At 65.2% G+C, this 85,093-nt stretch carries 84 protein-coding genes, 1 tRNA gene and 1 pseudogene; 45 read left to right on the forward strand and 41 right to left on the reverse strand.

Features of this window, described 5'->3' with window-relative positions:
• Window positions 1-232: 232 nt before the first annotated feature.
• The 9 genes from K7W03_RS06245 to K7W03_RS06285 form a co-directional block, all read right to left on the reverse strand.
• Window positions 233-1,039: a class I SAM-dependent methyltransferase gene (locus K7W03_RS06245; RefSeq protein WP_222885816.1), complete on the reverse strand. Its 807-nt coding sequence runs from the start codon at window positions 1,037-1,039 to the stop codon at window positions 233-235.
• Between the two features lie 122 nt (window positions 1,040-1,161).
• A complete protein-coding gene (locus tag K7W03_RS06250) occupies window positions 1,162-2,688 on the reverse strand; it encodes a CpaF family protein (RefSeq protein WP_025551234.1) in 1,527 nt (508 codons plus the stop codon).
• Between the two features lie 340 nt (window positions 2,689-3,028).
• Complete coding sequence (locus K7W03_RS06255; RefSeq protein WP_044661760.1) at window positions 3,029-3,283, reverse strand: ATP synthase F1 subunit epsilon; 255 nt, start codon at window positions 3,281-3,283, stop codon at window positions 3,029-3,031.
• 56 nt (window positions 3,284-3,339) lie between these two features.
• Entirely contained in the window at window positions 3,340-4,785 is a 1,446-nt protein-coding gene (atpD, locus tag K7W03_RS06260) for a F0F1 ATP synthase subunit beta (RefSeq protein WP_025551231.1), read from the reverse strand.
• A 21-nt stretch (window positions 4,786-4,806) separates the two neighbouring features.
• Window positions 4,807-5,691: a F0F1 ATP synthase subunit gamma gene (locus tag K7W03_RS06265; protein WP_061940214.1), complete on the reverse strand. Its 885-nt coding sequence runs from the start codon at window positions 5,689-5,691 to the stop codon at window positions 4,807-4,809.
• A 3-nt stretch (window positions 5,692-5,694) separates the two neighbouring features.
• Window positions 5,695-6,321 (reverse strand): LysE family translocator, encoded by a 627-nt coding sequence (locus K7W03_RS06270; RefSeq protein ID WP_222885817.1) that lies wholly within the window; start codon window positions 6,319-6,321, stop codon window positions 5,695-5,697.
• Between the two features lie 122 nt (window positions 6,322-6,443).
• Window positions 6,444-7,973 carry a F0F1 ATP synthase subunit alpha gene (gene atpA / locus K7W03_RS06275; protein ID WP_044661763.1) on the reverse strand — a complete coding sequence of 510 codons (1,530 nt, stop codon included), beginning with the start codon at window positions 7,971-7,973 and terminating at the stop codon, window positions 6,444-6,446.
• Window positions 7,974-7,983: 10 nt separating this feature from the next.
• Window positions 7,984-8,538 carry a F0F1 ATP synthase subunit delta gene (locus K7W03_RS06280; RefSeq protein ID WP_048576191.1) on the reverse strand — a complete coding sequence of 185 codons (555 nt, stop codon included), beginning with the start codon at window positions 8,536-8,538 and terminating at the stop codon, window positions 7,984-7,986.
• Between the two features lie 215 nt (window positions 8,539-8,753).
• A complete protein-coding gene (locus K7W03_RS06285; protein ID WP_222885818.1) occupies window positions 8,754-10,304 on the reverse strand; it encodes a S1C family serine protease in 1,551 nt (516 codons plus the stop codon).
• 118 nt (window positions 10,305-10,422) lie between these two features.
• On the opposite strand from K7W03_RS06285, the gene ada reads away from it, so the two are divergent.
• Together ada and K7W03_RS06295 are read left to right on the forward strand one after the other, a co-directional pair.
• Complete coding sequence (gene ada, locus K7W03_RS06290; RefSeq protein ID WP_222885819.1) at window positions 10,423-11,484, forward strand: bifunctional DNA-binding transcriptional regulator/O6-methylguanine-DNA methyltransferase Ada; 1,062 nt, start codon at window positions 10,423-10,425, stop codon at window positions 11,482-11,484.
• Between the two features lie 133 nt (window positions 11,485-11,617).
• Window positions 11,618-13,063, forward strand: a complete 1,446-nt coding sequence (locus K7W03_RS06295) for a tetratricopeptide repeat protein (RefSeq protein WP_226869766.1) — start codon at window positions 11,618-11,620, stop codon at window positions 13,061-13,063.
• Here the strand turns inward: K7W03_RS06295 and K7W03_RS06300 are convergent.
• From K7W03_RS06300 to K7W03_RS06310, 3 genes are read right to left on the reverse strand one after another with little or no spacing between them, the layout of a single operon-like run.
• The gene (locus K7W03_RS06300; protein ID WP_319024299.1) at window positions 13,032-13,202 is read right to left on the reverse strand and encodes a DUF1289 domain-containing protein; all 171 of its coding nucleotides are present in this window, start codon (window positions 13,200-13,202) and stop codon (window positions 13,032-13,034) included. The genes K7W03_RS06295 and K7W03_RS06300 overlap by 32 nt on opposite strands.
• Window positions 13,202-15,373 carry a primosomal protein N' gene (locus K7W03_RS06305; RefSeq protein WP_222885820.1) on the reverse strand — a complete coding sequence of 724 codons (2,172 nt, stop codon included), beginning with the start codon at window positions 15,371-15,373 and terminating at the stop codon, window positions 13,202-13,204. The genes K7W03_RS06300 and K7W03_RS06305 overlap by 1 nt, the downstream gene beginning before the upstream one ends.
• Window positions 15,374-15,418: 45 nt before the next feature.
• Window positions 15,419-16,084, reverse strand: a complete 666-nt coding sequence (locus K7W03_RS06310) for a DUF2490 domain-containing protein (RefSeq protein ID WP_222885821.1) — start codon at window positions 16,082-16,084, stop codon at window positions 15,419-15,421.
• 143 nt (window positions 16,085-16,227) lie between these two features.
• Here K7W03_RS06310 and fsa point away from each other — a divergent pair, with 143 nt between their 5' ends.
• The 3 genes from fsa (at window position 16,228) to K7W03_RS06325 (ending at window position 19,546) form a co-directional block, all read left to right on the forward strand.
• Window positions 16,228-16,881: a fructose-6-phosphate aldolase gene (gene fsa, locus K7W03_RS06315; RefSeq protein WP_025550461.1), complete on the forward strand. Its 654-nt coding sequence runs from the start codon at window positions 16,228-16,230 to the stop codon at window positions 16,879-16,881.
• Window positions 16,882-16,986: 105 nt separating this feature from the next.
• Complete coding sequence (locus tag K7W03_RS06320; RefSeq protein WP_025550459.1) at window positions 16,987-17,331, forward strand: antibiotic biosynthesis monooxygenase family protein; 345 nt, start codon at window positions 16,987-16,989, stop codon at window positions 17,329-17,331.
• 193 nt (window positions 17,332-17,524) lie between these two features.
• A complete protein-coding gene (locus K7W03_RS06325; RefSeq protein WP_226869759.1) occupies window positions 17,525-19,546 on the forward strand; it encodes an acyltransferase family protein in 2,022 nt (673 codons plus the stop codon).
• 12 nt (window positions 19,547-19,558) lie between these two features.
• Here K7W03_RS06325 and K7W03_RS06330 read toward each other — a convergent pair.
• A tRNA-Arg gene (locus tag K7W03_RS06330) sits at window positions 19,559-19,635 on the reverse strand.
• A gap of 86 nt (window positions 19,636-19,721) precedes the next feature.
• Between K7W03_RS06330 and K7W03_RS06335 the strand changes: the two genes are divergently transcribed.
• On the forward strand, window positions 19,722-20,441 hold the full coding sequence (locus tag K7W03_RS06335; RefSeq protein WP_025550419.1) for a queuosine precursor transporter: 720 nt from the start codon (window positions 19,722-19,724) through the stop codon (window positions 20,439-20,441).
• 32 nt (window positions 20,442-20,473) lie between these two features.
• On the opposite strand, the gene truA is transcribed toward K7W03_RS06335, so the two are convergent.
• Both truA and fmt read right to left on the reverse strand, forming a co-directional pair.
• Entirely contained in the window at window positions 20,474-21,220 is a 747-nt protein-coding gene (truA, locus tag K7W03_RS06340) for a tRNA pseudouridine(38-40) synthase TruA (protein ID WP_025550417.1), read from the reverse strand.
• A 4-nt stretch (window positions 21,221-21,224) separates the two neighbouring features.
• Window positions 21,225-22,133: a methionyl-tRNA formyltransferase gene (gene fmt / locus K7W03_RS06345; protein WP_222885822.1), complete on the reverse strand. Its 909-nt coding sequence runs from the start codon at window positions 22,131-22,133 to the stop codon at window positions 21,225-21,227.
• A 125-nt stretch (window positions 22,134-22,258) separates the two neighbouring features.
• Between fmt and recR the strand changes: the two genes are divergently transcribed.
• Both recR and def read left to right on the forward strand, forming a co-directional pair.
• The gene (gene recR / locus K7W03_RS06350) at window positions 22,259-22,855 is read left to right on the forward strand and encodes a recombination mediator RecR (RefSeq protein WP_044661769.1); all 597 of its coding nucleotides are present in this window, start codon (window positions 22,259-22,261) and stop codon (window positions 22,853-22,855) included.
• Window positions 22,856-22,903: 48 nt separating this feature from the next.
• Window positions 22,904-23,434 carry a peptide deformylase gene (gene def / locus K7W03_RS06355; RefSeq protein ID WP_048576188.1) on the forward strand — a complete coding sequence of 177 codons (531 nt, stop codon included), beginning with the start codon at window positions 22,904-22,906 and terminating at the stop codon, window positions 23,432-23,434.
• A 192-nt stretch (window positions 23,435-23,626) separates the two neighbouring features.
• On the opposite strand, the gene K7W03_RS06360 is transcribed toward def, so the two are convergent.
• The 8 genes from K7W03_RS06360 to K7W03_RS06395 form a co-directional block, all read right to left on the reverse strand.
• Window positions 23,627-24,058 carry a DUF2147 domain-containing protein gene (locus K7W03_RS06360; protein ID WP_222885823.1) on the reverse strand — a complete coding sequence of 144 codons (432 nt, stop codon included), beginning with the start codon at window positions 24,056-24,058 and terminating at the stop codon, window positions 23,627-23,629.
• A 133-nt stretch (window positions 24,059-24,191) separates the two neighbouring features.
• Window positions 24,192-25,184 carry a type II secretion system F family protein gene (locus K7W03_RS06365; RefSeq protein WP_025547806.1) on the reverse strand — a complete coding sequence of 331 codons (993 nt, stop codon included), beginning with the start codon at window positions 25,182-25,184 and terminating at the stop codon, window positions 24,192-24,194.
• Between the two features lie 13 nt (window positions 25,185-25,197).
• Window positions 25,198-26,196, reverse strand: coding sequence for a type II secretion system F family protein (locus tag K7W03_RS06370; RefSeq protein ID WP_137709264.1), 999 nt, complete (start codon window positions 26,194-26,196; stop codon window positions 25,198-25,200).
• 71 nt (window positions 26,197-26,267) lie between these two features.
• Window positions 26,268-27,554, reverse strand: coding sequence for a pilus assembly protein CpaE (locus K7W03_RS06375; RefSeq protein ID WP_044661772.1), 1,287 nt, complete (start codon window positions 27,552-27,554; stop codon window positions 26,268-26,270).
• 1 nt (window position 27,555) lies between these two features.
• Window positions 27,556-28,227 (reverse strand): CpaD family pilus assembly protein, encoded by a 672-nt coding sequence (locus tag K7W03_RS06380; protein ID WP_222885824.1) that lies wholly within the window; start codon window positions 28,225-28,227, stop codon window positions 27,556-27,558.
• A gap of 17 nt (window positions 28,228-28,244) precedes the next feature.
• A complete protein-coding gene (locus K7W03_RS06385; protein WP_061938972.1) occupies window positions 28,245-29,774 on the reverse strand; it encodes a type II and III secretion system protein family protein in 1,530 nt (509 codons plus the stop codon).
• A 1-nt stretch (window position 29,775) separates the two neighbouring features.
• Window positions 29,776-30,795 (reverse strand): Flp pilus assembly protein CpaB, encoded by a 1,020-nt coding sequence (gene cpaB / locus K7W03_RS06390; RefSeq protein ID WP_222885825.1) that lies wholly within the window; start codon window positions 30,793-30,795, stop codon window positions 29,776-29,778.
• 52 nt (window positions 30,796-30,847) lie between these two features.
• Window positions 30,848-31,300, reverse strand: coding sequence for a prepilin peptidase (locus K7W03_RS06395; RefSeq protein ID WP_082166087.1), 453 nt, complete (start codon window positions 31,298-31,300; stop codon window positions 30,848-30,850).
• A gap of 63 nt (window positions 31,301-31,363) precedes the next feature.
• Between K7W03_RS06395 and K7W03_RS06400 the strand changes: the two genes are divergently transcribed.
• Window positions 31,364-32,344, forward strand: coding sequence for an alpha/beta hydrolase (locus K7W03_RS06400; RefSeq protein WP_222885826.1), 981 nt, complete (start codon window positions 31,364-31,366; stop codon window positions 32,342-32,344).
• Entirely contained in the window at window positions 32,341-33,444 is a 1,104-nt protein-coding gene (locus K7W03_RS06405; protein WP_222885827.1) for an NAD(P)/FAD-dependent oxidoreductase, read from the forward strand. Before K7W03_RS06400 ends, K7W03_RS06405 begins: the two co-directional genes overlap by 4 nt.
• A gap of 1 nt (window position 33,445) precedes the next feature.
• Here K7W03_RS06405 and K7W03_RS06410 read toward each other — a convergent pair whose 3' ends face one another.
• Window positions 33,446-34,777, reverse strand: a complete 1,332-nt coding sequence (locus tag K7W03_RS06410) for a lipopolysaccharide biosynthesis protein (protein WP_222885828.1) — start codon at window positions 34,775-34,777, stop codon at window positions 33,446-33,448.
• Between the two features lie 117 nt (window positions 34,778-34,894).
• Between K7W03_RS06410 and K7W03_RS06415 the strand changes: the two genes are divergently transcribed.
• Window positions 34,895-35,662, forward strand: coding sequence for a sugar phosphate nucleotidyltransferase (locus tag K7W03_RS06415; RefSeq protein WP_025547819.1), 768 nt, complete (start codon window positions 34,895-34,897; stop codon window positions 35,660-35,662).
• Here the strand turns inward: K7W03_RS06415 and K7W03_RS06420 are convergent.
• Genes K7W03_RS06420 through K7W03_RS06430 form a run of 3 tightly spaced genes read right to left on the reverse strand, consistent with a single transcriptional unit; the run spans window position 35,650 to window position 38,257 of the window.
• Window positions 35,650-36,078, reverse strand: a complete 429-nt coding sequence (locus K7W03_RS06420) for an HIT family protein (RefSeq protein ID WP_222885829.1) — start codon at window positions 36,076-36,078, stop codon at window positions 35,650-35,652. The two genes, K7W03_RS06415 and K7W03_RS06420, sit on opposite strands and share 13 nt — an antisense overlap.
• The gene (locus K7W03_RS06425) at window positions 36,075-37,169 is read right to left on the reverse strand and encodes a CDP-alcohol phosphatidyltransferase family protein (protein ID WP_222885830.1); all 1,095 of its coding nucleotides are present in this window, start codon (window positions 37,167-37,169) and stop codon (window positions 36,075-36,077) included. Before K7W03_RS06425 ends, K7W03_RS06420 begins: the two co-directional genes overlap by 4 nt.
• Entirely contained in the window at window positions 37,166-38,257 is a 1,092-nt protein-coding gene (locus K7W03_RS06430) for a glycosyl transferase (protein ID WP_222885831.1), read from the reverse strand. The genes K7W03_RS06425 and K7W03_RS06430 overlap by 4 nt, the downstream gene beginning before the upstream one ends.
• Window positions 38,258-38,411: 154 nt before the next feature.
• On the opposite strand from K7W03_RS06430, the gene K7W03_RS06435 reads away from it, so the two are divergent.
• The 9 genes and pseudogenes from K7W03_RS06435 (at window position 38,412) to lpdA (ending at window position 48,950) form a co-directional block, all read left to right on the forward strand.
• Window positions 38,412-39,200, forward strand: a complete 789-nt coding sequence (locus K7W03_RS06435) for a succinate dehydrogenase iron-sulfur subunit (protein ID WP_025547823.1) — start codon at window positions 38,412-38,414, stop codon at window positions 39,198-39,200.
• A gap of 34 nt (window positions 39,201-39,234) precedes the next feature.
• Window positions 39,235-39,681: a PaaI family thioesterase gene (locus K7W03_RS06440; protein WP_044663071.1), complete on the forward strand. Its 447-nt coding sequence runs from the start codon at window positions 39,235-39,237 to the stop codon at window positions 39,679-39,681.
• Window positions 39,678-40,790 (forward strand): cell division protein ZapE, encoded by a 1,113-nt coding sequence (gene zapE, locus K7W03_RS06445; RefSeq protein WP_222885832.1) that lies wholly within the window; start codon window positions 39,678-39,680, stop codon window positions 40,788-40,790. The genes K7W03_RS06440 and zapE overlap by 4 nt, the downstream gene beginning before the upstream one ends.
• 288 nt (window positions 40,791-41,078) lie before the next feature.
• Entirely contained in the window at window positions 41,079-42,041 is a 963-nt protein-coding gene (gene mdh / locus K7W03_RS06450) for a malate dehydrogenase (protein WP_044661781.1), read from the forward strand.
• A 104-nt stretch (window positions 42,042-42,145) separates the two neighbouring features.
• Window positions 42,146-43,030, forward strand: coding sequence for a succinate--CoA ligase subunit alpha (gene sucD / locus K7W03_RS06455; RefSeq protein ID WP_025547828.1), 885 nt, complete (start codon window positions 42,146-42,148; stop codon window positions 43,028-43,030).
• A gap of 86 nt (window positions 43,031-43,116) precedes the next feature.
• Entirely contained in the window at window positions 43,117-45,912 is a 2,796-nt protein-coding gene (locus K7W03_RS06460) for a 2-oxoglutarate dehydrogenase E1 component (RefSeq protein ID WP_222885833.1), read from the forward strand.
• Window positions 45,913-45,920: 8 nt separating this feature from the next.
• Complete coding sequence (odhB, locus tag K7W03_RS06465; RefSeq protein ID WP_222885834.1) at window positions 45,921-47,162, forward strand: 2-oxoglutarate dehydrogenase complex dihydrolipoyllysine-residue succinyltransferase; 1,242 nt, start codon at window positions 45,921-45,923, stop codon at window positions 47,160-47,162.
• A gap of 75 nt (window positions 47,163-47,237) precedes the next feature.
• A pseudogene (locus K7W03_RS06470) lies at window positions 47,238-47,500 on the forward strand (GIY-YIG nuclease family protein).
• 49 nt (window positions 47,501-47,549) lie between these two features.
• Window positions 47,550-48,950, forward strand: a complete 1,401-nt coding sequence (gene lpdA / locus K7W03_RS06475) for a dihydrolipoyl dehydrogenase (RefSeq protein WP_048576156.1) — start codon at window positions 47,550-47,552, stop codon at window positions 48,948-48,950.
• A gap of 210 nt (window positions 48,951-49,160) precedes the next feature.
• Here the strand turns inward: lpdA and K7W03_RS06480 are convergent, their stop codons facing one another.
• The 3 genes from K7W03_RS06480 to K7W03_RS06490 form a co-directional block, all read right to left on the reverse strand.
• Window positions 49,161-50,333: a sensor domain-containing diguanylate cyclase gene (locus K7W03_RS06480; protein ID WP_137709252.1), complete on the reverse strand. Its 1,173-nt coding sequence runs from the start codon at window positions 50,331-50,333 to the stop codon at window positions 49,161-49,163.
• 149 nt (window positions 50,334-50,482) lie between these two features.
• A complete protein-coding gene (locus tag K7W03_RS06485) occupies window positions 50,483-51,244 on the reverse strand; it encodes an enoyl-CoA hydratase/isomerase family protein (RefSeq protein ID WP_103001485.1) in 762 nt (253 codons plus the stop codon).
• Complete coding sequence (locus K7W03_RS06490) at window positions 51,241-51,909, reverse strand: HAD family hydrolase (protein WP_170825624.1); 669 nt, start codon at window positions 51,907-51,909, stop codon at window positions 51,241-51,243. Before K7W03_RS06490 ends, K7W03_RS06485 begins: the two co-directional genes overlap by 4 nt.
• Window positions 51,910-52,069: 160 nt before the next feature.
• On the opposite strand from K7W03_RS06490, the gene glmU reads away from it, so the two are divergent.
• The 3 genes from glmU to glmS all read left to right on the forward strand — a co-directional run bounded on the left by glmU (window position 52,070) and on the right by glmS (window position 56,123).
• Entirely contained in the window at window positions 52,070-53,362 is a 1,293-nt protein-coding gene (gene glmU, locus K7W03_RS06495; RefSeq protein ID WP_264319029.1) for a bifunctional UDP-N-acetylglucosamine diphosphorylase/glucosamine-1-phosphate N-acetyltransferase GlmU, read from the forward strand.
• A complete protein-coding gene (locus tag K7W03_RS06500; RefSeq protein ID WP_319024300.1) occupies window positions 53,359-54,216 on the forward strand; it encodes a metallophosphoesterase in 858 nt (285 codons plus the stop codon). Before glmU ends, K7W03_RS06500 begins: the two co-directional genes overlap by 4 nt.
• A gap of 83 nt (window positions 54,217-54,299) precedes the next feature.
• Window positions 54,300-56,123: a glutamine--fructose-6-phosphate transaminase (isomerizing) gene (glmS, locus tag K7W03_RS06505; RefSeq protein WP_222885836.1), complete on the forward strand. Its 1,824-nt coding sequence runs from the start codon at window positions 54,300-54,302 to the stop codon at window positions 56,121-56,123.
• A 19-nt stretch (window positions 56,124-56,142) separates the two neighbouring features.
• On the opposite strand, the gene K7W03_RS06510 is transcribed toward glmS, so the two are convergent.
• On the reverse strand, window positions 56,143-56,337 hold the full coding sequence (locus tag K7W03_RS06510; protein ID WP_044661791.1) for a KTSC domain-containing protein: 195 nt from the start codon (window positions 56,335-56,337) through the stop codon (window positions 56,143-56,145).
• Window positions 56,338-56,391: 54 nt separating this feature from the next.
• Between K7W03_RS06510 and K7W03_RS06515 the strand changes: the two genes are divergently transcribed.
• Window positions 56,392-56,940 (forward strand): GNAT family N-acetyltransferase, encoded by a 549-nt coding sequence (locus K7W03_RS06515; RefSeq protein ID WP_226869763.1) that lies wholly within the window; start codon window positions 56,392-56,394, stop codon window positions 56,938-56,940.
• A gap of 20 nt (window positions 56,941-56,960) precedes the next feature.
• Here the strand turns inward: K7W03_RS06515 and K7W03_RS06520 are convergent, their stop codons facing one another.
• Both K7W03_RS06520 and K7W03_RS06525 read right to left on the reverse strand, forming a co-directional pair.
• Window positions 56,961-58,574, reverse strand: a complete 1,614-nt coding sequence (locus tag K7W03_RS06520; RefSeq protein WP_061938945.1) for a bifunctional GNAT family N-acetyltransferase/carbon-nitrogen hydrolase family protein — start codon at window positions 58,572-58,574, stop codon at window positions 56,961-56,963.
• Between the two features lie 98 nt (window positions 58,575-58,672).
• Window positions 58,673-59,893 (reverse strand): NADP-dependent isocitrate dehydrogenase, encoded by a 1,221-nt coding sequence (locus K7W03_RS06525; protein ID WP_222885837.1) that lies wholly within the window; start codon window positions 59,891-59,893, stop codon window positions 58,673-58,675.
• Between the two features lie 165 nt (window positions 59,894-60,058).
• Between K7W03_RS06525 and K7W03_RS06530 the strand changes: the two genes are divergently transcribed.
• Together K7W03_RS06530 and K7W03_RS06535 are read left to right on the forward strand one after the other, a co-directional pair.
• Window positions 60,059-60,793 (forward strand): phosphatidylserine decarboxylase, encoded by a 735-nt coding sequence (locus K7W03_RS06530; RefSeq protein ID WP_222885838.1) that lies wholly within the window; start codon window positions 60,059-60,061, stop codon window positions 60,791-60,793.
• Window positions 60,793-61,569, forward strand: a complete 777-nt coding sequence (locus tag K7W03_RS06535) for a CDP-alcohol phosphatidyltransferase family protein (RefSeq protein WP_025547851.1) — start codon at window positions 60,793-60,795, stop codon at window positions 61,567-61,569. The genes K7W03_RS06530 and K7W03_RS06535 overlap by 1 nt, the downstream gene beginning before the upstream one ends.
• A gap of 3 nt (window positions 61,570-61,572) precedes the next feature.
• Here K7W03_RS06535 and K7W03_RS06540 read toward each other — a convergent pair whose 3' ends face one another.
• Window positions 61,573-61,875 carry a hypothetical protein gene (locus tag K7W03_RS06540; RefSeq protein ID WP_226869765.1) on the reverse strand — a complete coding sequence of 101 codons (303 nt, stop codon included), beginning with the start codon at window positions 61,873-61,875 and terminating at the stop codon, window positions 61,573-61,575.
• A gap of 172 nt (window positions 61,876-62,047) precedes the next feature.
• Between K7W03_RS06540 and rpsB the strand changes: the two genes are divergently transcribed.
• The 12 genes from rpsB (at window position 62,048) to rpmE (ending at window position 73,487) form a co-directional block, all read left to right on the forward strand.
• Complete coding sequence (rpsB, locus tag K7W03_RS06545; protein ID WP_025547855.1) at window positions 62,048-62,806, forward strand: 30S ribosomal protein S2; 759 nt, start codon at window positions 62,048-62,050, stop codon at window positions 62,804-62,806.
• A 98-nt stretch (window positions 62,807-62,904) separates the two neighbouring features.
• Window positions 62,905-63,831, forward strand: a complete 927-nt coding sequence (tsf, locus tag K7W03_RS06550) for a translation elongation factor Ts (RefSeq protein WP_044661795.1) — start codon at window positions 62,905-62,907, stop codon at window positions 63,829-63,831.
• Between the two features lie 170 nt (window positions 63,832-64,001).
• Window positions 64,002-64,727, forward strand: coding sequence for a UMP kinase (gene pyrH / locus K7W03_RS06555; RefSeq protein WP_020821031.1), 726 nt, complete (start codon window positions 64,002-64,004; stop codon window positions 64,725-64,727).
• A gap of 6 nt (window positions 64,728-64,733) precedes the next feature.
• Window positions 64,734-65,291, forward strand: coding sequence for a ribosome recycling factor (frr, locus tag K7W03_RS06560; RefSeq protein WP_025547858.1), 558 nt, complete (start codon window positions 64,734-64,736; stop codon window positions 65,289-65,291).
• A gap of 43 nt (window positions 65,292-65,334) precedes the next feature.
• A complete protein-coding gene (locus K7W03_RS06565) occupies window positions 65,335-66,111 on the forward strand; it encodes an isoprenyl transferase (RefSeq protein ID WP_103001481.1) in 777 nt (258 codons plus the stop codon).
• A gap of 5 nt (window positions 66,112-66,116) precedes the next feature.
• Window positions 66,117-66,896, forward strand: coding sequence for a phosphatidate cytidylyltransferase (locus tag K7W03_RS06570; RefSeq protein ID WP_025547861.1), 780 nt, complete (start codon window positions 66,117-66,119; stop codon window positions 66,894-66,896).
• Window positions 66,893-68,050, forward strand: coding sequence for a 1-deoxy-D-xylulose-5-phosphate reductoisomerase (locus K7W03_RS06575; RefSeq protein ID WP_025547862.1), 1,158 nt, complete (start codon window positions 66,893-66,895; stop codon window positions 68,048-68,050). Before K7W03_RS06570 ends, K7W03_RS06575 begins: the two co-directional genes overlap by 4 nt.
• On the forward strand, window positions 68,047-69,180 hold the full coding sequence (rseP, locus tag K7W03_RS06580) for an RIP metalloprotease RseP (RefSeq protein ID WP_222885839.1): 1,134 nt from the start codon (window positions 68,047-68,049) through the stop codon (window positions 69,178-69,180). Before K7W03_RS06575 ends, rseP begins: the two co-directional genes overlap by 4 nt.
• A 112-nt stretch (window positions 69,181-69,292) precedes the next feature.
• Entirely contained in the window at window positions 69,293-71,932 is a 2,640-nt protein-coding gene (bamA, locus tag K7W03_RS06585; RefSeq protein WP_048576148.1) for an outer membrane protein assembly factor BamA, read from the forward strand.
• On the forward strand, window positions 71,932-72,591 hold the full coding sequence (locus tag K7W03_RS06590) for an OmpH family outer membrane protein (RefSeq protein WP_025547868.1): 660 nt from the start codon (window positions 71,932-71,934) through the stop codon (window positions 72,589-72,591). Before bamA ends, K7W03_RS06590 begins: the two co-directional genes overlap by 1 nt.
• Before the next feature lie 7 nt (window positions 72,592-72,598).
• Window positions 72,599-73,081 carry a 3-hydroxyacyl-ACP dehydratase FabZ gene (gene fabZ, locus K7W03_RS06595; protein WP_025547869.1) on the forward strand — a complete coding sequence of 161 codons (483 nt, stop codon included), beginning with the start codon at window positions 72,599-72,601 and terminating at the stop codon, window positions 73,079-73,081.
• A gap of 181 nt (window positions 73,082-73,262) precedes the next feature.
• Window positions 73,263-73,487, forward strand: a complete 225-nt coding sequence (gene rpmE / locus K7W03_RS06600; RefSeq protein ID WP_007687040.1) for a 50S ribosomal protein L31 — start codon at window positions 73,263-73,265, stop codon at window positions 73,485-73,487.
• 252 nt (window positions 73,488-73,739) lie between these two features.
• Here rpmE and aroB read toward each other — a convergent pair whose 3' ends face one another.
• Both aroB and K7W03_RS06610 read right to left on the reverse strand, forming a co-directional pair.
• On the reverse strand, window positions 73,740-74,852 hold the full coding sequence (aroB, locus tag K7W03_RS06605) for a 3-dehydroquinate synthase (RefSeq protein ID WP_222885840.1): 1,113 nt from the start codon (window positions 74,850-74,852) through the stop codon (window positions 73,740-73,742).
• Window positions 74,843-75,391, reverse strand: a complete 549-nt coding sequence (locus K7W03_RS06610) for a shikimate kinase (RefSeq protein ID WP_222885841.1) — start codon at window positions 75,389-75,391, stop codon at window positions 74,843-74,845. Before K7W03_RS06610 ends, aroB begins: the two co-directional genes overlap by 10 nt.
• A gap of 94 nt (window positions 75,392-75,485) precedes the next feature.
• Between K7W03_RS06610 and K7W03_RS06615 the strand changes: the two genes are divergently transcribed.
• The 5 genes from K7W03_RS06615 to K7W03_RS06635 all read left to right on the forward strand — a co-directional run bounded on the left by K7W03_RS06615 (window position 75,486) and on the right by K7W03_RS06635 (window position 80,925).
• The gene (locus tag K7W03_RS06615; RefSeq protein ID WP_044661801.1) at window positions 75,486-75,674 is read left to right on the forward strand and encodes a hypothetical protein; all 189 of its coding nucleotides are present in this window, start codon (window positions 75,486-75,488) and stop codon (window positions 75,672-75,674) included.
• 5 nt (window positions 75,675-75,679) lie between these two features.
• Complete coding sequence (locus tag K7W03_RS06620) at window positions 75,680-77,494, forward strand: hypothetical protein (protein WP_222885842.1); 1,815 nt, start codon at window positions 75,680-75,682, stop codon at window positions 77,492-77,494.
• Window positions 77,494-78,411 (forward strand): tyrosine recombinase, encoded by a 918-nt coding sequence (locus K7W03_RS06625; RefSeq protein ID WP_044661803.1) that lies wholly within the window; start codon window positions 77,494-77,496, stop codon window positions 78,409-78,411. The genes K7W03_RS06620 and K7W03_RS06625 overlap by 1 nt, the downstream gene beginning before the upstream one ends.
• Window positions 78,412-78,422: 11 nt before the next feature.
• Window positions 78,423-79,367 (forward strand): acetyl-CoA carboxylase carboxyltransferase subunit alpha, encoded by a 945-nt coding sequence (locus K7W03_RS06630; RefSeq protein WP_025547878.1) that lies wholly within the window; start codon window positions 78,423-78,425, stop codon window positions 79,365-79,367.
• A 79-nt stretch (window positions 79,368-79,446) separates the two neighbouring features.
• Window positions 79,447-80,925, forward strand: a complete 1,479-nt coding sequence (locus K7W03_RS06635) for a M48 family metalloprotease (RefSeq protein ID WP_222885843.1) — start codon at window positions 79,447-79,449, stop codon at window positions 80,923-80,925.
• Between the two features lie 66 nt (window positions 80,926-80,991).
• On the opposite strand, the gene K7W03_RS06640 is transcribed toward K7W03_RS06635, so the two are convergent.
• A complete protein-coding gene (locus K7W03_RS06640; protein ID WP_025772654.1) occupies window positions 80,992-81,156 on the reverse strand; it encodes a Flp family type IVb pilin in 165 nt (54 codons plus the stop codon).
• A gap of 138 nt (window positions 81,157-81,294) precedes the next feature.
• Window positions 81,295-81,480, reverse strand: a complete 186-nt coding sequence (locus K7W03_RS06645; RefSeq protein ID WP_061938928.1) for a Flp family type IVb pilin — start codon at window positions 81,478-81,480, stop codon at window positions 81,295-81,297.
• Window positions 81,481-81,558: 78 nt separating this feature from the next.
• On the opposite strand from K7W03_RS06645, the gene K7W03_RS06650 reads away from it, so the two are divergent.
• Window positions 81,559-81,966 carry a (deoxy)nucleoside triphosphate pyrophosphohydrolase gene (locus K7W03_RS06650; protein WP_099186326.1) on the forward strand — a complete coding sequence of 136 codons (408 nt, stop codon included), beginning with the start codon at window positions 81,559-81,561 and terminating at the stop codon, window positions 81,964-81,966.
• 117 nt (window positions 81,967-82,083) lie between these two features.
• Here the strand turns inward: K7W03_RS06650 and bfr are convergent, their stop codons facing one another.
• The 3 genes from bfr to K7W03_RS06665 all read right to left on the reverse strand — a co-directional run bounded on the left by bfr (window position 82,084) and on the right by K7W03_RS06665 (window position 84,182).
• Window positions 82,084-82,563, reverse strand: coding sequence for a bacterioferritin (bfr, locus tag K7W03_RS06655; protein ID WP_025547881.1), 480 nt, complete (start codon window positions 82,561-82,563; stop codon window positions 82,084-82,086).
• Window positions 82,564-82,713: 150 nt separating this feature from the next.
• A complete protein-coding gene (locus K7W03_RS06660) occupies window positions 82,714-82,884 on the reverse strand; it encodes a bacterioferritin-associated ferredoxin (RefSeq protein ID WP_025547882.1) in 171 nt (56 codons plus the stop codon).
• Between the two features lie 53 nt (window positions 82,885-82,937).
• Window positions 82,938-84,182, reverse strand: coding sequence for a DUF418 domain-containing protein (locus K7W03_RS06665; protein WP_222885844.1), 1,245 nt, complete (start codon window positions 84,180-84,182; stop codon window positions 82,938-82,940).
• A 61-nt stretch (window positions 84,183-84,243) separates the two neighbouring features.
• On the opposite strand from K7W03_RS06665, the gene K7W03_RS06670 reads away from it, so the two are divergent.
• On the forward strand, window positions 84,244-85,011 hold the full coding sequence (locus tag K7W03_RS06670) for a methyltransferase domain-containing protein (RefSeq protein ID WP_222885845.1): 768 nt from the start codon (window positions 84,244-84,246) through the stop codon (window positions 85,009-85,011).
• The last annotated feature ends 82 nt before the right edge of the window (window positions 85,012-85,093 follow it).

The following is an 85,093-nucleotide window of genomic DNA, read 5'->3' on the forward strand; positions in this document are numbered from 1 at the left end:
CGGCTGATTGGGGTGGATTGCGGACATTCCCCCTCCCGCCTGCGGGAGGGGGAATGTCCGCAATCCACCCCAATCAGCCGCTCGGCGCGTTAAGGAGCGTGCGGCGTTAAATCGGACGCAGGCCGCGCTTCAGCTTTCCGTGTCGCATCCTTTCAAGCAGAACCGGTTCCCGTCCTTCGACGGGCTCAGGACAGGTTTTTCTGCACGATGCCCCCTATTTGTCCGCGCCGTTTCACTTCACCGGTTTGCGAAAACGCAGCGTCATCCGGTCGCTTTCCCCGATGGCGAGATATTTCGCCTTGTCGACCTCTCCATTGCGCAGGGTTGGCGGGAGCGTCCAGACGCCCTTTTCCCAGTCGGCCGTGTCCCTGGGATTGGCGTTGACCTCCGACGATCCGGCATATTCGAAGCCGGCCGCTTCAGCGAGGCGGCGGATGGTCGATACCTTGAGGTAGCCGCTGGTCTTCTCCAGCGCCGTATCGCGCCCTTCGGGCAGGCGATGGTCGACGATGCCCAGCGTCCCGCCCGGCTTCAGCAGGTCGTAAAAGGTCTTGAACGTGGCCGTTTCGGTCCCGCCCATCACCATATTGTGCACGTTGCGGAAGGTCAGCAGCGTGTCGACGCTGCCCGCCGGAATGAGACCGGTCTGGTCGGGGAAGGGCACGACCTTCACCCTGTCATAGACGTCCGGCTTTGCCGCGAGGAACGCCTTGTAGCCGTCCAGAGAGCGGCCGGTTGGCTGGAGCGCGTAGAAGGTGCCCTTTTCGCGCAGCAGCGGCGCCAGGATTTCCGTGTACCAGCCGCCGCTGGGCGCATATTCGACCACTGTCTGGTCCGGCTTCACCCCGAAGAAGGCAAGGGTTTGGGCCGGATGGCGGTAGGTGTCGCGAGCGGCATTGGCCGGGGTGCGGCTGGGGGCGGCGACCGCGGCCGCGATCGGATCGGCCGCCTGATGATGGTGCGCATGCTGCGCGGCGAGGGGAAGCAGCGGCAGGGACAGGCCGGTCAGCAGCAGGGCGGCGCGGGCTAGACGGTTCATCGGCATTCCTCTCTTTCTGGGGAATGTCCGATGTGCCGGTGATGCAAGCTCCGCGCAAGCAGGCCGGCGGGAAATATGTCCGCCGGCAGCAATTGTTGCAATATGCGCTTATGGGCAGGTCGTTACAGGCAGGCTTCCAGGAAAGGCTGGTCGAAGCCGAACTGCCGCGCCTTGTCCAACGTGTAGGGACGCAGGCCCATGGAACGATATTCCCCGATGATCTTCCCGCTGTCGTCCTCGTCATGATATTCGAACTTGAACAGTTCCTGGGTGACGATGACGTCGCCTTCCATGCCGATCACCTCGGTGACGTTGGTGACGCGGCGCGAACCGTCGCGCAGTCGCTTCACCTGCACGATCAGGTCGACGGAGTCGGCAATCTGCTTGGAAATCGCTTCCTTGGGGATCTTGATGTCACCCATCAGGATCATGTTCTCCATACGGCCGAGGCATTCGCGTGGGGAGTTGGAGTGGAGCGTGCACATGGACCCGTCATGGCCCGTGTTCATCGCGGCGAGCAGGTCGAAGCACTCCGCGCCGCGGATTTCGCCCAGGATGATGCGGTCGGGGCGCATGCGCAGGGCGTTCTTGACGAGGTCGCCGATGGTGATCGCGCCTTGGCCCTCCAGGTTCGGCGGGCGGGTTTCCAGCGGCAGCCAGTGCGGCTGTTGCAGGCGAAGTTCGGCCGCATCCTCGATGGTCAGCACCCGCTCGCCCGGGTCGATCATCTTGGAGAGGGCATTGAGCATGGTCGTCTTGCCCGAACCCGTACCCCCCGAAATCACGATGTTGAAGCGGCAGGCGCCGGCGATCTTCAGCGCCGTGCACATCTTCTGGCTCATCGCGCCCCATTGGGCGAGCATGTCGAGCGTGATCGGCTTGGCGGAGAATTTACGGATGGAGATGGCGGTGCCGCGCAGGGATAGCGGCGGCACGATCACGTTGACGCGGCTGCCGTCGGGCAGGCGGGCGTCGGCCAGCGGCGTGGTCTGGTCGACGCGGCGGCCGACTTTGTTGACGATGCGCTGGGCGATCTGGAACAGATGCTCTTCGTCGCGGAACTTGATGGGCGCGATCTGGAGCTTGCCCTTCTTTTCGATATAGGTCTGCTCCGGGCCGTTGACCATGATGTCGCTGACGTCCGGATCGGCCAGCAATTCCTCCAGCGGGCCCAGGCCGAGCAGTTCGTCCACCAGCACCTTTTCCAGCGCGAACTGCTCGCGGCGGTTGAGGGTCAGCTTCAGTTCCGCCAGCACCTCCATGATGATCGGGCGGAATTCCTCGGCCAGCTCATCCTTGGTCAGCGTGGCGGCGGCTTCGGGATCGACGCGCTCCAGCAGGCGGGGGAGCACCTGCTCCTTGATCTTGTGGACCGAGGCTTCGAACCCCTGCGGTCCGGCATCGGCGGCATGTTCGGCATTGGCGCGATCCGACAGGCGCTGCATCGCGTCGGCATTGCGCTGCATCTGGCTTGTGGGCGCGGAGAGCGGATCGAGCGGGGCTTCCGGGGGCAGGGCCGTCATGTCCAGGGGCGGGAACTGCTCGCCGCCCTTGATCTCTTCCTTGGGCGCGCCTCCCTGCATCGGTCGGGCAAGGCCGAAACCCGGCTTGATGCCCGCAGGTCCATTTTTCCGTCCAAACGCGCTCATAATTCTCCGCCGAAATGATGTGCATCAGCCATGGTTGTTAAAGGTGAATAGCGTGGAAACTTTGATAAATGGCTAATGCGTCGGGTGGCCGGGCGCCGCAGCGGGGCGGGGCCTGCTTGGACATTCGAATGGCGTCTGCATTCGGCTGGCGGGAGGACGATGCTTGCCCACAAGATGCGAACTGTTGGCGTGGTGGCTGACATCCAGTCTTCAACGATAGGGCATTTCGGTCGTTGATGATCCTGATGAGAGCCATGTTCGGCCAGTCTGGAAAGCCAAAGGGCCCCGTTCCGACTTGGAACGGGGCCCTTTGGCTTTTAGCAGCGGTCAGTTTGGCTTGTCAGCCGGCATGCTCCGCAAGGACGGTGAGGCCCTTTTCGTTCACCTCGGCAAAGCCGCCGCGAACCGGGATGATTTCCGGGGCGGCGCCGGCGTTGGCGAAGATCTGGATCGTGCCGTCACGGACGGTCGACATGAAGGGCGCGTGGCCCTCCAGCACGCCGAAGTCGCCATCGGTGCCGGGGACGACGACCTGATAGACCTCTTCCGAGCGGACGAGCTTTTCCGGGGTCACGAGTTCGAAATGCAGTGCCATTCTTCGAAAGTCCTAAATCCCCTCCCCTTGAAAGGAGAGGGGGATATGAGCGTTGATCAGGCGGCTTCCGCAGCCAGCTTCTTCGCCTTTTCGATGGCTTCGTCGATGCCGCCGACCATGTAGAAGGCGTTTTCGGGCAGATGGTCATATTCGCCTTCGACCACGGCCTTGAACGACTTCACCGTATCCTCGATCTGGACGAACTTGCCCGAGATGCCGGTGAAGACCTCCGCGACGTGGAAGGGCTGCGACAGGAACTTCTGAATCTTGCGGGCGCGGGCGACGGTCAGCTTGTCCTCTTCCGACAGCTCGTCCATGCCCAGGATCGCGATGATGTCCTGAAGCGACTTGTACTTCTGGAGGATCGCCTGAACCGCGCGGGCGGTTTCATAATGTTCCTGACCGACGACGCGGGGTTCCAGAACGCGGCTGGTCGAGTCCAGCGGGTCCACCGCCGGATAGATGCCCAGTTCCGAAATGGCGCGGTTGAGAACGGTGGTGGCGTCCAAGTGCGCGAACGAGGTCGCCGGCGCCGGGTCGGTCAAGTCGTCCGCGGGGACGTACACGGCCTGAACCGAGGTGATCGAACCCTTGTTGGTCGAGGTGATGCGCTCCTGAAGGGCGCCCATGTCGGTGGCGAGGGTCGGCTGATAGCCCACGGCCGAAGGAATGCGGCCAAGCAGAGCCGACACTTCCGCGCCCGCCTGGGTGAAGCGGAAGATGTTGTCGACGAAGAACAGCACGTCCTGACCTTCCTGGTCGCGGAAATATTCCGCGATGGTGAGGCCCGACAGGGCGACGCGCGCGCGGGCGCCCGGCGGTTCGTTCATCTGGCCGTAGACCAGCGCCACCTTCGAACCTTCGCTGATCGCGTTGCCGTCGGCGTCCTTGGCGATGACGCCGGCGTCGAGGAATTCGTGATAAAGGTCGTTGCCCTCGCGGGTACGCTCACCGACGCCCGCGAAGACGGAGGTGCCGCCATGGCCCTTCGCGATGTTGTTGATCAGTTCCTGGATGAGCACGGTCTTGCCGACGCCCGCGCCGCCGAACAGGCCGATCTTGCCGCCCTTCGCATAGGGAGCGAGAAGATCGATGACCTTGATGCCGGTGACCAGGATCGAGGCGTCGGTCGACTGGTCGACGAATTCCGGCGCCTTGGCATGGATCGGGGCGGATAGGGTGGTGCCGACCGGGCCGCGCTCGTCGATCGGTTCACCGACGACGTTCAGGATGCGGCCGAGCGTGGCCGGGCCGACGGGAACGCTGATCTGCGCGCCGGTGTCGGTCACTTCCTGACCGCGGGTCAGGCCGTCCGTCGAGTCCATCGCGATGGTGCGGACGGTGTTCTCGCCCAGATGCTGGGCGACTTCCAGCACGAGGCGCTGGCCGTTGTTGCTGGTTTCCAGCGCCGAGAGAATGGCCGGAAGTGCATCGGGGAAGGTAACGTCGACGACGGCGCCGATGACCTGGCTGATGCGGCCTACATTGTTGGTGGTTGCCATGACTACTGTCCTTGCCTGCACTTAAAGGGCTTCGGCGCCCGAGATGATTTCGACGAGTTCGGTGGTGATCGCGGCCTGACGGCTGCGGTTATACTGAATGGTCAGCTTGTTGATGAGGTCGCCGGCATTGCGGGTCGCATTGTCCATGGCGGTCATCGAGGCGCCTTGTTCGGACGCGTTGTTTTCCAGCAGCGCCTTGAAGATCTGCACCGTGACGTTGCGCGGCAGCAGGTCGTCGAGGATCGCTTCCTCGCTCGGTTCATATTCCACCGTCGCGCCGATGGCGTTGCGGTCGGCGTCGGCCGGGATCTTCACCGGAATGATCTGCTGCTCGGTCGGGATCTGGGCGAGCGCCGACTTGAAGCGCGAGAAAAAGAGATGCGCGACGTCGAACTTGCCGTTCAGATACATGTCGGTCAGTTCGCGGGCGATCTCCTCTGCCTGCGCATAGCCCGGTTCCTTGACGCCGGTGGTGTCGAACTGGGCGACGATCATGCCGGGGAAGGTGCGGTTGATGACCGGACGGCCCTTGCGGCCGATCAGGTAGAAGCGGACGGTCTTGCCCTGCTGGATCAGTTCGTCCGCCTTGGCGCGGGCGGCCTTGACGATGTTGGCGTTGAACGCGCCGGCAAGGCCACGGTCCGAATTGGCGACGACCAGCAGATGGACATCGTCCTTACCCGTGCCCGCCAGCAGCGGGGAGGCGCCTTCGCCCGAACCGCCTGCGATCTTCGAGGCGAGGCTGGCGACGACCGCTTCCAGGCGGCTGGAATAGGGGCGGGCGGCTTCGGCGGCGGCCTGCGCCTTGCGCAGCTTCGCGGCGGCGACCATCTGCTTGGCCTTGGTGATCTTCTGGGTCGATTTGACCGACCCGATGCGCAGCTTCAGTTCCTTGAGGCTAGCCATAGTTCAAACATTCCGAGCAAGGGCCAGACGGCCCGCGAGACCAAAGAAACCGACGCCCATGGCGCCTTCGAACCAGCGCATCGCGCTGCTCTGCCCGACCTTGCGCCCCGCCTTGGTGGCGAGGATCGCGAGAAGGGCGCACCAGAAGAAACCCAGTCCATAGACGATCGCGATCAGCAGCATGCCCTGCCATGGTGCGTCCGGACCGGTGCCGACGAACTGCGGCAGCGCGGCCAGGAAGAAGATCGCGACCTTCGGGTTCAGCACGGTGCTGATGAATCCCTGCGCGAAGGGCGATCCGCCGATCCGCAGCCTGGGCGCTTCCGATGCGGGCGACGGCTTCACCGCGCCGCGCAGCATCGAAAGGCCGAGCCATGCGAGATAGATAGCGCCCGCGATCTTCACCGCCATGAACAGGCCCGGCACGGCGTTCAACACGCTGAGGAAGCCGAAGCCGCAGAGCGCCATGTAGAACAGCCCGCCAAGCTGGATGCCGCCGATCGTCGCCATTCCCGCCCTCAGCCCGCGCCGCGCCGCGTGACCAGCCACCAGCATGGTGTCCGGTCCCGGCAGCAGCACCAGACCGATCGACATCACGGTCCAGGCAAGGAGGGAATGGGCGGTGAGCATTATCGCAGCTTCGTTCTTCCTTTTTTCCGTCATCCCCGTGGGGGGCCATCTCCCTTGCGTTGCGTCTGGGCGCTCGGTCGGGAGATGGGTTCCCGCTTTCGCGGGAATGACGGGTTGGTGGGTTACGCGAAGGTCTTGCCGAACGAGTCCAGCGCGGCCTTCAGCTTCGCCTTGGGCTCGTCGCCCAGATCCTTGCTGTCGCGGATGGCGGCCAGCACCTCGGGATGGTCGTGGCGCAGATAGGCGAGCATCAGCTCTTCATAGCGCGTCACGTCCTTGACCGGGATGCTGTCCAGATAGCCGTTGGTGCCCGCGAAGATCGACGCCGTCTGCTCTTCGAAGGGCAGGGGCGAGAACTGGGCCTGCTTGAGCAGTTCGGTCAGGCGCGCACCGCGGTTCAGCAGCTTCTGGGTCGAAGCATCGAGGTCCGAGCCGAACTGGGCGAAGGCCGCCATTTCGCGATACTGGGCCAGCTCCAGCTTGATCGAGCCGGAAACCTTCTTCATCGCCTTGGTCTGCGCGGCGGAGCCGACGCGCGACACCGACAGGCCGACGTTGATGGCCGGACGGATGCCCTGATAGAAGAGGTTGGTTTCGAGGAAGATCTGGCCGTCGGTGATCGAGATCACGTTGGTCGGAATATAGGCCGACACGTCGCCCGCCTGCGTTTCGATGATGGGCAGCGCGGTCAGCGAGCCGGCGCCGTTGGCGTCGTTCATCTTGGCCGCGCGCTCCAGCAGGCGGCTGTGCAGGTAGAAGACGTCGCCCGGATAGGCTTCGCGGCCCGGAGGACGGCGCAGCAGCAGCGACATCTGGCGATAGGCGACGGCCTGCTTGGAAAGATCGTCATAGACGATCACGGCATGCATGCCGTTGTCGCGGAAGAATTCGCCCATGGTGACGCCGGTGTAGGGCGCCAGATACTGGAGCGGAGCGGGTTCCGAAGCGGTCGCGGCGACGACGATCGAATATTCCATCGCGCCATTTTCTTCGAGCTGCTTGACGATCTGCGCGACGGTCGAGCGCTTCTGGCCGACGGCGACGTAGATGCAGTAGAGCTTCTTCGACTCGTCGTCGCCTGCGTTGATGCCCTTCTGGTTGATGAAGGTGTCGATGGCGACGGCGGTCTTGCCGGTCTGGCGGTCGCCGATGATCAGCTCGCGCTGGCCGCGGCCGACGGGGACGAGGGCGTCGATCGCCTTGAGGCCGGTCTGCACGGGTTCGTGCACCGACTTGCGGGGGATGATGCCCGGCGCCTTGACTTCCACGCGCTTGCGTTCGGTGTACTGGATCGGGCCCTTGCCGTCGATCGGGTTGCCGAGGCCGTCGACCACGCGGCCAAGCAGGCCCTTGCCGACGGGCACGTCCACAATGGTGCCGGTGCGCTTGACGGTGTCGCCTTCCTTGATCTCGGCGTCCGAGCCGAAGATCACGACGCCGACATTGTCGGCTTCCAGGTTGAGCGCCATGCCCTGCACGCCATTGGCGAACTCGACCATTTCGCCCGCCTGGACGTTGTCGAGGCCATGGACGCGGGCGATGCCGTCACCCACGGTCAGCACGGAACCGACTTCGCTCACCTGCGCTTCGGTGCCGAAATTGGCTATCTGGTCCTTGATGACCTTCGAAATTTCTGCGGCGTTGATATCCATGTTCAGCCTTTCAGCCTTTCATCGCGTGGGCGAGACTATTCAAACGGGTGCGGATGGAGGAATCGATCATCTGGCTGCCGATCTTGACGACCAGCCCGCCCAGGATCGCGGGATCGACCTTGGCATCGAGCGCGACGTCGCGGCCGACGCGGGCGCGCAGGCCCTGTTGCAGGGCGCTAACCTGCCCGGCGTCGAGCGGATGGGCGCTCGTCACTTCGGCGCGAACCTCGCCCTTGTGATTCGACAGCAGCGTTTCATAGGCGCGGATGATCGCGGGCAGCTGGGAAAGGCGGCGGTTCTGGGCCAGCACGCCCAGGAAATTCGTCGTCAGCGGGTCGAGGCCCATGGAGGATGCGACGGCGGCGATCGTCTTACCCGCTGCGTCGCGGCTGAGGACGGGGCTGTTCACCAGGCCCTTGAAATCGGCCGATTCGGCCAGTGCCGCCTTGAGCGCAGCCAAGCTCGCCGCGACGGTGTCGAGCGTCTTGCCGTCGCGGGCCAGATCGAACAGCGCCACCGCATAGCGGCCGCTGAGGCTGGCCTGAATACCGCCGGTCGTCTCCACGCGCTTACCGTCCTCCACTTGATTCTGGCATTTTGAATTGCCGGTCATGCAAAAAGGGGGCGCGGTTCTGTCCGTCCCGGTCCCCTGTTGGGGGGCCGGTTAGCAGTGGGATTGTGACTATGCAAGCCATGGAACGCGATTCGACCGTCAGTATGAAATCATCGCGATTTGACTGAGTTTTTATATGGGACGAATCGTTGGGCGCCGCCCCGCTTTTATTTCCCCTCGGGGGTGAGCCGACCCTTTTGGCAATGGTAGACGATCCGTTCATTGGGTTGGGCCGGAAGCAGGGCGGCGAGATCGTTCTGCAGCGTGGCGATTTTCCCCAGCAGGGCAGAATCGCTCCCACAGCCCTTGATCGCGCCGCCACCAAGCGCGCGGGCCTTTGCCATGGTGTCGATGTCGGGCAGCCAGCGCTGGACCCGAAGCGTGCCCGTTGCCGGATCGAAGCGGCTGATGGTCACGAAATTATGGTCGTCGGGAACGGTCGCGCGCTGCCAGCCGGTGCCGGAGGAGACATATTGGGTGTCGCCGTCGACGCAGCCCCCCTCCGCCCAATGGAATCCGATGTCATTGGGTTGGGATATGGTGAGCCGGCTGCGATTCACGTCCACCCGGCAGACATTGTCGCCGGCCCAGGCATAGGCGTTGTTGCCCATGACGTTCGCGTCCTGCGGCAGTTCGATGCGTTCTTCGATACTGGAGAAGCTGGGCTTCAGGAAGAACAGTCCGATCGCCGCGAACAGCAGGACGCCGCCGCCCGCCAGCCACCAGGTGGCGCGCCGTTCCCGGCCCTGGCTGTAGAACAGGCCGCCTGCGCCGAGGCCGAGCACCGCCAGCGCCAGCAGCACGGCGGCGCCCGCCATCGCATTTTCCCGGGCGGAAATGACGTCGCGTTCGGCCGTGTCGCGGGCCTTGTCCAGCGCGGCTTCGCGAGCGTCCGCGCGAGCGCGTTCGGATTGCTCGCTCCGCGCTTCCTCCCGCTGGGCGAGGGCGGCTTCGGCGGCGTCCGCCTCCGCCATCGAGCGGCAGGGAACGACGGTGTGCAGCGACGATATGCCGGCCTGCCGCAGGAAGGAGGCGACTTCCCGCCAGGACACGGCGAAGCCGAACTCCGCATCATTGCCGTCGGAGACCGATCCGAAACTGTTGACCCCCAGCACCCGGCCGCAATCGTCGACCAGCGGCCCGCCGCTATTGCCTGCGGCCAGCGGCGCGGTGTGCAGCACCGTATCGAAATTCTGGCTGGCCCTGCCTGAGGACACAGTGCCGCTGGTCTTCACCGTGCCGAGCGGTTCCACCAATTGCTTGAGGCCAAGGCCCTGCGCGCGGTCCACCGTGCCGGGATAGCCGATGGCGGTGACATGCTGCCCGTCGCTCACCGCCCCGGCGTAGAAGGTGCTGACCGGCAGGCTGCCTTCCTCCAACTGGATCAGCGCCAGGTCGTTGCCGGGCGAGAAGGCGATGATCCGGCCGCCATAGGTCTTCGTCCCCTCCGAAGGGATGACGCCGATGACAAGGTCCTTCTCCTCCCGCGTCAGTTCGACCACATGGGCGTTGGTGATGATCTTGTCCGGCGCGACCGCGAAGCCGCTGCCATGGCCCACGAAATAGGCGTCGGAGCCGTTGGTCGCGACCAGCACGACGCGGACAACGCCGCGGGCGGCGGCTGCGATGTCCTGCTGTTCGGCATGCGCGCCGGAGGGCCCGGCAAGAGCCAGGAGCGCGGCCAGAACAGGGGCGAGGCGACGGAATAGTGGGACCATGGTTGGCGGCATTCATATGCGATGGTGGGATTGAGGCAATGCGCAAAAAAGCGTGGAGCCGCTTTTTGAGGGCAAGCGGCGGGAAGGCTGATGCGTCGGGCGCGGCTATCCCTTATTCATGACCCAGATGAGACAGCCCGAAGCCCCGATCCACGCCATGCCGGACGCAGATGCCTGCTGGGACGCCTTTCTGGGGCGCGACCGGAGCTTCGACGGGCGGTTCGTGGGCGCCGTGCTGACCACCGGCATCTATTGCAAGCCGAGCTGCGCGGCGCGGCATCCCCGGCGGGAGAATATGATCTTCCTTGCCGACCCGGAGGCAGCGCGGGCGGCGGGTTTCCGCGCCTGCCTGCGCTGCCGCCCCGACGAGGTCGGGCGCGACCGGCTGGCGGTGGAGGCGGCCATCGCCTTCATCGCTGCCGCCGAGACCCCGCCCTCGCTGGAGGAGGTGGCGGCGCATGCGGGCTATGCGCCGCATCATTTCCACCGGCTGTTCAAGCGCGAAACGGGGATGACGCCGGCCGCCTACGCCCGATCGCTGCGCACCGAACGGCTGAAAAGCGCGCTGGAGGAGGGGAGCAGCGTCACCGGCGCGATCTATGAGGCGGGCTATAATGCGCCCAGTCGCGCCTATGCCGATGCGGAACGGCATCTGGGCATGACGCCCAGCGCCTGGAAGGATGGCGGGCGGGGCGTGGCGATTCGCCATGCGGTGGTGCAGACCGGCCTGGGGCCAGCGCTGATCGCGGGGACCGAGCGGGGGCTTTGCCGGATCAGCTTCGACGAGGATGAGGCGGATTTGCGCCGGCGCTTCCCCAAGGCGGAGATCCTGCCTGCCGACGAGGGGCTTTCGGCCCTGGCGGCGCAGGTCGTGCGGTTGATCGACGATCCGTCGGAGCCGCCGGACTTGCCGATGGATGTGTGCGGGACGGCGTTTCAGCAGGCGATATGGGCGGCCTTGCGCGCGATCCCGCCGGGGGAGACGCGCACCTATGGCGAAATTGCGGCGGCCATCGGCAGGCCAGGCGCCGTGCGGGCCGCCGGGACGGCTTGCGGCGACAACAATCTGGCCGTGCTGATCCCTTGCCATCGAGTGTTGCGGAGCGATGGGAGCCTGGGCGGATACGCCTATGGCACGCGGCGCAAGCAGGCCCTGCTGGAGCGCGAAAGCCGGGGCTGAAACCACGCTTTTCGCTTTTCTTTCAGCAGACTGTCGGCCATGAGTGCCGCCGGGGTTCAACGCCGTTGCAGGGGGTGGCGTGACGATTCGGGTGTTGAAGGGGCTGCTGCTCCTGGCGGGCGCGTTGGCGATCATGCCGGGTACGGCGCAGGCGGCGTGGTTGCAGGCGAACAGCCGGCATTTCACCATCATGAGCGACGGCAGCGAAGCCAGGCTGCATGAATTTGCCGAGAAGCTGGAAAAATTCGACGGCCTGTTGCGCCGCGTGACCGGCGTCGACGATCCGGAGGCGGGCAGCCCGGTCCATGTCTATCTTCTATCCAACGACGCCAAGGTGAAGGCGCTGGCGCGCAATCCCAATATCGGCGGTTTCTACACGACGTCGGATCGCTTCGCTTATGCCGTCCTGGCGCGGGGCGCGAAGACGAGCGATTATGATGTGGGTGCCGAGGACATATTGTTCCACGAATATACCCATCATTTCATGCTGCATCATTTCCCGGCGGCTTATCCGGCCTGGTATGTGGAGGGCTTCGCGGAATTTTTCTCCGCCGTGAAATTCCCCAAGGACGGGTCGATCCAGTTCGGCCGCATCCCGATGGCGCGGGCGCCCACGCTGGTGCAGGATTCGCCCTATCCGCTGAAGGACCTGTTCGCCCGCGATACGGACGGGCTGGGGCTGCGGGATGGGGATCGCTATTATGGCACGGCCTGGCTGCTCACCCATTATTTCCAGTATAAGGCCGACCGGCGGGCGGAAATCAGCCATTATCTGAAGGATCTGGCGGCCGGCGTGCCGGATATGAAGCTGGATGGCTATTTTGCCGGGGGCGTCGAGGGGCTGGAAAAGGACCTGAAGGCCTATATGCGCCGTCCCTTGTCGGCATCGCGGCTCGATCCCAGCGCAGTGACGGTGGGAGCCATCGCGATCGGCCCGGTCGATCCGGCGCAGGGTGCGCTGATCGAGGATGAATTGCGGCTGATGAACCATCCCCGCACAGAAGATTTGCCCGACATCGTCCGTGCGATCCGCGCCACCGCCGCCAAATTCCCGTCCAGCGCCTATGCGCTGGCGCTGCTGGCGGAGGCGGAGTGGGAGGCGGAGGAGAAGGCGGCGGCGCTGGCCGACGCCGATCGCGCGATCGCGCTCGATCCCGGACTGTCGCGGGCCTATAGCGCGCGGGCGCGGGCATTGCTGGAGCGGGCGCAGGACGATGACAAGGAGGAGGATTGGAAGGCTGCGTTGAAGGCCATCGTCAAGGCGAATCGCGCGGATACGGAAGACCCGGTGCCGCTGGCGCTGTTCTACCGCTATCATGCGATGAAGGGCGGGCTGATGCCGGACATCGGCTATGACGGCCTGGCCAAGGCCTTTCTGCTGCTGCCGCAAAGCCCGGAATATCGGATGACCTATGTGCAGGCCCTCGCATTCCGGGGGGACTATGCCAAGGCATCCCAACTGCTCGACCCGCTGGCCTATTCCCCGCACCCCTCCGGCACGCGGGACGCCGCGCTGGCGCTCAAGAAGCGCTTCGATGCCGAGGCCGCTAGGAAGAAAGCCTCTTCAACCGCTCCATGATCGCGCGGCGCTGGGCCTTGCTCATCCCTGCCCAGCGTCGGATTTCGTCCGTCGTGCGCCCGCAACCGGTGCAGATGCGCCCGGCCTTGTCGAGCCTGCAGATGTTGACGCAGGGGCTTTCCATGGGTGCTCGGGCCATCACATGAAGCTGTAGGGGTCGACGTCGACCGCCACCCTTGTGCCTGATTTCCAGCTGAGGTTGCCCAGCCAGTCCCGGATTGCGTCCTGCACGTCGACCTGCCGCGTCGCGTGGATCAGCAGGCGGTGGCGGTGCCGCCCGCGCAGCACGGAAAGCGGGGCCGGGGCGGGGCCGTAGACGCGCATCCCGTCGATCGAGGGCGCGGACTTGCCGATCAGCCGCGCGACCTCGGCGGCTTCGTCCGCATCCTCGCTGGACACGATGATCGCGGCGAAGCGGCCGAAGGGCGGGGCGTTGGCGTGGCGGCGATTCTCCGTCTCCACCTCGTAGAAGCGCTCTGCATCGCCTGCGATCAGGGCCTTGATGACCTCTGCCTCCGGCATGCGGGTCTGGATGAAGACGCGGCCCGGTTTCTGCCCGCGCCCGGCGCGTCCGGCGACCTGCACGATCTGCTGGAAGGTGCGTTCCGACGCGCGCAGGTCGCCGCCTTCGAGGCCCAGATCGGCATCGATCACGCCCACCAGCGTCAGGTTGGGGAAGTGATAGCCCTTGGTGACGAGCTGCGTGCCGATGATGATGTCGACCGCGCCGGCCTCCACCGACTTCACGAATTCCGCGACCTTGGCGGGCGACCAGAGCGTGTCGGAGGTGACGATGGCGGTGCGCGCATTGGGCCAGAGCGCCTTCACCTCGTCGGCGATGCGCTCGACGCCGGGACCGCAGGCGACCAGCGAATCCTCCTCCTTGCATTCCGGGCAGAAGCGCGGCGCGGGGATGACATGGCCGCAATGATGGCAGGCCAGGCGGTGGGTCAGCCGGTGCTCGACCATCCAGGCGGTGCAATTGGGGCATTGGAAGCGATAGCCGCAATGGCGGCAGAGCGTCAGCGGCGCATAGCCCCGCCGGTTGAGGAAGAGCAGGCTCTGCTCGCCCTTTTCCATCGTCTCGTCGATGGCGCGCACCAGCGGCGGCGCGATCCAGCGGCCGCGCTCCGGCGGGTCGGTGAGCAGGTTGATGCCCTCTATGTCCGGCATGGCCGCGCCGCCGAAGCGGGAAGGCAGCTTGATTTCCCTGTAGCGGCCAAGCTCGACCTGATGCCGCGTCTCTATGGCGGGGGTGGCGGAGGCGAGGATGACCGGGAATTTCTCTATAAGGCCGCGCATCACCGCCACGTCGCGGGCATGATAGTGGACGCCATCCTCCTGCTTGAAGCTCGCCTCATGCGCTTCGTCCACCACGATCAGGCCCAGATTGGGATAGGGCAGGAACAGGGCGGAGCGGGCGCCGACCACCACCGACGCCTCGCCCGCCGCGATCGCCCGCCAGGCGCGCCGCCGCTCGCTCTGGCGCAGGCCGCTGTGCCAGTTGACGGGGACCGTGCCGAAGCGCTTTTCGAAACGCTCCAGAAAGGGCTCGGTCAGCGCGATCTCGGGGAGCAGCACCAGCACCTGCCGTCCCTCGCGGATAGCGGCGGCGATAGCTTCGAAATAGACTTCCGTCTTGCCCGATCCGGTCACGCCGTCGAGCAGGAAGGGGGCGAAGGCCCGTTCCCTGACCGCTTCGATGAACTGGTCGGCGGCCGCGCCTTGCCCGTCGGACAGCAGCGGCGGGGCATGATCGGGATTCGGCATGGGGAAGGGGGTGTCGACGCTGACCTCCACCGCTTCGAAGGCGCCCGCCTTGATGAGGCCGCGGATCACCGCGTCGCTGACTCCGCCGATCATCGCCAGCTCGCGGATCAGCCCCTGCCGTTCGCCGATGCGCTCCATCGCCTGGGTGCGCTGTTCGGTCATGCGGTCAGGAAGGTCGCCCGTGGCGCGATATTCGATGACGGTGCGCGCGCCCTCCAGCGCCGCCATGGACGCCAGAGTCATGCGCAGCACGGCGGCGATGGGGGCGAGATAATAGTCCGCCGTCCACTCGATCAGGCGGCGCAGCGTCTCCGGCACCGGGGGCGCGTCGACCGGGCCGACGATGTTACGCAGGCGGTTGTCGCCCACCGTCTCGATTTCGGGAAAGCTGTCCTCGTCCCACACCACGCCGACGATCTGGCGCGGACCCAGCGGCGCGACGACGATGCTGCCGGGCTTGACGTTCATCCCATGCGGCACGCGATAGTCCAGCGGCCCCAGGGCGGCGTTCAGCAGGATGACACGGGCGCGCGAACTCATTGCCCTCTCCCTAATGGCAGGGGCGGGCGAGGCAAGGCAGAAGCGTCAGATCTTCCAGCTCAATGTCAGCCAGGGGATATGCGCCACCGCATCGGTGCGGCTCTCGCGGAACGTCTGCTGCCGCATATAGAGCAATTGCGCGTCCAGCGCCCTGCCGATCGGATGGCGCAGGCCGATCTGGTTGCGCATGACGGCGAGGCCCATCTTGTCGCCCGGGCGGGCGCGGTTCAGGTGGAACATCAGCTCGGCCGCCGCGATCAGCGTCCATCGCTTCGCCGCGTCGAGCGGCACCGAGGCCTGCGCCCGCTGCCGCAGCCGCCAGCTTACGCTGTCGGCGGTATCGAAAAAGCGTTGTTCGATGCGGGTGCGGCTCATCCAGATGCCTTTCGTCAGCGTCACCTGCTGGAACAGCCGCATTTCCTGTTCCGGTTCGGAGCGGAAAAAGGCGAGGCCGCCGCCGATCTGCACCGCCCTGGCGACGCGATGGTCGATCAGGACGCGCACCGTCTGCTGCCCGCCATTGGAGGATGCCTGGCGGAAGCGCTGGCTGAGGTCGAGCGACACAAGGTCCGCATCGCTTGCCTGCACGACCAGCGATTCGGTCGTCCACAGTTGATTTTCCTGGCTGGCGGCTAAGGCGGGCGAGGCGGCCAGGAGGCCGACGGGGATCAGCGCGTCCGATATGTGGCGGGGACGCTGGCGGCGGGGCATGGATCGGTCCTTTGGAAAGGTGCCGCCGTCATAATGTTGCGCCGGGCGGAAGGTAAAGGGGCAGCCTCCGGCAATAATGGCTAATCCGTCATGGAGCCGCTAAAGGAAACGCGATTCGTCCCTTCCTCTGCCGGAGCAGATCCATGAAGTTCTTCGTCGACACCGCCGACACCAATGAAATCCGCGAACTCGCCGCCACCGGCCTGCTGGACGGCGTCACCACCAACCCCTCGCTGATCCACAAGTCGGGCCGCAAGTTCCTGGAGGTGGTGGAGGAAATCTGCGGCATCGTGGAAGGCCCCGTGTCGGCGGAGGTCGTCGCGCTCGACCATGAGACGATGATGAAGGAAGCCGCGGTCTTGCGGAAGATCGCCGGCAATGTCTGCATCAAGGTGCCGCTGACGATCGATGGCCTCAAGACCTGCAAGGCGCTGACTGGGGATGGCGTGATGGTGAACGTCACCCTCTGCTTCTCGGCCAATCAGGCGCTGCTGGCGGCCAAGGCGGGCGCGACCTTCATCTCGCCCTTCGTCGGGCGACATGACGACAATGGCTTCGACGGCATGAAGCTGATCGAGGACATCCGCCTGATCTACGACAATTATTCCTTCGCCACGGAAATCCTGGTCGCAAGCGTGCGTCACCCGATCCATGTGCTGGAAAGCGCGAAGATCGGCGCCGACGTGATGACCGCGCCGCCGTCCGTCATCAAGGCGCTGTTCAACCATGTGCTGACCGAGAAGGGCATTGCCGGCTTCCTGGCGGACTGGGAAAAGACCGGCCAGTCGGTCCTCTGATCCGAGTTGGGGGTTTGAGGAAGGGCGCGCAGGCCGGTCCTGCGCGCCTTTTTTGTCGCAACCTTCGCCGGGGAGCGTCATTCTCCTGCGCAAAGGAGAGGCACGATGTTCGTCGCGGTCTATTGGTGGCGCGTTCACCCCGGCAAGGAGGATCAGTTCCGCAAGGCCTGGCGCCGGGGAACCGACCTGATCCGCGAGAAATATGGCAGCTATGGTTCGCGCCTGCATCGTGATGCCGACGGGCGCTTCGTCGGCTATGCCGAATGGCCGGACGAGGCGAGCTGGCGCGCGGCTTTCGATCAGAAGATGGTCTATGACGATCCCGAGACGCGCGCCGCCTTCGTCGACGCCATAGCGGAGGTGCCGCCGGACGCCGATCCCATCTTCACCATGACGGTGACCGACGACCTGCTGTTGCGTTCAGCGGAAGGGCGTGGCGGCGGCGACTGACCGATCGGACTAGGCGCGCCTCCCTTGCGCGTCCCTTCCTTGCGTCTTCCAGCCAGCCCCCTAACACCTTTGACCCTGGCGGCTGTCCCGATGCGCCGATGCGCCGGTCGAGACAGGCTCTATCACCATCAGCGCCTGCCAGATCCCGGAAAAGAGGAGGGAAAGCATCGCCGCCAGCGCATCCTGTCCGGCCTTGCCCGCGCCGTCCGCGCTGGAGGCCAGCCCGTCCGTTGCCTATCGGCGCGACATCGATGGGCTGCGCGCATTGGCGGTGCTGCCGGTGCTGTTCTATCATGTCCGCCTCTGGCCCTTTTCCGGAGGTTTCGTTGGCGTCGACATCTTCTTCGTCATCTCCGGCTATCTGATCGCCTCGATCGTTGCGCGGGAGCTGGCGGAAGGCCGGTTCAGCCTCACCGATTTCTATGTGCGGCGCATCCGCCGGATATTCCCCGCCCTGTTCGCGACCATCGCCGTCACCATCATCGCCGGCAGCCAGATCCTGCTGCCGCTGGACTATCGCGCGCTTGGCCTGAGCGCCGCGGCGACGGTGCTGTTCGCCAGCAACCTCCATTTCGCGCGGCATAGCGGCTATTTCGGCAGCGCCGCGGAAGAAGCGCCGCTGCTGCACACATGGTCGCTGGCGGTGGAGGAGCAATTCTACATCCTCTTCCCGCTGCTGATGCTGTGTGCCTTTCGGACGGGCGGGCGGACGCGGCTCCTGCTGGGGGTGGTGGCGCTTCTGTCCTTCGCCACGGCGCTGCTGCTGGTCGACCGTGCGCCGGTGCTGGCCTTCTACCTTCCCTTTCCCCGCGCCTGGGAGTTGCTGGCGGGCGCGTTGCTGGCAACGGATATGTTGCCGCCGCTGCGGAACCGTTGGGCGGCGCAGCTCTGCGCGCTGGCGGGGGTGGCGTCGATCGGCTGGGCGCTGTTCGGCTTTTCCAGCGCGACGGCCTTTCCGGGGCTGAACGCGCTTTACCCGGTGCTGGGGGCGCTACTGATCCTGCATGCAGGGCAGAGCGGGTCGGCGGTCAGCCATCTGCTGGGCGGCGCGGTGCCCGTGGCGGTCGGCCGCATCTCCTATTCGCTCTATCTGTGGCATTGGCCGCTTGTCGTCTTCTGGACCTATCGCACGGACGGCGATTGGCGGTTGCGGGAGCAGTTGCTCATCATCCTGCTCTCGCTCCTCCTCGCCGCTTTCTCCTGGCGCTTCATTGAGGAGCCGTTCCGCCGGGCTCGTCGCTTCACGGCAGGCCGCGCCTTCGCGCTCGCCGGCGCGATGATGGCGGCGGGGTGCGGAGCGGGCGCGCTGCTCTACCTGTCCGGCGGCCTGCCCGCGCGAGTGGCGCCCTCCGTCGCCGCGCTCGATGCGGCGAGCCGGAGCATGGCCTATCTGCCGGAGCGCTGTTCGGGCATGGCGGCGGTGCGGCACCGGGTGCTGTGCGCGGTGGGCGCGCATAACGGCACGGCGCCCAGTTTCCTGCTCTGGGGCGATTCCCACGCCCATGCGCTGAAACCCGCATTCGATCAGGCAGGCGATGCGCTGGGCCTTTCCGGACGGATCGCATCCTACCCCGCCTGTCCCACCCTGCTGGGGCTGGATCGGCTGGACCAGCCCGCCAGCCATGATTGCAGCGCCTTCAACGCGCAGGTGCTGGCGATGCTGCGCGACAGTCCGACGATCCACGCGGTCTTCCTGGTGTCCCGCTGGGGCCTGTGCGCCAATGGACGCCGTCCCGAAGGCGGGACGCCCTGCTATCTCGGCCGGGACGGGAATGACGACCGGAGCCTCAAGCGCGACGCCTTGCTGTTTCGCGCGGGGCTGAAGGAAACGGTGCGGACACTGACCGGCATGGGCAAGCGGGTCATATTGGTCGCGCCCATTCCGGAATTCCGCCGCAACGTGCCGGAAAGCCTTGCGCGGGCGGAACTCTACAGCGAACCGGCGCAACTGGACCTGCCGCTGGCGGATTATCTGCGGCGGCAGCGCGACGTGTTCGGCGCCTTCGACGAGATGCGGCGGCGCTTCGCGGCCGGCGTCGTCTATCCGCACCGCCTGCTCTGCGGCACCGGCCATTGCGCGACGATGATGCATGGCGTGCCGCTTTATTCCGACGACGACCATCTGTCGCGGCAGGGCAGCCTGCTGCTGAGCGGCATGGTCCATGAAGCGATGCGGCCGATCCGGGAACGGGCCGGCCGCCCCGAAAAGCGCTGAACTGGCGCAAAATGGCGACCCCGACAGGATTCGAACCTGTGACCATTCGCTTAGAAGGCGAATGCTCTATCCAGCTGAGCTACGGGGCCGTCGGCGCGTTCGATAGCGGGGCTTTGACCGGCTTGCAATCATGGGCGGCATTGCATTTGCGCGCCGGCCCGATATGCAGGGGCGCATGAGCGATGCGGGGGTAAGGAAAATCGACGCCTATGCGCTGGGTGCGCGCCCATTGCGCTATTTCGATTTCTGCATGGCCGGTTTCGTCGCGATCCTGCTGCTGTCCAACCTGATCGGCGCGGCGAAGCTGTCGACGCTGGGCGGCTTCACCTTTGGCGCGGGCATCCTCTTCTTTCCTTTGGGCTATGTGCTGGGCGACGTGCTGACGGAAGTCTATGGCTATGCGCGGGCGCGGCGATGCGTCTGGGCGGGCTTTGGCGCAATGCTGTTCATGGCGCTGATGAGCTGGGTGGTGGTGAAGCTGCCTCCGGCGGAGGGATGGCCGGACCAGAAGGCCTATGAGGCCGTGTTCGGCAGCACGTGGCGCATCGTCTTCGCCTCCGTCACCGCCTTCTGGGCGGGGGAGTTCGCCAACAGCTTCGTCCTCGCCAAGATGAAGCTGCTGACGCAGGGCAGGCATTTGTGGATGCGGACCATCGGATCGACGGTAGTGGGGCAGGGGGTGGACAGCCTGCTTTTCTATCCGCTCGCCTTTTATGGAGACTGGACCAACGCGCAGGTGGCGACGGTGATGGTCACCAACTGGCTGATGAAGGTGACGTGGGAAGCGGTGCTGACGCCCGTGACCTATGTGGTGGTCAATCGCCTCAAGCGCGCGGAGGGGTTGGACGTTTTCGACGAGGGCACGAATTTCACGCCGTTCCGGGCAAGCCTCTAGGATGTAGTGTTCCTGCCTGCGCAGGAGCATGATTACTCGCCCGGGTAACGCGCCCTCACGAAGTAGAGTCCGTCGGGCGGCGCGTTCAATCCCAGGGCCGCCCGGTCCTTCGCGTCCCGCGCCGCCTCCAGATCGCCTATCGACCAGCGCCCCATGCCCACCATGGCAAGGCATCCCACCATCGACCGCACCTGATGGTGCAGGAAGGACCGCGCCTCCGCATGGATGGCGAGGCGGTCGCCCGCACGCTCCACATCCAGCCGGTCCAGCGTCTTCACCGGACTTTCCGCCTGGCAGTGGACCGAGCGGAAGGTCGTGAAGTCGTGCCGACCGACCAGCAGTTGCGCGGCCTGCTGCATCGCGTCCGCATCCAGCGGCTGGATCACCCGCCAGACCAGCCCATTTTCCCAGGTCAGCGGGGCGCGGCGGTTGGCGATGCGATAGACATAGGAGCGGCCGGTGCAGGAGAAGCGCGCATGCCAGTCGTCCGCCACGGCCTCGCAGGCAAGGATCGCGACCGGCGCCGGCCGGAGAAGCGCGTTCAGCGCCTCCATCAGGCGGAAGGACGCGATGTCCTTCGCAATGTCGGCATGGGCGCGCATGCCAAGGCCGTGGACGCCGGCATCGGTCCGCCCCGCCGCATGGACCGCGACCTGTTCGCCCGTGACGGCGAAGATGGCGTCCTCCATCGCCTGCTGCACGCTCGGCCCATGGGCCTGCCGCTGCCAGCCCATGAAGGGGCGGCCATCGAATTCGACGGTGAAGGCGAAACGGGTCATGGGGTCAGGCGTCGATCCGGCTGCCGGCGGGCATGTCATAGCCGCGCAGCAATTCGCCCGCCGACATCGCGCCCTTGCCCGCGCGCTGGATCAGCGTCGGGCGGATGCTGCCATGGCCGCAGCCGATCAGCAGGCTGTTGTCGAGCAACTCGCCCCCCGGGCCGTCATTCTCCTCGACATGGGCGGCGAGGATGCGGAACCGTTCGCCGCGATATTCGAAGAAGGCGCCCGGCATGGGGTTGAAGGCGCGCACCTGCCGTTCGACCTGATGCGCGTCGCGGCTGAAATCGATCCGCGATTCCGCCTTTTCGATCTTGGAGGCGTAGGTGACGCCTTCCTCCGGCTGGGCGACCGGCGGGTGGAGAGAGAGGTCGTCCAGCACCTCCACCATCAGTTCCGCGCCGGCTTCGGCCAGTTCCTGCGTCAGCGCGCCGGCGGTCTTGTCCTCTATGGGCGTCACATGCTTGGCGCGCATCGGGCCGGTGTCCAGCCCTGCCTCCATGTCCATGATGGTGACCCCCGTGACATTGTCGCCAGCGAGGATGGCGCGCTGAATCGGCGCAGCGCCGCGCCAGCGAGGCAGGAGGGAAGCGTGGATGTTCATGCAGCCCAGGCGCGGCGCCTCCAGGATCGGGCGAGGCAGGATCAGGCCATAGGCGGCGACCACGGCCACATCGGCGTTCAGCGCGGCGAAGGCGGCCTGCACCCCGGCATCCTTCAGCGAAACCGGCGTGCGCGCCTCTATGCCCATTTCCAGCGCCCTCGCATGGACGGGGGACGGACGGAGCGCCTTGCCGCGTCCGGCCGGGCGGGGCGGCTGGCTGTAGGCGGCGACGATGTCATGCCCGGCCTTTGCCAATGCCGCCAGGGCCGGCACGGCGAAATCCGGGGTTCCCATATAAACGATGCGCATGGCGGGCCTTTTGTTGGGTTTCGGCGCCGGCCGGCGCCGCCTCTGAAATGCGCTGGGAGGCGTATTTCCGAAGACGCCTCTCAAACCCCTTGTGTCCGCGACTTGCAAGCCCTTATTCCGGTTCCATGGCTTCTCCCGAGATCGAAGCGCTGACGCAGGCGCTGTCCCGCCTGCCCGGCCTTGGCCCGCGTTCGGCGCGGCGTGCCGTGCTGCACCTGCTCAAGAAGCGGGAATCCGCGCTGGAGCCGCTGCTGCGCGCCCTGGATGCGGTGAACGAGCGGCTGGTGACATGCAGCCTGTGCGGCAATGTCGATACCGTCGATCCCTGCGGCATCTGCGCCGATCCGCGCCGGGATGCGCGGGCGCTTTGCGTCGTGGAGGATGTTGCGGACCTGTGGGCGCTCGACAAGTCGCGACTGTTCCCGGGGCGATTCCATGTGCTGGGCGGTCGGCTGTCTGCGCTGGAAGGCGTGCGTCCGGAGGACCTGTCCATCGATGCGCTGGTCGCGCGGGTGGAGGCCGGCGGCATAGACGAGGTGGTTTTGGCGATGAACGCGACGCTGGAGGGACAGACCACCGCCCATTATCTGGCCGAACGGCTGGAGCGTTTTCCCGTGCGCCTGACGCAACTGGCGCATGGCGTGCCGGTGGGCGGGGAACTGGACTATCTGGACGAGGGGACATTGGCCCAGGCGCTGAGGGCGCGGCGTCCCGTCGGGTGAATGTGGCGGTCGCTTGAAATTTTCCGGCCGTCCGATTATTTTGGCTCCATGGCCATTCTTCCCATCCTGGAGGCGCCCGATCCGCGCCTGCGTACCATCTCGTCTCCGGTGGAGGCGATCGATGACGATTTGCAGCGTCTGATCGACGACATGTTCGAAACCATGTACGACGCGCCGGGCATCGGCCTGGCCGCGATCCAGGTGGGCGTGCCCAAGCGGGTGCTGGTGATCGACCTGCAGGAACCCGAATCCGATGAGGAGGGCGCGCCGCCGGTCAGGAAGCCGATGGTGTTCATCAATCCGGAAATCCTGGAAGGATCGGAGGACCTGTCGGTCTATAATGAGGGTTGCCTGTCCGTCCCCGACCAGTTTGCGGAAGTGGAGCGGCCGGCGAGCATCCGCGCGAGCTGGATGGACAGGGACGGACGCATCCATGAGGAGCGGCTGGAAGGGTTGCTGGCCACCTGCCTCCAGCATGAGATGGATCATCTGCAGGGCGTGTTGTTCATCGACCATCTGTCGCGGTTGAAGCGGGACATGCTGATGAAGAAGCTGACCAAGGCGCGCAAGGCGGCCTGATCCTCGCGGCAGTGCTGAAACGAAATGCCCCGGCCAAGGCCGGGGCATTTCGTTTTTTGGGCGGGAGGCGGAGGGTGAGCGTAGCGAGTTTCCGGCTTGGCGGTTGGGAATCTCCGCAGATGTCGCACTGGCTCACCCCCTCCCGCCTGCGGAGGGGGAATGGCTGGCTTCATCCAAAAAGAGGTCAGCCGATCAGCGCACGGGCGTCCATGTATGGGTCTTGCAAAACATCATGATGCAACCCTGCACCTTCAACGTGCCGTCGCCGTTTCGGCTGACCTTGCTGTTATAGGTCTTGCCGCTTTCCGGATCGTAGATCGACCCTTTCCACAGATCGCCCGCGTCGGCAAAGCCGGTGAGCAGCGCCAGGCCGGTCAGCGGCTTGCCGCGCTGGGCCGGATCGGGGTTCTTGATGTCGGTCTGGGGGCGGCCGGGGGTGGGTTTCACGATCTTTTCTATCCGCCCGCAGAGCGTCTTGCCGCAGGGGGCGATCTGGACGATGGCCTTGCCGTCGACCGTGGCCCAGCGGCCGGTGATGGGCTGGGCGGCCTGCGCGGGCAGGGCGGCGAACAGGGGCAGGATGGGCAGCGCGGCGCGGACGGCGATGCGGGTGATGGCGACCATGGACCTCTCCGGATTTGCGTCTTTGCAAAAGGGGATAGGGCAGGATCGGCCGCTTCGCCAAGGCGGAAAATCAGCGGCTTTCGCAGGCGTTCGAAGGGACGCTACGGCAACGCGCCTGCGCCCCTTCAAAATTTTAGAAGGCCTGGCTGATCGAGCAGGCGGCCGGACCCAGGATGACGACGAACAGGGTCGGCAGGATGAAGAGAATCAGCGGCACGGTCATGATCGCGGGCAGGCGCGCGGCCTTTTCCTCGGCACGCATCATGCGTTCGTGGCGGAATTCGGCGGACAGCACGCGCAGGGCCGAAGCCAGCGGCGTGCCGTATTTTTCCGTCTGGATCATGGTCGTGACCACGCCCTTGATCGCGTCCAGCTTGACGCGGGTGGCCAGGTTCTCGAAGGCCATGCGCCGCTCCGTAAGGAAGCTGAGTTCGATGGCGGTCAGGTGGAATTCATCGCCCAGTTCCGGATAGGCCTTGCCCAGTTCACGGGCGACGCGGCTGAAGGCGGCGTCGACGGTCAATCCAGCCTCGGCGCAGATCACCAGCAGGTCCAGCGCGTCGGGCAGCCCCTTGCGGATCGCGGCGGAACGCTTCTGGATCTTGTTGTCGATGAAGATGTCGGGCGCCTTGTAGGACAGCAGCAACGCGCCGGCGAACGCCATGAAGCGCTTCGCGCCGCCCCATTCGGGGAAGATGCCCACCGCATAGAGCAGCAGCGCCGCCATGCCGCCGATGACGATCGGCAGGATCATGCGGCCGAAGATCACCGCGACCGCCCAGTCCTTCGACCGGATGCCGGCCTGGGCCAGCTTGATCTGCGCTTCCTTGAGCTGATCGTCCTGCAGCACCTTCAGGCTGGAGAGGAGCGACCGCATCTGGTCGGTCGTCTGGTTCTTCTTCACCAGCTTGGCGCGGCGGCGCGCGGTGGAGGCGGTGATGCCGGCCTTCAGCTGTTCGCGCCGTTCGTTGAGCGCCTTGACGCGCTTTGCCATCGGATCGCGCACGGTCATGACCGCATAAAGCGCGAACAGCGTCGCCAGTGTCGCCAGGGCGGCGAGCAGCGTGCCGAAATCGGTGGCGGTCAGGCCGAAGAGGGTGCCGGCGGGGACGGGTGTGCTTTCCATCTTGTCGGCTTCCTCAGATTTCGAAGTTGATCATCTGCGCCATGATGAAGGCGCCGATCGCCATCCAGCACATGCCGCCGATGCCGACCACCTGCATGGTCGAAAGGCCGAATATCCCGGCCGGGTCGGGCGTGAAGAAGGGCGACATATAATCGTAGTTGATGTAGCAGATCAGGCCGAATACCGTGAAAGGCAGCACGCCGATAATATAGGCCGACGCCTTGGATTCCGAGGACATCGCCCGGATCTTGAGCTTCATCTGCGCGCGCTGGCGCAGCACGTTGGCGAGGTTGGACAGGGTTTCCGCCAGATTGCCGCCGGTTTCGCGCTGGATCGCCAGGCTGATGACGAAGAATTGGAACTCGGGCGTGCCCAGCCGGTCGGCGGTCTCCTGCAACGCCTGATCCATGGTCTTGCCGATCTTGATGCGTTCGGTGATCAGCTTGAATTCCTCGCCCACCGGTCCCGGCACTTCGCTCGACACGACGTTCAGCGTCTCGGCAATGGGAAGGCCCGAGCGCAGGCCCCGGGTCAGCAGTTCCAATGCGTCTGGAAACTTGGCGTTGAATTTCAGCACGCGGCCCTTGATGAGCCGGCTGATCCACATATGCGGCAGGCCAAGCCCCGCCGCGAGGCCCAGCATCACGGCGAACAGTGGCGGGAATCCGCGCAGCATCAGCACGGCGGACAGCAGCAGGAAGATGACGGCGCAGGCGGTCATATACTGGCTGACGGTCCATTTCTTGCCGGTCATGCGGATACGCTTGGCGAGGTTTTCCGGATTGGGCACCAGGGACACCAGCATCGACGATTCATTGCCGGCCGGGCGGTTCGAGATCGCCTTGCGCATGCGCGCTTCCAATATGGCGTCGGTGGAATCGCTGTGCCGGCCGCGGATCAGTTCCATGCGGCGCTTCTGCGCCTTTTCGGGCGACGGGCCGCCAAAAGCCATGACGATCAGGCCCAGCATGGTTGCGAGCAGCACCGCCATCAGGATGATATTGCCGTTCATGTGCCTGCCCGTTTCTTATCCGGTTCCATCAAAGCGGCCATGCCGCCCCCAGGCGGCACGGCCCATCCTGTTCAGGCCGAAGCCTTGCCCTTGCGGCGCGAAGGGATCATGCTCTTGAGATCGCTGATCTTGCCCAGCAGGGAATCGCCCTTCTTCGACGAGGTCGCGCGGCCTTCATCGGCCTCCGCCTCCTCCGCCGCGCCCAATACCGCATCCAGCAGGGTGTTGCAGGCGGCCCCGACCTTGCTGCCCTTGGCCGTCTCCGCCAGCGTCTTGCCCAGCTTGGCGGCCTGCGATGCGACCTTGAGGTCGAAGGGGATCAGCACGTCCACCTTGCGCTCGATCGACTGTTCGAAATCCTTGCGGCTGATTTCCGGCGCGCCGGGGTGGACGCGGTTGGCGACGACCAGCACGCGCGACTGCGGGGCGTTGGTCTTGAGCCAGGACAGGATGCGGATCGAATCCCGCGCCGCCGCCAGCGTCAGTTCCGTGACCACGACGGTGACGTTCACGTCGCTCATCAGATGCGGATGCTGGATCAGCATGGCGCGCGGCAGGTCGATGACGCTGCATTCGAAAGCCGCGCGGAACTCCTCCAGCAACTGGTAGAAGGCGCCGCCGTCGGTCAGCAGGGGCTGGCTGATCGGCGCTTCAGCCGACAGGATCGCCAGCGTGTCGCTCGCGCGCACCATCGCGCGTTCGATGAACAGACCGTCGATGCGGCTGGGATTTTCGATCGCGTCGGTCAGGCCACGCCCCGGCTCCAGGTCCATCGCCAGCGCGTTGGTGCCGAAATGGACGTCCAGGTCGAGAAGGGCGGTCGGGCGCTGCCTCTTGTCGCTGAGCAGCCAGGCGAGCGAGGTTGCCAAGCTGGACGCGCCCACGCCGCCGCGCGTGCCGATGACCGCCGTGGTCATGTGCGGCCGTTCCGGCCCCGCATCGCGTGGCGCGAAGAATACGGCCTGCGCCTGCGCCAGCGCGTCGCGCAACTGGTCCGCGCCGAAGGGCTTCAGCAGATAGTCCTGGATGCCGCTGGCCAGCAGGTCGCGATAGAGGCGCACGTCATTGACCTGGCCTGCCGCGATGACGACCGTGCCGGGTTCGCACACTTCGGCCAGGCTGTTGATGTCATTCAGCGGATCGCCGCTTTCCGACATGTCGATGAACAGGATCTGTGGCGAAGCGGTGATCGACAGGGACTGCACGGCGTTGCGCATGCCGCCCTTGTTCACCTTTTCCGGCGCCCAGCCCATTTCCGCCGCGACGACGCGCAGCAGGTCGAAACTGTGATCGTCGCAGACGAAGGCATGGAAGGGGTCACGCTGACCGGAGGCGCCGGGTTTCCAGGGTGCGTTCATGTCAATTGCCTCCCGACAGGGTCTTGAGGTCGCCGGAACCGGTCGGCGCCTTTTCGCGATAGGTCGAAATCGCGCGGTTGGACGTGGCGGTGCGCAGATCGCTGTCGGTGGTCTGGCCGCGCACCAGATCCTCCGGATTGGCGATCATCGCGGCCAGATTGCCGTTCACGCCGCAGCCGAAATTGGTCGATGCGCCCAGTTGCTGGTCGGTTTCCGGCTTGTCCGACCAGTCGGGGCAGCCGGGCACGCTGGCGGTGGCGCGGCGCACGATCAGGCGCACGGCGCCCTGTGGCGCGGTGCCGGCGACGGCGGTGCCGTCTTCGCCCACCAGCATGCCGTGGCGCGCCACCACATCGGCTATGCCTTCGCGCAGGGCAGGGCTGTAATAGCCCGCATCCGTCGCCACGGCGACCTGATCGCCATAGCCAAGGCCGATGGAAACGAACCAGTCGTCCAGCCGGCGCGCCTCCGATGCGGTGAGGCCGCCATCGGGGCCCGCCTGCACATCATAGGTGAAGGCGGTGTGGCTGACGACCGGCTGATGGACCGACTGCACGCCGCGATTGGCGGCCTGGTCGGTCTGGCAGCCGGCGAGCGGCAGGGCCATCAGCGCGAGCGCGCTAAGGCGGACAAGGCCGGGGAGGACGGGGGTCTTGCGAGACTGGAAAGTCATGTCTTTCGTCCTTCGGATCAGAAGCTGAAGCCGGGCGCGGCGTCCTTCGAACGCTTGCCAGTGTCACGAGAGGCGACCGGCGGCAGAGCGGCCGAGCTTTGCGGACCCGGCGCGGGTGCCGGAGCGCCCGGCGCGCGGCTCGGCATGGGGGAGCGGGCCCCGCTGACGCCGTCGTGCATCTGTTGCAGGAACAGTCCCTGACCTTCATTGGCGTTGCGGAACCCGTCCGTCGGCAGGCGCACGTCGGACGCATTCATCGGCTTCACCAGATAGGGGGTGACGACGATGACCAGTTCCGTCTCGTGACGCTGGAAATTGCGCGACTTGAACAGGCTGCCCAGGATCGGCAGATTGCCAATGCCCGGAACCTTGCTGATGCTGTTCGCGGTGTCGTTGTTGAGCAGGCCGGCGATCATGAAGGCCTGACCGGAACCCAGTTCGACCGTAGTTTCGGCCGTGCGGCTCCTGAGCGCGGGCACGCTGGAGTCGACCGAGAAGTCGAGGCTCGACACCGTGGGGCGGACGCGCAGCGAGATGCGGCCATCGGCCAGCACGGTCGGCGTGAAGGCCAGTTGCACGCCATATTGCTTGAATTCGATACTGTTGCCCTGCGTGCCGTTGCTGACGGTATAGGGATATTCGCCGCCCGCGAGGAAGCTTGCGGTTTCGCCTGACAGCGAGGTCAGGTTGGGCTGGGCGAGGGTGGTGGCGAGGCCGCTTGATTCGGCAAGGTCCAGCACGGCGCCGATGTCGAGACCCAGCACGCGCGCCACACCGCCAAGGCTGTAACCGCCATCCGCGGTGAAGTTGAACGTTCCCCCGCCGCCGCTGTTGAAGGTGATGGCGTCGCGGGTTCCGCCGCCGATGCCGCCGGCCCATTTGCCGCCGGTCAGATCCTGCGATTTCCAGTTCATGCCGATCTTGTGCCCCACATCGCGGGACACTTCGGCAATCTTGACCTGCAGGTTGACCTGAAGCGGCGTCGCGGTGCGCAGGCGGCTGACCACGGTCACTTCCTTGCCGACGAAGGCCTGGGTCAGCCTTTCGGCCTCCGCCGCGTCTTCCGGCGCGGCGATGGTGCCGGTCAGCAGGACCATGCCGTTCATCTTGTTGACGGCGATGTCCGCGTTCGGCATCGCCAGCTTCAGCATGTCGTCGATGCTGGTGAGATTGTTGCCGACCCGCACCGTCCCGGAAAACAGCACCTTGCCGTTCGTCGCCGTCGCGAAGACGGTGGTTTCGCCTGCCTTCTTCGCGATCAGGTAAAGCTGGTTCTGCGAACGGACGTGAACGTCGACCACATCCGGATCGCCGATCACCACGTCCGACATCTTGGCCGGCAGGTTGATGACCTTGCTGCCGCCCACGGAGAGCAGGATCGCATTGTCCTGCATGGAGGCAGGCGCGGCGTTGAGCGCGGTGGTCGGCGCGGCAGCGGCTGCAACCGCCAGGCCGAGGGCGATTGCGGGGCCGAGCAGCGGCTTGGCCGCAAGAGCCGAGAGGGTGTGCGGCCTGGCCGCACGGGTGTGAACAGTGAACCCCTTCATCTTACTTCCCCCCGACCGGAACGACGGTCACGCTGGTTCCGCGGGCGACGCGGATCACCGGCCCCTGGCCGACAATGCCTCCGCCGACCGGCGCGCCGATGACGGGAGCGCCGCCAGCAGCCATGGCCTGCAAAGGCTTGGCGGGGACGCTGCTGCGCTGATAGCGCGAGACGTCGGCGCCTGTGGAATAGGTGCTGCCCTTGTCGACGGGGCGAGCGGCGATGCTGGCCAGCAGCTTCTTTTCCGCATTGGGATTGCTGCCGTCCGGCAGGTCGACGTCGCTGCCGGCAATGGCCGCGTCCAGTTCGGAACTGTTGTCCGCGAGCGAGCGCAGCGAGAGCGAGAGCGAGCCGATGGTCTGGGCCACCGCGATCTTCTCCGCAATCTTCGGCGTCACTTCGATGGTGACGTTGGAATAGGTCTGAACCACCGGCTTGCCGTCGGCGCCCAGCGCGTCCATGCGCTGGTCGGTGGCGAGCACGCGCAGATTGCGCAGGATGGTTTCGGAGACCTTGAGCGGTTCGCCTTCGCCGCCGCCGCTGACGCTCTGCGTCAGCATCAGGTCGACGCGGTCGCCCGGAAAGACGAAGCCTGCCACTGAATTCTGCGCCGACACCGGCACGGTCACGGCGCGCATGCCCGGCCCGAGGGCCGCGGCCAGGAAACCGCGATCGCCCGGCTTGATCACCGACCCCAGGGTCATCGGCTGGCCGGCGGAAATGGCGGTGCGGATGACGCTGCCCACCAGCTTCTGCGGATCGGCCTGGCCCTTGATATAATAGGCCTGCTCGACCAGATCCTTGGGCCAGGGCTGGAAGCGGAAGCTCTCCGCATCCAGGATGGTGCCCACCGGCAGGGCCTTGGTCGCGACCAGCACATGGGGCTGGTCAGCCTCGATCGGCATGGACGATGCGCCCGCTTGCGGTGCGCTCGACGAACTCAGCATGTTGCGTGCAAGCAGGGCTGTAGTGACCGCTATGATCAGCGCCCCCACCAGCAGCACGATCTTCTTGGCATCCATGATGAAATTCGCCTCCCTCAATCGGACGAGTTGCGCCCGAGCCCCCGTTTATTCACGCAAATTGGTTAATATATCGTTCGCCAAGCAGCCAAAGCGCCGCGAACGAGATGGCGATGCCATAGGGGATTTGCGGCTGGCCCAGCCGCCGGGTCATGCGATGGTGCACGACGGTCACGATGGTGACGATGCCCCCCAGCACCGCCATCAGCATCAGCATCGACAGGGTCGCCTGCCAGGGAAACCAGAGCGCCAGCGCGCCCAGCAGCTTCACGTCGCCGCCGCCCATGCAGCCGAGCGCGAACAGGGCGGCGAACGCCATGAACACGATCAGCGCCACCAGCAGCTGCACCGCCATGCCCGGCCAGAAGGGCAGGCCGCAGGCCAGCCACCAGAGCGGCGCCAGTGCGGCCACCGTCAGGTTGAGCCGGTTGGAGATGATGCGCGACCGCAGATCGGTGACGGACGCCACGATCAGCAGCACTGTCAGGGCGCCGATCAGCGCCATTTGGAAAATATCCCCCGTCATGGGTTCGAAACTATAGACCGCATGGCTTACCAAAGCGTAACCATGCGGCGCATGGATTCGCCCCGCTTCGTTCCCGTTGCTTTCGACCGGCGCGCCTGGCCGATGGACGGGCGGCTCGATTACTGGACCGCGCCCGATGGCTGGCGCCTTCGCCGCTACCGGTTGGGCGAAGGTCGTCGCGGCCGGATGCTGGTGCTGGGCGGACGCGGCGACATGATCGAGAAATATCTTGAGGTCATCCGCCACTGGGCCGACCGGGGCTGGGCGGTCACCGGCTTCGACTGGCGCGGTCAGGGCGGATCGGGCCGCACGACCGGCGATCCGCTATGCGGCCATATCGACGATTTCGGACAGTGGATCGCCGACCTTGAAGCCTTCGCCACCGATTGGCGTGGGCAGGGGGTGGGGCCGAGCGTGATCGTCGGTCACAGCATGGGCGGCCATCTGTTGCTGCGCGCGCTGGCGGAAGGGATGGCTCCGCCCGATGCCGCCGTGACGGTCGCGCCGATGATGGGACTGCACACCGCGCCCCTGCCGCGCTGGCTGGCGGTGGCCATTGCCGAAACGATGTGTGCCCTGGGCTTTGCCGAAAAGCAGGCGTGGACGCAGAAGGAGGAGTCGGAACGCCAGCGGCGTATGCGGCAGAAGCGGCTGACCCACGATCCCGAACGCTATGCCGATGAGCTGTGGTGGCGCGACCATAGCAGGGAGGTGGCGCTGGGCCCGCCGAGCTGGAAATGGGTGGCGCAGGCGCTGCATTCGACCCGCGCGCTGGAGCAGGGGCGCGCGATCGAGCGGATTGCCGTGCCCCTGCTCATCCTGGCGGCGCGGACCGACCGGCTCGTCTCCACGCCTGCCATCGCGCGGATCGCGGTGCGGATCGCCGGCGCGCGGCTGCATGTCTATGGGCGGGAGGCCGCGCACGAGATATTGCGGGAGCTGGACCCGGTGCGGGTGGATGCGCTGGCGCGGATCGATTGCTTTCTGGATGAAGTCGCCCCCCGCCGGGCCGGACTGGAATGAACCGGCCCGACATCGTGATTGTCGGCGGCGGGATCGCCGGGGCGAGCCTTGGCGCGGTGCTGGCGGACCGTGCCAGCGTGCTGATGCTGGAGATGGAGCCGAGCGCCGGCTATCACGCGACGGGGCGGGCGGTTTCCTTCTGGGAGGAGACCTATGGCGGGCTGGCGGTTCAGCCCCTGACCACGGCGTCGGGACCGATGCTGGCCGCGCCCGATCCGGACTTTTCCGACACCCCTTTCCTGACGCCGCGCCGGACGTTGCATATCGGGCGGGCAGGCGATGCGGCGGCGCGGGACCGCCTGCTGGAGCAGTTCGGCGGCAAGGTGGACCTGGTTCCGGTCGAGCCTGCCGGGCTTGTCCCTGGACTGCGGCCGGAATGGACGCTGGGCGTGCTGGAGCCGGGTGTGCGCGACATCGACGTGGCGGCGTTGCATCAGGCCTGGTTGCGGCTGTTCCGTCGCCTGGGCGGCGAGGTCCGGCTGGCGACGGCGTTGCGGCGTGCCGAGGCGCGGGACGGCGGCTGGCGGGTCGAAACGGACAGGGGCGCGATCGATTGCAGGATGATCGTCAACGCGGCGGGGGCCTGGGCGGACGATGTGGCCCGGGCTTGCGGGGTCGCGCCGATTGGCATTGCGCCGCTGCGGCGGACAGTGGTGCAGTTGCGCGTGCCTGCCATGCCTGCGGCCGATCTGCCGCTGGTCATGGACCTTGCCTCGCAATTCTATTTCAAGCCGGAGGGGGAGGGCCGGGTCTGGCTCACGCCCCATGACGAGGAGCCTTCGCCGCCCTGCGACGCCGCGCCGGAGGAAATGGCGGTGGCGGAAGCGATCGCCCGCTTCGAGGCGGTGGTCGACTGGCCGGTCGAGGCGGTGGAACGCAAATGGGCCGGGCTGCGCAGCTTCTCCCGCGACCGGGCGCCGGTCTATGGCTTCGATCCGGCGGCGCGGGGCTTTTTCTGGTTTGCGGGGCAGGGCGGGTTCGGCATCCAGACCTCGCCCGCTGCGGCCTTGCTGGGCGCTGCCCTTCTCAGGGGAGAGGCTTTGCCGCCGCAGATCATGGGGATCGATCCGGCGCCTTATTCTCCGGCGCGGTTCCGTTAGTTCAGCCTGCTTCCTTCATGCCGGGCCGTGTCAAAACCCGTCGGCTCGCCAGCCCCATCATGGCAAAGCCCGCGATCGCGGCGACGATATTCGCGCTTGCCGCCCCGACCGTGCCATAGATCGGCAACAAGGCCGCCTGCATCCCCAGCAGCAAGGCGGTCGAAACCAGCGTGATGCGCAGCGACAGGCTGGCCCGGTCGGTCGCCATCAGCAGCGGACGATAGCTCACCCCGACCAGGTCGATGCAGGCCGCGATCCCCAGCAGCAGCAGCAGCGGATAGGCCGGCAGAAATGCCTTGCCGGCAATCAGCCCCAGCAGCGGATGGCCGATGGTCAGGATGAGGGCGATGATCACGGCCCCTGCGATCAGCGCCAGCCGGTTGGTCCGCCGGAACAGCGTACCCAGCGCCTCATGGCCATGGCTGGAATGGGTGCGGCTCAGTTCCACGAAGATGCTGCGGGAGAGCAGGCTGGAAATCTTGGTCAGGGAATTGGCGAGCTGGTTGGCAAGCCGGTAGAGGCCAGCCCCCGCAGGTCCCACGAACAGGCCGACCACCAGCACGGCCACCTGCTGGCCCACGGAGGACAGGGTCGTCTGCAAATTGGTGGCGGTGAGAAAGCCGACGATGCCGGGATTTTCCCTGCGCGCGTCCAGCGCCCGGCCGGACCGCCAGCGCCCCAGCCTTTCGCCCCCGACGCGCAGCGCCAGCCACCAATAGCTGATCGCGCACAACAATTCCGCCGCGCCCCAGGCGATCAGGAAGCCGGTGACATCGGGCGTCAGCACCCAGGCCAGCCCGGCGCCGATCATCCGCCCCACCGGGATCATGGTTTCGGCAAAGGCGCCCGAATCGAACCGGTCGAACAGACGCAGAACGCCGGTCGGGCTGGAGCGGATGGTGATCATCATCACCATGCAGAAGATCCAGGCCTGCCACCCCATGCCCGCCGACAATTCCATCAGCGGTCCGAAGGCGAGGATGATGAAGGCCGCGATCAGCCCGCCCGCCACGGCGGAGCCAAGGTCGATCAGGATGCAGAAGCGCAGCACCCGGTTCAGCGCATCGCCGTCGCCCGCGGCCAGATGCGGCTGGCCGTAGCGCACGACGATCTGCCAGCTGTCGAAGCTGACCAGCGTCTTGATGACGTTAGCGGCGCTCAGCACCAGCGCGAACCGGCCGAAATCCGCGACGCCCAGCGTTCGCGTGACGATGGCCAGATAGGCAAGGCTCAGCACCGCGCCCACGCCCTTGCCGCCCAGCAGCCAGCCGGTATTCGCCAGGATGCGGGCGAAGCCTTCCTGAGCGCCACCCGATCCGCGCTTGCTCGTCACTTGGGTTCCGGCCTTTCCTGATCGCCGACCGACCGGCGCGGGTCTATCTAGGATTGGGCCGGCTGTGATGCAACATGGCCTGTCCATCGGCCTGTCTTTGCTTTAATGGCCCGACGCATGACTATCTCGAAAGCCATCATCCTTTCCGCGGGCCAGGGATCGCGCCTGCTTCCGCTGACCCGCGACGTGCCCAAATGCATGATCGACTTCAACGGCCGCACCCTCATCAGCTGGCAGGTCGCCGCGCTGGTGGCCAATGGCGTGACCGACATCGTCGTCGTCACCGGCTTCCGCACGGAACGGGTGGAGGATCATGCGCTGCAACTCTACCGCGACACCGGCGCGCGCATCCGCACTGTCTTCAACCCCTTCTTTCAGGTGGCGGACAATCTCGGCACCTGCTGGATCGTGCGGGAGGAGATGGATCGGGACTTCATCATCCTGAACGGCGACACCATCGTCTCGGACGAGATCGTGGCGAAGCTGATCGCGGGGGCGGAGGACGCCGTCACCGTCACCGTGGACGTCAAGCCCGGCGATTATGACGATGACGACATGAAGGTGAACCGGGACGAGACCGGCCGCCTGCTTGCCATCGGCAAGCGGCTGCTGCCCCATGACACCAATGCCGAATCCATCGGCATGCTGGCCTTCAAGGGTGAGGGGCCGGCGATCTTCCGCAACCAGATCGACCAGATGATGCGCACGCCCGAGGGCGTCGAGCGCTGGTATCTGCGCGCCATCGACATCATCGCCAAGGGCAACCGCGTCGGTACCGTCTCCATCGAGGGGCTGGACTGGCAGGAAGTCGACTTCCCGCAGGATGTCGAGGCGGCGAAGAGGCTCACCGCCCGCTGGCTGGCCGAGGGGCGTTACGCGAAATAGGGCCTGAGCCAATCCGTCAGCGCGGCGATCTGATCGGGGTCGAGCTTCACTCCGCTGCCAAGGTCGGGCTGTCCCGGCCATCCGGCGTCCGTTATCCGCAGGCCCTCATGCTCGCGGCTGCCCGTATGGCGGGGCAGCACATGGAAGTGGACATGCGGGTCCACCATCATCAGCATCAGATAATTGATCTTCTCATAGCCGACCGCCTGAGCCAGCGCGCTTTCTATTGCCTTGGTGGCAACCGCCAGTTCGGCATGGGCTTCCGCCGGCAGGTCGCCAAAGGCCGTGGCGTCGGACTTCGCCGCCAGCACCAGCGACCCCAGCGTCGGCTGGGCGGGGCGCAGCAACACCAGCCAATGCGCGAACTCCGCGATCAGGGTCGCGGGGTAGCCGAATTTCCCGATGGTCGCGTTCATGCCCTTGCCTCCATCCAACTGACGATGGGCCGCCCGGAGCGCTTCACGGCATAGGCCTGCATCAGCCGCACCGCATGGACGCCCAGCGAGATGATCGTCCACCAGGCGAGCGCGATCAGCCCGATGTCCGGCCGCCCAGCCAGCAGCGCGACGAACAGGATCACCATATTCGGGTTGCGCCGCGCGGTGATCAGCCGGAACCAGCTGTCGAACCGGCCCCAGACATGGATGTCCATGCCGAAATCCTTGATGAACATCCCCTCGATCAGCCGCTGGAGCACATAGCCCGCGATCACGGCCGCCATCACCAGCGCGAAAGTCTGCGTCGACAGCGCCAGCCCCCAGGCCGACAGCCCCACGCCCCAGAAATACCACCAGAAGGGCGGATGGATCAGGTCGACGCCATGGTCCGCCACATTGCCCCATTTGGACGAGGTGATGGTGCAGCGGGCCAGCTTCCCGTCCACCGTGTCCAGCACCATGAAGACGAAGCCGGCAAGCATGCCGGTCCAATACAGCCCCTGCGCGAAGAACCAGGTCGCCAATATGCAGAGCGTCGCGCCGATGGCCGTCACCATATTGGGCGTCATGCCGATGGAGGCGGCGAGCCGCGTCAGCCACAGCGCCAGTTCGGGCCAGAGATATTTGGTCAGCAGGTCGGTGACGCCCTTATAGGCGCCGAAATAGCTTTGCCGTTCGATGCCGCGCCGGGTCGCGGGCGTCAGTTCCCGGACGAAGGGCTGCTCCAGCTTGCGGAGTTGCCGGTTATAGAGCTTCCGCCCATCCGACAGATCGACGAGATGCGGCGCGCTCAGCGGATCGCTGCCTGCGGGCACCTGCCCGACGATCGGTACCGCGCCCCAGGCGAAGACCGTCCCGGGCTCCTCCAGCACCAGCCGCAGCAGCATCGGATCGAAGGCGTAGCTCAGGTTGAACAGCAGTTCATGCCCGTCCGCCAATGCGCTGCCGTTCTTCGCGGCGCTTTCGGCCATGCGGCGGCAGCGCTCGGCATTGGACATGCCCCAGATGCGGGTCGCATTGTCGCCCAGCAGCCGCACCGGCCCCAGCGCGGTCATGATCGTCTGGGTCATGCGGCGGCGGTCCTTTCGGATTTCCGGGCGAAATCGAGGATGAGGTCGGCCTGCCTTTCGGAAGCAGGCGTGGGCGATCGGTCGATGGAATCGGACATGGCCGCTTCCTGAGCATCAACGAACCCGGCTTGCAAGTCCGCGGCGCGATCAAGCGCCTGTGGCAGGGCGCCCATATCCTCGATCACCTGTCCCAGCCGCCAATGGGCAAAGGCCTCATCGCTGCGCCAGTCGCGCCGGTCGAGATTGAGGAAGATGCACGGGCGGGGATGGAGCAGATATTCATAGACCTGACTCGACACGTCGCCCAGATAGACGTCCGCGCTCATCGTATAGCTCATGTCGATGGAATGACGGCTGCCCATGTCGACGCGGATATGGGGCGCCGTCGTGCGGATCGGCGCGGTGCGGCAGGCAAGCTTGGTATGGGGGGCGATGATGACGTTCCACCCCTCCAGCGCTTCCAGCGCCGCCAGCACCTCCGGCCCATGGCGGGGCCAGGACGACAATTCGGCATCGAAATGCGGATTGTAGAGCAGCACCGGCCGGTCATTGTCGAAAAAGCGTTGCCGCGCGGCCTTCAGCTCGAACTTCGCATAGCCGCCGACCGCGCAATCCTGTGCCGTGCAGAGCCCGCGGTCGATCAGCCGCCGCCGGTCCTTCTCGCCCGCGACCAGCGTCAGGTCGAAGGCGGAATGGCGCGCCTTGTACCCGCCCTCCCGGTCGCCCGCGCCATGCTTGATCTGGATCATGCGGGCGGAAAAGCCGGGCATGGTGCGCAGCCAGCCGCTGGAAATCTCCGTCGTCACCAACAGGGGAAAGCGGCGGACCGTCGCATAGTTCAGCATCAGCGTCAGGAAACGCGACGGCTGGCGGAACAGCGAGTCGGGTTGGGCGGGCGGCCTGCGCAGGCGGATGAGGTCTAGCGCGCCTTCCGGATCATAGCTGGCGACCAGATCCAGGATCAGGCGGGAGGGGGAAAGCACATGCACCTTCACCCCCGCCCGGCGCGACAGGGCAAGCGCGGCCGGCAGCCAGTGATAGACCTGATGGGCTTCGGCAATGGCGAGGAAGGCGATGTCGGTCGGCAACGGGCTGGCTCTCCAGGGTGTGCCGCGCCGTAGCGATCAGGACCGCCACAAATCAAGCAACCCGTTTTTTGCATTGCGTCAGTGCTGGACCTTTGCAGATTTTTTGTTATGCGCAACGCCGACTGAAGGATTATCCGAAGAGGCTTGACGAGCAATGGCCGAATTTTCGCTGCCCAAGAACAGCAAGATCAGCGCCAAGGGCGTAACCCACAAGGCGCCCGACGGCGCGACGAACGTCAAGAGCTTCAAGGTCTATCGCTACGATCCCGACTCCGGGCAGAATCCGCGCTACGACACGTTCGAGATCGATCTCGACAATTGCGGGCCGATGGTTCTGGACGCCCTGCTGAAGATCAAGAATGAATATGATCCGACGCTGACTTTCCGCCGTTCCTGCCGCGAGGGCATTTGCGGTTCCTGCTCGATGAACATGAACGGCCGCAACGGCCTGGCCTGCACCACCTCGATCGAGGAATGCGCGGGCAAGGAAGTGCGCGTCACGCCGCTGCCGCACATGGACGTCATCAAGGATCTGGTCCCCGACTTCACCCATTTCTACGCCCAGTACAACAGCATCAAGCCCTGGCTGCAAACCGTCAGCCCGGCGCCCAGCGGCAAGGAACGGCTCCAGTCGCCCGCCGACCGCGAGAAGCTGGACGGCCTCTATGAGTGCATCCTGTGCGCCTGCTGCTCGACCTCCTGCCCCAGCTACTGGTGGAACAGCGACAAGTTCCTGGGCCCGGCGATCCTGCTCCAGGCCTATCGCTGGCTGGCCGACAGCCGCGACGAATATACCGGCGAGCGTCTGGACGAGCTGGAGGATCCCTTCCGCCTCTATCGCTGCCACACCATCATGAACTGCGCGAATGTCTGCCCCAAGGGCCTGAGCCCGGCCAAGGCGATTGCGGAAACCAAGAAGATGATGGTCGAGCGGCAACTCTGACACGGTGAGCGACGGAGCGGGTCATCTGAGCCCGGTGGCCGAAGGGCCCTGGGCGGGCTGGTCGTGCTGGACCGACACGGCGCCGGGCACGTTCCTCGACTCGGCCATCGGCACCAGCTATTCGCGCAGCGATGCGGCGGGCAGGGCGACGGTCATGCTGGAAAGCCTGCCGTCGCACGCCAACCGGCTGGGGGCGCTGCATGGCGGCTTTCTCGCCGGATTTGCCGATCACGCCTATTTCGCGGCCCTGGCGGCGATGGGGCGTCCGGAACAGGCGGCGGCGGTGACCGTTGACCTCAGCATGCAATATTGTGGCTCCGGAAAGATCGGTCCCGTCCTGCGCGCGGAGGTCGAATTGCTGCGGGAGACGGGGCGGCTGATGTTCCTGCGCCTGACCATTTCCCAGGATGACGACCTGATCGCGGCATCGACCGCGACCGTGCGCAAGGCGCCCGAACCCAAGAAGCCGCTGCCAGGGTGAGCAGCGTCATCGCCCGTTACGACGCGCTCGTGGCCGCGGGCGAATTGCGGCCCGACCCCGACCAGCGGGCGGCGGCGATGCGCCTGGACCGGCTCCAGCAGGAACTGGAGGCGTCGCCGCCGCGCGGTTCGACCTTGTGGAGGCTGCTGCGAAAGGCGCCGGAACCGCCGCGCGGCCTCTACATGTGGGGCGGCGTCGGGCGCGGCAAGTCGATGCTGATGGACCTGTTCTTCGACACGGTGCATGTCCAGCGCAAGAAGCGCGCCCATTTCCACGAATTCATGCTCGATGTCCATGCCCGGCTGGCTGAGGCGCGCAAGTCGGAGACGGGCGACCCGATCCCCCCGGTGGTCGAGTCGCTGGCGGAGGAGGCGCGGCTGCTCTGTTTCGACGAGATGGTCGTCAACAATATGGCCGATGCCGCGATCATGTCGCGGCTCTTTACCGGCTTGCTGGAAAAGCGGGTGACGATCGTCACCACCTCCAACCGCGAGCCGGACGAACTCTACAAGAACGGTCTCAACCGCCAGCTTTTCCTGCCCTTCATCGACCTCATCAAGGCGAAGCTGGACGTCATGACCCTGAACGGTCCGACCGACTATCGCCGCGATCGCCTGGGCGATGCGACCCTGTGGCACGCGCCCAACGGTCCGGAAGCCACGAGGGCGCTGTCGGAAGCCTTTTTCCGCCTGACCGACTATCCGGTCGAAGACCGGGCGAAGGTTCCGGCCGAGGACATCAAGGTGCAGGGCAGCCGGACGCTGCATGTGCCCAAGAGCCTGAAGGGCGTCGCTGTCTTTTCTTTCAAGCGCCTCTGCGTCGAGGCCCGGGGCGCGCCGGACTATCTGGCGATCGCCCGCAAATATCACACCGTCATCATCGTCGGCATTCCGGTGCTGGGGCCGGAGAAACGCAATGAGGCCGCGCGTTTCGTGACGCTGATCGACGCACTCTACGAATATAAGGTGAAATTGCTCGCCTCCGCCGATGCGGAACCGGCGCGTCTCTACCCGGAGGGCGATGGCGCGTTCGAGTTCGAGCGCACCGTATCCCGCCTGATGGAAATGCAGTCCGACGACTATCTGGCGCTGGGCCACGGCGAGAAATAATCTCGCTCCGTCGAATTCGCCATTGTCCGCTCTGGAAAAAAGGGTCCGCACGCTCCCATTGAAGGGAGGCGTGCGGCAGGTGGCCGCTGTGGGGAAGGGCCATGCGCCAGGGTAGGAGCGCGCGGGCGACAGAGGCGAAACGGCTATTAATGAAATTGCGAATGAATTGCAAAGATAAATTGGCGTGCGGGCCTTTGCGCGGTTGAAACCTAGGGCGGATAGGCCTAAGCGCACTTTCAGTTCCGGTTTCTTGGCAATTCCAGTTTACGGCTTGGAGGATGATTGCATATGGCCCGTAAGAAGATCGCGCTTATCGGCGCTGGTAATATCGGTGGCACGCTCGCGCATCTGGCGGCTCTCAAGGGGCTTGGCGACATCGTTCTCTTCGACGTCGTCGAAGGCGTGCCGCAGGGCAAGGCGCTCGACCTGTCGCAATGCGCTTCGGTCGAAGGCTTCGACGCGAAGATCACCGGCTCCAACGATTATGCCGACATTGCGGGCGCGGACGTCATCATCGTCACCGCCGGCGTCGCCCGCAAGCCGGGCATGAGCCGCGACGATCTGCTGGGCATCAACCTCAAGGTCATGAAGGCCGTGGGCGAGGGCATCGCCGCCAACGCGCCCGACGCCTTCGTCATCTGCATCACCAACCCGCTCGACGCGATGGTGTGGGCGCTGCGCGAATTTTCCGGCCTGCCGCACAACAAGGTGGTCGGCATGGCCGGCGTGCTCGACTCGTCGCGCTTCAACCATTTCCTCGCGGAAGAATTCAACGTGTCGGCCAAGGACGTCACCAGCTTCGTGCTCGGCGGCCATGGCGACACGATGGTCCCGGTGATCGAATATTCGACCGTCGCGGGCATCCCGGTTCCCGACCTGATCAAGCAGGGCCGCTCGACCAAGGAACGCATCGACGCCATCGTGCAGCGCACTCGTTCGGGCGGCGGCGAGATCGTCGCGCTGCTGAAGACCGGCTCGGCCTTCTATGCGCCGGCCACCAGCGCCATCGCCATGGCTGAAGCCTATCTGGGCGACAAGAAGCGCCTGCTGCCCTGCGCCGCCAACCTGACCGGCCAGTACGGCGTCGACAATCTCTATGTCGGCGTGCCCGTGATCATCGGCGCCGGCGGTGTCGAGCAGGTCGTCGAGATCGAACTGGACGACGAAGCCAAGGCGAACCTTCAGGTGTCGATCGACGCCGTCAAGGAACTGCTGGAAGCCTGCAAGGGCATCGATCCTTCGCTGGCCTGATCCGCAAACGAGCTTGCACCGGACCGTCCCAGGTAAGTGCGCAGCCTGGGGCGGTCCGCCTTTAGACCCAAAGTGCCACGTCCACAGAAAATGAAGGGACGCCCATGTCCATTCTGGTGAACAAGAACACCAAGGTCATCACCCAGGGTATGACCGGTGCCACCGGTACCTTCCACACCGAAACCGCCCTGGCCTATGGCACGCAGATGGTCGGCGGCGTCACGCCGGGCAAGGGCGGCACGACCCATATCGGCCTGCCCATGTTCGACACCGTGGCCGAAGCCAAGTCGAAGACCGGCGCCGATGCGTCGGTCATCTATGTTCCGCCGCCGTTCGCGGCCGACTCGATCCTGGAAGCGATCGACGCCGAAATCCCGCTGATCGTCTGCATCACCGAAGGCATTCCGGTGCTGGACATGGTGAAGGTGAAGCGCGCCCTTTCGGGTTCGAAGTCGCGCCTGATCGGCCCGAACTGCCCCGGCCTGCTGACGCCGGGCGAATGCAAGATCGGCATCATGCCGGGCAACATCTTCTCCAAGGGCAGCGTCGGCGTCGTCTCGCGCTCCGGCACGCTGACCTATGAAGCCGTGTTCCAGACCACCAATGCGGGCCTGGGCCAGACCACGGCCGTCGGCATCGGCGGCGATCCGGTGAACGGCACCAACTTCATCGACGTGCTGGAACTGTTCCTGGCCGACGACGCCACCGAATCGATCATCATGATCGGTGAAATCGGCGGCGACGCGGAAGAACAGGCCGCCCAGTTCCTGATCGACGAAGCGAAGAAGGGCCGCAAGAAGCCGATGGCCGGCTTCATCGCGGGCCGCACCGCGCCTCCGGGACGCCGCATGGGCCATGCCGGCGCGATCGTGTCGGGCGGCAAGGGCGACGCGGAGAGCAAGATCGCAGCGATGGAAGCAGCCGGCATCAAGGTTGCGGCGAGCCCATCCGAACTCGGCACGACTCTGCTGGAAGTGCTGAAGGGCTGATCCAGCCATGGAGATGGCCGGGCTGCACCCCGGCCATCTGTTACCCCGCACCCGCGACTGCACGCGGTTGGCATGGGACGAGAGAAATGGGTTACGAAAACCAGGACTTCGAGATTGAGCGCGGACCGAGCTGGGCGCGCACCAACTGGCCGCCGATCGACACCGACGACCTGACCGGGGCGCTTGACCCCACGCAGATGCAAGTGGCCGTGAAGGCCGCCGCCAAGGCCAGCGGCAAGGCGGTTTCGGATACCGATGCCGTAAGTGCGGCCGACGATGCAATACGCGCGCAGATGTTGATCCGCACATATCGCGTACGTGGTCATCTGGCTGCCAATCTCGACCCGCTGGGGCTGACCCAACGCGACCTGCCGGCCGACTTGACGCCGGAATATCACGGCCTGAACGATCCGGACAAGAAGGTCTATCTGGGCGGCACGCTGGGCCTGCAATATGCGACCGTGCGTGAGATCGTGGCGATTCTGCGCGCCAATTATTGCGGCAATGTCGGCCTGGAATATATGCACATCGCGGACGTGGAGGAACGCCGTTTCCTGCAGGAGCGTCTGGAGGGCAAGGACAAGGAAATCCATTTCACGCCGGAAGGCAAGAAGGCGATCCTGGCCAAGGTGATCCACGCCGAGCAATATGAGAAGTTCCTGGGCCGCAAATATGTCGGCACCAAGCGCTTCGGCCTGGACGGCGGCGAATCGATGATCCCGGCGCTGGAAGCCATCATCAAATATGGCGGCGCGCAGGGCGTGCGCGAGATCGTCTATGGCATGGCGCATCGCGGCCGGCTGAACGTGCTCGCCAATGTGATGGCCAAGGGCTTCCGCGTCATCTTCCACGAATTTTCGGGCGGCACCGCCAATCCCGAGGATGTCGGCGGATCGGGCGACGTCAAATATCACCTCGGCACCTCGACCGACCGTGAGTTCGACGGCGTCAAGGTCCATATGTCGCTGGTTCCCAATCCGTCGCACCTCGAAACCGTCGATCCGGTGGTGCTGGGCAAGGTGCGCGCGCAGCAGACCTTCCGCGACGACCTCGCCAAGCATGAGCAGGTGCTGCCCGTGCTGATCCACGGCGACGCGGCCTTTGCGGGGCAGGGCATCGTCTGGGAATGCTTCGGCTTCTCCGGCGTGTCGGGCTATAATACCGGCGGCTGCATCCACTTCATCGTCAACAACCAGATCGGCTTCACGACCAGCCCGCAATTCTCGCGCGGTTCGCCTTATCCCAGCGATGTGGCGAAGGGCGTCCAGGCCCCGATCCTGCACGTCAATGGCGATGATCCGGAGGCGGTGACCTTCGCGTGCAAGCTGGCGATGGAATATCGCCAGACCTTCCACCGCGACATCGTGATCGACATGTGGTGCTATCGCCGCTTCGGCCACAATGAAGGCGACGAGCCGTCCTTCACCCAGCCGCAAATGTATGCGAAGATCCGTCAGCATCCGCCGGTCAGCGACGTCTATTCGGCGCGGCTGAAGGCGGAGGGCGTGGTCGACGATGATTTCGTCGCCCAGGTGACGGGCGACTTCGTCAACCATCTGGAGGAAGAGTTCGAGGCCGGCAAGAGCTACAAGCCCAACAAGGCCGACTGGTTCGCCGGTCGGTGGTCGGGCCTGCACAAGCCGGCCGATGCCGAAACGAGCCGCCAGAGCGTCGAGTCCGCTATCAGCCAGAAGCTGTTCGACAGCCTGGGCAAGACGCTGACGGCGATTCCGGAGGGCCTCAACGTCCACAAGACGCTGAAGCGCGTGATCGACGCCAAGGCCGAGATGTTCAAGTCCGGCGAGAATTTCGACTGGGCGACCGGCGAGGCGCTGGCCTTCGGATCGCTGCTGTCGGAAGGCTATGGCGTCCGCCTGTCGGGCCAGGACTCCGGGCGCGGCACCTTCAGCCAGCGGCACGCGGTCTGGACCGACCAGGATAGGGAGAACAAATATATCCCGCTCTCGACCGTGCCGCACGGCCGGTTCGAGGTGCTGGATTCGCCGCTCTCCGAATATGGCGTGCTGGGCTTCGAATATGGCTTCGCGCTGGCCGATCCCAAGAGCCTGGTGCTGTGGGAAGCGCAGTTCGGCGACTTCGCCAATGGCGCGCAGATCATCTTCGACCAGTATATCGCTTCATCGGAGACCAAGTGGCTGCGGTCCAACGGCCTCGTCTGCCTGCTGCCGCACGGCTATGAAGGTCAGGGTCCCGAGCATAGCTCGGCCCGGCTGGAGCGCTATCTCCAGCTTTGCGCGGAAGGGAATATCCAGGTCGCGAACATCACGACCCCGGCCAATTACTTCCACGTCCTGCGTCGTCAGATGCTGCGGCCTTTCCGCAAGCCGCTGATCATCATGGCGCCCAAGTCGCTGCTGCGCCACAAGCTGGCGGTCAGCAAGGCGGAGGACTTCCTGGGCGAAACGCACTTCAAGCGCATCCTGTCGGACCCCAATGGGGCCGCCGACAAGGACACCCGCCGCCTCGTGCTCTGTTCCGGCAAGGTCTTCTACGACCTGATGGAGGCCCGCGACGCCGCGGGCGACACGGACGTGCAGATCGTGCGCATCGAGCAGATCTACCCGTTCGCGGCCGAAGCCCTCGCCAAGCGCATCGAGCGCATGACGAACCTGGAAGAAGTCGTCTGGTGTCAGGAAGAACCGCGCAACAACGGCGCATGGTTCTTCGTGGAGCCCTATGTCGAGGAAGCGCTGGCAGCCGCCGGCAAGGCGCCGATGCGCGCCCGCTATGCCGGCCGCAAGGCGTCGGCGTCGCCCGCCACGGGCCTCGCCAAGCGCCATGTCGCTGAGCAGGGCGCCCTCGTCGCCGATGCGCTGGGTCACAGCGTCCGTGAAGAAATCCGTCGCCAGAAGAAAGGCTGAACAAGCTCATGGCTACCGAAGTCAAAGTCCCCACCTTGGGTGAATCCGTTACCGAAGCAACCGTCGGCCAGTGGCTCAAGAAGCCCGGCGACGCCGTGAAGGCCGACGAGCCTATCGTCAGTCTTGAAACCGACAAGGTCGCGGTCGACGTGCCCGCGCCGGCCGCCGGCACGCTGGGCGACATCGTCGCCAAGGAAGGCGATACGGTCGAGGTCGGCGCGCTGCTGGCCTATGTCAACGAGGGCGCGGCCGCTGCGGCAGCGCCTGCCGCTGCTCCGGCCGCCGCCGCCAAGGCGGAAGCCGCCACGCCGGCCCCGGCCGCTTCGGCCCCCGCCGATGAGGATGAGGGCGGCAACCTGACCCTGTCGCCCGCCGTTCGCCGTCTGGTGCTGGAGCATGGCCTTGATCCGAGCAAGATCAAGGGCACGGGCAAGGACGGTCGCCTGACCAAGGACGACGTCGTGGCCGCCGCCGCCGCCGGTACCGCCAAGGCCGCCGCATCGGCGCCCGCCGCCACGCCCGCCGCTGCTGCGCCCGCCGCTGGCCCCAGCCGCGCGCAGGAACGCGTCAAGATGACCCGCCTGCGCCAGACCGTCGCCAAGCGGCTCAAGGAAGCGCAGAACAACGCCGCGCTGCTGACCACCTATAACGACGTCGACATGACCAACGTCATCGAGGCGCGCGCCAAGTACAAGGACCTGTTCGAGAAGAAGCATGGCGTCCGCCTGGGCTTCATGGGCTTCTTCACCAAGGCCGTCTGCATGGCGCTGCGCGATATTCCGGGTGTCAATGCGCAGATCGAAGGCGACGAGATCGTCTATAACGACTTCGCCGACATCTCGGTCGCCGTGTCGGCGCCGAACGGTCTGGTCGTGCCGGTGATCCGCAATGCCGAGAGCCTGAGCGTGGCCGAGATCGAGAAGACGATCGGCAGCTTCGGCAAGAAGGCCAAGGAAGGCACGCTGACCATGGAGGACATGAAGGGCGGCACCTTCACCATCTCCAATGGCGGCGTGTTCGGTTCGCTGCTGTCGAGCCCGATCATCAACCCGCCGCAGTCGGCGGTGCTGGGCCTCCATCGCATCGAGGATCGTCCGGTCGTCCGCGACGGCCAGATCGTCATCCGCCCGATGATGTATCTGGCGCTCAGCTATGACCATCGCCTGATCGACGGTCGCGAGGCAGTGACCTTCCTCGTCGCGGTGAAGAACGCGATCGAGGACCCGACCCGCCTGCTGATCGACCTGTAAAGATGCGACCAGTGCTCCTGCGGAAGCAGGAGCCCAGGGTGGAGATGCGCTACGCGAGCCGGCTATGTCTATCTTATGGCCAACAGGCGCAACGGCACCCTATATCTGGGTGTCACCAGCGATCTGGCGGCCAGGGCATATCAACATCGCAAAGGCTTGATTGACGGTTTCATCAAGGACCATGATTGTAAGCTTTTGGTCTGGTTTGAGGCATATGACGATCTGCAGGAAGCGCGACATTGCGAACTGCGGATGAAGAAATGGAAACGCGCCTGGAAGATCGAGCTGATCGAACGCGATAATCCACAATGGCGGATTTGTTCGAAACGCTGTTCTGACGACGCCCTGGGCTCCCGCTTTCGCGGGAGCACGGCAATGGAGTGAGAAATGGCAGACTTCGATTATGATGTTCTGGTGATTGGCGCCGGTCCCGGTGGCTATGTCGCGGCGATCCGCGCGGCTCAGCTCGGCCTCAAGACCGCCTGCGCCGAAAGCCGCGAGACGCTGGGCGGCACCTGCCTCAATGTCGGTTGTATTCCGTCCAAGGCGCTGCTGCACGCTTCGGAACTGTATGAGGAAGCCGCCAATGGCGCGCTCGCCAAGCTGGGCGTGAAGATCGACAAGATGAGCCTCGATCTCGACACCATGCAGGGCCAGCGCAAGGAAGCGGTCAAGGGCCTGACCGGCGGCATCGAATATCTGTTCAAGAAGAACAAGGTCGACTGGTTGAAGGGCCTGGCGACCTTCACCGGCGCCAACACCGTTGAAGTCGCGGGCAAGACGGTGACGGCGAAGAACATCGTCATCGCCACCGGCTCGTCGGTCACGCCGCTTCCGGGCGTTGCGGTAGACAATGCGGGGGGCAGAATCGTCGATTCGACCGGCGCGCTGGAACTGGACAAGGTTCCCGGCCATCTGGTCGTCGTCGGCGGCGGGGTCATCGGGCTGGAACTGGGTTCCGTATGGCGTCGCGTCGGTGCGAAGGTCACGGTGGTCGAGTTCCTCGACCAGATCCTGCCCGGCATGGACGGCGAAGTCCGCAAGGAAGCGAACAAGATCTTCAAGAAGCAGGGCTTCGAATATAAGCTCGGCACCAAGGTCACGAGCGCGGAAGTCGGCAAGAAGGGCGTGACCCTGACCGTCGAGCCGGCCGCCGGCGGCGAGGCGGAGAAGATCGAGGCCGATGTGGTGCTGGTGTCGATCGGCCGTCGTCCGAACACGGAAGGGCTGGGTCTCGACAAGATCGGTCTGGAACTCAATGCCCGTGGCCAGATCGAGACCGATCATGACTTCGCGACCAAGGTTCCCGGCGTCTGGGCCATTGGCGACGTCATCCCCGGCCCGATGCTCGCGCACAAGGCCGAGGATGAAGGCATTGCCGTGGCCGAGAATATCGCGGGCCTGACCGGGATCGTGAACCATGACGTGATCCCGTCGGTGGTCTATACCAAGCCGGAGATCGCTGGCGTGGGCCTGACGGAAGAGGCCGCCAAGGAAAAGGGCGCGATCAAGGTCGGCAAATTCCCGATGCTGGCGAACAGCCGCGCGAAGACCAACCATGAGCCCGATGGCTTCGTGAAGATCATTGCCGATGCAGAAACCGACAAGGTGTTGGGCGTTTGGATCATCGCGACGGTTGCGGGCACGATGATCGCGCAGGCGGCGCAGGCGATGGAGTTCGGCGCTTCGAGCGAGGACATTGCCTATACCTGCCACGCGCATCCGACGCATAGCGAGGCGATCAAGGAAGCGGCCATGGCCGTGACGGGCAAGCCGATCCACATCTGATCGCGTCCCGCCCTTGGGAAAGAATGAGAAGGCCGTCCTTCGGGGCGGCCTTTTTCATGGCCTATTGACGATTGGAGCATTGCGTGGAGCTTGCCCCGATTGCATTGAGGCACGCCCATTCTCGCGAAGGCAGGAATGCCGCTCCCAGGTCGGAACTGGGTTCCTGCCTTCGCAGGAACATATGTCGACCTGCAGGGAGCGGAGCAAATTCTATCCGCTCTGGGCCCGGGACCTTGGACCGTCGGCGCGCTTGTCAGGCACGGCAAGCGCCCGCCGCACGCAGACCCGGTTGCGGCCATGCGTCTTCGCTTCATAGAGCGCCGCATCCGCCCGCGCGATGGCATCGTGGATCGCGGCATCGCCGGATTGGACGGCCGACAATCCGAAACTGGCGGTAAGGGGGCGCGAAAGGCCAAGTTGGCGAGCGACCTCCTGCGCGATGCTCTCCCGAATGTCATTGGCGACCGTGGCTGCCCGGGCCGCGTCGGCATCGGGGAGGAACAATATGAATTCCTCCCCGCCGAAGCGCGCCGTGATGGCCTCGGCAGGCGCGAATTGCACCAATATCCGCGCCAGTGTGACGATCACGCGATCGCCCAGCGCATGCCCATGGGCATCGTTGATCGACTTGAAATGGTCGATGTCGCAGACGATCAGGCTGCCCTGCGTCGGCAGTTTCCGCGCCCTCTGGCCGATGGCATCGTCGAATCCCCGGCGGTTGAGCAGGCCGGAGAGGGGGTCATGCAGCGCGTCGCGCTGATAGCGGGCGAGAAGGTCGAGCATGTTCGCCGCAAGCGCGGCCAGAGCCAGGAACAGGCCAAGGACGCAGGCAAGCGCCTGCATCAGGAAGGCATAGTCGCTGCTTAGGAAACTGCCCCCCGACAGGGTAAGGGGCACGGTGCTGCCGCGTATCAGATTGTCCAGCGCGACCAGCGTCGCCGCGCCGAACAATGTGCGGTCCGACCAGTTGTCGAGGCGATCCCTGCCGGCGATCAGCGGCAGGCCGATCAGCAGGAAGCAGCCGAAATCGGACGCAGCCAGTTCGAAGGGCAGATTGTCCAGCATGAGGGAAACGGCGCACAGCATCACGGACAGCGCCCAGATCGCGATCCGCACCCGCAGCAGCCAGTTGGGCCGCCATCGTTCCAGCAAAGCCTGGCTGAACAGCAGGAAGCCGCTGGCGAACAGCAGGTCCGCCAGGAAGCCCCAGAGGGGCGTCGGCACAAGGGCGAATCCCGCCGGCACGGCAAAGCCGCCCGCGACGCAGAAGAAGGCGGCGCTCCAATATCCCGCGGCGCGCACCCGCAGGGTCCAGACAAAGGCGAAAACCACGCCGAAGCTCGCCATCATGACGGGCAGGAAGAAGGCGAAATTCTCTCCCACGCTGCGTGCCTGTTCCTTCTATCGGTCGAAAGTCATGCGCGAGCCGGCGCGTCGTCCGTGTCGGGAGACCGGTAAAAGCCGATCCTTAACAAATACTTCCGGATCGGATGAGATGTTCATCCAATTTGGATGAACATGCGATGAGCGGGTCAGAAGCGGGGACGACGCTTGTCGCGGAAGGCCTGCACGCCCTCCTGAAAGTCGGGCAGGGTGAAGGCGTCCCGGAACATGGCCAGCGTTTCCGCGTCGTCGTCCGCCTGTCCATCCAGGATGCGGCGGACGATCGCCTTGGAAGAACGGATCGAATGCTGGGCATTGGCGGCCATGCGCCGAGCCAGTTCCACTGCTGCCTCCAGCGGAGCGGGGGCGATCTGGTCGATCAGGCCGATGGCGAGCGCATCCTCCGCATCATGGAGGGCGGCGGTGAACAGGATGCGCTTGGCCCGCGCCGGCCCCACCAGATCCACCAGCAGCCTGGTGTCGAACAGCGAATAGACGATCCCGAGCTTGGCCGGCGTGATGCCCAGCCGGGCGGAGGGGGAGGCGATCCGCAGGTCGCAGGCGATGGCCATGCCGCATCCGCCGCCGATCGCGTCCCCGTCTATGGCCGCGATCACCGGTTTTTCGGCATGGGCCAGGGCATATTGGGTGGCGCGGATCGCCGCCTGATTGGCGACGCGCCAATCCTCCTCGCCCGAATGACGCGCGAATTCGTGGATGTCCGCACCCGCGCAGAACAGGCCCGGTGCAGCCGATGTCAGGATCAGCACGCGGATCGCCTCGTCCGCCATCGCTTCCTGCACCAGTTGGGGCAATCGCTCCCACATCTCCTGATTCATGGCGTTGTGCTGCCGGGGGCGGTCGATCAGCAGCGTGGCGACGGCGCCATCGCGTTCCAGGCGGAGGGTCATGCCGGCCAGCCTTCGAGCAGCGGCACCAGCTCGTCGAAATGGTGGATGACGGCGTCGGCCTCCAGCGCCTCGACCGGCCCGTCGAGAAAGCCGAAGCTGACGGCGATGCTGGGGATGCCCGCATTGCGCGCCCCGGCGATGTCGTTGATCGTGTCGCCCAGGAAGATCGTCCGCCCGCCGCCCGCGCGCTCGATCATGGCGTGGATCGGCGCCGGGTCGGGCTTTGCGATGCCGACCGTGTCGCCGCCGACGACGCTGGCGAAACGGTCCGACAGGCCAATCTGGTGCAACAGGGGAATGGTGAAGCGCTCCGCCTTGTTGGTGCAGATGGCGAGCTTCACGCCCGCCTCCTCCAGCGCATCCATCGCCGCGATCAGGCCGGGATAGGGCAGCGAATGGATCGCCAGATTCTGCTCATAATAGTCCAGCAGGATCGGCAGCATCCTTTCCAGCATGGCGTCGTCATAGCCGCCCGAGGCGTCGAGCGCGCGCTGAAGCATCACCTTCGCCCCCTTGCCGACAAAGGGATGGATCGCCTCGACCGGAAAGGGCGGCCGCCCGTCGGTGGCGATGGCGTAGTTGACCGCCGCCGCCAGGTCGCCGCTGGTATCGAGCAGGGTGCCGTCAAGGTCGAAGCCGACAATGTCGAAGGGAATGGAAACCATGCCCGGCTCATGCCGCCTGGGTGGTGGCAAAGGCAAGTCAAACATGGCAGAGAGCGCTCAGATTCTTGGCCCTTTCGTGAAGGATGCCCCCGTGACCTCCAGCCGCTCCCCCGCTCGCCCCTTGGCCGTGATCATCCTTGCCGCCGGGCAGGGCACGCGCATGAAGTCGGCCAGACACAAGGTTCTGCACCCGATTGCGGGGCGGCCGATGCTGCTCCATCTGCTCGCCAGCGTGGCGGAGTTGCAGCCCGAGCGGCAGGTCGTGGTGGTCGGCGCTGGGCGGGACCAGGTGGAGAAGGCGGTGGAGGGCAGCGGCGCCGTCATCGCCGTGCAGGAACAGCAGCTGGGCACCGGCCATGCCGTGGCGCAGGCGCATGACGCGCTGGCCGGTTTCGCGGGCGACATATTGATCCTCTATGGCGACGTGCCGCTGGTGCGCGCCGAAACGCTGCGGAGCATGCTGGACCGCCTGAACTGGGGCGACGAGCCGCGCGCCGTGGTCCTGGGCTTCCGGCCGGAAGACGCCGCCGCTTACGGCCGGATCATCGCCCGCGATCAGGGCGTCATCGAGAAGATGGTCGAATATAAGGACGCCAATGCGGAGGAGCGGGCGGTGACGCTCTGCAATTCCGGGCTGATGGCGGTGCGGTCGACCGATCTTTTCGTGCTGCTCGACAAGATCGGCAACGACAATGCGGCGGGCGAATATTATCTGCCCGACATCGTCATGCTGCCCGGCGCCCAGAGCGCCGTCATCGAGGCGGAGGCCTGGGAAGTGGCGGGCGTCAACAGCCGCGCCGAACTGGCGGGGGTGGAGGCCGTCTGGCAGGACCGCCGCCGGGCCGAGGCGATGCGGGAGGGCGCGACGCTGATCGCGCCGGAAACGGTGTTCTTCGCGCATGACACGCTGCTGGGCCGCGATGTGGTGATCGAGCCGCATGTCGTCTTCGGTCCGGGCGTCAGCGTGGCGGACGACGCGACGATCCACGCCTTTTCCCATCTGGAGGGCGCGGCCGTCGGCAAGGGCGCGGAAATCGGCCCCTATGCCCGGCTGCGTCCCGGCGCGAAGATCGGCGTCAAGGCCAAGGTCGGCAATTTCGTCGAGGTGAAGAAGGCTGAACTGGGTGAGGGCGCCAAGGCCAATCACCTGTCCTATATCGGGGACGCCAGCGTGGGCGCGGGCGCGAATATCGGCGCGGGCACCATCACCTGCAATTATGACGGCTTCTTCAAATATCGGACGGAAATCGGCGTGGGCGCCTTCATTGGCTCCAACAGCGCGCTGGTCGCGCCGGTGAAGATAGGCGACGGCGCGATCGTGGCGGCCGGCAGCGTCGTGACCCAGCCGGTGGAGGCCGACGCGCTATGCCTCGTCCGGCCGAAGCAGGAGGCGAAGCCCGGCTGGGCGGCCCGCTTCCGGGCGCGGATGCAGGCGCGCAAAACCGCCAAGTGACGGGTCTTCTGCAAAGGCGGCGCTGGCTTGCGGCACTGCTGCTCATCCTTCTGGCCGTGCCGGGCGGGGCGGTCTGGCTCTACGCCAATGCACGGGCCATGCCGGTCGTGCGGCAGCTGGACGTCGCGCTGCCCTTTCCGGCGGATGCGCCGCGCCGCCCGGTGACGGTGGCGCTGCTGACCGACAGCCATTTGTCCGGTCCCGATAACAGTCCGGAGCGGATGGCGCGGATCGTCGCTCTGGTGAACGGCCTCAGGCCCGAGCTGATCGTGCTGGGCGGCGACTATATCGGGGACGACAAGGGCGGTGCGACCTATGATCCGGCGCAGAGCATCGCCCCCTTCGCCGCCTTGCGCGCCCCGCTGGGGGTGGTGGCGGTGCTGGGCAATCACGATGCGCGCAAGCATACGGGGATCAGCCGCCGGCAATGGGGCGATCTGTTCGGCCGGATCGGCATCCGCCTGCTCGACAATCAGGCGGTGCGGCGGGGACCGCTGGCCATTGGCGGACTGCGCGACATCTATACCGGGCGGCCCGATATTCCCGGGACGCTGGCGGCCATGCAGGCGCTGGGCGGCGCGCCGCTGATGCTGTCGCACGGGCCGGACGCCTTTCCGCTGCTGCCCGACCGGGCGATGCTGACGCTGGTCGGGCATACCCATTGCGGGCAGGTGGCCTTGCCCTTTGCGGGCATCGTCTATGTGCCCTCGCGCTATGGCACCCGCTATGCGTGCGGGGTGTATCGGGAAGGGCGGCGGACCATGGTGGTGTCCGCGGGGCTCGGCACCAGCGGCCTGCCGATCCGGATGCTGGCGCCCCCCGATGTCTGGCTGATTACAATTCATCCACGATGATGCGGTACCCCTGTCGCCCGCCGCATGATCGTGGCATAGGCGGCGTAAGCATAGAGTTTTCACGGCTTTGGGACTGACTATCCATGTGCGGTATCATCGGAATCATCGGCAAGGACGACGTGGCGGGACGGCTGGTGGAGGGCCTCAGGCGCCTGGAATATCGCGGCTATGACAGCGCGGGCGTCGCCACCGTCCATGACGGGCGGATCGACCGCCGCCGGGCCGAGGGGAAGCTCGCCAATCTGGTGAAGGAACTGGACGCCGCGCCCCTGCCGGGCACCACCGGCATCGCCCACACCCGCTGGGCCACCCATGGCGCGCCGACGACCAGCAACGCCCATCCCCACGCCACGAAGGAAGTGGCGCTCGTCCACAACGGCATCATCGAGAATTTCAAGCCGCTGCGCGAGGAACTGATGGCGCGGGGCCGGACCTTCGACAGCCAGACCGACACGGAGGTCGTCGCCCATCTGGTGAGCGAGCTGGTGGAGCAGGGCGCATCCCCGAAGGACGCGGTGGCGCAGGTGCTGCCTCGCCTGCACGGCGCCTTCGCGCTGGCGATCCTGTTCCGCAGCCATCCGGAAATCCTCATCGGCGCGCGCCTGGGTTCGCCGCTGGTGGTGGGCTATGGTGAGGGAGAGACCTATCTCGGTTCCGACGCGCTGGCGCTGGCCCCGCTGACCCAGCGCATCGCCTATCTGGAGGAAGGCGACTGGGTCGTCATCACCCGCGACGGCGCGGAGATTTTCGACAAGGACAACAACCCCGTCGAACGCCCCGTCACCATCAGCGGCGTGACCGGCGAACTGATCTCCAAGGGCAATCACCGCCACTATATGCTCAAGGAGATTTACGAGCAGCCGGTGGTCGTGGCCCAGACCCTGCGTTCCTATCTGCGCCGGATGGAGGATCAGGTGTCGCTGCCGATCCCCGATTTCGATCTGGGGACCATCCGCCGCGTCACCATCGTCGCCTGCGGCACCAGCTATTATGCGGGCATGGTCGCCAAATATTGGTTCGAGCAGTTCGCCCGCGTGCCTGTCGACATCGATGTGGCGAGCGAGTTCCGCTACCGCGCCCCGGTGATGGAGGAGGGCGGCCTGATGATCGTCATCAGCCAGTCGGGCGAGACCGCCGACACGCTCGCCGCGCTCCGCCATGCTCGGGCCGAAGGGCAGAAGATCGCCGCCGTCGTCAACGTGCCGACCAGCACCATGGCGCGGGAAGCGGACCTGCTGCTGCCCACCAATGCCGGGCCGGAGATCGGCGTGGCGTCGACCAAGGCCTTTACCTGCCAGTTGGCGGTGCTGGCGGCGTTCGCGGCCAATCTCGCCCGCGCCAAGGGGCGGCTGGACGCGAAGGCGGAGAAGGAACTGGTCCGCCACCTGTCCGAAGCGCCCGCCGCGCTGAACGGGGCGCTGGCCTATGATGAATCGATCGAGGCGATGGCCCATCTGATCGCGGGCGCGCGCGATGTGCTCTATCTGGGACGGGGGCCGGACTATCCGCTGGCGCTGGAAGGGGCGCTGAAGCTCAAGGAAATCAGCTATATCCATGCCGAGGGCTATGCCGCGGGCGAGATGAAGCATGGTCCCATCGCCTTGATCGACGACAAGGTGCCGGTGATCGTCCTCGCGCCCAGCGGGCCGCTGTTCGAAAAGACCGTCAGCAACATGCAGGAGGTGCAGGCGCGCGGCGGCAAGGTGGTGCTGATCTCCGACTATGACGGGGTGCAGGCGGCGGGCGAAGGCTGCATAGCGACCATCACCATGCCCAAGGTGCATCCGCTGATCGCGCCGATGGTCTATGCCGTGCCGGTGCAGTTGCTGGCCTATCATGTCGCCGTGGCCAAGGGCACGGACGTCGACCAGCCAAGGAACCTCGCCAAGTCCGTCACTGTCGAGTGATAGATGGCTGGCGAGTGATTCACTGGCGAGTGAAGCGGTAGCGGTCCCGGATGCGGCGGTTGAAATAGCCGCCCTTGGACGTGGCGGCGCGCATGCCTTCCGCGACGTCCACCGGGACATCATGATAGCTGTAGCGCCGCCCGCTGACGAACTGCACGTCCAGCCGGCGCTGGGTGGCGTCATAGTCGAAACGGGCGATGGCGGTCGACGGCATGCGGATGACAATGATCCGCGACGGGGGAGGTTGCGTGTCGGAGGGCGCCAGCCGTTGCCGGCCGAACCGGGCCGCTCTATCCTCTGGGGAATGATCGAGACGGAAAGACTGCGCCTTCGCCCCTACACGCTCGCTGACTTCGCGCCTTATTGCGCCATGTGGTCGGACATGGACCTGATGCGGCATATCGGCGGCGTAGCTCCTTCGCCGGAAGACGCCTGGAACCGCATCCTGCGTTATGAGGGGCACTGGTCCCTTCTGGGCTACGGCATTTTCGCGGTGATCGAAAAGGCCAGCGGCCGCTATGTCGGAGAGACCGGGCTGGCGGATTTCCATCGGGGCCTCGGCGATGATTTCGACAAGGCGGGGGAAGCGGCCTGGATTTTCTCATCCGAGATACATGGCCGCGGCTATGCGTTCGAGGCCGCCCGCGCTGCGCACGACTGGTATGCGCGGCACAAGGGTGCCGGCCGAACCGTCTGCCTCATCGATCCCGCCAACGAACCATCGCTCAGGCTTGCGGCCAGGTTGGGCTATGCGCCGTTCAGGGAGGCGGTCTACAAGGGGCGGACGGCGGTCATGCTCGAAAGATCGTCCGCATAGAGGCGACCCGGCGGAGAAGCTCAGCCGCCACCCGGCGCATTGTGCCCGCCCGCCGGTACCGGTCCGCCGCTCGGCGCATGGCTGTGGTCGGGATTGCTGTCCCAGTCGATATGATAGAGGTCGAACCGCCGGTCGCGCAGGTTGCGGACCGTACCCTCCGCCCGCGCCCAGCTCAGGTCCGCCAGGTTCACGTCGGCCATGGTCAGCGTCTCGACATTCTCCGTCGATTCCGCTGCGATGCCGTCCCGCGCAAAGGGCAGGTCGCAGGGCGTCAGGATCGCGCTCTGGGCATATTGGATGTCCATATTGTCGACATTGGGCAGGTTGCCGACATTGCCCGACATGACGACATAGCATTGATTCTCGATGGCGCGGGCCTGCGCGCAATAGCGCACGCGCATATAACCCAGCCGCGAGTCGGTGCAGAAGGGGACGAAGATGATCCGCGCGCCCTGGTCCACCAGCCGCCGCGCCAGTTCCGGAAACTCGCTGTCATAGCAGATCAGCACGCCGATCGGCCCGCAGTCGGTCTGGATCACGTCCAGCGAGTCCCCGCCCTTGATGTTCCACCAAAAGGCCTCGTTGGGCGTGGGGTGGATCTTTTCCTGCGTGTGCAGCGATCCGTCGCGCAGGGCGACATAGGCGATATTCTGGATGTCGCCATCCTCTGCCCGCGTCGGGTGGGAGCCGCCGATGATGTTGATATTATATTCCAGCGCCATCCGCTCCAGTTCGCGGGTCAGGCGCGGGGTGTAGCCGGTCAGCCTGTCGATGGCCTCGATGGGGGAGAGCTTCTTTGTTTCGTAGGAGAGCAGCGGCAGGGTGAACAGTTCGGGAAAAACGATGAAGTCGGAACGGTAGTCGGCGGCGACATCAACGAAATATTCGATATTGCGGATGAACTCTTCGAAGTCCTTCACCGCGCGGGCCTGCAACTGACAGGTGGCGAGGCGGACGCTTTCCACGCCGCGCGGCACCCGCATCTCGGGCGCTTCGTCGGGGTCGACATAGGGGTTGCGCCACACCAGATGAGCGGCGTGGCCATCGGACTGCCTGTCTTCGGGCAGGTAGTTTTCCAGCACGCCGAGCGGCTCGAACTGGTTCTTGAGCTGGAAGCTGATCACCTGATCGCGCAGCTTGCCGTGCACGACCTTGTCCAGATAATCCGCCGGGCCATCGACGCGCCGCTTCGCACGCGCATAGCCCGGCATGCGCCCGGCGATGACGATGCCGTGCAGGTCCAGTTCCTCGGCCAGCTCCTTGCGCTCGTCATAGAGGCGCTGGCCGATGCGCAGGCCGCGCAGCTTCGGGTCGACGGCCATTTCATAGCCGTACAGCCACTCGCCCGCCGCGCTGTGCCGCGTGCCGAAGCCGTTCGCCGTGATTTCCTCCCAGTCATGATGGGAAAAGGCCATCGCCTTGCTGACCCGCATGGTCGCGCAATAGCCGACGACCTTATTGTCGTAGAGCGCGACGAAGCAGCCATTGGGAAAATTGTTGATCTGCCCGCGCAGGGTGGCGAGCGAATAATTGGGCATGCCGGGATAGACCCGGGCGATCAGTCGCTGGATGCCGCGTACATCGGAAGGAACGGCGGCCCGGACCTCCAGGCGTTTCTTGGCTGTCGTCGTCATCGCTGATCTCCTGCCATGGAAAAGGCGGCGCCGATACACGGCGCCGCCTCGTTCCGTTTCCGTATTGAACCGCGGAAGGGCGGATCAGTTCCGTCCGATTATTGCCACTTGCCCATGGCTTCTTCCAGGTTCACGCGGATCGCCTCGAAGAACTGCTCGGTGGTCATCCACGCCTGTTCCGGACCGATCAGCAGGGCGAGATCCTTGGTCATCGCGCCGCCCTCGACCGTTTCGATGCAGACCTTTTCCAGCGTTTCCGCGAACTTGGTGACTTCCGGCGTTTCGTCGAACTTGCCGCGATAGGAAAGGCCCTGGGTCCAGGCGAAGATCGAGGCGATCGGATTGGTCGAGGTCGCCTTGCCCTGTTGATGCTGGCGATAGTGGCGGGTGACGGTGCCGTGCGCGGCTTCGGCCTCGACGGTCTTGCCGTCGGGCGAGAGCAGCACGGAGGTCATGAGACCCAGCGAGCCGAACCCCTGCGCCACGGTGTCCGACTGGACGTCGCCATCGTAATTCTTGCAGGCCCAGACGAACTTGCCGCTCCACTTCAGGGCGGAGGCGACCATGTCGTCGATCAGGCGATGTTCGTAGACGGCGCCCACCTTCTTGAACTCGTCGGCAAACTCCTTGTCGAACACTTCCTGGAACAGGTCCTTGAAGCGGCCGTCATAGGCCTTGAGAATGGTGTTCTTGGTCGAGAGGTACAGCGGCCAGCCGCGGCCCAGCGCGTAGTTCATGCTGGCGCGGGCGAAATCGCGGATCGAGTCGTCCAGATTGTACATGCCCATGGCGACGCCGGAGCTGGGGAAGTTGAAGACGTCCTTCTCGATCTTCTCGCCATTGGCGCCGTCCCACACCATGCGCAGCTTGCCGGGGCCGGGGACGAGGAAGTCGGTGGCGCGATACTGGTCGCCGAAGGCGTGGCGGCCGATGACGATGGGGTCGGTCCAGCCGGGGACCAGGCGCGGCACGTTGCGGATGACGATGGGTTCGCGGAACACCACGCCGCCCAGGATGTTGCGGATGGTGCCGTTGGGCGACTTCCACATTTCCTTCAGGCCGAATTCCTCGACGCGGGCTTCGTCCGGGGTGATGGTGGCGCACTTCACGCCGACGCCATGTTCCTTGATCGCGTTGGCGGAATCGATGGTGATCTGGTCGTTGGTCTCGTCGCGCTTCTCGACGCCCAGATCGTAATATTTAAGATCGATGTCGAGATAGGGGAGAATCAGGCGCTCACGAATCCACTGCCATATGATCCGCGTCATTTCATCGCCATCGATCTCCACGACGGGGTTTTTCACCTTGATCTTAGCCATAGCGCCTGTTCGCCTTCTCGTTCGGGTGGAATTTGCGACCGCCCTAGGCAAAGCGACGGCAATGTTCAACCGTCCAATGCCCTTTGCAGGATTGGAACATTTCATGGCTCCTGCGACGGTATCGGACGTTGTCACTGCAAGTGTCTGTCCTTAAAGACGGTGCCCATGGAAAATGACGAACTGACGGTCGCACTGGGCGGCAATGTGAAATGGCGCTTCCCCTCCGTGCATCCGGAGGGCGTGAAATTCGGCCTGATCGCGGCGGCCATCACCGCGCTGCTGTTCCTGGTCGGCTGGGAAATCCTCGGCTGGCTGATGGTGATGGTGACCATCTGGGTGCTGGCGTTCTTCCGCGATCCGGTGCGCGCGGTGCCGCAGGATGAGCGGGCCATCGTCGCCCCCGCCGATGGGCTGGTGACGCTGATCCAGCGGGTGCCGCCCCCCCGCGAGATGGCAGGGGCGGATGGGCTGGGCGACCAGCCCATGATCCGCGTGTCGATCTTCATGAGCGTGTTCGACGTCCACATCAACCGCACGCCGATCGGCGGGACGGTGAAATCGGTCGTCTATATCTCGGGCAAGTTCCTGAACGCCGATCTCGACAAGGCGAGCGAGGATAATGAGCGCCAGCATATATTGGTGGAGCGGCATGACGGCGTGCGCATCGGCTTCACCCAGATCGCCGGATTGGTGGCGCGGCGGATCGTGCCCTTCGTGAAGCCGGGCGACATGGTTGCGGCCGGACAGCGCATCGGCCTCATCCGTTTCGGCAGCCGGGTCGACGTCTATCTGCCCGGCGGCACCGCGCCGCGCGTGGTGCTGGGGCAGCGCACCGTCGCGGGTGAGACGATCCTGGGCCAGATCGGTGACATGCGCGTGATTTCGGGGATTCAGCAATAATGCGGCAGCGGCGCGCCATCCCGCGCGGATTGCGCCGGGGGATCACCCTGCGGATGGTGGCGCCCAACGCCGTGACCGCAATGGCCCTGTGCTTCGGCCTGACCGGCGTGCGCTACGGCATATCGGGCGAGTGGGAGAGGGCGGTGCTCTCCATCCTCATCGCCGGGGTGCTGGATGGGCTGGACGGGCGCATTGCGCGGTTGTTGCGGGGGGAGAGCCGTTTCGGGGCCGAACTCGACTCCTTGTCGGACTCCATCGCCTTTGGCGTGGCGCCGGCGCTGGTGCTCTATCTCTGGTCGCTGAACGCCATGCCGAAATTCGGCTGGATCTTCGCGCTCGCCCATGCGCTGTCCTGCGCGCTGCGGCTGGCGCGGTTCAATGCGAATATCGACGCCGATGTTCAGCCGCACAAATCCGCCGGTTTCCTGACCGGCGTGCCGGCTCCGGCAGGTGCGGGGCTGGCCTTCGTGCCGCTCTATCTCTGGCTGGTGACGGGCGAGCCGCTTTTTCGGGAATGGTATGTCGTGGCGCCCTGGACCGCCTTCACGGCTTTCCTGATGATCTCCAACATCGCGACCTATAGCTGGTCGGCGCTGCGCCTGCGCAAACGCATCCGGCTGGAGGCGATCGCGCTGGCGGGTCTGCTGGCGGCGCTGCTGATCACCGATCCGTGGCTGACGCTGCTGGTGTTGTGCGCCTTCTACCTTGCGCTCATCCCCTTCGGCATGATGTCCTATGCCAAGGTGCGCCGCCAGCGGGCGGGCGAGGAAGCGTAATCCTCAGGCGGCCAGGACCGCCGCCGCAAAAGCCGGCGCGGCCTGCCGTGCAGAGGGTGACGCGCGCCGCCGGCTGATGCGCAGGCGATAGACCGGCGTTTCCTGCGGAATGGGTTCGAACGTCAGCGCCGCGACCATCTTGTCATGATAGGCCAGGAACATGCCGATAATGGTGCCTGCGGCCAGCAGGAAGGATCCGATGAAAACAAGTGCTGCGACCAGTGCGAACATATGCAGCTCACTTTCTGTCTTGCCATTTGCACGGCTTGGTTCACTATAGGCAGGCAAACGGCGTGAATCCGCCATTTGTTCCCGATGTTCTCCTTATGTTCCATCCGGAATGGAGAGTCAACCCCCTTGCATTGATATTCCGACGCCGTTAAAGGCGCGCCCATTCCACATGGGAATCGACATATCCGGTGCTGTGCGTGACGCCCAGTTCCTGATTCCCAGAGGTGTAACCGGAAGGAGAAATATTATGGCGGCTCCTGTCGTCACCATGCATCAATTGATCGAGGCCGGCGCGCATTTCGGCCACCAGACCCACCGCTGGAACCCGCGCATGAAGCCGTACATCTTCGGTGAGCGCAACGGCATTCACATCCTTGACCTGTCGCAGACCGTGCCGCTGTTCGGCCGCGCGCTGGACTTCGTGTCGGCGACCGTCGCCGCCGGTGGCAAGGTGCTGTTCGTCGGCACCAAGCGCCAGGCGCAGGACCCGATCGCCGAAGCCGCCCGCAAGTCGGGCCAGCATTTCGTCAACCATCGCTGGCTGGGCGGCATGCTCACCAACTGGAAGACCATTTCGGGTTCGATCAAGCGTCTGAAGACCCTGGAAGAGAAGCTGTCGGGCGACACCCACGGCTTCACCAAGAAGGAAGTCCTCCAGATGACCCGCGAGCGCGAGAAGCTGGAACTGTCGTTGGGCGGCATCCGCGACATGAACGGCATCCCCGACGTCATGTTCGTGATCGACGCCAACAAGGAAGAGCTGGCGATCAAGGAAGCCAACACGCTGGGCATCCCGGTCGTCGCGATCCTCGATTCCAACGTCTCGCCCGACGGCATCGCGTTCCCGGTTCCGGCGAACGATGACGCCAGCCGCGCGATCCGCCTTTACTGCGACGCGGTCGCCGCCGCCGCCACCAAGGGCAACCGCGGTGCGCAGCAGGCTTCGGGCGTCGACCTGGGCGCTCTGGATGAGCCCGAGGCCGAAGAGGTCGTCGCTCAGGCCTGAGACGCGGTCTTCGAACTGCAAAATTGACAGGCTAGGGCGCGCTCCACTGGAACGCGCCCTGCCGTTTTTCTGAAACATTGAACTTTAGGAGCCGAAACATGGCCGAGATTACCGCTGCTGCCGTCAAGGAACTGCGCGACCGTTCGGGCGCGGGCATGATGGATTGCAAGAAGGCGCTCACCGAAGCCAATGGCGACATCGAAGCGGCGACCGACTGGCTGCGCGCCAAGGGTCTGGCCGCCGCGCAGAAGAAGTCGAGCCGCACCGCCGCCGAAGGCCTGGTCGGCGTCGCCGTCGCCGGCACCAAGGGCGTGGCCGTCGAAGTGAACAGCGAAACCGACTTCGTCGCCAAGAACGACCAGTTCCAGGATTTCGTCCGCACCGTGTCGGTCATCGCGCTGGAGAACGGCGTGGCCGATGCCGAGGCGCTGTCGAACGCGGCCTATCCCTCGGGCGGCACGGTCGCCGAGAAGCTGGTCGCCAACATCGCCACCATCGGCGAGAACCAGACCCTGCGCCGCGTCGGCCAGGTCGAGGTGAACCAGGGCGTGGTCGTTCCCTATGTCCATAATGCGGCCGCTCCGGGCCTGGGCAAGATCGGCGTGCTGGTTGCGCTGGAAGGCGATGCGCCCGCCGACGTCCTGGAGCCGCTGGGCAAGCAGATCGCGATGCACATCGCCGCTGCCTTCCCGCTGGCGCTGTCGGCCGCCGACATCGATCCGGCCCTGCTGGAGCGCGAGCGCGCCATCGCCGCTGAAAAGGCCGCCGAATCGGGCAAGCCTGCCGAGATCGTCGCCAAGATGGTCGACGGCGCCGTCGCCAAGTTCGCCAAGGAGCAGGCCCTGCTCAGCCAGCTCTTCGTGATGGACAACAAGACCCCGGTTGCCGATGTCGTCGCGAAGGCGGCGAAGGATGCCGGCGCGTCGATCACGCTGAAGAACTATGTCCGCTTCCAGCTCGGTGAAGGCATCGAGAAGGAAACGAGCGACTTCGCCGCCGAAGTGGCCGCGGCCGCAGGCGTCTGATCCGATAGTTCGTTCGCTTCGGCGGTGTCGGGAGGCTCAGGCTTCTCGACAAGCCGGAAGCGGGCGCTAAGGAAGTTCGGGGTTTCCAAAACCCTGCTTCACAACATGGCGCGCGCTGCTTAAGGTGCGCGCCATTTCCTTGCCCGATCATAAAAGGAATATTGCCCCGCATGTCTCGCCCAGCCTTCAAGCGCATCCTGCTGAAACTTTCGGGCGAAGTGCTGATGGGGCAGGGGCAGTTCGGCATCGAGCCGGAGACGGTGAACCGCGTCGCGGGCGAGATCGCGGCGGCGAAGGATGCGGGGTTCGAACTGTGCGTCGTCGTTGGCGGCGGCAATATCTTCCGGGGTCTGGCGGGCGCCGCCAAGGGTTTCGACCGGGCGAGCGCCGACTATATGGGCATGCTGGCCACCGTCATGAACGCGCTCGCCGTGCAGAATGCGCTGGAGAAGCTGGGCTACGACACGCGCGTCCAGTCCGCCATTCCCATGGCTTCGGTCTGCGAACCCTATATCCGGCGCAAGGCGGTGCGGCATATGGAAAAGGGCCGGATCGTCATCTTCGCGGCGGGCACCGGCAGCCCCTTCTTCACCACGGACACCACGGCGGCGCTGCGGGCGGCCGAAATGGATTGCGACGCCCTGTTCAAGGGGACCAGCGTCGACGGCATCTACAATGCCGATCCCAAGAAGGTGCCGGATGCGGCCCGCTATGAAGCGATCAGCTTCGACCAGGTGCTGAACGACAATCTGAAGGTCATGGACGCGAGCGCCATTGCCCTTTGCCGCGAAAACAATATCCCCATCGTCGTGTTCAACATCCGCGAAACCGGCAATCTGGCCAAGGTGCTGGCCGGGGACGGTGTGGCGACGATCGTGCAAAATCAGGAGCGCTGAAACAAAATGGCTCAATATGACAAGGCCGACCTCGAACGCCGCATGGCGGGTGCCCTGGAATCGCTGAAAGGCGATCTGTCGGGCCTGCGCACGGGCCGCGCCAATATCCAGCTTCTCGATCCGGTGACGGTCGAGGTCTATGGCGCGCATATGCCGCTTAATCAGGTCGCGACCGTTTCCGCGCCCGAACCGCGCATGCTTTCCGTGCAGGTGTGGGACAAGAGCAATGTCGGCCCGGTGGACAAGGCGATCCGTTCGGCGGGGCTGGGCCTTAACCCCATCGTCGACGGCCAGACGCTGCGCCTGCCGATCCCCGACCTGACCGAGGAGCGCCGCAAGGAACTCGCCAAGCTCGCCAGCAAATATGCCGAGGGCGCCCGGATCGCCGTTCGCAATGTCCGCCGCGACGGCATGGACAGCCTGAAGACCGACGAGAAGAAGGGCGAGATCAGCGAGGACGAGCGCAAGCGCAAGGAAACCGAAGTCCAGAAGCTGACCGACAGCACCATCGCGGACATCGACGCGGCGGCTGCGGCGAAGGAAAAGGAAATTCTCGGTCAGTGATCCGGGGCTTTCCTTTCGCGGCCAAAGCACGCATTCCTGTCTAATGGCCACCCAAGCCAAAACCGATCTGACCAGCGGCGCGCCAGCCCATGGCGCGCGCCCCAAGGATGTTCCGCCAGGAACGGCCACGCCTCGTCACGTCGCCATCATCATGGACGGCAATGGACGCTGGGCGAAGAAGCGCTTCCTGCCCCGCATCGCCGGCCATCGGGCGGGGGTGGAGGCGGTGCGCCGCGTCGCCCGCGCCGCGCGGGAACTGGGTCTGGAATGCCTGACGCTCTACGCCTTTTCCTCGGAAAACTGGAAGCGTCCGGCTGGCGAGGTGGCGGACCTAATGGGCCTGCTGCGTCATTTCATCCAGTCCGACCTTGACGAATTCCATGCCAATGGCGTGCGGCTGCGCATCATCGGCAATTATCGGGCGCTCGATCCTGCGTTGGTGGCGCTGATCGACAATGCAGTGGCGCGGACTGCGGGGAATAGCGGGCCGATCATTGCCATAGCGCTCAACTATGGCGCGCAGGACGAACTGGTGCGCATGGCGCAGACGCTGGCGCGCCGCGTGGCCGCCGGCGAGATCGCGGCGGAGGAGATCGGCCTCGCCGATGTGGATGCGGCGCTCTACACCGCAGACCTGCCGCCGCTCGACCTGATGATCCGCACCTCGGGCGAGCAGCGGCTCAGTAATTTCATGCTATGGCAGGCCGCCTATGCGGAGCTTTATTTCACCGACATGCTGTGGCCGGATTTCGACGGGCGGGCGCTGGCTGCCGCACTGGACGCTTTCCGCCTGAGGGACCGCCGTTTCGGCGGGCTGTGACAGGCATGTCGAGCGAGCTTCGCACCCGCGCCATCGTCGGCGTCGTGCTCATCCTCGTAGCGTTGGCGGCCCTGTTTTCGGGCGGCTTCCTTTTCTGGATGCTGCTGTCCGTGGCGGGCGTGCTGATGCAGGGGGAGTGGGGCGACCTGACCGGAGCCACGCCGGAGAACCGCAAGCTGGCGATGTTCGCCGTCTCGGTGCCGCTGGCGATCCTTTGTCCGGCGGCGGCCGGCGTGTCCTGGCTCGCCTTCACATTGATGGCGGCCGCCTTCTTCTTCGTCGCGCTGGTGGGCCGGTCGGTCAAGCTGGCGCTGGGCGTGCCCTATATCGTCGTGCCGGTGATGGCGCTGCTTTTCCTGCGCGAACAGGCGCCCAATCTTCAGGGGTTGCTGCTGACCCTCTGGGCGCTGGGCCTTGTTTGGGCGACGGACATCGGCGCTTATTTCGCTGGCCGCTCCATTGGCGGGCCGAAGCTGGCTCCGCGCGTCAGCCCGTCCAAGACCTGGGCCGGCCTTGGCGGTGGGGTGCTGGCGGCGCTGACCGTGGGTTTCCTGCTCTACCGGTTCGCGGACCTGCCGGTTCAGCTTGCCGCGGCAAGCGGCCTGCTGGCGGTCGCCGCGCAACTGGGCGACCTGTTGGAAAGCTGGATGAAGCGCCGCGCAGGGGTGAAGGATAGCGGTACGCTGCTGCCCGGCCATGGTGGCGTGATGGATCGGTTGGACGGGGTGGTCGCCGCTGCGCCGCTGGCCGCGATCTGCTATATGATCCTGGTGCAATTGCCATGAAGAAGGTGTCGATCTTCGGCGCGACCGGATCGGTCGGCATGTCCACGCTGGACCTGATCCAGCGCGATCCGGACAGCTACAGCGTCGTTGCGCTGACCGCGCATGGCGATGTGGCGGGTCTGGCCGCCGCCGCGCGGCAGAGCAATGCCGCGATCGCGGTGATCGGGGACGAGACGCGCTATGACGCGCTGAAGGATGCGCTGCGCGGTTCCGGGACGGAGGCGGCGGCCGGCCAAGGCGCGTTGGTCGACGTGGCCGGTGCAGGCGCGGACTGGAGCATGGCCGCCATCGTCGGTTGCGCGGGGCTGCGCCCGACCATGGCGGCGTTGAAGGCGGGTGGCACGGTCGCGCTCGCCAACAAGGAATCGCTGGTGTCGGCGGGCGCGCTGATGATGGACGCGGTCGGTGCGTCGGGCGCAACGCTGCTGCCGGTCGACAGCGAACATAATGCCATATTCCAGTGCCTTGCGGGCAGTCGCATGGAAGATGTCGCAAGGATCACCCTGACCGCGAGCGGCGGCCCCTTCCGCACCCGCAGCCGGGAGGAGATGCGCGGCATCACCCCCGCGCAGGCCGTCGCCCATCCCAACTGGTCCATGGGTGCGAAGATCAGCGTCGACAGCGCGACGATGATGAACAAGGGACTGGAACTGATAGAGGCGGCGCATCTCTTCCCGGTCGGGCTCGACCGGATCGAGATCCTCGTCCATCCGCAATCGGTCATCCACTCCATGGTCGAATATCGCGACCGCTCAACCCTGGCGCAGCTTGGCTCGCCCGATATGCGCATCCCCATCGCCCATGCGCTGGCCTGGCCCGATCGGATCGCCACCCCTTGCCAGCCGCTGGACCTCGCCCGGATCGGCCGCCTGGATTTCGAGGCGCCGGATGAGCATCGCTTCCCCGCGCTGCGGCTGACCCGGCAGGCGGCGGAGGCGGGCGGCGCAGCGCCCGCCATATTGAACGCCGCCAATGAGGTCGCCGTTGCCGCCTTCCTCAAAGGCGCCATAGGCTTCCTTGATATCGCCATGATTGTGGAGGATGTCCTGAACCGCTATAGCGCGCCTGTGCCCCGCCAGATCGACGATGTGCTGGAAGCGGATGCGCAGGCGCGTAATATGGCTGCACAAGTGATGGAAAGATTGACCGCTTGATCCAGAATCCCGGTTTCCTGTTGACCGTAGTCGCATTCGTGGCGGTCATCGGACCGCTCGTCTTCGTGCATGAGCTGGGCCATTATATGGTGGGCCGCTGGTGCGGGGTGAAGGCGGAGGCCTTTTCCATCGGATTCGGCCCGGAAATCGCGGCCTGGGTGGACAGGCGCGGCACCCGCTGGCGCCTGGGGGCGCTGCCGCTGGGCGGCTATGTGCGTTTCAAGGGCGACATGAACGCGGCGAGCCAGACCGATCCCCGCTGGCTGGAAATGCCCGCCGCCGAACGGGCCGAGAGCTTCCCTGCCAAGCCGCTATGGCAGCGGGCGGCCATCGTCGCGGCCGGGCCGGCGATCAACTTCCTCTTCGCCATGGCGATCCTTGCAACCTTCGCCTTCGTCCATGGCGAGAGCCGTACCCCCGCGGTCGCCGGGCAGGTGCAGCCCGGCAGCGCGGCAGCGGCGGCTGGCATCGTCGCGGGCGACCGCATCGTCTCGCTCAACGGGCGGGAAATGACGACCTTCGACGATATTCGCCTGTTCGCGCAGATCCGCCCCGGTGAACCCATCACCATCGTGGTCGACCGCCGGGGCAAGCTGTTCGAGAAGCAGGGCAAGGTCGGCGCGGTCGAGGAAGATGATGGCTTCGGCAACAAGTTCCGCATCGGACGGCTGGGCATCGCGCCGGGTGAGCCGGTGATCGAGCCCGTCAGCCTGGCCCGAGCCCCGGTCGTCGCCGTGGAGCGGACGGGGCAGATCATCCGCACCATGGTGGAGACGCTGGGCCAGATCGTGGGGGGCGGCCGATCGGTCAAGGAACTGGGTGGCCCGCTCAAGATCGCTGAGGTTTCAGGTCAGGCGGCGACGCTGGGGGTGGAGAGCTTCGTCTTCTTCATGGCGCTCATCTCGATTAACTTGGGGTTCATCAACCTCTTGCCAATCCCGATGCTGGATGGCGGGCATCTGCTGTTCTACGGGGTGGAGGCGATACAGCGGCGACCGGTCAGTCCGCAGGTGCAGGAATGGGCCTATCGCTCGGGCTTGGCGGTCCTGCTGGCGATGATGGTGCTGGTAACATTCAACGATTTATCCTCTTTCGGCCTCTGGGATCGTCTGTCCGGCTTGATCGGCTGAGCCGTATCGGGCAGGAGGACGCGATTTGGCGCCGTCTTTCCGGATGTGAACGGAATGGGTCCGGCGTGAACGACATGTTGCTTTTTTGTAGAAGGTGGAGCGGGTGACAGCGATGATGAGCAGCAACAGGCAGCGCCCGGTCGTCGTGGCCCTGTTGGCGACGACGATGATCGCGGGCATGTCTGCGATCCCGGCGATGGCTCAAAATGCCCCGCCGGCTGCCGCGCCTGCGCCCGTTCCGGCAGTCGCTCCAGCCGCCGGAACCATCCGCGCCATCTCCGTCACTGGCCAGCAGCGCCTGGAGCCGGATACGGTGCTGTCCTACACCAAGCTGCGGATCGGCCAGCCCTTCACCCAGGAATCGCTCGACCAGGCGCTGCGCGACCTTTACGAGACGGAGCTGTTCGCCGACGTCCAGATCCGCAACGACAATGGCGCGCTGACCGTCGAGGTTAAGGAAAACCCGGTCATCAACCGCATCGTCCTTGAAGGTAATAAGCGCCTCAAGGAAGACAAGATACGTCCCGAAATAAAACTGGCTCCGCGCCAGATCTATACCCGCTCGAAAGTGCGCGCCGACGTCGCCCGCATCATCGAGCTGTATCGCCGGCAGGGCCGCTTCGCCGCCACGGTCGAACCGAAGATGGTGCAGCTTGACCAGAACCGCGTCGACATCGTCTTCGAAATCTCCGAAGGGCCGAAATCCAAGGTCCGCCAGATCAACATCATCGGCAATGAGAAGTTCAAGGACGGCGAACTGCGCAGCCAGATGGTGACCAAGCAATCGCGCTGGTTCCGCATCTTCTCGTCGGGCACCAGCTACGATCCGGATCGTCTGGCCTATGACCAGCAGAAGCTGCGCCAGTTCTACCTGACCGAAGGCTATGCCGATTTCCGCGTGATCTCCGCCGTGGCGGAACTGACGCCGGACAAGCAGGACTTCATCATCACCTATGTGGTCGAGGAAGGGCAGCGCTACAAATTCGGCGATGTGAAGGTCAACAGCGACATTCGCGACCTGTCCGGCGATTCGCTGACCAAGATGCTGCCGATGAAGAAGGGCGACTGGTACAACGCCAAGCAGGTCGAGGACACGGTCGACACGCTGAGCGAAACGGCGGGCCTGTTCGGCTATGCCTTCGCGGACGTCCAGCCGGACTTCCAGCGCGACAAGGATACGCTGACGATGGGGATCGACTTCCGCATCGCCAATGCGCCGCGCGTCTATGTCGAGCGGGTCGACATCAACGGCAACACGCTGACCCAGGACAAGGTCGTGCGCCGCGAATTCCGCCTCGCGGAGGGCGATGCGTTCAACAGCTTCCTGGTCAAGCGGTCGAAGGACCGCATCAATTCGCTGGGCTTCTTCCAGGAAAAGCTGGACATTGAGCAGAAGCCGGGCTCCGCGCCGGACCGCATCGTCCTGGAAACCAATGTGCAGGAAAAATCGACCGGCGAATTGTCGCTTTCGGCCGGCTTCTCCTCGCTGGAGCGTTTCATCGTCGCGGCGTCGATCACCCAGCGCAACTTCCGCGGCAAGGGCCAGGAACTGCGCACCAGCGTCAATTATTCGGCTTATTCCAAGTCGGTGGAAGTGGGCTTCACCGAGCCCTATTTCATGGACAAGAATATCGCGCTGGGCGGCGACATCTATCGCCGCGACCTCAACAGCTTCCGTTATCTGAACAATAACGACCGCGACACGACCTATGAACAGACGACGACCGGCTTCCAGCTTCGCGCGGGCGTGCCGATCACGGAATATATGTCGCTGGCGCTGCGTTACACGTTGAATCTGGACGACGTGACGCTCGACAAGGATACCTACTACTCCGATCCCGATGGCGCAGGTCCGCTGGGACTTCAGTGCGATCCGCTGCTGGCCGGACGCTATCTTTGCGACGCCATCGGCAAGCGGACGACGTCGTCGCTGGGCTATTCTCTGATCTACGATACCCGCGACAACCGCATTCGTCCGACACGGGGCCATAATGTCGTTCTCAGCCAGGATTTCGCGGGTCTGGGCGGCAGCGTCAAATATGTGCGCACGCGGTTGAACGGCTCCAAATATTGGCCTGTCGGCGGCGGGTTCATCTTCTCCGTCTCTGCGGAGGGCGGCTATATCCACAGCCTTGAAGGCGACCGCCGGGATGCTTCGAACGAGCTGGTCGACAAGGTTCGCCTGACGGATCGCTTCTTCCTGGGCAATCCGCAGATTCGCGGCTTCGATATTCGCGGCATCGGCCCGCGCGTGAAGCGCTATTACCTGCAGTCGCAGACCGACTCGAGCGGCAATACCACCTATGTGCGGGGCGAAGGGAACAACAATGTTTCCGACGACGCGCTGGGCGGCAAGGTCTATTATCTGGCGCGGGCGGAAATGGAAATTCCGCTGGGCTCGGGTGCGCGTGAAATGGGCCTGCGTCCCTCGATTTTCGCGGACGTCGGCGCGGTCGCCGGATTGCGCAATCCCCGCACGACGAATTCGAACGGCATCTGCGCCGACAACACGACCGGTTCGCGCAGCGAGGCGGGGACTCCCGGCACATGCGGGACCAACCAGACCCTCATCATCGGACCGTTCGAGGAGGAATATCTGGGCGATACGCTGAAACCGCGTGTCGCCGTGGGCTTCGGCGTCAACTGGAACTCGCCCTTCGGGCCGTTCCGCATCGACATCGCCAAGGCCCTGCTCAAGGAACCAGGGGACGACACTCAGCTCATTAGCTTCAACGTAGGGACTCAATTCTGATGAAGACGATTTTCAAGGCTGCGGCGCTGGTTCTCGCGCCGATGACCGCCATGGCGCTGACCAGCGTCCCGGCCGCTGCCCAGTCGAAGACCGGCATCGCCGTCGTCGACCTGCAGCGCGCCGTCGCCACCAGCTCGGCCTATTCGACCGCGCGCACGCAGATCCAGACCACCTACAAGGCGCAGATCGACGGCTTTACCGCACGCAAGAATGCGATCGACGCCGATCTCAAGGCCAAGGGCACGGCCCTGGAAGCCGCGATGAAGGCAGCCGGTGGCAAGCCGACCCCGGCGATCCAGACCCAATATGAGGCCTATCAGAAGGCCGGTCAGGACGGCCAGGCCGAACTGCAGCGCCTGGGTCAGCCGATCGCTCTCGCCAACGCTTATGTCGAGGAGCAGATTTCGGCCAAGCTGTCGGATGCGCTGAAGTCCGCCATGACCAAGGCGAAGGTCGACCTGATCCTGTCGCCCGACGCGACCGTGTCCTATCAGCCGACCGTCGACATCACCCAGTCGGTGGTGACCGAACTCAACGCGCTGGTGCCCAGCGTCGGCATCACCCCGCCGGCCGGCTGGCAGCCGGGCCGTCAGGGCCAGGCCGCTGCCGCTCCGGCCGCTGCTCCCGCCAATCCGTCGCAGCAGCCGACCTCGCGCTGATCGCTTGATGACGGTTCAGTCTGACAATGCTGCCGCCGCCATCGGCCCCATCGATATTCGTGGGGTGATGGCGGCGTTGCCGCACCGTTATCCGATGCTGCTCGTCGACCGCGTGATTTCGCTCGTGCCGAACAGCACGATCCACGCGGTCAAGGCGGTGTCGATCAACGAGGATTTCTTCCAGGGGCATTTCCCCGGCCGGCCGATCATGCCCGGCGTATTGATCGTCGAAGCCATGGCGCAGGCCGCTGGCGTGCTGACGGTCGAAACCATGGACCTTCGCGGTTCGGGCAAGCTCGTCTATTTCATGAGCATCGACGGGGCGAAGTTCCGCAATCCGGTAGAACCGGGCTGCCTGCTCGACCTGCATGTCGATCTGGTCCAGATTCGCGGCCGCGTCTGCAAGTTCACAGGCAAGGCGATGGTCGAGGGCAAGCTCTGCGCCGAGGCTAGTTTCGTCGCGATGATTGCCGACCCGCCGGTGGACTGAAACGCGGCGGTGATCCCGACTTTCCCGCCACTTCCTCCCAAGCCGGAATGACGGGTCGACTGATACAGGGAACCGCCTGTTCTTCCCCTTGCTTTTGCGCGCATTCCCATGTAACCGCGCGCCTTCGCAGATTTTCGCATCCATGGCCGGTCGGAAACCGGCCCCTGAACGGAGCAGACCCATGAAGGCCGATACGCATCCCGATTACCACTTCATCACCGTCCAGATGACCGACGGCACGACGTTCCGCACCCGCTCGACCTGGGGCAAGGAAGGCGACACGCTGGCGCTCGACATCGATCCCAAGTCGCACCCGGCCTGGACCGGCGGCACCCGCCAGCTTGAGCAGGGCGGCCAGGTGGCACGCTTCAACAAGCGCTTCGGCGGCCTGACGCTGAAGAAGTAATCGGCCTTCAAGTGAAGGATAGGGAAGGGCGCCTCCTGGGGCGCCCTTTTTATTTGGTTGGTAGAGGCGGGTTTTCGCCAGAAGCGGATATTGACGCTTGCCCCCCTTAAGGGGAGAGGGGCGTGCCTCACGCGCAGTCTCAGCCTATGGGCACTTCCCATCCCCACCCTTCAAATGAGTTACATGCCCCGTTTGAACCTGAAGGGAAGGGGCTTAATGGTGGCTGACCATCCCTATCAGCCATCCCGGGCATCATCCCGCCGCCATGCGATCCTCGTCCAGGAATGCGGCGACATCATCAAGCACGACATCCTTCGACAGGAAGGTCTGCCCGATTCCCCGCGCCAGCAGGAAGGGCAGGGTGCCTGCCGCCATCTTCTTGTCGTGCAGCATATGCGCGACCAGCGCCGCGCCGTCCGCCTTCACATGCGCGCTGGCGAGGTCGTGCGGCAGGCCGACGGCTTTCAGATGCGCCGTCACCCGCTCCGCATCCTCCGCCGGGCACAGGCCGCGCCGCGCCGAATAGCGGAAGGCAAGAGCCATCCCCGCCGCGACGCCCTCGCCATGGAGCAGAAGATCCGAAAAGCCGGTGTCCGCCTCCAGCGCATGGCCGAAGGTATGGCCAAGGTTCAGCAAGGCCCGCCGTCCGGATGTCTCCCGCTCGTCATCGGCAACAATGGCCGCCTTGGCGGCCACGCTGCGTTCGATGGCATATTCGCGCGCCTGGACGTCGCCGGACAGCAGCCTATGCCCTTCCGCCTCGCACCAGGCGAAAAAGGCGGGATCGTCGATCAGGCCATATTTCACCACCTCGGCATAACCGGCTCGCGTCTCCCGCGCCGGCAGCGTGTCGAGCGTCGAGGGATCGATCAGCACCAGCGAGGGCTGGTAGAAGCTGCCGACCAGATTCTTGCCCGCCTTCGCATTGATCGCGGTCTTTCCGCCGACGGAACTGTCCACCTGCGCCAGCAATGTCGTGGGCACCTGGATGAAATGGCAGCCGCGTTTCAGGATCGAGGCGGCAAAGCCCACCAGATCGCCGATCACCCCGCCACCGAGCGCCACCACATGGTCGCCGCGCTCTATCTCCAGCGCCAGCAGCGCATCGAGCAGCTCTTCAAGGTGGCGCCAGCTCTTGGTCTGCTCTCCCGGTGGCAGGACCACCGCTTCGACCGCCACATTGGCGGCCCGCAGGCTGGCCTCCAGGCGGGGCAGTTGCGCGGCGGCGACATGCCGATCGGTCACCACCACCAGCCGTCCATTGCGCGCATAGCCTGCCAGATGCGTTGCCGCCCGGTCCAGCACGCCCTGTTCGATCAGAATGTCGTAGCTGCGCGAATCCAGCGCGACGCGGACTATGGCCATTGGGAAAGCTGCTCCATGATGCTGTCGACCGCCACGTCATGCGGCGCGGCGGCGCTTTTCACATGAATGGGGCAGAGTGCGTAAACCGGATTGCGGATCGTGGCCAGCTCGGTCAGCACGACGCGCGGGTCCTTGCCCTTCAGCAGCGGCCGTCCCTCGCGCCGCGACACCCGGTCGACCAGCGTGTCGATGTCGGCGTTCAGCCAGATCGCCAGCGCATGCTCCAGGATCAGCGCCCGCGTCTCTTCCTGCATGAAGGCGCCCCCGCCGGTCGCGATGACCTTGGGCTCCCCATCCATCAGCCGGGCGATCACCCGCCGTTCGCCATCGCGGAAATAGGCCTCGCCATAGCGTTCGAACATTTCGGTGATCGTCATGCCCGCGGCCTTTTCGATCTCCTCGTCCGCATCGACGAAGCCCACGCCAAGCCGCGCCGCCAGCCGACGCCCGACGGTCGATTTGCCCACGCCCATCATGCCCACCAGGACGATGGGGCCGCGCTTCGCTTGCGCATTGGCGGATTTGCTGTTTCGCTGCATGGCGAGCGGGGCTATACATCCCCGCGTCGACAAGGCAAATCGCAACTTTCCTTCAGCTTTGACCCAGCCAGAATAGCCAGCCAGAACAGGACTCATGAAGCGCAACCGTTCCTATAGCAGTTTTGAGGGCAGCTCCCGGCGCCGCAAGACGTCCCTGCCGATCATCCCCATCATTGCGGTCCTTGTGCTGGCGGGGATCATCGCCCTGCTCTGGTCGCGCGGCGGCGAAAAGCCGCAGGCCCGCGTGGAAAAGGTCATTCCCGCCGAAAAGCTGGGCCAGTAAACGGCATGGCGCAACGGCGGGTGAATGCGAAATGGGCGCTGGGCACGCTTGCGCTCGCTCTGGCGCTACCGGTGGTGGCGCAGGAGACGCCCGAATCGCTCCTGCCGCCCGGCTTCGGCGATGCGCCCGAAGCGCCGCAACCCGGCACGCAGCCGCCGCGCCCCGCGCCGGGCACGCCCGCGCCGCCTGTCGGCTCCACGCCCGCCACGCCCATCGTGCCGCCCAGCTTCGCCATCACGGACGAGGCCGGGGACAATGCGGCGGAACCGATGAGCGAGGAGGAGCTGGCCGCCGAAAAGCAGAAATACGACCTGCCGGAAAACGCCCATCGCTCACTCGATCGCGTTGGGCCGCTGACGCCGGAGCAGCGGGGGCTGGCTCCCAATGCCTTCGGCGCGCAGTCGGGCCAGTTCCTTGCTGCATTGATGAAGGAAACGCGGGCGCCGATCACCTCCCGCTGGGCGTCGATCCTGCTGCGCCGGGCGCTCTTGTCCGCGACCGATACGCCCCGCGACATCGACGGCGCCGATTGGGTGGCCGAACGCGCCTGGCTGCTGCTGCGCATGGGGGAGGCGGACAGCGCCCGCCTGCTGGTGCAGAGCGTCGATTCCGACCGGTTCACCCCCCGCCTCTATGCCATCGCCATGCAGACCTATCTGGCGACGGCCGATCCGGCGGGACTGTGTCCGCTGTCGGCGGGCGCGCTGCGGTTCAGCAAGGAGCCGGGCTGGGACATGACACGCGCCATATGCCCGGCGCTTTCAGGAGATCAGGGTTCGGCCAGCGGGGCGCTCAACCAGGCGCAACGGCGGGGCGTGGTGCGCGGCATCGACTATCGGCTGGCGGAAAAGGTCGTGGGCACCGGATTCAACGCCCGCAGGTCGGTGAAGATCGAATGGGACGCGGTGGACCGGCTCACGGCCTGGCGTTTCGGCCTCGCGACGGCGCTCAATGTCGAGATACCCGATGATCTCTATGCCACGGTCGGGCCCCATGTCCGCGCCTGGGAAGCGCGTGCGCCTGCCTTGTCCGCCGTTCGTCGCCTGCCGGGCGCAGAGGTGGCGGCGCGGCTCGGCGTCTTTTCCTCGCAGGCGCTGGTTGGCTTCTACAGCCAGTTGCAATCCGACGGCGACGTGCCCGCCAATGCGGCCGACCGGGTGGACGCGCTGCGTACCGCCTATGCCGGATCGGGGACGGACGAGCGGCTCCAGGCGATGCGGACAGTTTGGCAGAATGAGGCGCGGCCGGATTTCGTCGGCTTGATCGCGACGGCGCGGGCGGCCGCGGCGCTGCCGGTTTCGGAGCTGAGCGCGCGCGATGCCGCCAATCTGGTCGCGGCCATGTTCACCGCCGGTTATGACCGCGGCGCGGCGCAATGGTCGCGGCTTGCGGCGCAGGCGGACGGTGACGGCGCGGCCGACCTTTGGGCCTTGCTGGCGGTCGGTGCGCCGAGCGCGGTGGTGGAGATCGGGTCGGGACGGGTTTCCTCCTTCGCCAAGGATGCCGATCCCCACAAGGCGCAGATGCTGATCGCCGCGCTGGCGGGACTGTCGCGGCTCAATGCGCAGGACGGTGCGGCCCTGGCGCAGGATCATGGTTTCGATCTGGCTGCCGCCAGCCGCTGGTCGCGCGCCATCGATGCGGCGGCCGGCCGGGGCGAGAAGGGCAGCGTCGCGCTGCTGGCGGCGGTCGGCATGCAGACGGCCGACTGGAACCGGCTCCCGGCCTTCCACCTCTACCACATCGTCGCGGCACTGCATCGGGTCGGGCTGGACCCCGAAGCCCGGATGATCGCCGCGGAGGCGATGACGCGGCTCTGATGGGAGAGGATGCCGCGCTTATCGACCGCTTTCTGGAAATGATGGCGGCCGAACGGGGTGCCTCGCGCAACACGCTGCTGGCCTATCGCGCGGACCTGCAGGGGGCGGCGGACCTTGTCGGCGGCCTGGCGGTCGCCACCAAGGATGGCCTGGCGGAACTGGCGACGGCCTGGGCGGAACTGGCGGCCTCTTCCGTCGCCCGCAAGTCTTCCGCCCTGCGCGCCTTCTACGCCTTTCTGGAGGAGGAGGGGCTGCGCGCCGACAATCCTGCCGCTGCCCTGCCGCGTCCCGTCACCCGCCGGTCCCTGCCCAAGATCCTTTCGACGGGCGAGGTCGAATCCCTGTTCGCCCTGATCGCGGCGAAGCTGGCTGTCGAGCATCCCGCGCCGCTGGACCTGCGGCTGTCCGCGCTGATCGAGCTGCTTTACGGATCGGGGCTGCGGGCGACGGAACTGGTGTCGCTGCCGCGCCGCGCCCTGGCATCCGATCGGCCCTTCCTGATCCTGAGGGGGAAGGGCGGGCGCGAGCGGCTGGTGCCGATTTCAGACCGCGCCCGCGCCGCCGTGGCGGCCTGGCTGCCGCATGTTCCGGCCGACAGCCCCTGGCTCTTTCCGTCGGGCAAGAGCCATGTCAGCCGGATTCGCCTCTATCAGATGGTGAAGGCGCTGGCCGCCGCTGCCGGCATCGCGCCGGATCGGGTCAGCCCCCATGTGCTGCGCCATGCCTTCGCCACGCATTTGCTGGAAGGCGGGGCGGACCTGCGCGCGCTGCAATCCATGCTGGGCCATGCCGACATCGGCACCACGCAAATCTATACCCATGTCGACAGCCGCAGGCTGGTCGAACTGGTCAACAGCCGCCATCCACTGGCTTCCATGACGCATCGGCGCGTTGACGGCGAAGCGTCTGCGCCCTAACGCCATGCGCCATGGTTAGTTTTCTCGAATTCGAAAAGCCGATTGCCGAACTGGAAGCGCGCATCATCGAATTGCGCGCGACCGCCAATGCGGGCGACATCGACATCAGCGGCGAGATCGACAAGCTGGAGCAGCGCGCCTCCAAAATGCTGGTCGACACCTATGCGAAGCTGTCGCCCTGGCAGAAGACGCAGGTCGCCCGCCATCCCGACCGTCCGCATTTCAAGGATTATGTCGCGGGCATGTTCGACAATTTCATGCCCCTGGCCGGCGACCGTGCCTTTGCCGACGATCAGGCGATCATCGGCGGTTTCGCCACGCTGGGCGAGCGGCGCGTGGTGGTGATCGGTCATGAGAAGGGGGACGATACCGCAAGCCGCGTCCGCCATAATTTCGGCATGGCCAAGCCGGAGGGCTATCGCAAGGCGATCCGCCTGATGCAGCTGGCCGACCGTTTCGGCCTGCCGGTGGTGACGCTGGTCGATACGTCGGGCGCTTTCCCCGGCGTGCAGGCGGAGGAGCGCGGTCAGGCGGAGGCGATCGCCCGTTCGACGGAACAATGCCTGGCGCTGGGCGTGCCGATGGTGGCCGCCGTGGTGGGTGAGGGCGGCTCCGGCGGTGCGGTGGCGCTGGCCGCGGCCAATCGCGTGCTGATGTTCGAACATGCCGTCTATTCGGTGATCTCTCCCGAAGGTTGCGCCTCCATCCTCTGGCGCACGGCGGAAAAGGCGAGCGATGCCGCGACCGCCATGCAGGTGACGGCGCAGCATCTGAAGGCGCTTGGCGTCATCGACCGGATCGTGCCGGAGCCGGTCGGCGGCGCCCATCGCGAGCCGGTGCAGGCCATCGCCAATCTGGGCGCGGCGATCGGGGAGGAACTGGATTCGCTCTCGGGTCTTGGCGGCGATGCGCTGCGTACCGATCGCGCTGACAAGTTTCTGGCGATCGGCGTCTGACCGCGCGATCCTCTGTTTCGGGGAACATCCACCTGCTATTGCTCGTTACGCGAAGGTAACAGGGGTAGCAGGAGGCGCCGTGAAACGAACATCATCTCTGGCTGTCGCCGGGCTGGGCCTGATCGTCCTGACGGCCGCGCCGTCCGCAGACGGCCAGCAGCGGGCGATCCGTACGGTTTCGTCGATCAGCCCGCAGGAAAAGGAAGCGGGCGCCAAGCAGCATCCCCAGCTTCTCAACGAATTTGGCGGCGCCTATACCGGGCCGCAGGCGAAATATGTGGAGGGCGTGGGTCGACGCATCGCGGTCCAGTCCGGCCTGTCCAATGCGCAGGGGGACTTCACCGTCACCCTGCTCAATTCGCCGGTGAACAACGCCTTCGCGATTCCCGGCGGCTATGTCTATGTGACGCGCCAGCTCATGGCGCTGATGAACGACGAGGCGGAGTTGGCCGGCGTGCTCGGTCATGAGATTGGCCATGTCGCGGCGCAGCATGGCCAGAGGCGGCAGCAGGCGGCGCAGCGCAACGCCATTGGCGGCACCCTGTTGCAGGTGCTGACGGGCGCTCTGCTGGGCGATTCGGCGCTCACCGGCATGTTGCAGAAGGGGATCGGACAAGGCAGCCAGTTGCTGACGCTCAAATTCTCGCGCAGCCAGGAATATGAGGCGGACGATCTGGGTATCCGCTATCTTGCGTCGGGCGGTTACGATCCCAAGGCCCTGTCATCCATGCTGGCCTCGCTCGCGGCGCAGAGCAGCCTGGATGCCCGGGTCACCGGCAGTTCCCGTTCGGTGCCGGAATGGGCAAGCACCCATCCCGACCCCGCCTCGCGCGTTGGCCGCGCGTCACGCAATGCAGCCGGCAGCGGCTCCACCAGCACGGTCCGCAACCGGGACGCGTTCCTGAACGCCCTCAACGGCGTTCTCTATGGCGACGATCCGAAACAGGGCGTGATCGAGGGCAGCCGCTTCCGCCATCCCGATTTGCGGGTCAGCTTCACCGCGCCATCGGGCTTCGGCATGGAAAATGGCGCGAGCGCCGTCAGCGTCGTGGGGTCGGGCGGCCAGGCGCAGTTCAGCGCCGCACCCTATTCGGGCGATCTGTCCGCCTATATCGACTCAGTGTTCGCGAAGCTGGGCGGCGGCAATGGCGGCGTTCCGGCCGGAGAGGTGCGGCGCACCACCGTCAACGGCCTGCCCGCAGCCTGGCGCACCGTTCGCGCCAGCACCCAGTCCAGCCAGGTGGATGCGACGGTTTTCGCTTATGATTTCGGCGGCGGGAAAGCCTATCATTTCCTGCTGCTGACGGCGGCGGGGCAGGGAATCGGTCCCTTTTCCACCATGGTGCAGTCGGTACAACGTCTTTCGGCCCAGGATGCGGCGGCGATCAAGCCTCGCCGGGTCGATGTCGTGACTGTAAAGGCTGGCGACACCGTCCAGTCCCTGGCCAGGCGCATGGCCTATACGGATTATCCGCTGGACCGGTTCCTGACGATCAACGCCCTGACGGCGAATAGCGTGCTGCGTCCCGGGCAGCGGGTGAAGATCGTGACCTGGTGAAGCTGGGCGCAATGAAAAGGGCGACGGAATTGCTTCCGTCGCCCTTTTTAAAACTAAAGCCTAAGCTTAGTTGGTCAGGCTGTTCGACACCTTGTTGAAGGTGTTGGTGAGCTTGCCGCCCAGGCTGGTCATGGCGCCGATGGCGGCGACAGCGATGAGCGCGGCGATCAGGCCATATTCAATGGCGGTTGCACCCTTTTCATTCTTCATCATCTTGCGGATGAACTGCATTGGAAGTCTCCTTGCGTCAAATTTCACGTTTAACTACCCGGCCGCCCCCCGCTTGGAATGAAGGTCAGCTTCGGACGGTGTAGAGAGTGCGGGTTGATAAAGATTTAATGGAGCGCAGCAGGTGTCAGACATAAATGGTTAATGCGCTAGGACTTCCGTCGCGACATTGTTCCACATGCCGATGGTCTTGTTGGCGACGTTCGACAGGGCGCCGATGATGGCCAGGCAGATGAGGGCGAGGATCAACCCATATTCCACCGCCGTCGCTCCGCGCTGGCAGTAGATCAGCTTCCAGAAGCTGAAATTTTTGAATAATGCCCGCATGCCGCACCCCATTTACACACAGCCCCCGATGCCCTTGTAAAAGGGGCAGAGTTAACAAACCCCTCAAGCGGAACCATTATGACGATAATTTCTCCTCTGCTGGTGGTCGCCGCCGCCCTGGTCGACGCGGATGGCCGCGTGCTGTTGCAGCAGCGGCCGCCAGGCAAGCCGATGGCGTATCTCTGGGAGTTTCCCGGTGGCAAGGTCGAGCCGGGGGAAGCGCCTGAAACCGCGCTGATCCGGGAACTGGAGGAGGAATTGGGCATTCGCACCCATGCGAGCTGCCTGGCGCCCGCGACCTTCGCGAGCGAGCCGCTGGGCGACCGCCATCTGCTGCTGCTGCTCTATGTCTGCCGCAAGTGGCAAGGAATAGCGGAAGCGCGTCATGCGACCGCGCTGCAATGGGTCAGGCCGGCGCAAATGTATGCGCTGGAGATGCCGCCGGCCGACCTGCCGCTGATCGGTTTGCTCGATTCGCTGATTTAAATGGGCTGAATGACGCCTGCTTCCGTCTTCGCATGAGCACAATGTCATTCCCACCGCTGATCCGAAGCGTCAGTGGCGGGGCAGGCATGCCGGATAGGCCCGCCCGCCCGTGATCCCTTATTCTTCCGCAGCCTTGCTCTGCAGCTGGATATAGTTCTGGATGCCCATGCGCTCGATCATCTCGAACTGGGTTTCCAGCGTGTCGACATGCTCTTCCTCGCTTTCGAGGATATGCTGGAACAGATCCCGGCTCACATAGTCACGGATCGATTCGCAATAGGCGATGGCGTCCTTCAGCACCGGCAGGGCTTCATATTCCAACTCGAGGTCGGCTTTGAGGATTTCTTCCACCGTTTCCCCGATCTTCAGCCGGCCGAGCAACTGGAAGTTGGGCAAGCCGTCAAGGAACAGAATGCGCTCCGCCAGCTTGTCCGCATGCTTCATCTCATCGATGGATTCTTCATATTCGAACTTGGCCAGCTTCTCGATGCCCCAATGATTCAGCATGCGATAGTGGAGGAAATATTGATTGATCGCGGTCAGCTCGTTCTTGAGCACCTCGTTCAGATATTCGATAACCTTGGCGTCGCCCTTCATGGCGTTCTTCTCCGGCTGTAGGGGAAAGTGCCGGGATCATAAGCGTTCGGCTGGCGTTTGTTAATCCGCAAAGCCGCGGAAATCCGCCATTTTCTGCTACGCTATTGCGTCAGGTTCGCGTCAATCCGATGCGCCTGCTTCGCAATGGCTTCAAATGGAGGCGCGCTCCGCCGCGATGATCGTGCGGGCGAAGGGCACGCACTGGCCGCATTTCGGACGCCGGCCGAGGCGCGCATAGGCGCTGCAAGGGGTTGCGCAACCTTCACGGGCGACCTCTTTCAGGTCCTTTTCACGGATGGCATTGCAGACACAGACAACCATGCAAATCTCCTGAGGGGGAGATAGCGCAGATGATAATAGGTCGCAATAGGAATTCAGGCGCTGTTGCGAATCTTTTGCGTTTGGCCGTGGGCAAGGCTGCGCCACAGCCACTCCGCCGGGCCAAGGGCGAATCGGCGTTTCCAGAGGGGCGACCAGATCAGCATCGTCGCCCATGCCGCGATCACGAACAGCGGCAGCCTGTGGTGCGGAACCTGGCCGAACAGTCCCAGTCCCCAGCCATAGAAGATCCCGCACATGATGAGGCTGCTGCCCAGATAGTTGCTGAGCGCCAGTCGGCCGACGGCCGCGATGCGCCCGGTCAACGATGCGGCAGGGTGGCGCGTGAACAGCCACAGGACCAGGGCCGCCCACCCGACGGCAAGCGGGATGCGGAAGGGGAAGGACCAGGCCAATACCGATCCCAATGCCGTGAGCGGAGCGAACCGGCTGGAAACGATCCACGCCGCCAGCGCCGCCATCGGAATCAGCCCGATCAGGAAGCAGTGCCGCGCCGTCCGCCAATATTGCTCCGCCTCCCATCGGCCGGTGAGGAAACCGCCCTTCAACATCGCCATGCCCAGCAGCATGAACCCCAGCGTATCCAATGCGACGAATGGCAGGGTCGTGAGCCACTGTCCGCCGAACAGGGCGACATGATGGAGGAGGATGCCGCCATAGCCGCCGCGATAGACCCTATATTCGCTGCTGATGGCCGCGTGGTCCGGATCGGAAAGCGAAGCGACGAAATCGGCGAAACCCGCACTGACATGGCCGGGAGCATCGGGTGCGGCGGCGGCATGGCCCCAGGCATAGAGCGTGCCGATGAAGCCTGCACAGATCAGGAAATGCGCCAGGAAGAAGAAAAAGGCCCATTTGACGAGCGCCAGCGGCTCCCTGCGCGCGAATGGCAGCGCCGCCAGCCCGACCAGCGCATAAATCATCAATATGTCGCCCCACCACAGCAGCAGGTAATGGGCAAGGCCGAAGACGAACAGCCAGCCGGCCCGGATCATCTGCGCCCGTCGTCCGTCGCGTCCGGCCATTTCCTCCCGGTCGATCAGCAGCAGCATCGACGCGCCGAACAGCATGGAGAACAGCGCCCGCATCTTGCCGTCCACCAACAGGAAGCTGACGGTCCAGAAGGCAATGTCTCCTGTCGACAGCGGCCCCGCCGCCGCGGGGTTGAAATAGGCCTGTTCGGGCAGGGCGAAGGCCGCGATGTTCATCCAGAGGATTCCCATGACCGCGCAGCCGCGCAGAACGTCCATGGCGGGAATCCGGGCGGAAAGGGCGGTCATCGGTCGGCGCGGTCCTTGAAAGACTGGAAAAGAGAGTGCGGCTCTGTCAATGCGACTAGCCATGAACGGCCACCGCAAGCAACGAATAAGCGACGCTTTCGGCGCGGCTGCGGGGCATTATGACGATCATGCCGGGCCGCAGCGGCTGGCCGCCGCGCTGGTGGCCGATCTTGCGCAGCGGCAGAGGCCCGACGGGGTCGGCCGGATATTGGAGATCGGTTGCGGCACGGGTTTTCTGACACGCGACATCCAGGCGCGCTGGCCGGGCGCCGAACTGGTGGCGACGGATCTGTCGCCGGACATGCTGGCCCGCGCTGCCACGGGCGGACTGATTGCGGGCACTTTCCTGGCGATGGATGGGGAAGCGCCGATCTTCGAGGGCGAATGGTTCGACCTCATTCTTTCCAGCCTGGCCTTTCAATGGTTCGACGATCTGGAAAGCGCGATCGCACGGTTGGCGGGATTGCTGCGCCCGGGGGGCAGCCTGCTTTTCTCGACCATGGGGCAGGGCAGCTTCGCCCGCTGGCGTTCGGCGCATCAGGCCGCCGGATTGAGGCCGGGCATTCCCGACTATCCTTCGCTACCCGCATTGCGGTCCATGCTGGCGCCCTATGAGGACGCCTTCGCCTTCGATGAGGAATATGCCCTGCCATGCGGCGGCGCAAAGGGTTTGATCGCCCATCTCAAGGGCATCGGCGCCGTGGTGCCGAGCGAGGGGAGAAAGCCGCTTCCTCCCCGCGATCTGCGCCGCGTCATGGCGGCCTTCGAAGAGGACGGCGGCGATGACGTCTATCAGATATTGTTCGGCCGGGTGACGCGCGCCGGTTAGAGTATCCGTGATGATCAAGCTGGAGATTGCGTCCAGCATCGATCGGCTTTGAGCATGGCGTTCGCGGTGACGACGAGCTTTC

Source organism: Sphingobium sp. PNB, from assembly GCF_019873065.1.
In the GTDB taxonomy this organism is placed as follows: domain Bacteria; phylum Pseudomonadota; class Alphaproteobacteria; order Sphingomonadales; family Sphingomonadaceae; genus Sphingobium; species Sphingobium fuliginis.

Bases quoted from the DNA above. Each gene is read 5' to 3' on its own strand.
- K7W03_RS06245 (WP_222885816.1), bottom strand. From the start codon at position 1,039: ATGAACCGTCTAGCCCGCGCCGCCCTGCTGCTGACCGGCCTGTCCCTG.
- K7W03_RS06250 (WP_025551234.1), bottom strand. From the start codon at position 2,688: ATGAGCGCGTTTGGACGGAAAAATGGACCTGCGGGCATCAAGCCGGGT.
- K7W03_RS06255 (WP_044661760.1), bottom strand. From the start codon at position 3,283: ATGGCACTGCATTTCGAACTCGTGACCCCGGAAAAGCTCGTCCGCTCG.
- atpD (WP_025551231.1), bottom strand. From the start codon at position 4,785: ATGGCAACCACCAACAATGTAGGCCGCATCAGCCAGGTCATCGGCGCC.
- K7W03_RS06265 (WP_061940214.1), bottom strand. From the start codon at position 5,691: ATGGCTAGCCTCAAGGAACTGAAGCTGCGCATCGGGTCGGTCAAATCG.
- K7W03_RS06270 (WP_222885817.1), bottom strand. From the start codon at position 6,321: ATGCTCACCGCCCATTCCCTCCTTGCCTGGACCGTGATGTCGATCGGT.
- atpA (WP_044661763.1), bottom strand. From the start codon at position 7,973: ATGGATATCAACGCCGCAGAAATTTCGAAGGTCATCAAGGACCAGATA.
- K7W03_RS06285 (WP_222885818.1), bottom strand. From the start codon at position 10,304: ATGGTCCCACTATTCCGTCGCCTCGCCCCTGTTCTGGCCGCGCTCCTG.
- ada (WP_222885819.1), top strand. From the start codon at position 10,423: ATGACCCAGATGAGACAGCCCGAAGCCCCGATCCACGCCATGCCGGAC.
- K7W03_RS06295 (WP_226869766.1), top strand. From the start codon at position 11,618: ATGCCGGGTACGGCGCAGGCGGCGTGGTTGCAGGCGAACAGCCGGCAT.
- K7W03_RS06300 (WP_319024299.1), bottom strand. From the start codon at position 13,202: ATGGCCCGAGCACCCATGGAAAGCCCCTGCGTCAACATCTGCAGGCTC.
- K7W03_RS06305 (WP_222885820.1), bottom strand. From the start codon at position 15,373: ATGAGTTCGCGCGCCCGTGTCATCCTGCTGAACGCCGCCCTGGGGCCG.
- K7W03_RS06310 (WP_222885821.1), bottom strand. From the start codon at position 16,084: ATGCCCCGCCGCCAGCGTCCCCGCCACATATCGGACGCGCTGATCCCC.
- fsa (WP_025550461.1), top strand. From the start codon at position 16,228: ATGAAGTTCTTCGTCGACACCGCCGACACCAATGAAATCCGCGAACTC.
- K7W03_RS06320 (WP_025550459.1), top strand. From the start codon at position 16,987: ATGTTCGTCGCGGTCTATTGGTGGCGCGTTCACCCCGGCAAGGAGGAT.
- K7W03_RS06335 (WP_025550419.1), top strand. From the start codon at position 19,722: ATGAGCGATGCGGGGGTAAGGAAAATCGACGCCTATGCGCTGGGTGCG.
- truA (WP_025550417.1), bottom strand. From the start codon at position 21,220: ATGACCCGTTTCGCCTTCACCGTCGAATTCGATGGCCGCCCCTTCATG.
- fmt (WP_222885822.1), bottom strand. From the start codon at position 22,133: ATGCGCATCGTTTATATGGGAACCCCGGATTTCGCCGTGCCGGCCCTG.
- recR (WP_044661769.1), top strand. From the start codon at position 22,259: ATGGCTTCTCCCGAGATCGAAGCGCTGACGCAGGCGCTGTCCCGCCTG.
- def (WP_048576188.1), top strand. From the start codon at position 22,904: ATGGCCATTCTTCCCATCCTGGAGGCGCCCGATCCGCGCCTGCGTACC.
- K7W03_RS06360 (WP_222885823.1), bottom strand. From the start codon at position 24,058: ATGGTCGCCATCACCCGCATCGCCGTCCGCGCCGCGCTGCCCATCCTG.
- K7W03_RS06365 (WP_025547806.1), bottom strand. From the start codon at position 25,184: ATGGAAAGCACACCCGTCCCCGCCGGCACCCTCTTCGGCCTGACCGCC.
- K7W03_RS06370 (WP_137709264.1), bottom strand. From the start codon at position 26,196: ATGAACGGCAATATCATCCTGATGGCGGTGCTGCTCGCAACCATGCTG.
- K7W03_RS06375 (WP_044661772.1), bottom strand. From the start codon at position 27,554: ATGAACGCACCCTGGAAACCCGGCGCCTCCGGTCAGCGTGACCCCTTC.
- K7W03_RS06380 (WP_222885824.1), bottom strand. From the start codon at position 28,227: ATGACTTTCCAGTCTCGCAAGACCCCCGTCCTCCCCGGCCTTGTCCGC.
- K7W03_RS06385 (WP_061938972.1), bottom strand. From the start codon at position 29,774: ATGAAGGGGTTCACTGTTCACACCCGTGCGGCCAGGCCGCACACCCTC.
- cpaB (WP_222885825.1), bottom strand. From the start codon at position 30,795: ATGGATGCCAAGAAGATCGTGCTGCTGGTGGGGGCGCTGATCATAGCG.
- K7W03_RS06395 (WP_082166087.1), bottom strand. From the start codon at position 31,300: ATGGCGCTGATCGGCGCCCTGACAGTGCTGCTGATCGTGGCGTCCGTC.
- K7W03_RS06400 (WP_222885826.1), top strand. From the start codon at position 31,364: ATGCGGCGCATGGATTCGCCCCGCTTCGTTCCCGTTGCTTTCGACCGG.
- K7W03_RS06405 (WP_222885827.1), top strand. From the start codon at position 32,341: ATGAACCGGCCCGACATCGTGATTGTCGGCGGCGGGATCGCCGGGGCG.
- K7W03_RS06415 (WP_025547819.1), top strand. From the start codon at position 34,895: ATGACTATCTCGAAAGCCATCATCCTTTCCGCGGGCCAGGGATCGCGC.
- K7W03_RS06420 (WP_222885829.1), bottom strand. From the start codon at position 36,078: ATGAACGCGACCATCGGGAAATTCGGCTACCCCGCGACCCTGATCGCG.
- K7W03_RS06425 (WP_222885830.1), bottom strand. From the start codon at position 37,169: ATGACCCAGACGATCATGACCGCGCTGGGGCCGGTGCGGCTGCTGGGC.
- K7W03_RS06435 (WP_025547823.1), top strand. From the start codon at position 38,412: ATGGCCGAATTTTCGCTGCCCAAGAACAGCAAGATCAGCGCCAAGGGC.
- mdh (WP_044661781.1), top strand. From the start codon at position 41,079: ATGGCCCGTAAGAAGATCGCGCTTATCGGCGCTGGTAATATCGGTGGC.
- sucD (WP_025547828.1), top strand. From the start codon at position 42,146: ATGTCCATTCTGGTGAACAAGAACACCAAGGTCATCACCCAGGGTATG.
- K7W03_RS06460 (WP_222885833.1), top strand. From the start codon at position 43,117: ATGGGTTACGAAAACCAGGACTTCGAGATTGAGCGCGGACCGAGCTGG.
- odhB (WP_222885834.1), top strand. From the start codon at position 45,921: ATGGCTACCGAAGTCAAAGTCCCCACCTTGGGTGAATCCGTTACCGAA.
- lpdA (WP_048576156.1), top strand. From the start codon at position 47,550: ATGGCAGACTTCGATTATGATGTTCTGGTGATTGGCGCCGGTCCCGGT.
- K7W03_RS06485 (WP_103001485.1), bottom strand. From the start codon at position 51,244: ATGACCCTCCGCCTGGAACGCGATGGCGCCGTCGCCACGCTGCTGATC.
- K7W03_RS06490 (WP_170825624.1), bottom strand. From the start codon at position 51,909: ATGGTTTCCATTCCCTTCGACATTGTCGGCTTCGACCTTGACGGCACC.
- glmU (WP_264319029.1), top strand. From the start codon at position 52,070: ATGAAGTCGGCCAGACACAAGGTTCTGCACCCGATTGCGGGGCGGCCG.
- glmS (WP_222885836.1), top strand. From the start codon at position 54,300: ATGTGCGGTATCATCGGAATCATCGGCAAGGACGACGTGGCGGGACGG.
- K7W03_RS06510 (WP_044661791.1), bottom strand. From the start codon at position 56,337: ATGCCGTCGACCGCCATCGCCCGTTTCGACTATGACGCCACCCAGCGC.
- K7W03_RS06520 (WP_061938945.1), bottom strand. From the start codon at position 58,574: ATGACGACGACAGCCAAGAAACGCCTGGAGGTCCGGGCCGCCGTTCCT.
- K7W03_RS06525 (WP_222885837.1), bottom strand. From the start codon at position 59,893: ATGGCTAAGATCAAGGTGAAAAACCCCGTCGTGGAGATCGATGGCGAT.
- K7W03_RS06530 (WP_222885838.1), top strand. From the start codon at position 60,059: ATGGAAAATGACGAACTGACGGTCGCACTGGGCGGCAATGTGAAATGG.
- K7W03_RS06535 (WP_025547851.1), top strand. From the start codon at position 60,793: ATGCGGCAGCGGCGCGCCATCCCGCGCGGATTGCGCCGGGGGATCACC.
- K7W03_RS06540 (WP_226869765.1), bottom strand. From the start codon at position 61,875: ATGGCGGATTCACGCCGTTTGCCTGCCTATAGTGAACCAAGCCGTGCA.
- rpsB (WP_025547855.1), top strand. From the start codon at position 62,048: ATGGCGGCTCCTGTCGTCACCATGCATCAATTGATCGAGGCCGGCGCG.
- tsf (WP_044661795.1), top strand. From the start codon at position 62,905: ATGGCCGAGATTACCGCTGCTGCCGTCAAGGAACTGCGCGACCGTTCG.
- pyrH (WP_020821031.1), top strand. From the start codon at position 64,002: ATGTCTCGCCCAGCCTTCAAGCGCATCCTGCTGAAACTTTCGGGCGAA.
- frr (WP_025547858.1), top strand. From the start codon at position 64,734: ATGGCTCAATATGACAAGGCCGACCTCGAACGCCGCATGGCGGGTGCC.
- K7W03_RS06565 (WP_103001481.1), top strand. From the start codon at position 65,335: ATGGCCACCCAAGCCAAAACCGATCTGACCAGCGGCGCGCCAGCCCAT.
- K7W03_RS06570 (WP_025547861.1), top strand. From the start codon at position 66,117: ATGTCGAGCGAGCTTCGCACCCGCGCCATCGTCGGCGTCGTGCTCATC.
- K7W03_RS06575 (WP_025547862.1), top strand. From the start codon at position 66,893: ATGAAGAAGGTGTCGATCTTCGGCGCGACCGGATCGGTCGGCATGTCC.
- bamA (WP_048576148.1), top strand. From the start codon at position 69,293: ATGATGAGCAGCAACAGGCAGCGCCCGGTCGTCGTGGCCCTGTTGGCG.
- K7W03_RS06590 (WP_025547868.1), top strand. From the start codon at position 71,932: ATGAAGACGATTTTCAAGGCTGCGGCGCTGGTTCTCGCGCCGATGACC.
- fabZ (WP_025547869.1), top strand. From the start codon at position 72,599: ATGACGGTTCAGTCTGACAATGCTGCCGCCGCCATCGGCCCCATCGAT.
- rpmE (WP_007687040.1), top strand. From the start codon at position 73,263: ATGAAGGCCGATACGCATCCCGATTACCACTTCATCACCGTCCAGATG.
- aroB (WP_222885840.1), bottom strand. From the start codon at position 74,852: ATGGCCATAGTCCGCGTCGCGCTGGATTCGCGCAGCTACGACATTCTG.
- K7W03_RS06610 (WP_222885841.1), bottom strand. From the start codon at position 75,391: ATGCAGCGAAACAGCAAATCCGCCAATGCGCAAGCGAAGCGCGGCCCC.
- K7W03_RS06615 (WP_044661801.1), top strand. From the start codon at position 75,486: ATGAAGCGCAACCGTTCCTATAGCAGTTTTGAGGGCAGCTCCCGGCGC.
- K7W03_RS06620 (WP_222885842.1), top strand. From the start codon at position 75,680: ATGGCGCAACGGCGGGTGAATGCGAAATGGGCGCTGGGCACGCTTGCG.
- K7W03_RS06625 (WP_044661803.1), top strand. From the start codon at position 77,494: ATGGGAGAGGATGCCGCGCTTATCGACCGCTTTCTGGAAATGATGGCG.
- K7W03_RS06630 (WP_025547878.1), top strand. From the start codon at position 78,423: ATGGTTAGTTTTCTCGAATTCGAAAAGCCGATTGCCGAACTGGAAGCG.
- K7W03_RS06640 (WP_025772654.1), bottom strand. From the start codon at position 81,156: ATGCAGTTCATCCGCAAGATGATGAAGAATGAAAAGGGTGCAACCGCC.
- K7W03_RS06645 (WP_061938928.1), bottom strand. From the start codon at position 81,480: ATGCGGGCATTATTCAAAAATTTCAGCTTCTGGAAGCTGATCTACTGC.
- K7W03_RS06650 (WP_099186326.1), top strand. From the start codon at position 81,559: ATGACGATAATTTCTCCTCTGCTGGTGGTCGCCGCCGCCCTGGTCGAC.
- bfr (WP_025547881.1), bottom strand. From the start codon at position 82,563: ATGAAGGGCGACGCCAAGGTTATCGAATATCTGAACGAGGTGCTCAAG.
- K7W03_RS06660 (WP_025547882.1), bottom strand. From the start codon at position 82,884: ATGGTTGTCTGTGTCTGCAATGCCATCCGTGAAAAGGACCTGAAAGAG.
- K7W03_RS06665 (WP_222885844.1), bottom strand. From the start codon at position 84,182: ATGACCGCCCTTTCCGCCCGGATTCCCGCCATGGACGTTCTGCGCGGC.
- K7W03_RS06670 (WP_222885845.1), top strand. From the start codon at position 84,244: ATGAACGGCCACCGCAAGCAACGAATAAGCGACGCTTTCGGCGCGGCT.